Source organism: Chloroflexus sp., assembly GCF_034431535.1.
Lineage (GTDB): Bacteria > Chloroflexota > Chloroflexia > Chloroflexales > Chloroflexaceae > Chloroflexus.
The window spans coordinates 1-115,343 of sequence record NZ_DAOUDC010000017.1 but is presented as its reverse complement, the minus strand read 5'-3'; the positions used below and the strand labels follow the sequence as shown (position 1 = coordinate 115,343).

The following is a 115,343-nucleotide window of genomic DNA, read 5'->3' as shown; positions in this document are numbered from 1 at the left end:
AGCGGTGAATGTAGGCGGCACACTGGTAATATTGGAACAAGCGCGCCGCGCCGGGGTTGAGAATATGGTGATTGCTTCGACCTCATCGGTCTACGGCAAAACCGATCGCATACCCTTCCGCGAAGACGATCCCACCGACCGGCCACTGTCGCCATACGCGGCCACCAAGAAGGCGGCTGAAGTGCTGGCGTACACCTTCCACAGCCTGTACGGCCTGCCGATCAGCGTGGTTCGCTTTTTTACCGTCTATGGCCCACGGGGCCGACCCGATATGACGCCGTACTTGTTTGTCGAACGCATGGTGCGCGGACAGCCCATCACCCTCTTTAATGGCGGTGAAAACCTGTTTCGCGATTACACCTACATTGACGACATCATTGCCGGTGTCATCAACGCCCTCGACCGCCCGCAAGCTTACGAAATTTTCAATCTCGGCCATTCGCAGCCGGTGGAACTGCGGCGCTTTGTCAGCTTGCTCGAGCACGTTACCGGCTATCCGGCCCAGATCGAGGTCAAACCGTTGCCGGCGACTGAACCGCCGATCACCTACGCTGATACGACGAAAGCCGGGCAGCTCCTCGATTTTGCGCCAACGGTGGGGATTGAAGAAGGCGTGAAACGCTTCTGGGCGTGGTATTGTGCAGAGATCTCAGGTTAACGGATTGATATTTGCATCTACGTCGTAGGATCGAGTAGGATTATGCCAGATAACGAACCAGCAACCGTAACGAATCACGGGAAGGCACACATACCTATGACCGATCAACCATCATCGGTTGAGATACCGGCCCCCGATCGCGGAGCAAACGGTGAAGAGCGCAGCAGCTTTTCGCTTGGCCAGCGGCTGCGCCAACCACGCACGCTGATCTCGTTTGGGATTGCGATTGCCATCGTTGCGTTTGCGGTGCGTAGTCTTGACATTGATCTCTCGACGACGTGGCAATATATGCGCTCAGCCGATCCGGTCTTGCTCGGATTGGGATTGGTGGTGTTTTACATGACATTCCCGCTGCGCGCGTTGCGGTGGCGGATGCTGCTAGCCAACGCCGGGGTACCGATCCAAACGGGCCGGCGCAGTTGGGCTTCGTTGCCGGCGTTGATTGAGTATATCTATTTGTCGTGGTTTGCCAATTGTATTGTACCGGCCAAGCTCGGTGATGCGTACCGCGGCTACTTGCTCAAGCATAACGGCAATGTCTCGTTTGCAGCCACATTTGGCACGATCTTCGCCGAGCGGCTGCTTGATATGATTGGCTTATTCGGTTTGCTGGTGCTTTCCGGCTACCTCACCTTTGGCGCACAGATGCCCGAAGGCACGCAAATCGTCTTTTTCTTCGGCGGCTTGCTCGTGGTCGTCATTATTAGCGGATTGGCCGGTATGCGCTGGCTGGGGCCGCAGATCCGCTGGGTGATTCCGCGCCGGCTCCACCAAGTCTATGGCAATTTCGAGCAATCGGCGCTGAAGTCGTTTATACCGGCTATCCTGCCGCGCCTCTTCGCCTTTACCGGCGCGATCTGGCTGTTGGAAGGATTCCGGCTCTGGTTTGTGATCCAGTCGCTGAATCACACCGGTCTCAACCTGACACTATCGGCGATTATCTTCGTCGCTCTCGCTTCATCGCTCCTAACGGCATTGCCAATTACCCCAGCCGGCTTGGGGGTGGTGGAAGGCACCATTACCGCTGTGCTAACTCTCTTCGGCATCGCTGCTAGTCTGGGTGGCGCAGTGACCTTGCTCGACCGGCTGATTAATTTCTGGAGCATTGTCGTCTTTGGCTTCATCCTCTATTTGTTCAGCCGGCGGAAGTAGTAATGCGGATTGGGATTGATGTGACAGCGGGGATGTGGCAGGGAGCCGGGATTGGCCGGTATACGCGCGAACTAGTGCGCGCGGCAGTGCAGGCGGGGCCTGACCTCGCCTTCCACTTCTTTTATGCGTCCGGCGGGCTTGATCCGCAGAGTCCCTTTGCTCGCTATGCGCACGAATTAGCGGCTGCTTACCCCAACATCACCTTACGACCCATCCCGATCAGTCCGCGCCTATTGACGATCCTCTGGCAACGGCTGCGCTTGCCGATCCGGGTCGAGTGGTTGATCGGGCCGATCGACGTCGTGCATGCGCCCGATTTTGTCTTGCCGCCAACCAAAGCCCGCACGCTGCTCACGATCCACGATTTGACCTTTCTGGTAGAACCGGCTTGCGCCGAGCCGAATTTGCACCGCTATTTAAGTGCAGCCGTGCCGCGTTCGTTGCAACGCGCCGATTTGATCGTAGTCGACTCGAAAGCGACGGCGAACGATTTAGGCCGACTGTACGGCATTCCCAGCCGGCGCGTCCGCCTGCTTTATCCGGCAGTGGATGGACGGTTCCGACCAATGCCAGCGGCTGAGACGGCGCCGGTGCGCAAGCGGCTGCGCTTGCCCGATCGCTTCTTGCTCTTTGTCGGCACGCTCGAACCGCGTAAGAATCTGGTGCGTTTGTTGCAGGCATTCGCGCTCGTCGGCGCTGACCACCCCGATCTGCACCTTGTGATTGCCGGACGGCGCGGTTGGTTATACGACGAGATCTTTACCGCAGTTGATCGATCGAGCGCGCGTGAGCGCGTTCACTTCCTCGATTTTGTTGCCGACGACGATCTGCCGGCATTGTATAATCTAGCTGAAGCCTTCGTGTATCCGTCATTGTACGAAGGGTTTGGTTTTCCGGTCCTCGAAGCGTTGGCCTGCGGCACCCCGGTTGTTACTGCCAAGGTGGCAAGTTTGCCTGAGGTGGCCGGATCAGCCGCGATCATGGTCGATCCGCTAGAGGTCGAAGATATTGCTGCCGGTATCCGCGCTGCGCTCGCTGATCCGGTGCCGCTCCGCACCGCCGGGCCGCCGCAGGCCACGACCTTTCGCTGGGAACAGACCGGACAGGCGCTGGTGGCAATCTACCGTGAACTCGCGGCAAAAGCCGCTGCCACTTGAGGATAATGAGCATGATGCAACCAAACGATCTGACCGCAGAAGCGCTTAGCCGCGGCGCATTACCGGGACGCGGCTACGCGATAGCCCGGCGCATCTCGCAGATTCTGCACCCCGTGCCGCTGGGTATTGTCAGTATTTTTATCGTTGGCGTGCTTGGCAGCGACAACCGGGTGGGCGGGTTGTGGTGGTCGATCGTGTGCGCGTTATTGCACGTGGTGCCGCCGACCATCTTTTTCAATATTCGCCTGCGCCAAGGCGCGTATAGCGATGACGATATTTCGGTGCGCACCCAACGCAACGAACTCTACTTGTTTGGCATGGCGAATGTGTTGGCCGGCACGGCCATCTTGTGGGCAATGAACGCGCCGCTGCCGTTGTTGGCGATGCTGGTATCGGTCGCGGTGATGAACGCGATCTCGTTCGTTATTAATCTGTTTTGGAAGATTAGCATTCACTCGGCCAGCATTGGCTCGTGCGCCACACTGGCCAGCATCTACTTGCCGGCGCTGGGAGGGTTGTGTTGGGCGGCAGCCATTGTGTTAGGATGGGCACGGTTGCGCACCCGCAATCACACCTTGATGCAAGTGATCGCCGGGATGAGTCTGGCGGTAGTCTGCGTCCTTGGCGTGTTCCGGCTGTTTGGGCTGGTGTGAGGAAACGAAATATGGCGCGCCGTGAGGGGATCAATCCTGATGCCGTCTATTCACGCGAAGAGGTGGCTCGCTTGCTCGGCGTTAGCTTGAGCACCGTAAAACGCCTGATTAGCAGCGGGCAACTAGCGGCCAGTCGACCCGCCGGGTTGCGCCGGGTCTTTATTCGCGGATCCAGCGTGTTAGAGATGTTGGAAACAACCCGCATCAATAGCGAGCGTGATGATGAGTAATGCGACCGCAGCGAGCGCGCGGAATGCTGCGGTCGTATATCAGCGGTAGGCTATTCTAGCGCGTGTTGTCCGGCAGCGCCGCGTCGTTATTGGTCGTCTGCACCGGCAATGCCCGCACAATCACCCGCTGCTTAAACTTATCAGGGCCACTCGGCGGCCAGCATGTCACCATGGTCACGACTTCATAGCCGGTAGGCGCGATGTAGCGGGCATTGGCAAGGCGCTGCTCAGGCGGCACACCCTCTTCATCAACGACAATCCGCTCGCTGACGATGTAGCGGTACGGCTGGCCGCGACTATACACAATCACTTCATCGCCGGGCTTGAGGTAGAACAGATCCTTGAAGACACGGCCATAACCGCCCACATGGCCGGCCAACACGATATTGTCGCCTTCGCCGGGATTGGCCGAACCGCGGTGCTGGCCGACCGCATACTCGGCCACTTGCCAGACTGAGATCAATTGGCCATTCTCTTCGATCGTATCCCAGCCGACTTCGATCACCTTAAAATCGACCCGGATCGCCGGAATGACCAGTCGATCGACTGTAGCCACCCACTCGGCGCGCACCGGCTCAGGCGGTTCGGAAATCAACAAACCGCTGTTTACCGCCGATAACGTACTCGTCGCGGGGGCGGCAGGCGAAGAAACCGCGCCAGCCGGCGCTGACGGCGCCACCGCAGGCGAGGGAAGATCACCAGTCGGCGCTGACGGCACAACCGCAGGAGATGGAGCAGACGACGCCAGATCTGGCAGCAACGGCAACGGACGTGCATCAGCCGGGCGGAAGCTGCTGGTGGTGATCTGCGGTGCAGGAAGGGGCGAATCACCGCGCGCAGCCCAGCGGTAATATTCGATCTGCAAGGTCGTCACCAAGACATAGATCAACAAGCCGGCGCCAAGCACCATCAGTGCCGTACCAAACAGCCACGGCCCGCGCCGCACCGGCGCGACGCGCCGGCCCGCGATTATATGCCAAATTCGTTCACCGAGCATAGGAAAACGGTGGAGTATTGCCAACTGTCCTCATCGCTGTTCGCTATCTTCAGTATACCACGCAACCCGCCGGAGCGGATTGCGCCGCATCATATGCTACGCACAGCGCAGACGAAAGGATGTATGGGGGCGGTTGTCAGCTAAAGATGCAGATAGAGGAACCCGACGTTTGGAGAGTCAAAAGGGCGGGTTTGCAACCCGCCCTTGCCCTGCTATCGCTTATTCGACACATATGACCAGCTAAGCTACGGCTGAGAGCCTATGCACCATCCGCATGTGCGCCGATCAGGCAATATTGGCCGGCTCATCATGATGAAGCAACGTCAGACTGCCGCGCAATGCGATCAAGTCAGCGTCAGACAAAGCCGCGATCAGCGGATCGGGCGGCAAAGCCGTACCATGCAGCAGCAACAACGCCCGCATCGCCAGCGGCCACGAGGCATCACCTACTTCGGCAGACGGCGATGACGGCTGATCGCCAGTAAATGGAGGTTGGGGCAAAGCAGGGGGGGTGCGACGAGCGGCAGTCATGGGTTCTCCTCTCTATCAATCATACTGATAGTGTAGCCGGAAGCTGCCCGATCGTCAAGCCAATTCGCCAATCAATTCATCGATCTGCTCAAGCACATAGGTCGGCTGGTAGGGCGAGCGTTCCAGATCGGCGCGTTGGCTATCGCCGGTCAAGACCAACGCCGTATCCATACCGGCCGTCACCCCCATGGCAATATCGGTCATCAAGCGATCACCAACAATCAAGCAGCGTTCCGGCGGCAACCCAATCAGGTTGCTCACCGTGCGGGCCATGATCGACGATGGCTTGCCAACGATCACTTCACAACGCGCTTCGGTGCATGCTTCGATGGCAGCAATGATCGCGGCTGCATCTGGCTCGCCGCCGCCGGGCACGGGGCAAAACCGGTCGGGATTGGTGGCGACCAAGCGCGCGCCGACCCGAATAGCATCAAAGGCAATCTGGAGCTTGCGGTAGGTAAAGGTGCGATCAAACGAGGCCACGACAAACTTGATTTCACCCGGACGTTCGCTGAGCGGGAAGCCAGCCGCTTCCAGCTCACTGATTAAGGGTGCTTCCCCCACCACAAACAATGGCGCACCCGGCGCGTTCGCCAACAGCCACTCCACCATCACCGCCGAACTATTCACAATCTCGCTTTCATCGGCGGCAATGCCGAGGCGTTGCAAACGTTCGGCGTATTGCCGACGGGTTTTGGTCGGATTATTCGAGAGAAAGGTGATCCGGCGCCCTTCACGGCGCAAGGTTGCTAAGAGCTCGGCAGCGCCGGGCAAGAGGGTGTCGCCAAGATAGATGGTGCCGTCAAGATCAAAGATGTAGCCATCGTAGCGGGGGATCGATTGCATGGTGTCTCCAACCTTATCACACATCGCCAATATCGTTTGAGATGGTACCATATCTGGCAGCTCCGGTCGATCAAGGCAATACCTGGGGCAACCGGTAGGTTGCCCCACGCTGATACGAGCGATAGCGCTCTTTATGATAGGATGGCGCATAGGCAGCACGCAATGAACGCAGCCTCACAATCCAAACATATCGAGCATATAGCGGAGATTTTCGAGCGAAACCGGCTTGTGTAGAAACAGTGAGGAACCAGCCGCCATCGCATCGGTTTCGGCATCAGGATCGGCTGAAACGACCACGATCGGCATTATGTATCCCTTCTGCCGCAAGGTGAAGGTCAGATCGAGACCGTTCAGTTTTGGCATATGAAAATCGGTAATAATCAGATCGTACTCTTGCCGGAGCGCCATCTTCAGGCCATCGGCGCCATTTGTTGCCGTTTCAATTGTTACGCCGCGTCGCAACGCCTTCATAGCGTTTTGCAAGAACGAGCGCACATTTGAGTCGTCTTCTACGATGAGAATGCGCATAGTTGTCTCACTCAATCCGTTCAGCAAATATCACTTCATGAAACGAGCGCGGCGGTCCAATTTCCACATCTCTCATCTAACACTCACGTCATTTTGGGCGCCAAGACTCGGCAAGATGTGCTAGGATCAACCAGAGCAGGCTTGTTGAGGAGGTTGCTATGCTACAACGACAGCGCCTCGGTGTCGTCACCGGGGGATCGCTGCTAGAGGGGTTGACCGTCCGGCTCGATGCCGGCACATCAGTCGAGGATGTGCGGGTCGGCAAGTTTGTGGTGGTGCAGGGGCAACGGTTCACCTTCTTTTCGATGGTGACGGATGTGCGCCTTGGCGCAACCACGTCCAAGGTGATGGCCGATCCGCCGCCGGATGACGATTTCTTCAGCAATGTACTGGCCGGCACGACCACCTACGGCGAACTCCGGCTTGATTTGCGCCTGATGTTGCCGCTCGACGGCAGCGCCGAGCTGTTGCCGGTCAAGACGGTACCGCACCATTTTGCCCCGTTATTTGAAGCGAGCGACGCCGATTTCACCCAAGTGTTCGGCCACGAAGAGGGCAGCCGGTTTATGATCGGAACGCCGCTTGATATGTCAGCGCCGGTCTGTATTGACCTGAACCGACTGGTCGAACGCTCGAACGGGGTGTTTGGCAAGAGCGGCACTGGCAAGAGCTTTCTGACCCGGCTGCTAGTTTGCGGCGTCATTCTGGGTGATGTCGCGTCAAACCTCATTTTTGACATGCACGACGAATACGGCTGGTCGGCGCGCTCGGAAGGGACTAATTTCGTGAAAGGGTTGCGCCAGCTCTTTGGCAGCAAGGTGCTGGTCTATGCGCTGGCCGGCGGCGCGTTTGACCGCTCGCGCATCGACGGCGAGATTGTGATCGGCTATGACCAGATCGAGCCGGAAGATGTGCTCTTGCTCAGCGAAGAGCTGAACCTTAATCCAACCGCTGCCGAAACGGCGGAGCTGTTGGTGGATAAGTACGGCGCAAGATGGTTGGCTGAGCTTTGGGAGATGGATCAAGAAGAGCTGAAGAACTTTGCCGACGAAAAGAGCGCCAGCCTCGCCTCGCTTAATGCGCTCAAACGCAAGACCATGCAGCTCAAGCGGCTGGGATTTGTGCGCGCGCAAGCCGATCTCTCAGCGGTCGATCACCTGATCAACGCGCTGATGGTCAAGAGGCACGTAGTGCTCAGTTTTGGCCGCTACGATGATCCGTTGGCGTATATGCTGGTCGCCAACGTGCTTACCCGCCGGATTCACCAACGCTGGCGCGAACAGACCGAGCGGTATCTACACACCAAAAGCGAGGCTGACCGGCCTCGCCCGCTGATGATCACGATCGAAGAGGCGCACAAATTTCTCAACCCGCGCCTTGCCCGCCAAACGATCTTTGGCACGATCGCCCGCGAGATGCGCAAGTACAGCGTGACATTGCTGGTCGTTGACCAACGCCCCTCATCGATCGACAGCGAAGTGCTCAGCCAGCTCGGCACGCGGATCACCGCGCTGCTGAGCGATGAACAGGACATTGACGCGGTGTTTACCGGTGTTGGCGGCAGCACACGCTTGCGGGCCGTGCTGGCCAATCTCGACACGCGCCAACAGGCGCTGGTGTTGGGCCATGCGGTGCCCATGCCGGTGGTGGTGCAAACCCGCCCCTACGACGAACAGTTCTACCGCTTCATCGAACAGCGCACGCGCCGCGCCGGCGATATGGTCACAGCCCAACAAGCGGTTGATGAACTGTTTCCAGATTAAGCAGGACATGCCTCTCACGGTCCGTAGGGGAATTGGCCGCTCCCGTTGACCAACTCACCTGGCGAATTGCTCGTGCGCGAGAGGGTGCTAAACTGCAGGGTTTCGGTCAACGCATTGCCGTAGATGTCGGTGATGCGCAACGTAAAGGGGCCAAGCTCGCCATTCGCGCAATTGCACTGCCGGATGAAGTAGTTATACGTGGTGCGGGCCAATTCCACCCACTGACCTTGAGGAGTGCGATACTCAAGCTTGGTGATCGGGTTGCGATGATTGCGCACCTGAAACGCCAACCACCACGGATTGCTGCCCGCTTTGAGGTGAATCTGCACTGGCCCGCTCAGCGGTGGGCTGATCACGCGCCACGTGATCGGCACTCGGCCCCATGCCCGTGGCGCAATGCGATCAAACGCCTCGGGACTCAGATCGAGATGGTTCAACCCGCAACCGGGGTTATCCGGGCACATATCGACGATCCGCACCACCACGCTGCCTTGGGGGCCGAATACCTCGACATACGCGCCACAATAATCGGCATTGCCGTAATTGAGATAGCTAATCGCCGCTACCATCCGGTCGCCGGGGATCGGATCAAACAGGCAGGCGCCGCTCCCATCGGCTTCGAGGTAATAGGTCGCCTCGCCACTAAAGAGCGGGTTCTGGGCCGCGCGAATCATGAGCGGCACAAAGACGTGATACGGCGATTGGGCCATCGCCGGTGACAACACTAGCCAGAGCAGGGCAACCAACAGCATCCACCGATGATAGCGGCGCATCGCTAGACCTCGCATAGGGAGCTTGTAGTCGGTACCTTCACCGCTCGTTAACCAACTGTTCCAACCGGTCAATATACGACGCCATCACAGCAAGCGTGCGCTCAACCGGTTCAGGCGAGGCGAGATCAACCCCGGCCCGGCGCAGGGTATCGAGCGGGAAGCGGGAACCGCCGGCCTTGAGGAACTCGTTGATATAGCGTTCGGCAGCGCCGGCTTCGCCGGCAATGATCGGAGCGGCGAGCGCATGCGCGCCGGCAATGCCGGTCGCATACTGATAGACGTAGAAATTAGCGTAAAGATGAGTCGAGAACTGGGCCCACGTATTGCCGACCCGCGCCCGATCAACCACCACTTCAGCCCCATACCCTTCAGCGAAGAGATCGGCCATCAGTTCGTTGAAGATGGTAGCGGTTAACGGCTGACCACGCTCGGCGCGCTGATGGATGGCCAGCTCGAAGCGGGCTAGGGTCGGCATAATGAAAAAGTAGCGGTGGAAATTCGCCATCGCCTCTTCAATCAGAGCGATCTGGGCATTGCGATCGGTCAGGGTCTTGAACAGATAATCACGCACCAACGCCTGATTGAAATTAGAAGCTACTTCAGCCAAGAATAGGCCGTAGTTCGCGTAAATCACCGGCTGGGTGCGGCGCGTATAGTACGAGTGCATCGAGTGGCCCAATTCGTGGGCCAGCGTGCTAAGACCGAAGATGTCGTCGTTATACGACATCATAATGAACGGATGGGTGCCGGGGGCGCCGGTCGAAAACGCACCGGCCCGCTTGCCACGATTGGGGTAGACATCAACCCAGCGCTGTTCGCGCAAACCCCGGCGCATAATCTGCACGTATTCGCTGCCCAACGGCGCCATACCTGCGCAAATCCAATCAATCGCTTGCTCATACGGCACCACCAACGGCGTGGCGAGCGGCGCTTTGGTATCGTAAACGTGCAGCTCATCAACCGCTAAAGCAGCGCGGCGCACTCGCCAATAGCGATGCCACACTGACAAATGACGCTCGAAGGTTGCAATCAGATTGTGGAAGACCTCCAGCGGAATAAAGTTCGGCTTGAGCGCACCTTCCAGCGCCGAAGCGTAACGGCGAGCGCGCGCAATAAACACATTCTGCTTGACGCCGGTGGCCAGACACTGCGCCATGGTATTTTCGACCGCGATATGGGCATCGGCATAGCCTTCCCAAGCGTTCTTGCGCAGCGTGCGGTCGGGATGGGTAATCAAGGCATTGATCGTGCCTTGGGTAATCTCGTGCGCTTCGCCGTTGCTATCGTACGCTGGCGGGAAACGCAACTCAGCATTGGCTAACACACCATGCACCGCGCTCGCCGCGGCAAAGGGATCGCGCACTTGGCCAAGTAACTCTTCCACCTCGGCAGAACGAACGTGCGGCGTACGCGCGATCAGACGCTCGAAGTAATGACGATAGGTCGCCAGATGCTCATCTTGCTCGGCCCAAGCCAACAACTGATCGCCGCCGATCGCCAGCAACTCCGGTTCGCCAAAGGCTAGCGCCGCGCTCGCCCGCGCCTGCAAACCGGTTGCCCGATCGCGCATCGCACTCGCCTCGCGGTCGTTGGTATCAACTGTGTAAAACATCGTGGCAAAGACCGCGATCTGGCCGACATTGCGCATAATCGTCTCGCTCAGACCGAGAAAATCGGCAATCACGCGCGAGCCTTCACCCAGCCGGCCCCGAAACTGGACAGCAGTGGCGATCAGCGCATCCGTCTCATCAATCGCCGCTTCCCACGCTGCCTGAGAGGGAAAGATACTGTACGGATCCCACTTATACTGATCCGGAGTCTCGCTGCGTTCCCGCACTGTCTTCATTGCAATGGTCTCCTTCGGTACGATTGCGGTTCGCGAGGTATTATACTCCGTTTATCTGCAAAGACACCCACCTATCACACCGGTACAAACGCTCAGCCTTAAAAGATTGCTACAATCGAGCTATCACGACACCGATTGGAGAGAGCAATGCCACCTGAGTGACGCGCCATTCTGTTGGCCCGTTTCGAGCATACCACTAAAATACCAATGCTCTTGTTATCAGTGGATTTCCTCGTCATCTTTTTCGCCATTGAGAGTAACGCCGTCAATGGCGAAATCATCCCCATTCTCGATGGGCCCCTCTGGTTAGTTTAGGGAGTCTTTGGCGTTGAATTAACCATCAAACTCTATTTAGCGCCAGAACGAGGTCGCTATGCCCGCTCGCAATGGATCGAAATTCTGATCATTATTCTGCCATTTTTGCGCCCACTCCGGTTCTTATGGCTCCCCGTCATAGTGACCCGCCTCTGGCGCCAATCGCGCCGTGTATTGCGCCAGCGTATGCCGGCTTTCATTGGCGTCACCAGTCTGGCCCTCGTGCTGGTTGGAGCAACGCTGATGGTGGTAGCCGAGCAAGGCTCCGACGGCTCCATTACCACCTTCGCTGATGCCGTGTGGTGGGCCTTAACCTCCATTACGACCGTCGGCTACGGCGAAACCTATCCGGTCATTGCACTCGGTCGCGGCGTGACCGTCGTTTTGATGATTGCCGGCATCTCGCTCTTTGGGCTGCTCACCGCCAACGTTGCCGCATTTTTGCCGAGGAAGATACAGCCGATCGCACCCAAGCCGAGCTAGCCCAGATCAACCAACGGATCGAGGGCATCGAGCAATTGCTAGCTACACTCACCCAACGTTTAGAAGAGGGGTCGCACAAATCGAGGGAGTCATTGCACCCAAGGCAGTGGCAGGGCTGGCGCGACTCGAACGCGCAACCATCGACTTAGAAGGTCGGTGCTCTATCCATTGAGCTACAGCCCCGCGCGTCCATTACTATACTGCAACCTCGCCAGTTCTGGCAAGAAGGAGGAAGGAAGGCGTGTAGGCCACCTTCTCTCCTCCCTATACTAATTTGCAGCAATCTGCTCGAAACTGAGCTGATAGGTACGCGCGGCCACATCACCCAACCGCGCCGGCCACCGCCCGGTGAGCGCTTGGGTGATTTTGCCGGCGTGCTCGTGACAATTCTCGATAAAGAGCGTATAGCGTTGCTGAATACCAGCGGCCACTGTACCGGCCAGATACAAACCGGGCACATTCGTCTCCATCGTTGCCGGATCGTAGATCGGGACCCGGTTTGGCCCTTGCAACATCACGCCAGCCTGTTCGAGCAGGCTCTGATCGCCGCGAAAGCCGGTCGCCAGCAAAACAAAATCGGTCGGGTAGTAAAACTGCTTGGTCGTTGGCTGGCCATCGGCATCGGTGCGAGCCAGCGTTACCCCCCCGGCATCGATCGCGATTGGCATCGTCTGGGGCAGAAAGCAGATCGTACCGGCCTCGACTTGGGCAGCAAAATCGGGCAACAGCCAGTGCTTCACCCGATTGGAATCGAGCTGGGCCCGCCGGTACGACAACGTCACCTGCGCACCGGCCCGCCAGCAACGCAACGCCGCTTCGACCGCCGAATTCTTGCCACCGACGATCAGCAACCGGCGGCGGAAATAGTCGTGGGGATCGCGAAAATAGTGACTGACGTGCGGCAAATCCTCACCGGGGATATTGAGGCGATGGGGGAAGTGCATATCGCCAATTGCCAGCACCACCCGGCGCGCGGCATAGCGGCGCGGCCCGCTGAGCGGCTGGGTGATGAGCGTGAAACCTTCGCTCTCACAGTGTAATGCGCTGACCGGCTCGTAGCTCTGCACTCGTAGATCGAACAGCTCAACCACCGAGCGCAGATACGCCAAATACTCTTCGCCGGTGATCCGCTGCTGATGGTTATTAGGAATGGGCACGCCGGCAATCGCCAGCCGCTCGGTCGTGCTGAAGAAACTGGTATTGCGCGGCCACCACGTCATCGTATAGCCAATCTGGCGCGCATCGAACTGGATGTAATCTACGCCGGCCTGCTTGAGACAGGCGGCCAATTCGAGGCCAATTGGGCCAGCGCCAACAATCGCCACCTCGTGCGTAGAAGTGAGCGGAATATCATCGGTCATGAATGAACACCTCCAACATGCATTGCTAACTCCATCTGTATCATACCTGCAAAAGGCACAACAGTGCGCGCGCTAAGATGTGAACATGTGCGCGAATTTCCCTATTGACACAAACGTTCGAGTATGGTATGGTAAAGACATAAGTACGAGCGGATACGTGCAAGGAAGAGGAGGTGCTGCGATGCTGACCACAGCAGACATTCCACAGGCCGATATGCTTTGGGATGTGGCGCGCGTTGCGGAAGCGATTGCGCGTGGGCGAGTAACGGCAGAGGAGATCGGAGAATACATCGGCGCCAAGGGTCAGCGTCAAGGCCTCTACTACATGCAGGCAGCGCGGATCATTGGCTTGATCGAGATGAGCGAGCAGACCGAGGCGGCGCAACTGACCAAGTTCGGGCTTGCTTTCACGCGCTACAACCGCGCCGACCAGCGCGCTGCCCTCCGCCGGCAACTCTTACGGTACGAGCCAACCCGCTCGGTGATTGCCGCCCTCCGTGACACCCCCCAAGGTCTGACCCGCCATGATGTTGCGCGCATTCTCCAACAGCTCGCCCCCTTAGCCGAATCAACGGCGCAGCGCCGGGCAGCTACCGTTACGGCGTGGTTGACCGAAATCGGGTTAGCTGACTGGCGCGACGATCGGCTGTGTTATTGCGGGCCGGCATTGCCGGTCGCAGTGCCGCAACCGCCGCGTAACGCGATGTCGTTTGTTAGCGGTGTGTGAGGGGATAACGGTGCGAGGCACTGCCCTCGCCCGTCATTGCGCGGGATCGGCAGAGAGAACCGATGAACGCAGATGTAGTTGATGGCATTGTGATGCCAGTTTACCCTCACCCCCGGCCCCTCTCCCACTAACGCAGGAGAGGGGTGCTAGGGCCGGGTGCCTTGCTGTCCGCCCCTCAATGTCATTGCGAGGGCGCGCAGCGCCCGAAGCAATCCCCCGCTTCAGCGACAACCCATACCTGAGCGGATCCTCCCGTACTCGCGGGGAATTGCTTCGCCGCCTGCCGGCAGCTCGCAATGACAAATGAGGCGGGGAATGGCAGGCTATCACGCTGCCGGCGCTTGCTCGGCACGAGCCGGCGCTGTCACGTGCCAATGCAGCAACCCCATACCAATCACGCCTACCAGTGCGAGCAGGGCAAAGATCACGCCATAACCGGTCACCGTTGCTACAAGCCCTACCACCACCGGCCCTAACGCCGCTACTGGGGCCAAGGCCAGATTAGCGACGCCAATGTAGGTGGTGCGTTCGGCTGGCGGGCTAAAGGCAAAGACAAGGGTGAAGCCAGAGAGTTGGTAGCCAGCTTGTGACGCACCGACTAAGGCAAAGACGAGGTAAAACCATACGCTTGCCGGGGCGATGAGAGCTAACACCAGCGCCGCCATCCCCATCCCTGCCGACAACACCAACACCTGTTTGTGGCCCCACCGATCGGCCAGCGTCCCTAAGCCAATATTGCCTATTGCCTGCACAGCCAGCATCACGCTGGTAAACAGACCGATCTCAACCACCGGCACCTGAAACCGCTCAAGCGCAGCCGCCGTTAAGAAACTATGGCCGGTCAAGCCGAGCGCAATCGCCATCCGGCAAAACAGGTAGCGCCGGAACGCGACATCGCGCCGCAAGAGCGGCCCCAAGCCGCGCAAAAAGACATGAAACGGTCGAGCCGGCGCGGGAGCTTGAGCCGGCTCGACCGTCAGGGCCAGAAAGAGGTATGAGACCACCATTGCCGCAAAGCAAATCAAGGCGAGGATGCCAGCGCTTTGCGGGAAGGGTTGTTGGGCCAAGATCGCTGCTGCCAGCGCGCCGCCGCCGATGCCAAGCAGACCGCCTAAGCCAGCCTGCAAGCCAAAGAAGACCCCCCAACGATGACCCGGAATGACCCGCGCAATCAGATCTTGCCACGCAATGGACGTGAGACCGGCGCTGGTGGCGAAGATGGCGTACAGTGTTAGCACAATCACCAGCAATCCGCTCGCCGGCAAATCGGGCAACGTGAGCAGAATGATGCCCATCGCCAAAAAGGGCAGACGCTCACCGATTGTCGCCAGCAATACCCACGGCTTGCGCCGCGGCTGCGCTGCCACCAACGGTGCGGTAAACAATCCCGGCAATAACCAGCCGGCAAAAAAGATCGCCGGGATCAGTCCCTGCACCCAGCGCGCATCGGTCAACCGCTCGACGATTAGCGGCAAGACGGTAAACCGAGACACAAGGCTGATGCCAAAGGTGAAGGCGCTGCCATCGAGTACATTCAACCAGAAATTACGCCGGGCATAGCGGGCCAGCATCGCTTCTGACGCCGTGGTCATAGCTTATCCTGCTGTCTACATCTTGCGCTTCAACACCATGCATCGTAGCCTTGTTTCGGCGAAAATGGATCGTTCCCACGACTGATCGAAGCTGTCATCTTGCAATTCTGGAAAAGTATGGTATAGTAGAGAAGTCAATCAACGTCGTGTGCTGCGAGACCGGCATCAGAGAACTCTCAAGCTTTAGGTCGATCGGCAGTGCTTCATCGCTCGAAGCAGGAACGTTGTCGATCGCCGGAGCGAACGCCCGATGCATCTATCGGCGGCGGCTGTACGAGAGGTCTGTGATAGCCGGTTTTTGGTATGCCACGAACGTGTCTGCCAAACCAAGTCTCTGTGGAGTGTGCAATGTTAGTGAAACTGTTCGTCGGGAATTTGCCGTGGAGTGTCGGTGATGCTGAGCTAGGTGCGATCTTCGAGCCGCACGGCGAGGTGCAGAGCGCGCGTGTGATTAACGACCGCGATACCGGTCGCTCGCGCGGCTTCGGGTTTGTTGAGATCGAGACCAATAACGTCGCCGCCGTCATCCGGGCGACCGACGGCCTTGAGGTTGGCGGGCGCAATCTGCGCGTGAATGAGGCTGAAGACAAGCCGCGCAGCGCACCCCGGGGCAATTTTGGCCGCCGCTATTAGACGGTAAACGCCACGTCGCTCAAGGCGCTGGCAACGAAACAAGACCGGTGAACAATGGCGTTCACCGGTTTATTGCTTTCTTGCGGATTGTCGTCTACTTGATCGTTTGCTTGAGCCGCTCAACCAATTCAATGTAGCGATTCATCGCATCGGTGGCCGAGAGACCTTTTAGTTTAGCCCACGCATCATACTTGAGCCGCCCGGTCATATCCAACACGCCGGGCCGTGATCCCTGTACATCGCCAACTGTTGCCTGCTTGTAGAGTGCATACAATTGCAATAATGTCTCGTTATCGGGACGGCGCGGCAACTCCTGCACCTCTTTCGCTGCTCGTTCAAAAGCTGCTCGCAGATCGCTCATATTCAACTCCTCACTCGACACGGATGATAGCAGTATCGTACCATATTCACCATATCTATACCAATAGTCGAATATGTCTGCTCTTGAAACGTGGAGTGCGGCAGTGTGACTACCGCACTCCATAACAAGACGCAATCCGCTACTCATCACGCAACGCCACTGCCGGACTGATCCGGCTCATGCGGAGCGCCGGCCACATACCGGCCAGCAAGGCTGCCCCGATCGCAACTGCCAACGCCTGCCCAAACAATGCCGGATCAACGGCGAGTTCCAGCGTCCAGCCAAACGAGCGCTTATTGATGACATACGTCAGCACGAGCGCCAGCGCCAGCCCCAACGGCGCGGCCAGCAACCCGGACGCCAACCCCATCAGACCGGTTTGACCCAGCACTGCGCCCCACAATTGGCCGGGTGTTAAGCCGTTTGCGCGCAAGACACCCAATTCACGGGTGCGTTCAAGTTGCAATGCCATCAAGGCGCTCAAGATGCCGATAAAGGCGACAATGGTCGCCAGCAATTGCAGCACCGAGGTGATGGCAAAGGTACGATCAAAGACCGCTAACGTCCCTTCACGCAAGGCCCGGCTCGAATTGACCAGCACCATCCCGTAGGCGGCGCTCGTGGCCCGCACCTGTTCGATCACTGCGTCAACATCGTAACCATCGCGAACATAAATCGCCAGCGACGAAATCGCCGGATCGTCCCACAAGGCGCGATATGCAGCGGCGTTGATCCGGACCACGCCTCGATCAGAGGCATAATCGTAATAGACGCCGGCGATCGGCAGATCACGCAAGCCGCGATCGGTACGCACCGTTAAGGTGTCACCCACCCCTAACCCGGTGCGGAAGGCGAGCGGCTCTGAGATCAAGACTGCGCCGTTTTCCCACCCGGCCCACGTTGCCGCATCACCACCTTGTTGGAAGCGCAACGCGCGCCGGCCCTGTTCGGTCGCGCCATCCACCGCCACCAACGTTGTTGGCCCGGTGGGTAAATCGATCTGGACACTGCGGAAGGTCGTGATCGACTCAACTCCCGGCAGCGCTGCTAAGGCCGCCAGCAAGGCCGGATCAAGCGTCGTATCGATCCGGTTAGCGACATTGCTTGGCGGCGAGAGGTAGATATCAGCGACGAGACTTTGCTCAAGCCAACTGATCACCGTTTGGCGGAAGCTGCCGATCATAATGCCAACGCCAATCGTTACCGACACCGCAACCATCAAGGCAGCGACGGCCACCGCGGTGCGCGAGAGGCTCGCCACTACATCGCGCGCCGCCATCCGGCCCAGCAACCCCAACACCCGGCCCAACGCTGGACGTAACAGCGACATTAGCGCCACAAGCGCCAGCGGGGTGAGCAAGGCCGCACCAATCACCACCGCAAACAAACCGCCGAAGGCGACATAGAGACCGGCAGCGCCGGCAGGCGCCGGGATTGCCAGCAGGACACCGCCGATCGCAAGCAAGCCAACGCCAGCACCGGCCAAGCGCGGCGTTGCCCGCCGCACCCGCTCTTCGATGCTCGAACGGCGCAAGACAGTGCGTGGCGGGGTATACATCGCTTCCAGCGCCGGAGCCAACGCCGCTAGCAGAGTTACTGCCACCCCCAGTACTGCACCTTTCAGCAACACCGCCGGCTCAATGCTCAGATCGCGCACCGTGACCACAAAATAGAGATCGTTGATCGTCTGCGTCACTAAGCCGACCAAGCCGCGCCCCAACACCACACCCAACGCCAACCCGCCGGCCACGCCTAGGACACTGATCAACAACGCTTCGACCAAGACCAAACCGGCTAATTGGCCGCGACTCACCCCGACGCAGCGCAACGTCCCCCACAGGGTGCGCCGCTGCACGACGCTGAACGTCATCGTGTTATAGATGAGGAACATGCCAACAATCAGCGCCAAGAGACTGAGCGCAGTCAGGTTCAGCTCGAAAGCAGCCGTCATCTGCTGCAATGCGCCGGCGCGGGCCGCCACCGGTTGCACCGTCGCGCCGAGAGGCAACAGCGGCGCCAGCGCCGCCAGATCAAACGACTCCGGCACGATCAGGTCGATCCGGCTTAACCGTCCGACACTATCCAGCAACTCTTGCGCGCTGGCGATATCAACAGCAATCATCCCAGCCAGCGCGCGCCGGCTGAGGTCATCAGCCGGTTCCAGCACTCCCACCACCTTCACAGTAGCGGCGCGCGGACCAATCTGGATCGGCAACGAATCACCGAGCTGCAAACCGACCCGTTCAGCATTGGCACGCGCCAGCAGCGCCGCTCCCGGTTCAACTAACAACGCAGCCACATCGACAGCGCCGCCGCCGGCCAGATAGGGCCGAAAGGGCGCTTCGGCAAACGGATCAATCCCAAACAACTGGTAGACACCGGGGCCGAGAGAGGGGGCAAGCACGTACCCTTCGACAATCGGCGCCGTGGCCAAGGCTGGAAAACGCCGCCGAAGTTCGGGGTAAACCGTTTCAGGCAGGCCGGATGGGCCGCCAATGATCTGATGGGTTGATTGGCCGGCCACGGTATCGCCAGCCAATTGGAACGCGCGGCGCGCGCTGGCATTGGCCAGATCAATCGCCACTACGACTGCCACCCCTAATGCCACCCCCACAATACAGAGCAACATCTGCCACGGATGGCGCACAATCCAGCGGATTGAACTACGGATCAGCATATTCCCTCGTTGCGGTGGTGAAACGCACAATGCAGACGATGCTCAGGCGTTGTCTCATTGCACAGCGGTTATTCCCTTTTATCATTTTGCCACTGTTTTCTTATTTTTTCATGAACCGGCTCGCTACGCGCATATTCGTGAGAGATGATTGTGGGTGGTTAGCATACAGCGACCCTGTATGCCAACCACCCATCAGCAACATCGAGTTATGTCTTGCCAGAGCGCCTTACCGCGGCACTTCCACCCGATTAAGGATACGCCCGATCGCCATATCGGCATTGAGACCTTCAATCTCGGCTTCTGGCCGCAGGATAATCCGGTGGCGCAACACCGGGCGGGCCAACATCTTCACCTCATCAGGTGTTACATAGCCACGATCGTGAATGGCCGCCAGCGTCTTCGCCGCCAGCAACATCGCCACACCGGCCCGCAGCGACGCGCCGACCAACAATTCAGGGCTCGTGCGCGTCACTTGCACAATCGAGACAATGTAATCGAGAATCCCCTGCTCGACCTGAACCTGCGTAATCTCGGCCCGGCAGGCAGCCAGCGCCTCAGGGGTCACGATGGGGCGCAAGCCGGCAGCAGCTAACTGGTGTGCGTCAAAGCCGAGGTGATAGCGCCGCAAGACCTCGGTCTCAACCTCGCGCGGAGCATAATCAATCACGACCTTGAACAGAAAGCGGTCAAGCTGGGCTTCGGGCAAGGGGTAGGTTCCCTCGAACTCAATCGGGTTTTGGGTCGCAATCACAAAAAACGGCTCCGGCAACGGCAAGCGCTGGCCTTCAATCGTCACCTGCCGCTCCTCCATCGCCTCCAGCAACGCGCTCTGGGTCTTGGCCGGCGCGCGGTTAATCTCATCGCCAAGCAACACTTGGGTGAAGATCGGCCCTTGCCGCAGACGAAACTGGCTGCTGCTCAGATCGAAGACTTGCGTACCCACGATATCAGATGGCATCAAGTCAGGGGTAAACTGAATGCGGCGAAAATCGGCTTGGATCATCTGGGCCAGCGTCTTAGCCATCAGCGTCTTCGCCGTACCGGGAGGGCCTTCGAGCAAGACATGCCCACCGCTGAGCAATGCCGTCAGGAGCAACGTCAAAGGTTCCTCTTGCCCAACCAGTGTCTTGCGCGCTTCATTCAACAACGCCGACGCCAACTGCGCGGTTTGCATAGCATATTCTCCAATGAGCGGGTTCCCGTTGCTCTCATCATCAACCGCAACGCCGTGCAATCTAACGGCGTTGCAACTTCAACGCGCATCTTCACAGAGTCAGAAAGACCAAACTGATCATCAGAAAGAGCGACAACACACCGATACCGGCAGAAAAAAGAATCCGCTCCCAGTGCAACAGGCGCCAATCAGGGGGAATCAGATTCTCGAATCCATAGATTGCCAACCGGTAGGATTGCTCTTGCCGGCCAAGATCGAATTCGATCTCGGTCAGCGGGATAAAATGGATTTGCAGTTCCGCCATCACAATGCGGCTATCGTTATCGAGCGCCTGCCGCTGGCGATCAATCATCGCTTTCACTTCGGTGATTTGGAGCCATTCGGGCGGAATTTGCCCAACCACCCGGTGTTTATACACCAATTCAGCTTTGCATGTACGGCGCAACCATGTCTCATCAACATCCGGCAGATCGTTCTGAGCCTCGTCACGCACTACCCGGCGCGACCACTCGATCAACTTGCGCTGCACGATGCGGCCAAAACTGGCACAGCGCTTGCACGGGATCGAACCGCGACCATTGCATTGCGGGCAAGCAATGACCCGTTGGCGCGCTACCGCCGGCGATACGCCAGCGCCACCCGTCGAGCCGGCTGACTGTCCAGCAGGGCTGGCTGGTGAGCCGGTTGGCTGTTCGGCAGGGCTGACTGATGAGCCGGCTGGCTGTCTGGCGGCTGTTGATTCGGGCTGTTCAGTCACTGTCACGCGCCGCGTTCCCTTGCACATCGAGCACATGATCACGCCTTGCCCTTTACAAGCCGGACAATTGACCACTTGTTCGGAACCGGGCACAACCAACCGGCTACCCATCTGTTCTTGAAACTCCTTGGGCGGCGGTAACTCGATCTGCCAACGCTCCACTTCACGACGAGGCGGTAATTCTTTCTGTTGCGTGTCAGGTTCTTCCTCCATCCCGGCGTCACGGCGCTGTTCGATCAGTAATTGCAGATGGAAAAAGAAGACGTTATAGTGCCGGACGTTGTGCAAGCGGGCCAACCGGCCAAGCAGCGGCAGCCGGAACGGACGCTCTTGAGCCCATTGGTCAAGCAACTGGCTGATATTATTGGCATTGAGCATACGCGCGCGCTGCTGTGCGCGCTCGATCGGTTCGTGAAACACGGCGCCGGTCAACGCGCGCTCAACCTCGTTGGGTTCGATGAGGGTGAGCGGTTTGGGTTGGCTTGCCGGTTGCGCAGTATTGGCCGATGCCGTCGGGACAACCTGTGTTTGCGACAAATAGGGAGCGAGTACCGTTTCGAGATCGGCAGCCGCAGCGCTGGCGCTCGCATAGCGATGGTGCGGTTCCCACGCCAACAGGGTGCGAATAATCCGATCCACGTCTTCTGGCAGCTTCTGCCCCGCTTCAGCTAATGAACGAACTCGTGGCAACTCCAGCCAGCTATCCCCCGGTTTTGGCTTTTCAACCCATGGCTCCTCACCGGTCAGCATATAAAACAGCACCACACCCAAACTGAAGATATCGGACAAATGGGTCGCTTTTTGCGCCTCGCGCATACACTCTGGCGCGATAAAACCGGGTGTACCCATAATCATGCCGGTCGAGGTCAACGATTGGTCAGGATCGCGAGCAATCCCAAAGTCGATCAAGTACGCCTTCTCGGCAGCCGGATCGATCAAGATATTACCCGGCGCCAAATCACGATGGACAATATCAAGATGATGGGCATAATCAAGGGCAGCCGCGATCTGCTGAAAATAGCGCAACGCCAGTTCAGGCGGCAATGGCAAATAGGAACCCTTTGGCAGCGTGTTTGCTTTCGTTGGTGATGACAACTTGGGCAGATCACGCAATGAGCTGCCGTGGATATATTCAAACACCGCGTAGTGAAACGGATTTTGCACGCCGTAGTCGATCAAACGTGAAATATGGGGATGACGGAGGCGAGCGGCAATGCTCGCCTCTTGTTCAAAGCGTTGAATCCGCGCCGCCTCTTGGCTTAGCAATACCTTCAGGGCAACTTTATGCTCGCGGATATAGCGATGATGAGCGAGAAAAACGCGGCTTGACTCACCGCGTCCAATCCGCTGTTCAATCTCGTATTGGCCGAAGATCCGCGGCAGGCTAGGTGACGAAGAGATATTAGTCGTCATAGCCGTGTGGATGAGTGCGATGCCATTCCCAAGCCGAGGCAATAATCGACTCAAGATCAGGGTAGCGCGGCTGCCAGCCCAATTCGGCGCGGATTGTTTCGGACGAGGCGACCAGCACTGCCGGATCACCGGGCCGGCGCGGCCCCACCACTGCCGGGATCAGATGGCCGGTCACTTTGCGCGCTGTCTCGATCACTTCCCGTACGGTAAAGCCTTGGCCATTGCCAAGGTTGTAACGACGTTCACCCAAGCGGTCGAGCGACTCCATCGCCAGAATGTGAGCACTGGCCAGATCAAGCACATGGATGTAGTCACGCACGCAGGTGCCATCGCGGGTCGGGTAATCGTCGCCAAAAATCGTAACGTGCGGACGTTGGCCCAACGCCACCTGCAACACGATCGGGATCAAATGCGTTTCCGGGTCGTGATCTTCGCCGCGATCGGGCGTATCGCCGCAAGCGTTAAAGTAGCGCAGACAAGCGTAGCGCATCCCATAGATCCGGTGCATCCAATGCAACATACGCTCGATAAAAAATTTTGACTCGCCGTAGGGCGAACCGGGCACGATCCGTTCGTGTTCGGCGATGGGAATGCGTTCGGGTTGGTCAAACAGATTCGCGGTTGACGAGAGGATAAACCGGCGCACGCCGGCGGCAATGGCGGCTTCGAGCAGATTTGCCACATTCACCAGATTATCGCGCAGATAGAGAAACGGCTTTTCCATGCTCTCGCCGACCAGCGTGTACGAGGCGAAGTGCATAATGCCGTCAATGCCGGGGTAAGCGGCGAACAACTCGCGCAGCGCATTGCGATCGGCTAAATCCGTCTCAACAAATATCGCCTCTGGCGGCACAGCAGCGCGATGTCCTTGATAGAGGTTATCAACGACAATCACCTCGTGCCCGGCCCGCACTAACTCGGCGCTGGTAATGCTCCCGATGTACCCGGCGCCACCAGTAACCAATATCTTCATCGTAATCATCTCCCTCGTCTATCAACTATCAACCTTCGGGCGTGGTTCCATCGGAAGCCGGTCCAACCGCAGCCGCCGGCGCTTCCGGCGCCAGTTCAGGTTGCGCCGGACTACGCACACTGTAGAGGGCTTGGATCGCGCGCTGCGCCAAACAGACAAACGAGCGATGCAACGGCGCACCGCCATTGATCGGGAAGATCGTCACGTTGCGGAGCGGAATGAAATCATCGGCCAACTCCGTCAACATCTCTTCCAGTTCAACGTCTGGCCGGCGATACATCTCGGCCCGCACTGCAAATTCGCTGGTAAAAAACATCACCGACTGCATAGCCCGCGGCGGCGCTGAAACACGATAATCCGGCGGCGGTTCAGGCTCGGCTAACACCGCCACAAGCAGCGCATCACCCCATGCCACCAAGGCTTGCGGCACGCGCTGCGCCTGTTGTGGACGCCAGAGCGGGGCAATACTGACCTCATGGAGGTTCACAAAGCGACTCATTCGGTTGTTGAGAGCATCACTCACCCTGCGGTACAAGGGCAGTGTATAACTGCCGGTGCAAAGCAATGTCGGTGTGAAGATCTCGACCGTAAAGGTGAAGCCATCGCTCATACTGTCTCCTGCACCGCAGCGAGTGCCTGCCAGAAGCCGGGATAGCTTACTGCGGCGGCTGCCGGTTCTAAGATGGTAGTTTCGCCTCGCGCCACCAGCGCCGCAATCGCCCATGCCATTGCCAGCCGGTGATCGTGATAGCTATCAAGAGTTGTGCCGTGCAGTTGGCCGGGCCGACCAGTAATGACCATCCCATCGGCAGTTGGTTCGACCAGCGCACCCATCGCGCTCAAGCCGGCTGCAACCGTCGCGATGCGGTCGGTCTCTTTAGCACGTAATTCGTGCGCATCGCGGATGACCGTCTCGCCATCGGCGCAGGCCGCAGCTACCGCCAAGATTGGAATTTCGTCGATCAAGCGCGGGATCAATTCACCGGCGATGGTAGTACCGCGCAGAGTTGACGAACGCACCACCACATCGCCAACCGGTTCGCTTCCTTCCAAGCGCTCGTTGACAACCTCAATCGCGGCTCCCATCGCGCGCAACACATCGAGCGCACCGGTGCGGGTCGGATTGAGACACACGCCGGGAGTAACCAATTCGGCATCGGGATGGATCGCCGCCGCCACCCACCAAAAGGCGGCTGAGGAAGGATCGCCGGGCACACGCAGCGAGAGCGCCGCTGGAGCCGTAGCTGCGGTTGGCGGGCGCAACGTAATCTGTTCGGCAGTGACGGTCATGTCAAGCCCCATCGCCGCCAGCATACGCTCGGTGTGATCGCGTGAGTCGATCCGACCGGTCAGAGTGATAGGATTATCGGCGTTCAACGCTGCCAGCAAGAGGGCCGATTTCACTTGAGCCGACGCAATCGGCAACTCGTAGTGGCCGCCGCGTAGCGCACCGCCGCGAATCGCCAACGGCGCCCGATCACCCTCGGCGCGGCCATCGATCTGCGCCCCCATCGCCCGCAACGGCACGACAATCCGGCGTTGCGGGCGCGAACGCAACGAGGCATCGCCGGTCAGCACGCTAAAGAACGGTTGGCCGGCCAGCAACCCGGCCAGCAGGCGCAAGGTCGTGCCAGAGTTGCCGCAATCAAGCACATCAGCCGGCTCGCGGAACCCGCCCAAGCCAGCGCCATGCACCACCAGCTCGCGCTCACCGAGCTGTTCAACCGTTACCCCCAACCCCCGCACGCAAGCCACCGTGGAAAGGCAATCAGCGCCGGGCAAAAAATTGGCAATATGCGCGCTGCCGGTCGCGATAGCATTAAACAACACCGCGCGATGTGAAATCGATTTATCACCCGGCACCTGAACCACACCGCGCAACCGGCCCGGCGCAGTTAACGTTATCCCTGTCATCGCCGCATCATCCGCTCTAGCCCGCCGGCTCAGCGTCGGGGGCCACAATCAGCTTGTACCCAAACCCGCGCTGTGTCACCAAATACCGCGGTCGTGACGGATCGGGCTCGATCCGCTGGCGCAACCGGTAGACAAGCGCATCAATCGCATTGTAATCAAAGATGGCGTAATCCCACACCTGATTAGCGATCTCTTCCTTACTCACCACCTCACCCTGCCGGCGGTAGAGCAAGGCCAACAATTGAAACTCTTTTACCGTCAGCGGCGGTGTGAGCAACTCACCGCGAATGTACACCGACTTGGTTGGTTCATCAACCCGGATCTCAACCCGCACTGCCCGCAACAGCGCCGGGTCAAGCGTCCCTTTCATCGTTGCGGCGGGGTCGTTAAAAATAATAACGGTATCGGCAATCAAGATTTGATCGGAGTGATGCAGACTGCGCGCACCGATCAAGCGCTCTTGATTAAGGAAGGTGCCGTTCGTACTTTCAAGATCGCGAATGAAAAACCCTTCTTCCGTCTGTTCAAAGCGCGCATGGCGCCGGGAAGCGAGCGGATGATCGATAATAATATCATTCGCACCATCGCGGCCAACGGTAATAACCGGTCGATCCCACACGATTTCCCGATAGTCGCCATTACTACGTTTGACAATCAATTGCGGGGCGGGAGCGGATTGCATCGTTCACCAGCCTCCAGCTACAATATGCTTTTGAATGCGCGGATGCGATGTGGTACAATCGCTTTGACCTTGCTGATTATACCATGGCATATTCGCCTTTGGCAGGCATTGTGTTCACAGCATCGCACTGATGGGTGATCGGAGACACAGGTGAGCAGTGTTGGCGGGCGGCGTATCGGCCGATATGAGTTGATCGAAGAGCTTGGCCGTGGCGGGATGGCGCGCGTGTATCGGGCGCGTGACACCCAACTTCAGCGCATCGTTGCCCTCAAAGTGCTGGCTGCGCAACTCAGCATGGACGCAGAGTTCATTAAGCGGTTCGAGCGTGAAGCGCGCACCGCCGCTAATCTGCGCCATCCGAATATTGTGACGGTATACGACATCGGTGAGGATCAGGGTCTGCACTACATCGCAATGGAGTATATCGACGGCTTGCCCTTGCACACCATTCTCGAACGGCACGGCGTGCTTGGGCTTGGCTATGCGATTGCGCTGCTCGAACCAATTGCCGCCGCCCTCGATTATGCCCATCAGGCCGGGGCCGTCCATCGCGATATTAAGCCGCATAACATCATGGTTGATCGCAATGGCCGGGTGGTGTTGACCGATTTCGGCATTGCTCAAACGCCCGAAGCCGATGATCAACGTCTGACCCGCACCGGCGTCTTTATGGGAACGCCGGAATACATTTCACCCGAACAGGCTGAGGCCCGCCGGGTTGACGGGCGCAGCGATCTCTATTCGCTGGCCGTGGTGGCCTACGAGATTATTGCCGGACGGGTGCCGTTTAGCGGGCCAACGCCGCAATTGATCGTTGCCCACGCCCAACAACCGCCGCCGCCGATCTCGTCTATCGCCCCCAATTTGCCGACCGATTTGGATTTAGTACTGGCCCGCGCGCTGGCCAAACGCCCTGAACGCCGCTTTCAAACCGGGGCAGCCTTTATCGCGGCGCTCGGCGACATTGCTGATCGGAACGGGATTGTTCCTGCCACGGCTGCTGATCTGGCTGCGCTCGTTGTACCACCGGCCCTCAATCAAGCCGAGCCGACGATGCCGGCATTTACGGCTCAACCACGGGCTATTCCTGAGCCGCCGGCGCCACGACCAGCGCCTAGCTCATACCCACCGGCAGGCTCCAACCGGCCAGCGGCACGACCGGCTAGCGCTATCCCGAACCGCTCGGCAGCGCCAGCTAGCGCGCCAAACAACCAACCGCCACCGGTCGCACCACCGGTGCCGCCTGCGCAACCCCCGGCCCGGCGGAATACACCGGCCCTTCCGCAAGGCCAAGGAAATATTGCGGTACTCAGTGATCGTGCCGATCAACTGCCGTTTTTTATTATCGGTGGTATTTTGCTGGTGGTCGTCGTCGCGTTAATCGTGTTTGTGGCGCGCAGTTTCAGCGACAACGCCGGCCCCACACCGACGGTTCCATCCGGCCCATCGCCAACCTTGGCCGCGCCCCTGCCAACGGCTACGGCAACGTTTACGATCGTGCCGACGGCCACGCCAACCGAAACACCGTTGCCCACCGATACCCCATCACCGGTTCCGCCGTCGCCAACTGCGCCGCCGCCACCGCCGCCACCGCCAAGACCGACGGCAACGCCATCGCCAACTGCGCCACCACCACCGCCAACTGCAACGGTGACACCATCGCCTACGCCAACCGAAACGCCACCGTTGACGGCAACACCCACTGGATCGCCAACCCTAACGGGCACACCGACTACCACCGGCACCCCGACCCCGGAGGGCACACCGACTACCACCGGCACCCCAACCCCAGAGGGCACGCCGGCTACTACCGGTACCCCGACCGGCACCCCCACGCCAGAGGAGACGCCGACTACCACCGGCACCCTGACCGGCACCCCCACACCAGAGGGAACGCCGACTACCACCGGCGCCCCGACCGGCACCCCCACACCAGAGGGAACGCCAGCTACAACCAGTATCGCTACACCGACCGAAACCGCCACGTCACTGCCAACGCCAGTGCCAGTGACACCGGTGAACCCGTAAGCGCCTGTGTACTATAATGGATTGCAAAAGCCGGTGGAAATGTAATAAGCGAGGGCAAGATGCCGGTCGCGTTTGTGATTGAAGTGCATACCCCATACGTGCGCCATCCCGGGCGGCATCCTATCGGCGAAGAGCATCTGCACGCTTTTACCGCGCAGATGCTGATTCCCCTGCTTGATCTGCTCAGTGAATCGCAGCGCTACCATCTGCCGGTCACGCTCGCCTTGGCCTGCTCGCCAATTGCGCTAGAACAGTGGCGCGACCGGGTTGTCAGCAAGCATTTTGAGCAGTGGCTGGAACATAAAATTGCCCACCATCAAGCCGAACTCGCTCGCTTTGAAGCGGAAGGCAATCGCCACGGAGCGTATCTCGCGCGGTTTTACCTTGATTGGGATCGTCAAACGCTGCGCACATTTAGTACTCGCTACCAACGCAATCTGGCCGGACGGCTGCAAGAATTAGTTGTCACTGAGGTGATTACGCCGCTTTGTGTGCCGGCCAGTCACGCCATTTTACCATTGCTAAGCCGGGAGAGCCTCGTGCGAGCGCAACTCGAGCACGGTTTGCTCTACATCTCGCGCTACCTCAAACGACCAGAAGGGCTCTGGCTGCCCGGTTGCGCATGGCGGCCGGGGATCGAGCAGATCGCGCTCGACTTGGATCTCCGTTATGTCATTGTGGATCCGGCTTACACGCGCACTGACCAATTGCCCGGCTGGATCATCCCGCGCCGGCTGGCAGCGATTGGGGTCGAGAGCGACCTATCCTGCCAGATTTGGTCTACCGAATTAGGCTATCCGGGTGATCCACTCTACCGGAACGCTGCAGATCCAACCGGTTATACGGCCAATGGCATTGATGCGCCCCAGCCATACGATCCGTATGATGCACTACGGCGCGCGCAAGAGCACGCCAACCATTTCGTCGAGCAACTGCTGTACCGGTTGAATCAGTTGCCGGCTGACGCCACGATCGTGGTGCCAATTGATGCCCGCTGGTGGGGAAGCTGCTGGTTTGAAGGACCGACATGGCTGCAAGCAGTATTGACCCGCTGCGCAACTGATACTCGTCTCAGTTTGACGCAGCCGGGAACGATACTGGCCGGCTTACGCACGAGCGAGACCGTCTCGCTGCAGGCTGACCTCCAGCTTCTGCATCCCCTCTCGCGTTGGCAATCGGCCAGCGCGCAGCGTTATTGGCAGGCGCTCCACGACGCCGAACAACGGTTTGTTGATTTGATCGCGCACTATCCGGCAGTCGAAGGATTTCGCGAGCGGGTGCTGACGCAAGCGGCGCGCGAAATATTGCTGGCTGAACAGAGTGATTGGGCGGAAGATCCGCAAGAATTGGGTTGGCAACGACACCTCGATCGATTCGAGCAGTTATTTGCGCTGGCGCGCCAAGAATCGTTGAGCGCGACCGATCTCTTTACCCTTGAGCAGATCGAAACGCACGACGCGATCTTTCCGGTGTTGAATTACCGTCTGTTTGGCAAGGGGTGAGCAAAAATACCAGACGGAATTCTTCATACCTCCCACCCCGTCGGGAAGGTGTACGTTTCGCGCCGCCAGCGCCAAGCCGGCTCTAAAATCTCTCCCGGCTCGGCGAAGTAGAGACTGTGCAGCGCCGCATGCAACACGGTCACCTGTTGCGCCCGGTTCCCCGGTTCGCCTAACGGATGGCCAAACGGCCATGCCAGATGCAAGGTGCGCGGCGGACGCACCTGTTCGGCAATCGGCTTGAGACTAACGATACAGATCGTGCTAATGCCGGCATCTTCGATGCTGCGCGCGATCAGTCCCACGGACTGATTGCACAATCCTCAGGCAGGAGTGAGCAAAACGGCATCAACCTGCTCTTGTTTCAGAAAGCTGGCGACTTCAGGGGCGGTTTGCCGCAGCAAGGTTTCGAGATGGGGCGGTTCGATATGGCCCATGAAGCTGTAGCAATCAGCCAAACCGCCAATGATCCCGCGCTGCGCCAATGATCGCATCAATGCCAGCGGGAAGAGAATGTTCAGATCGCGCTCGGCGTCGGTATGGTCATAGTAGTCGTGGGTAATGGTGAGATCAGCTACCGACGTATCAGCCGGAATGCGGCGGTAGGTAGGGTCTCCGCGCGGATCAGCCATGTCAAACGGCGGTTGATCGCGCCGGTGAACACCGCCAGTCGTGACCAGCGCAAAGCGAGCTTCAGACAGCGGCTTGCGCATAGGGGTGAAGGGCACTGTATCGAAACTGAGCGCGCGGTACGCGCCACCCCACAGGCGGGCCAACGCCGGAAGCTGCGAGAAGATCTGGCCGGTCAGCCGGTAAAGATCTTTGAGTGAGCGATTGCGCCAGTCATCGGTCATAACGTCCTCTGCCATGCCTGTGCCGCTGTTAATCCTGCTTTGGTAGTATACCTGCGTTTTGGGGCTTTTAAGGGTGGACAGAACGTATCAGCGCAGATGTGGTTGAAGGCTTTGAGACGTGCCATTTCACCCTCACCCCCTCTCCCACTAGCGCGGGAGAGGGGAGTGCAAAGCTAAGCGTTGAGGCATTACCCAACGATCAACACAAATGTTCTGTTTCTCGCAACGTTTCGACGGGTTGGTCGATACCGGCTCACGTTAGCCGCGATTCAACGACCAATTATACGGACGATAGACCAAACGGCCCCGCTGCGCTTGTACCAGCCATGCCCGGCGTTCGTCATCGGGCAGCGCCTGCCGCAAGAGTTGCACAATTCCGTTGGGGCCGTCAAAATCCTCGCGGTACCAGTCGAAGATGCGCGATAGATGGATCGCGCCGCGGGCCGGATCGATAGTCACATCGGCATCAACAAAGCTGCGCATTGCCAGTTCAAGCTGGACATCGATTTGCTCGGCACTGTAGACGCCAATCGGCGGACACGAACGGCTGGCGCAATTGAGCGCAAAGTGGATCCGGACATCAGGCAGATCGATGATCCAAGCGAGGCGCGGATCCCCGGCGGCAAACTGGGGACCGGGGATGAAGGGATGGCCGCGATTAGCGCGCAGGATGCCGTGCTCGATGTCGTTGAGCGAACAACGCTGGCCGCCGATCTGATAAGCCGCAGCTTGAAAGAAGCTGAGGCCGGCCAATTCATCGGCAACACTGGTTTGGACACCAAAGGCAATGACGGCATCGATCACCAGCGCGTTGTAGAGGTTGATCCAAAAGGCCAGCTTCGTTGCCCGATCCGGCAACGAAGCCGGATCGAAGCACTGCAACTGCGGGGTGAGTTCAGTGCGGAAAGTGAGGTAAGCCGGATCAGAGCGCAAGCGATCGTAGGCCACCTGTGTGCCGCCGGCATCCATTGCCTGCGCCTTAAACTGGTTGACAGCCCGCTTGAGTTCAGCGGCTAGCGCCGCGCCATCGACCGTCGCCGCCGGCACGGGGCCAGCGTTGAGCACACTACGCGCACGATCGCCCAACGCCAATCCCATCACTGCTTCACGTAACCAGACCAATTGGCTCATACAACATTTCCTAGTAGTTGCCGAAACGAGGCGATCGCTGCGGCGGTACGCGGGCCGGGCCATGTCAAGGCCATGCCATCGCAGAACGCGATCTGGCAGCGATCAGCTACCTCAGCAAACGCCGGCAGATCGCGCTCGCTAAAGGGGTACGGCTCGCTCGGCAAGAGGATGATATCAGGATTCAGGTCTAGCAATTCGGCCAGCGGCGCGCGCGGATAGCGGCCCGACAGCGCCGCCGCCACATTGATCCCGCCGCTGAGGCGCAAGAGATCGTTGGCGTAGGTGTCTTGCCCCACCGCCATCCACGGATCACGCCAAATCAGCGCCAGCACCCGGCGTGCAGGCACCGGCGGATCAGCCATAGCCGCCTGTATTTCAGCGATCATTGGCGCAGCCGTCGCCGCCACCCCAAGCACTTCGGCTAGCGCCGCCAACTGTGTAGCGGCATGGGCCACACTGCGAATGGCGGTGACATAGACATTGACACCGGCAGCGGCCAAGGCTAGCACATCGCGCTCACGGTTCTCTTCTTGCTCGGCGATGAGCAGATCGGGGCGCAGCGAGAGAACCGCTGTCCGATCCGGGTTTTTGGTGCCGCGCAGGCGCGGCAGATGCGCAATGGCCACCGACGGTTCGATGCAATAGTCGGTAATCCCCACCACCCGCTCACCGGCTCCCACGCTAAACAGCCACTCGGTCATACTCGGCACCAACGAGACAATCCGTTGTGGCGGTGCAGCCAGCTCGATTGTCCGGCCAAGGGCATCACGCACCTGCATCACGCCCTCCTCACGGTGATCAACCATCGATCACGAAGACTGGCACCGTGCTGCCACCGCCGGCAGTGACATTGAGCAACGTCACCGTTGACAGCCGGCACAGACAGCCATTGACTTCGGTGCCAAACAGGAACGGATCGCTATCCACCAATCGCTCGCCGATCACAACCTGCCCGTCAACCAATGCCGGATACGGCTCATACGCGATGGTCACGCGCTCTTGCACCACAAACGGTGCAGCGAGGGCCGCGTTCAGCGCGGCTTCCCACTCGGCGACGCTCACCTCCCAACCGATAGTAATCCCCTTGCCGCCGTACTCATCGTTCGGCTTCAACAACAGCCGCTCGCGATTCGCGCGGGCAAACGCCAGCAAATCAATCGTCTCACCCTGATAAGTCGTCTGGCTAGGCCGCACCACGCGCGTCCACGGCACATGAGCGGCGACGGCGGCGCGCTGCTCGGCGCTGAGCGGATCATAGAACCGTTCGTCGGACAGCAGGGCAAACAGCGACTTCTTGTGTAGCAGTTTAGCGCGGAACGAATTAACGATCACGCATACGCCAGCGGCATACGCCTGTACCAGCGGATGACTGAGCGCGTCATCACCGTAGTGGGTGAGAAACTCGCTGGTCAACACCCGCTTAAAGACGATCGTGACCAGCGTCTCGCTACCGTCTTCCAACCGCGCCCACAACTGGCCATCGTGGAAGGCGAGGTCTTGCGGCGCGCAGATCACTGCCGGCAAGCCGTGCTCGTTGAAATAGCGCCGGAACATCTCGAATTCAGTGGCAGTCGGCACACCGCGCCAATCGACAATCGCCACTCGCGGCTCGTGGCCGGGACTACCGGCTGCGCGCCAGCAATCCATCAGCGTGCGCAGCATGTACGGGCGGGCAGGCAACGGTATCAGCGGATAGCGCTTGGCGAACTCTGCCATCACCGGCATGGCCAAAAAGGCCTGCGCCAGTAAATCTTCGTAAGCAATCGCCGCTGGACTTTCCGCGTTGTACTCAACAAATTGCAGCGAAGACCCATCCACCGTGAGGAAGGTATCCATGCGAGAATGGGCGCTCGGTTCGAGATAACCGGGATGCATCGCGATCAGCCGCTCTTCGAGGGGGGTGAGCATCAAGATATCGCGCACCGCTTGTCCGGTTTCGTTATTCTCAAGCGATGCCGCCACGATCGCGCGCGCCGCTTCAGCGACGTGTTGCGTTCCCCGTCGTAACAAATCGTACTGCGATGCCGTAATCAAGCGCGGACGCAGCACAGTGGACAGCGGACGCTCGCCGAAATAGAGCTGGCGGGCGCGCATCTCTTCGGTCAGCCGCTGCCACGACGCGGCTGCCAGCGCCGGATCGAGCAGAGCGTGGTAATCGGCAATTGCCTGCGCAAGAGTCATAATCGTTCCTTATCGGTCTCGAGACAACGTGTAATGCCCCACCCCGGACTTTTCTGAATAGCCACAAAGAGACACAAACGACACAAAAAATATAACACGAGATTACTTGTGTGTGTTTTGCGGCGACTCAGCAAGGCGCAAAGGGAGCAAAGGTGCAGAGATTCGTAACGCAAAGGCGCGAAGCGCACAGAGGGCGCAAAGAGCTTCCCACTTGTCATTGCGAGCCGAGCGTAGGGGCAGAGCCGTGCTCTGCCCCCGCGAGGCGAAGCAATCTCCCACAAGGGCGAGCTTCGTGTGCCCCGCCCCGTCACTCTTTGCATAGCCACGAAGAGACACAAAAGACACAAAAATATCATTATATTCTCGTGTCTTTTGTGTATTTTTATGGCTATTCCCCAACGGGAATGGGATGAATCTTACGCCTCTTCAGCCGCCTTCTTCTTGCGCGTTGTCCGGCGCTTCGGCGCTGCCGGCGCTTCGGCAGCCGGCGGGTCACTGTTGGGGACAGCTTCCGGCGCAGCCACCGGCGCGACAGCCGGGGCCATCGGGCCGTTCAACAAACGATGCCATGCGAACGCTTCCGGCTTGGCCCGGCCTTGCAAAGCCAGATCGATGATGAAATCGGCCATCGTGCGCACCACCCAGTCGAAGTAGTAGGGCGTGAGCGAATTGACATCGAAGTCGGGCGCGGGGTTGGTGAAGTCAATCGCATACGCAACGCCGTCGCGGATGGCGAACTCGACCGTGTTCATGTCGTAGCCGAGGGCCTGATTCAGCTTGAGCGCGCCCTCCACCACCTGCCGGCCTTCATCAGGGGTCAGGTAGTTATCGTCGCGGAAGTAGCGGTGCGGCCACGGCGCATTGGCATCAAACTTGATCGTCATAATGTGGCGGCGACCGATCACGATGCAGCGCACGTACTTCTCCCATGCAATGTACTCTTGCAGCATCATGCACTCGATGCCGGTCTCGTTGTAGGCGCGCCACAACTCCTCATACGAATGCACTTTGTAGACCTTCTTAAAACCACCGCCCCATGCTGGCTTGAGAATGACCGGGAAGCCGCCGACATAATCGACGTGCTCTTTCCACGGAATCGGGTATTGCAGATTGCGCAGCGATTCTTCGACCACGCCCTCGATGTAGGAGTGCGACGGCAGCGCCACTGTGCGCGGATGGGGAATGCCAAGCGCCGTCGCCAACGAGGCGCCAAAAAACTTATCATCAGCGCTCCACCAGAAGGGGTTATTGACAATGCGGGTGCCGCTGAGCGCTGCCGTCTTGAGAAACGTGCGGTAGTACGGGATCTCATGGCTGATGCGATCGACAATCACGTCGTAGTCGCACAACTCGGCCATGCGCGTTCCACCAAGCTTGATGAACTCGGCCCACACGCCAGCATGACGCCGATTGACCTCTTCGATGAAGGCGGGCGGCCACGACCACTCGCGACCGACGAGAATGCCGATCTTTTTGACACTCACCATAAACCTCCTTATATAGCAACAGGTATCGTTTCACAAACCGGCAAGGCTGATTGTAGCATAAAGCGTGCCGCTCCGATCACCACGGAAAGATCAACGGCGCCACTAGCAGACAAATCATCAGCACAACGACCTGCAACGGGATGCCGGCGCGGGCATAATCGGCAAACCGATAGCCTCCCGGCACCAGCACGAGCGTGTTGACTGGCGAGGCGATCGGAGTGGCAAAGGCCGTCGAAGCGGCAATCGCCGCCGTGATGACGAGCGGCTCCGGCGCTAAGCCTAGCTGCTGCGCAATCCCCAACGCAATCGGCATCATCAACACGGCCGTAGCGGTATTCGAGATGAACTGGCTGAGAAAGCTGGTGATGATGAACACGCCAGCCAGCACCACCAACGGTGAGAACGCACCGAGCGCAGTTGCCAGCTCGTTGGCGATCAAGGTCGCGCCACCAGTCTTCGTGAGCGCTGTCGCCATCGGCAACATCGCCGCAATCAACACTAAGCTCTCCCAACTGAGGCGGCGATAGATATCACTGAGCGGTACACAGCCGGTGATAACCATTGCCACTGCCGCCACCAAGGCCACCGTGACGGTCGGCAACCAACCACCGGCCATCACGACCAACATTGCCAGCATAATCGCAATGGCCAATAGCGCGCGCCGGCTGAGCCGGCCGCCGCTGACGGCCAGATCGCGCGGCAGCGCCACCACTGCCAGATCGCCAAAGGTGCGTTGGTCGCGCACGATCGCCTCAAGGCGAGCCGGCGGGCCGGCAACCAGCAACGTATCGCCAAAGCGCAGCGTTTCGTGGGTTGGGTCGCCAGCGAGTGGCTGGCCCAAGCGACGCGCCCCCAACACCGTCACGCCAAACAGTTGGCGCAGCTCGGAAGCAACCACCGTCTGGCCAATAAAACGCGACCGCGGGGTAAGCGCCACTTCCATCACCGGCAAATCCGGCCCAAACGGCAGATCGGGCCGCGGTGCTTGCGGAATCAAACGCTCGGCGCGGCAGAGCGCCGCTACCGCCGCCTCATCACCGATCACATCGAGCAGATCGTCAGCGAGCACGCGCGTCGCCGCAGTAACCGCGCGCGCCGGGCCGGGAGCTGGCCGATTGGCCGGCCAGCGGCGAATCCCCACTACCGTCACCCCATACCGGCTATGCAAACGCGCCTCGGCCAGCGTCAAACCGGTCAGCGGCGAATCGGCGGCGACCCGCACCTGCGCCAACCCCTCGGTCAAGCGGTACTCGGCAGCTAGTTCAGCCAGCGTTGGCCCGCGCGTCTCACTTGTCACCGGCGCAACTCGTGCTGGCAACAGCCAATGCCCAAACAGCACGATCACGAGCGTGATTGCGATTACGACCAAGCCGCCGATCGGGGAAAAACTAAAAAAGCCGAGCGGAGGTCTCCCAGCAGCTACTAAAGCATCGGCGGCAATGAGGTTAGGCGGCGTACCAACAAGCGTCAGCATCCCTCCGGCCAGAGCCGCATACGCCAGCGGCAACAACAAGCGCGACGGGCTCAGGCCGGCGCGACGGGCCAAATTGACCGCAATCGGCAGCATAATCGCCACTGTGCCGGTCGAGCTGATGAACGCCGACAGCACGGCCACCGGAATCATCAACGTCACTAGGATCCGGCGTTCGTTGTTCCCGGCAATCTGGCCCAACCGCTGGCCGATCCACGCCGCCACGCCGGTCTGGAACAGGCCATCGCCAACCACCATGAGTGCGGCTATCAGCAATACGGTTGTATCACCAAACCCGGCCACCGCCTCGGCAGGGGTGAGGATGCCGCTCAACATCAGCACCAGCATCCCCATGATCGCAACTAGATCGAGCCGGATGCGATCGCTGACGAACAGCGCGATCATCACCCCCAGCACGATAAACACAAAAGCGATGTCGTTTGTCATTACGTCAATTCATCAATCCGCGCCGCAACCGAACGCAGCGCCGCGGTATCGTCTTCGGTCAAGCCAATTTCGGCAGCCGCACGTGCCGCCGCTTGCACCAACAGCGAAGGCGGCGCCGCAGTCGGCTGCGCCGGTGATGCCAACGAAGCTACCGGCGCCAAGGGCGGGGCCGGATCCCAGAGCGGCTCGGCGCGGAGCAAACGCGGGACCGGCCAACCGTAGACCGCGGCCAAAAAGCCGATCGTCGCCCGCGCCGCGCCGGGCAAGGTATGGTTGGTCACTACATACGCCCGCGCCCGCGCCCCTAAGGCCGCCGCCAGCGCCGGATCAGCCAGCAAGCGCCGGCAATAGGCAACGATCATATCGGTTTCGCACTCGTCAACATCGACCTGCGCCACCACGTCGGGCGGCAATTCGCAGAAAGCATCAACTGCGCTGACGAGCGTCGGCTTGCCTGCGCCGAGCAGACGCAACAGGCTAGCGCTGGTTTCACCGGCGGTCGGGTAACGCAAATTCAGGCAGACGTCGGTCGCAGCGACATAATCCTCAAACCGTGATCGCTCGACATAGCCGGTGACGGTCACGGCTGCTTGCAGGCCGAGCCGCTGGATCACACTCTTGAGAGCATAATTGGGTGAAACGGAACCAACCAACACACCGTGGGCATCGATCCCCTCCCGGCGCAAGGCGGATAGCGCCCGCAGGGTTGGTTCGATCCGCTTCCATGCATTGATATTGCCAAACGTCGCCAACAACGGGCGTTCGAGCGGGATGCCCAACCGCCGGCGCGCCTCGTTGCGATCAATCACTGGCGGCAACGGCACCCCCATCGGCACGAGACCGCGCGGGAGATCGGGCCGGATGGCCGCCACCCGTTCCAACAGATACCGGCTATGCCCAATCACCGCCTTGGCGGCGGCTAGTACATCTTCATTGCACGGAAACGAAAACGCCGCTTCGCTAAAGCGCGAACGGATCATGAGCTGAGCGACGTTCTCGCCCTCCACGCCGTAGCGCGCCCGCATCATCGCCACGTAGCGCTTTACGTCGCGCTGCACATTCGCCGCGTACCACACCATAAAGTGATGCAGCACGAAATCATGCATCACCATCACGCCGGGAACGCGCTGCGCAACCCGCCAGATGCCGGCATGGGCCGGGCTATTGCCCATGTGGTAAACAATCGCATCAAACGCTCCTCGCCGGGCGAGCCGTTCGAGCTTGCGGATGGGCAAGACCGTGAAATGCCGCTCAAGCTGAGGATTTGTCGGGCGCAATCCATCCTCAACAAACAGCGTGATTTCGGCGTATTGGGCGAGGTAGGGCAGCAACTCCTCGCTATAATCGGAAATCCCCGACGGGGCTGGGTTGACGGGTGAGCAATAAGCGATGCGCGGGGTCATGCACGCTCCACCAAAGCCGCCACCAGTTCGCGGCAGAAGGCGGGAATATCAGCCACCACCCGCCCCCAGACCAGATGGTCATCGCGGAAGGCCGCTTCATCCACCCACGTCGCGCCGGCATTGATCAGATCGTCCTTGATTCCGGTCGAGCCAGTAGCCGGACGACCGCGCACAATCCCGGCGGAAATCGCAATCGAACCGCCGTGGCAGATAATCCCGATCACCTTGCCGGCGGCATCCATCGCGCGCACCAGATCGGTCACCGCCTGATAGCGGCGCAGCTTATCCGGCGCCCAGCCGCCGGGCAACACTAAGCCAAACAGGTCATCAGCGCGCAATTCAGCAATGGTCGTCGTGGGGGTGATCTCTAGCCCGTTCTTACCACGCACCGGACGCAGATCGAGCCCGGCGGCCAACACCTGCGCACACTCTTCTTGCAGGCGCATCAGCGGCACATAAAACTCAAGGTCTTCCACCCCTTCAGCCAGCAGAATCGCTATCCGTTTGCCTGCTAGTCGCATAATTGGCACTGCCTTACTATTGTAGCGACGCTGCAAGGCAACGTCGCTAGCGTTGAGACCACAAGGTGTGCGGCAGTTACACTGCCGCATTTCATAGCTACGGCTTGCCTGTCGCCGGCAATGGCCGCACACAATTGCCGCCGGCTACTTTTGCCGCATACAGCGCTTCGCTCACCCGCGTCAGCAATTCAGCCGCATTGCGCGCATTGCGGGGAAAGGCGGCTACGCCGATAGAAATCGTCACTTGCAGATCAAGCGTACTAGGGCGAATCACCGTCTGCGCCACTGCCGCACGCCACTGTTCAGCGCGGTGCAAGATGGTTTCTAGCGTCACCCGCGGTAATACCAACAGCAATTCATCGCTGCCGTAGCGACAGAAAATATCGCCGCCGCGCACTTGCCGGCCAATCAGATTTGCCAGATGTTGCAACACCGCATCGCCGAGCGCGCGGCCAAACTGCCAATTCACCTGCTCAAGCTGGTCAATATCGATCAACGCCACGCTGAGCACCACCTGCTCGCGATCGGCGCGCCGCAGCTCGCGTTCTAACGTCTCGTTAAGATAACGGCGGGTATACAACCCGGTAAGGGGATCACGGATCTGTTCGTTCTGCAACCGCACCGTCAACGCCTGGACTTGCGCCCGTGCCTCGGCGAGTTGCTGACGGCGCATCTGCTCGATCTGCCAACGGATCTGCGCAGTACTGATGGCGCGATGCAAACAGATCGGTTGCAGATCGGCCATCGTGATGACTTCGTGAGCGCCGGCTCGCAAGACTTCACCGATCGCAGCAATATCGGCAACTAATCCGATCAGCGGTGCTTGTTCAGCTCGGGCTGCAAGATTAGCCGGGATCGCGACGCGCAGATCGATCAAATGTGGATGGGAGAGATGAACCTCCGTAGCCGACACCAGTTGCCATTCTGCACCTAGTAAGGTCTGTAGATGATCGATCAAATCGTGATCGGTTGTAATGATCGAGATAGTTGTCTCAGCCGTGGTCATAATCATTTTGTGAGAGTGCTGACCGATTGCTGCGACAACGATAGCATACTTCACTGCTCTCGACAAGGATATTTAGAACTTCTAACTATTCTCTTGAGCGCGGATGATGCGCATGACATTCCCCAAACAACATACACCCTGCGGATTCCGGAGATCGCATGCACACTGGTCGGCAGCAATACCGGCTTTAATATCAGCAACAATCGCTTCGTAATTGGCCTGGCTCGCTCCGCTCAGATCACCTACCCGATACCGGAAACAGTAGCACACAAACACATCTGGTTGGTGAGCTTCCTTCTGAAACACGCGCTCACGAACGTGATCTACCGTTAGTGTCTGTAAACCATCATTGCTGAAGTACACAACCGGACAATCTGCCGTTTGACAAAACCGGTACTCTCGTGCCGTTACCCGCCGCAAACTGATCGCAGCTAACGCACGTACCGTTTGGATTGGCACCTTTTTACCGGTTGCCTGACAAGACGGACACAGATTAGCCGAAGACTGAGGTAGCTTCGCGTCACCTGTTACCGCACTCGCATCTACCACACAACCGTAAGGGGTACACATATACCATCCCTTTCACTACCGATTTGTTACATACACTGAAGATACACCTTCCAGCAACTGGAATGTCAAGTGACTATCGAGAAGGCAGCATATATTCTGTTGATAACAGTTCGGTAGCGAGTACTTCGTGTCGAGCGACTCCGTTGTCATGCAGTGTATCGGTAGATGGCATGGTCAAGAATCACAACAAAACCTACAGGGGAGCAGAGGTGTGAGCCAAAGCAAAGCCGGGTATCGCATCAGTATAATGTGAAAGATACCGCACCTCTTGTCGTTTATCGTTTTAAGGTATAATAATCGGTATAGGCCGAACCTATATTCTGGATGCTGCAACAAGACCATTCGAGGTAAACCAATCTTGTTTGCAAGACCACCAATGCGCACATAGGGTGAGACGCGAGCATGGCGGCAATTCCCTTCATGATGATTTACCTGATCCCGGCCATTATCGCAGCCGGATTGGTAATGTTCATGTGGCAACGCCGTTACTATCGCGGTGGAAGACCATTTACCTTGTTACTGATCGCTATTGCATGGTGGAATCTCTGTCATGCGCTCAGCATCATAGACACGACCTTTGAAGGGACACTCTTCTGGTCGTTGTTGCAGAATTTAGGGATCGTACTGATCGGACCGTGTTGGCTCTTAATCGCACTCGCCTATTCCGGTGAGTGGTGGCGGGTGGCGCGCTGGTTGCGGCGCGGCATCTTTGTGCCCGAATTCATTTCGCTGGTGCTGGCACTGACGAACAATCTCCATTATCTCTGGTGGGCGACGGTCGAAGCCGACACTTCACGCCCCTTCCTCTGGCTGTCAGTCACCCGCGGACCAGCGTTCTGGTTTCACACCGTATATGCGTATGTCTGTCTGGCGATCGGCATTATCGTGCTGGCCCGCGCCTCGTGGCAAGCACCGCCGGTGCATCGCTACCATGCCCGCCTGATGCTCACCGCAGCGCTCATTCCGGCTGCCGGCAATATCGCTTTTCTTGGCGGGTTAAAGGTGCCGTGGAACGATGATCCGACGCCAATCTTGCTCTTTATCTCGGCAGCGCTTGGTATTTACACAACGATGCGCTACCGGCTGTACGATTTAGCTCCGCTGGCCGAGCAAGAAGTCATCGCTGGCTTGCCTGACGGCCTGATCGTGCTCGATAGCCGTGGACTGGTCGCCGAGATCAATCAGCACGCACCCCGGTTGCTTGGCGTGCATAGCGATCGCTGGATTGGCCGCCCCTTAACCCAACTGGTCGCCTCCTCGCCATTTGGGCGCGATCTGCAACATCTGCTGAACACAACCATCACAGCGCCGACTCGTCCGGTTATTCTCGACAACGGCTCCCAAGCGATCGAAGTGCGCATCCGTCCGCTCCAATCCGCCGCCGGGATTGCGACCGGATCGCTGGTGTTGATTCGCGATGTGAGCGAGCGGATGCGGGCCGAGCAAGAGCGCGCGCGCCACATCGCTGCGCTGCGCCTGATCAACGCCATTGCCCGCAGCGCCAACAACGCGCAAGAAACCGGCTCGTTGCTCAATACGATCGCACGTATTATTGTGCGCGAAGGCCATTGGGAACGGGTTTCGATTGGCCTGATCGACGAATCGCAGCAGCGTATCACCGTGGTCGTTGACCTCACTACCTATGGCGTCGGCCAGTTGCAGAACGAAATCATAAGCGGCGCTGCCGCTACAACCTTAATCCAGCGCATCCAACAAGGACGGCCAGAATTGATCAATCTGGCCGAACTCACCGAGGAAGATCCGTTGGCAATCGGCTTACGTCAAGCAGGATTGCAATCGCTGTTGCTGGTTCCGCTCCGGCATGAACACCATGCGACTGGCATCTTAGGGTTAGCGACTAGTGCGCCCAAGACGATGACGCCGACCCTGAGCGAGTTGGTCACTGCCATCGGTGAATTGATTACCGATGCGATTATCCGCATCCGCCTCTACGAGCAAGTCCAACGGGCCGACCGGCTCAAAACCGGTTTTCTCGCCACCGTCAGCCACGAGTTACGCACGCCGCTGACCTCCATTATCGGCTATACCGATATGCTGCGGCGCGGCGTGTTAGGCGAACTCAGCCCCGACGTGCAAGAGACGCTCGGCTATATGAAGCAGTCGAGCCTCACGCTGATGCGCTTGATTAGCGATATTCTGGAGTTTTCGCGCATGGAGGCCGGCCAACTTGAGATGGAGGTAGAGCCGGTCGAGGTAAGTGCAATTATTCAGAATGTAGCCGGGCAGATGTTACCGCAGGCCCACGAACGCAATTTGGCGTTGTTAGTGAATATCCCTTCTGAATTACCGAAGGTGATGGCTCATGCTGGCCGGCTAGAACAGGTGCTGATCAATCTGGTCAGTAACGCGATTAAATTCAACCGTCCAGATGGGCAGGTGGAAATCTGTGCTGAACCACGCGGCGAATGGGTGCGCATTTGCGTCAAAGACACCGGTGTGGGCATTGCCCCCGACGATCAAGAGCGGATCTTTGAAGAGTTTCAGCGCGTCCGCCAGCCAAACGGGCAGAAGGTGCATGGCGTCGGCTTAGGCCTTGCCATCTGCCGCCGTTTAATCACGTATATGGGTGGAAACGTTGGGGTCAAGAGCACCCTCGGCGAAGGATCAACCTTCTTCTGTGATCTGCCGGTGGTATCGGTATCGCGGATCGTAGGGGAATGAGCTGGCGCATGACCGTACCCCCGATTCTGTTTAATGCCGCCATCTCTCTCGCTGCCAAGCAGCGGCCGCTCCTAGCGCGCCGGGCGCTACCCGGGTTGCCGTCGCGGCGGCGATGCGAGCGAACGGGGTGGTATAACGAACGCGGCTGAGCCGCATTCTCCCACCGATGAGCCCGCCCCACGCACCTTGCTCCCCATCGCCGGCGCAGTCGCCTAGCCGCCGGCATTGCTGCCGGCGCTGGTCGGCTCTTACCCAACCGTTTCACCCCTTACCGGAAACCCGGCGGGACTGTTCTCTGTTGCCGTCTTGCGTCACCGGCCGATTGCTCAACCGGCGCCCCCGCTTGCTGTTTCGCGGGGCGGCGTTCCGCCTTGCGGCGAGCGGGGAGTCGGGAAGTTCCTCTGGGAAACCCCAGCGGCGGCGCGTCATGCGCCAGTGCCAACTTTAGTATAGCACACTGATGTAGAGGCGTAAAGGGTGCGAAGACGCAAAGTCCGGGAACGCAAAGACACGAAGAGCGCAAAGGTCGCAAAGGATGTTAGCATCTGGGCATAAGCGCGCTTCATAACTGCCAAAAAACCTTGGCGCCCTCTGCGTCCTTCGCGCCTTTGCGTTTACCATCCTCTGCGCCATTGCCTCAACTGCGTCTTTGCTCCCTCTGCGCCTAAACCTGTTGCAAGCGGGCCAGCAGCTCTTGCTTCAGATCCCACAGGCGCTGGCTGAGCGAGACGTGGTAAATATGCGGGTTCATAATCCGGCGCACACCGAGGTCAAGCCGCTCGACATCAGTGTGGCGACGCGCGCGCATCTGCTCCAGCGTCAGCGGCTCAGCCACTCGCCGGCCCTCCACCATCGCCGGTTCGAGTAACGGCTCGATCCCGGTCAGTTCCGAACGACTCACCGTGCGCTGGCGGGCATGGTCGCTAGGGTGGCGCAACCGGATACACACTTCGCTCGGCGGGTCTTCATCTTCGAGCGCGATCAGGTCGGCGGTCGCCTTGCCGCGCTCGTCGTACAACCGCCACACCCGCTTCAAACCGGGATTGGTCAGCTTCGCCGCGCTCTCGGCAATCTTAATCGCCGGCTGCCACTCCTTGCCATCGTGCAGCGCCACCAGCTTATACACCCCGCCTAACGCCCCCTCGCCGTGCGACGTGACCAGCCGGGTGCCGACGCCGTACACCAACCGGCGAATAATTGCATCGGCATCGGCGTTGTAGCGCCGCGCCTCTTGAGCGATCTGGCTCTGAATCTGCCAAATCACCAGTTCGTCCAAATCATTCGAGAGCACGATCACCGTATCGGGGAAGCCGGCTCGATCCAGCATCAACGCGGTCAGAATCGCAAGGTAGGCGAGGTCGCCCGAATCGAGCCGTACCCCAACCGGTTTATGACCTTTGGCGCGCAGCTCTTCAAACACCCGGATCGCATTCGGCACCCCGCTGTGTAAGGTGTCGATCGTATCCACCAGCAGCAAACAATCGTCAGGATAGACCTCGGCGTAAGCGCGGAAGGCATCGAGTTCACTCATGCCGAGGGCCAGAAACGACTGCACCATCGCGTGGGCATGGGTGCCCTTAGCAGTCTGGCCGATGGTATGGGCAAGACCCACATTCGAGGTAAAATCGGCCCCGCCAATCAAAGCCGCCCGCGTACCAGCATTCGCCCCCAACCCCTGCCCGCGGCGCAGGCCAAACTCCAGCACCGTGCTCGCCCCGCTCGCCTCGCGAATGCGACTCGCCTTGGTCGCCACCAACGTCTGATAATTGAGATGGTTAAGCAGCGCGGTTTCCAGAATCTGTGCCATCAACAACGGCCCGCGCACAATCGTCATCGGCGCTTGGGCATGCACCACCCGCCCTTCAGGCACTGCCCACAGCGTGATCCCGCCAAAATGGCCATGGTCGCGCAAATAGGCCAAAAAATCTTCGCCAAAGACCGGCTTGCCCACCCGATTCCGCTGGCTGCGCAAGACTTCAAGCTCAACCGGGCCAACCGCTGCCGTCTCCATCCAATCGAGCAGCCACTCAAGGCCGGCGGCGATGCAATAACCGGCTGAATGCATGCCATAGTTGGGCGGCTGGCGAAAGAAATGGTCAAACTGAGCCGGACGCTCGTGAATGCCCATGCGGAAATAGAGCTGGGCCATGGTCAATTGATACTGGTCGGTAAAGAGAATCCCGGTAGCGGTACGGAGCTGCGCGCCATTCATAGGTGCCTCGCTATATAGTGTAACTTTCACACTAATATAGCAGCAAGTGGGGCGGTTGTCAATGATGTTTTACCACAGAGAGCGCCGAGGACGCGGAGAGGAATAATGTCATTGCGAGGGCGCGCAGCGTCCGCAGCAAGCTTCCCGCTGAGATGCAAACCAATGGCGTGGAGGCATCCCTCCCGCTGAAGTAGGAGATTGCTTCGCCGCGCGGAGCGCGGCTCGCAATGATAACAGAAGCGGCGGCGCTTCCCCCAACCCCCTCTGCGCTCTCTGCGGAGCCGGACAGCCGTCCGGCTCTCCTGCGCCTTTGCGTTTAACCGTCTCTGCGCACTCTGCGTTCTCCCCTACACAAACGCCGACATCCCAGTGATCGCGCGCCCCACGATCAACGTGTTCATCTCGTGGGTGCCTTCGTAGGAATAGAGCGCCTCGGCGTCGGCGAAGTAACGGGCCACCTCGTGTTCGAGCAAAATGCCGTTGCCACCGAAGACGGCCCGGGCCAGCGCCACCGTTTCGCGCATCTTTTCCCCGCAGAAGACCTTTGCCAGCGAGGCGTGCTCGTGGCTGACTTTGCCGTGGTGGGCAGCGATCTGGCTCATCCGCAGGCACATGGTCTGCATCGAGGTCACGCTGGCCAGCATCTGCACCAGACTGTTCTGCACCAACTGGAAGCCGCCGATTGGCCGTCCGAATTGGATGCGCTGCTGGGCGTATGCCAACGCCTTCTCATACGCGCCCATCGCTACCCCGGTCATGGCCCACGCGACGGCGGCGCGGGTGATCGCGAGTTGACGGGCGATACCGCGGAAGCCGCCCACATTCGGCAGCCGGTTGGCTTCGGGCACCCGGCAATTGACGAGGCGGATATTCGCGTTTTGCACCGTGCGTAGGGCAATCTTGCCTTCCAGCCGTTCGACCTCGTACCCCGGCGTGCCGCGCTCGACGATGAAACCCTGCACTTGGTTGTTGGATACGTCGCGTGCCCAAATGATGGTGAGATCGGCAATCGGCGCGTTGCCGCTCCACTTCTTGGCCCCGTTGAGCACCCAGTAGCCGCGCTCGAAGCGGGCCGTAGTAGTGAGGCCGGCAGCGGTCGCTGAGCCGACGTCCGGTTCGGTCAAGGCCCACGAGCCGATCAGCTCGAAGCGTTGCATTGGCGGCAGCCAGCGTTGCTTCTGTTCGGCTGCGCCGAAGAGGTCGATCGACCCCATGCACAGGCCCCAATGCACGCCGAAGAAAGTGTAGATTGATGGATCGACCCGCGCGAGCTCCATACAGGCCACACCGGTGAGCACTGGGCCGAGGGCGTCGATGGCATAAGGCCGGGTACCGAAAGTTTCGGCGACGAGACGAGCAAAGCTAGGCACAATCTCGTGCGGAAACTCGCCCCGCTCCCAGTAGCTGTTGGCCAGCGGACGGATCTTTTCTTCCATATATGAGCGGATCTTTTGCTGGATCAGCCGCTCTTCGGGCGAGAGTTCGCCCAAAATATCGAAGAAATCGCTATTGATCGGCGGCACGCGCTTGGGCCGCCGTTTGGCAGTAATGCTTTTCAGCAGCAGGCCAATTTCTTGTGGAGTGATGCTGCGCAAGGCGCGGAAGGTGTCAACAAACGGCACATTCACCTGCTGCATGACGCGGGTGAGGCTGGCCGGAAGAGAGATAAGCGCCATAGATGCCTCCTGTTCAGCATTGAGCAATGGACAACCCCATTGTTGTCGGATATGACTTCAAGCAGGGAAAGGAATGACGCGATGCGTCAAGAACAGTGTAGCATACGGCGGCGCGGGTGTCAATGACTATGTTGTCAGATTGCCGGCAATCGCCTGCGCGGCAGTTCGACTCGCTCCATGACGCACCGCATTATCCTCGTATCACGAGATGCTTCCCAAAACGGTTGACGGTCGGCGCTACCATCGTCTACAATAACGCGAGGAAAAGCTTTTCGGCGTTAAATAGGCGTTATGCGTATGCAAAAATTAACCGCGGCCCAAATTCGCGAAACGTTTATCTCGTTCTTTATTCGCCATGGCCATACCCACGTGCCCAGCTCGTCGCTGGTCGTCGCCGACGACCCGACCCTGCTGTTTGCCAATTCGGGTATGGTGCAGTTTAAGGATGTCTTTCTGGGGCGCGAGCAGCGTCCCTATACCCGTGCTGTGACGGCGCAGAAGTGTTTGCGCGTTAGCGGCAAGCATAACGATCTCGAAGAGGTTGGCCCCTCGCCGCGCCACCATACCTTTTTTGAGATGTTGGGCAACTTTTCCTTCGGCGATTACTTTAAGGCCGAGGCGATCCAGCTGGCGTGGAAGTTGTTGACCGAAGAGTTTCAGTTGCCAGTCGAGCGGCTGTGGTTTACGGTCTTTGCCGGCGACGACGAGGTGCCACCTGATGATGAGGCCGCCGAGTTGTGGATCGCGCAGGGGGCCGATCCGTCACGGGTGCTGCGCTTTGGCCGCAAAGATAATTTCTGGGTGATGGGCGATACCGGCCCCTGCGGCCCCTGCTCGGAAATTACGATGTATATCGGCGATGACCTCAGCCAGATGCGCGCCGAAGGGGTGAATTCCGACGACCCCAATTATGTCGAGATCTGGAATAACGTGTTTATGCAGTATGACCGCGCCACCATGCAGCCGCTGCCGCGTCCGTCGGTTGATACCGGCATGGGCCTTGAGCGGATGGCGATGGTGATGCAGGGGGTGCATAGCACCTACGAGACCGATCTGTTTGTGGCGATTATCAATCGCATTATCAGTGCGCGCGGCAGCGATGAGGCGCATTATCAGGCCCACCGCAGCGCCTATCGCGCGATTGCCGACCATGCGCGGGCGATTGCGTTTTTGATCGCCGATGGCGTGTTACCGGGCAATCTGGGCCGAGCGTATGTGTTGCGCCGGATTTTGCGCCGCGCCGCGTATCAGGGTCGCACGATCGGCTTCGAGCGCCCGTTCCTCGCTGAAGTGATCACGGCGGTGATCGAGCAGATGGGTGACGCTTATCCCGAATTGGTTAAGCGGCGCGAGTTTATCCTCAGCGCCGCCGATCAAGAGGAGCGCCAGTTCTTGCGCACGCTCAGCGGCGGCATTACCCGTCTGAACGCGGTGATCGAGCAGGTGCGCGCCCGCGGCGAGACGGTGATTCCCGGTAACGATGCGTTTGTGTTGAAAGACACCTACGGTTTCCCGCTCGATCTGACCCAAAAGATCGCTGCCGAACAGGGGTTAACGGTTGATGAGTCCGGCTACGAAGCAGCGATGGCCGAGCAACGGGCCCGTTCGCGAGCGGCGGCGACGAGCAAGCGCAGCGGCGAGGCTGATCTGTGGGTGGAACTGGATCTGCCCAATTCCCACTTTACCGGCTACGAGCGGCTGAGCGACCGGGCGACGGTGATTGGGATGCTGGCTGATGGTGATGCGCTAAACACGGCCAGCGCCGGGAGGCAAGTGCAGATTGTGCTCAATACGACGCCGTTCTACGCCGAGAGCGGCGGTCAGGTTGGCGATACCGGCTTGCTGGTCGGCCCAGAAGGGTCGGTGCGGGTGGAAGACACTCGCCGCCCGCTGCCCGGTCTGATCGTTCACTATGGCCGGGTGGTTGATGGCACGATCAGCGTGGGCGATCAGGTGCAAGCGACGGTTGACATCGTTTGGCGGGCCGATATTCAGCGCAACCACACTGCGACCCACATGCTCCAGCGCGCGCTGCGCGATGTGCTCGGCGAGCACGCGGCGCAGGCCGGTTCGCTGGTCGCGCCGGATCGGTTGCGCTTCGACTTCACTCACACCAAGCCGGTTGATCCCGAAGAATTGCGCGAAGTCGAGCGGCGCTTGAATGCGTGGGTGCGGGCAGATGCCACGGTGCGCTGGGAGATTACCGACTATCAGGATGCGATGGCGCGCGGCGCGATCGCGCTGTTTGGCGAGAAGTATGGCGATACGGTACGGGTGGTGACGATCGAGCGCGGCAACGGTTTGGATAACGGCGAGTACGCTTCGCGCGATAGCCTTGAGCTGTGCGGCGGTACCCACGTCAATCGCACCGGCGAGATCGGGTTTGTCCGGCTGGTGAGCGAGGGCAGCATCGGCAGCGGCATCCGCCGCGTCGAGGCGCTAACCGGGCGCGGGGCCGAGGCGTGGGTGGAAGAGCAGGCCCAAGCGCTGCGCGATCTGGCGGCGCGGATCAATGCCCAACCTTCCCAGTTGGCCGAGCGGATCGAGGCGTTGCTGGCCGAGAACCGGCAGCGCCGGCAAGAGCTAGAGGCGCTGCGCAGCAAGATGGCGCGCGAGCAGCTCGCCACACTGTTGAACCGGGTGCAGACGGTTGCCGGCGTGCCGTTGCTGGCCGCCGAGGTCGAGGCCGATACCGTCGAGCGCTTGCGCGAGATGGGCGAGTATCTGCGCGACAAGCTAGGCAGCGCGGTGATTGTGCTCGGTGCGCACATCAACGGCAAGCCGCAATTGCTGACGATGGTGACCGCCGATCTTGTCCGGCGCGGGTTGAACGCAGTGCAACTGGTTAAGCCGCTGGCCGCAATCGTCGGTGGCGGCGGCGGCGGCAAACCCGAAGTCGCCCAAGCTGGCGGGCGTAACCCCGACCAGTTAGCCGCGGCGATCAACGCCGCCGCTGGCGTATTGGCCGAACAGGCAGGGTGATGGTTTCGACCGAGCGACACGGGGAATAGCCACAAAGACACAAAAGGCGCAAAAGTAGTATGTTTTTGTGCCTTTTCATGGCTATTCAACCCGTACAGCGCACGTCGTAACCCTAGACAGGGAATAGCCACACAAAAGACGCAAAACATTTCAGGTTTTTGTGCCTTTTGCGGCTTTTCGTGGCTATCCAGACCGCGCAGCGGGCTTCATAACCCTCGCCCGGCCCTTCAGGGCCGGGACACGGAATAGCCGCAAAGCGACGCAAACGACGCAAAAAAAACGCATAGGTTTCGTGCCTTTTGCGGCTTTTCGTGGCTATTCAAATAAACCATCGCGCGTGGTAGACTTATACCGTGAGCATATAGAATAACGTTGACGCATTGCTACAGCGCCCCTCTCCCTGCATGCGGGGAAAGGGGCCGGGGGTGAGGGGCTATGATCACCGACGAAACAGCGATTGTCCTTGCGCTACCCGATGATACCGCCGAGTCGCTGATGGCGCGGGTACGCGCCGCCCATGCCGCGAATGTCCAGATCTTAGCCCCCGAAGGAACGAGTTTTCTCCAGCGCGTCGCTGGTACCGATACGTTACGCGAATTGGCCGCTGCCGCCGGCATTGCCCTCACGATTATTAGCTCTGACCCGGCCATTCTTAAAGCGGCCCGCCAGAGCCGGCTAACCACGATCGAAGTCACCGGCGCGCATGTGCAAGCGCCGGCGCCTCCCCCGCCGCCTGCCGGCGAAGATTTGCTGGCTGAAGATCTTGAGTTTCTGGCCGCACTCGATGAGCTGGCCGCGACCGGCAAGGTTGATGATCGAGAGCTGTTTGAACCGCCGAAACCGGCACCGGCTGAGACCCGCCCGATGGCAGCGCCAGTAACGCGGCCTATTCCAACCACGACCAGTGGCGCAGCGGCACCGCCAGCCCAAGCGATGGGTGATGATGACCTAGAGTTCTTCGACGCGCTTGACGATCTGGCTGCCGCCTTCGAGCAAGAGCGCACCGGCTCGCCGCCGCCGCCTATTCCGCCGGCGCGTGAAGCGATGCGCCAAGCGCCGCGGGTGCGGCCCGAAGATATTCAACTCTCAGCGGCTGAACAGGCGCGGGCCAGCCAGATTGGACAGCGTAGCGACGCTGATCGCGCCCAACGCGCTCCCACCCAACCCCGGCGTGAACCGGCAGGTGCGCTGCCGCCCGCTCCTACCCCGCGCAGCGCCTCCCAACCTGCCGCTCGCCGGCAATCGCGCCTTGCCACGATCCTGCTAATCGTGTTGGTGGTGATGATTGCCATATTCGGCGTGTTACTGATAGTGACGCGCAGCGCGACGGTGATTGTGCGCTTGCCGGCCCGCGATACGAACCCGATCACCGGCTTGGCGCTGCCAATGATCCCGGTCACCGCGCCAAGCGGTAATGGCGCCGTCGCCGCTGACCCGATCGGCACAACGGTTGCCATCAGTCTGCGCGGCGAAGTGACAGACGGTGTGATGACGCCGGTCAGCAGTGCGCAGGGTTCAATCATTCTCCGCAATCTGAATACCCAGCCGATCACCATTCCGGCAGGGAGCGAGTTTATCGCCTTTGGGCCAAACAATCAGCCGATTCCCTTCATCAGCGAAACCGACGTGACCGTACCCGGCGCAGTGACCACCAATCGCGGCAACCAGATCATCACTACGCTCGGCGAAGCGCAAGTGCGGATTATTGCTCGCTCACCCGGCAGCGCCTCCAACGTTCCTGCCAATAGCATCCGCGAATTGCGCATTCCCGGCGGGCCAACGATTAATCTCACCGGCGGCGTGCTAACGATTGTGCATGATGCGATCGGCGGCGGTACCGATGAAGAGGTGTTTGTGATTAAAGAGAGCGACGTGCGCCGCTATCTGGCCGAGGCGTTGACCCGGCTCGACCAAGAGGCGCGCCGGCAGCTCGATGGCCTCGCATTAGCCCGCAATCTCCGCCTCGAACCGACCACTGTCTCGCCGAGCCGGGCCGAGCTTGAGCAACTGGCCGGCTTCGAGCAGATCGTGGATCCGCCGCTAGGTACGTCGCTGCCAAAAGACAATCGCTTCTTTACCTTGACCGTGCAAGCGAACTACAGCGGATTGGCGGTTAGCGGCGAGCCAGCCAACTTCCAACGCCAATTGGCCGATGCGTTTAATACCCAACTGATCCAAAATGGCCAGTTGCGTCCGGGTGACTGCAAGGCCGCCGTGATCAACGGCTGGCGCTGGGATGGTGCAACCCTGCGCGTTGATGGCGCGGTGGGGCCAGACCCGGCTTGCAGCAACGAGCTTGATCCGGCAACGCGCGCAGCGATCCAGAATGCGGTGATCGGTCGCACCCGCGCCGAAGCCGAAGCCGGCTTGCAGGCGCTGGTGGCGAGCGGGAGGCTGGCCGGCTTTACGCTGCCGCCAGATGTTGACCGCTTACCCGGTTGGAGCTGGCAGCTCCGGATTCGGATTGAGTGAGGAGGGCACGTTGCGAGGATGGCAAAACGCCGCGCCCACGGCAACTGCTTGCAGTACAACAGATTTATCGCAAGCGTAGAGTGTCTGCCACAACACAGCGGATATAGACGCCTCAGTGCCCTCTGTGTTGCAATCATATCCGGCTAACGTGAACACAACCAACGAACAGACCATCCTAGGCCTTGATGTCGGCGAACGGCGCATCGGCGTCGCAATCAGCGACGCCAGTGCGCGCATTGCCGCGCCGCTCACCACGATCGCTGCCCACCCGCCCGAACGAGCCATTGCCCAGATTGCCCGGCTAGTCGCCGAGCGCGGCGTGACTCGGGTGGTAGTAGGATTGCCGCTGACGATGCGCGGCGAACACGGCCCACAAGCCGTTGTAGTGCAACGCTTTGCCGATGCGTTGGCCGCGGCACTCACGTGCTCGGTCGAAATGTTCGACGAGCGGCTGACCAGCGTCGCCGCCGAGCAGATGCTGCGCAATCTCGGCCTCAAACCGGCCAAGATCAAAGAGCAGATTGATCAGGTCGCCGCGTCAATCATCTTGCAAGACTATCTCGATGCAAAGGCGCAGAGTGAGCAAAAACGCAGAGAAGGTTAAACACAAAGGCGCAGAGTGAGTAAAGACGTAGAGAAGGTTACATGCAAAGGCACGAAGGACGCAGAGGGCGCAGAGCATGTTATGGTGTGGTGAAAGCTTACCTTGGATCAATCTCAAATATCTTTGCGTCTTTGCGTTAGAGTCTTTAGAGTCTAAGGCATAAACACGTATGAACTACGCCATTCGCCCCATCAGCGCCGCCGCGACCCGGCCGCTGCGCCAACAAATCCTGCGCCCGCACCAAGCGATTGACGAACTCGTCTATCCCGGCGACGACCACCCGCTGGCGTTGCACGCCGGCGGTTTCATTGGCGAGCAGCTTGTAGGTATTGCCTCATTTGCCCCCGAAGCGTTTCCCGACGTACCGGCCCGCGCGGCGTGGCGGCTGCGCGGCATGGGAGTCTTGCCCGCCTTCCACCGACAGGGGATTGGCCAAGCGTTGCTTCAAACCGGGATCGAGCATGTCCGGCGTCACGGCGGCGATATGATCTGGTGTCACGGGCGCACAAGCGCGTTGCCGTTTTATCTTGCCTTTGGTTTCGTGACGCACGGCGCAGAATTCGTGGTGCCGCACACTGGGCCGCACTACATTCTGCTCTATTGGGTGAAATGAGGGAGCACGGTGCGTGACACCATTATGGAGTGTGGCAGTCAAACTGCCGCACTCCATAAAATACATACAAGCGCACCGGAAGCTGAACGCCCAAAGACCCCTGCTTACCCAGCAGCAGCCCCCCTACAACACATATCCTCGCTTGCGCGCTACCTCTTCCTTATGCTTGCGGAAGAGAATATCGCGCTCAGTACCCTTAATCTCGCGGCTGTAGGTTGCCAGAATCCGCTCGACCTCAGCATCAATCTCTTCCTCAATTTTCAAATCGGCTACGATAGCATCGTAGATCGCTTTGACCCGCAAGGCGCGGCCATCGCTAGGGCGCTGGCCGGGACGGTCGCGGTAGGCCAACAAGCCGCGCTCGGCCAATTCGTCGTGCAAGCGCTCGGCAATCCGGCGCACTTTATCTTCGCTGAGTCGCATAGCTCACCTCGGTCTCGCTGATCACGGCGCTGTTTCTATTGTACACGAAAGGGCGGCGAGGCAATCCCCCCGCTCCCCCTGTGTCATTGCGAGCCGCGGAGCGGCGAAGCAATCTCTCGCGAGCACGGCAACTACCCACTCAGGCACGCATTCCGCCACAGCAGGAGATTGCTTCGGGGGCTGCGCCCCCGCGCAATGACAAATGGCCCGTGTCCTTGCGAGCCGCGCAAGCGGCGACGCTATCCCCCGCGAGCACGGGAATACCCCGCTCAGCCATCCTTCCCGCTGAACCAGATGGGTGAGCGGAAGCAGCAATCTTTCAGTGAAACATTTCACTTCTCAACCGTGCGCGGCTAGACAGGCGATAGTTCAATGATTGCGCTTCCATCAATTTTCAATGAAACGTTACACACACGGTCTTGACAAGGAAAAAAGTGGTGCTACAATAAACCTATCAGTCACAACTGCTCTTTGTCGATCGAGGCAATTTTTTATTTGCCTGAATGAAACGTTTCATTTAACGATAACCGGGTTGCTGTCTCTTTTCACAACGGAGTGTTATGGAACGCCTCTTTCCTAGTCGTTACGGCTACTTCAGCGCCGATGGCCGCGAATACATCATCACCACGCCGCTGACACCGCGCCCTTGGGGGAATGTAATCAGTAACGGCGACTATGCGCTGATAGTGTCGCAGACCGGTTCGGGCTATAGCTGGCGTAACAACGCCGGCCAGAACCGGATTACCCGCTCGTTTCAGGATTTGGTGCAAGACAATTGGGGGAAGTATCTCTATCTGCGCGATCTCGACAGCGGCCAGTTTTGGTCGGCGACGTATAAGCCGACGCTGCATGCTTATGACCACTATCAAGTGACCCACGGTCTCGGTTATTCGCGTTTCACGCAGGAGGTACACGGTATCCGTAGCCGGTTGACCGTCTTTGTCGCGCCGCACGATCCGGTTGAGCTGATTGAGCTGACGTTGACCAATCTGACCGACCAGCCCCGCCGGCTCGATGTCACGACCTATGTCGAGTGGTTGTTGGGATTTGCGCCCGATGAGCATCGCGAGTTTCATAAGCTGTTCATTGATACGGCGGTCGATCTGTCGCTACATGCGTTGCTGGCGCGCAAATATTTGTGGGGTTTTGCCGATGAGGCAGGCCGGCATAACAATATCGATTGGCCTTACGTGGCGTTTATCGCCGCCAGCGAGCCGCTCAAGAGCTTCGATGGCGATAAGGAGTCGTTTATCGGCCTGTACCAGAGCCTTGAGCATCCGCAGGCGATGCGGATGGCGTCCTTGGCCGGACGCACCGGTCGCTTTGGCGATGCAATCGGCGCGTTGCAGGTTGAGGTGGCGCTGTCGCCAGGGGCAAGTCATACGATCGTCTTTACGCTAGGTGCTGCCGAGCAGGGCCGCGAAGACCCCGCCGAGTTGATCCGCCGTTTCACATCGCCGGCTGCCAGCACCCAAACGCTTGCAGCGGTGCATGCCTTCTGGTCGCGGCTGGTTGAAGCCGAGCATGTCGAAACGCCCGATCCGGCACTTAATCTGATGACTAACTATTGGCTGAAGTATCAGGCGATTTCTGGCCGGTTGTGGGCCAAGTCAGCGTTGTATCAAGTCTCGGCAGGCTACGGGTTCCGCGATCAGTTGCAAGACAGCCAGATTTTCTTGGTCTGTGATCCTGCTTTGGCCAAGCGCCAGATCTTGCTCCACGCCTCCCAACAATTTATCGAAGGCGATGTGCTGCACTGGTGGTTTTCGATCCGGGGCGGCGGGCCACGCACCAACTGTTCGGACGACTTGCTCTGGCTGCCGTTTATCGTTGATTCGTACCTGCAAGAGACCAACGATGTCGCAATTCTGGATGAGCCAGTGCCGTATCTCAACGGCCCGGCGGAGCCGCTCTACCTGCATTGCAAGCGGGCGATCGAGCGCGCGTTCAGCCGCTTTTCGCCCCGCGGCATCCCACTGATGGGTGATCACGATTGGAACGATGGCCTCAATGCGGTTGGCACCCATCTGCGCGGCGAGAGTTTTTGGGTGGCTGAGTTTCTCTACGTGATCCTTGAGCGCTGGATGCCGCTGGCGCAGCAACGCGGCGATGAGGTGTTCGCCGAACGCTGCGCGGCGGTGCGCGAGACACTGCGTTGGGCGACGAACCGCTACGGCTGGGATGGCGAGTGGTTTTTGCAGGCGACGACCGATGATGGATTGCCGCTCGGATCGCATGCGAATGATGAGGGCCGCATCTTTTTGATGCCGAATATTTGGGCAGTGATTAGCGGCATTGCCGATCGCGAACGAGCTTGGCAGGCGATGGAGTCGGTTTCGCGCTACCTGCTCTGCGAGTATGGCACGTTGCTCAACTATCCCGCCTTTACCCGCCCCCGTCCCGACATCGGTTATGTCACCCGCTACGCGCCGGGCTTGCGCGAGAACGGCGGCGTCTATACCCACGCTGCCACGTGGTCGGTGTGGGCCTACGCCCTGCTCGGCGACGCCGAGCAGGCTTATGAAGCCTATCGCCGTATCTGCCCGCCCAACCGCAGCGCCGACCCGGATCGCTACAAAGCTGAACCTTACGTTACGCCGGGCAACGTTGACGGCCCGCAATCGCCGTATTTCGGGCGCGGCGGCTGGACGTGGTACACCGGTTCGGCCCAGTGGCTGCACCGGATGGCGACCCATTGGATTTTGGGAATTAGGCCGCAGGCCAATGGCTTGCTGATCGATCCGCTGATTCCGGCGGCATGGAATCGGTTCACCGTGCGCCGTTCGTTCCGCGGTGCGGTATACGAGATCGAGGTGCTCAACCCGCAGCACGTGAGCCGGGGTGTGGCAACGGTAGAGGTGGACGGCCAGCCGCTCGCTGGCAACGTCGTGCCGGTCTTTGCCGATGGCCAGACCCACCGGGTGCGGGTGGTCTTGGGGTAACGAGTGTCGCAGCGGCAGCCAAGCTGCCGCTCGCCATATCAATGCGCCAACATCCTGCGTGGCGCACCGTTGCGAAAGGAGGTGACACGCGCCGAAAAACCTGATTGCAATGCCGCAACGTTCGTTCGTAGCTCTGTTTGCATGTCAAGGAGGAAATGCATGAAACCCGCTGCCAAAGGTGGCTTCCTGCTCGTGATACTGATGTTGCTCGCGGCCATGACCGGCTGTACGCCAGCGGCTATGCCACCGACTCCCCAAGCACCAACCGCTGCGCCACAGACACCCCCTGAGCAACCGACCGCCGCACCGACGGCTGCGCCCACTGCTGCGCCCACTGCTGCCGCCAAGCAACCGGTGACCCTGCGCTACGCCAACTGGAACCTCGGCACCGAGGAAGAGAACAACATCCAGCGCCGCTTGGTCAAGGCGTATACTGAGATGAACCCGCACGTGACGATCGAGTTTGTTGATATGGCGGGCGGCAATTGGGACGATATGCTCAATACCTATGCTGCTCGTGGCGCGCTGCCCGATGTCTTTATGGCCAACAATATGCCGCTCTACGTTAAGAACGGCTGGCTGGCCGATTTGACCGAGCTGGTGGCGAACGATCCCGATTGGGCACTCATCCCGCAAGTGCTGCGGTCAGGTGTCACCTATAACGGCAAGGTGATGGGTTTGCCGGCGGCGCAGTTCATTATGGGGTACTTCGTCAACCGCGATCTCTACGAAGCGGCTAACCTTGATGCGCCTGAGTACGGCTTCACGCTCGACGAGTTCAACGCGGCGGTGACCGGCCTGCACAACCCATCCCGAGGCGTTCTCGGCCTCGACGAGATGGAGTTCGTGATGGGCTGGTACCCGCACGTGCTCGACAACAAGTTGCAGTGGTTCAGCTTCGATGGCATTCACATGAACTACAACTCCGCCGCCTTCAAAGACACCGTGGCGCGGGTGGCCGAGCTGAAGCCCTATACGTGGCAAGGGTTGACCGACGAGCAGAAGGTGAACTTCAAGTCGGCTGGGCCGTGGGAGCTGTTCCTGAATCAGGAAGTCGGCATGCGTTGGGAAGGCGGTTGGGCCATTCCGCAGATTGCGCAGAACGCTACCTTTGACTGGGACTTCGTCGGCATCCCCGGCGGCAATCAGGCGATTGTGATGGACATCATCGTTGTCTCGAAGACGGCGCCGAATCTAGAGGAAGCCTACCAATTCGCGCGCTGGATGACCTTTGCCCGCACCGCTTACGCCAAAGAGGTGGAACTGGCCCGCGAGATGGGCAGCGTACCGAGCAAGATGCCGGTCGCGATTGACACTGAGTCGCTGGCGCTTTACCGCCAATTCTTCGACAAGCCGGGTCTCAACGCCGCGCTGGCCAATCTTGACAATAGCCTTGTCGAGTCGCTGGCCAAACTGGTGCCGGGGTACATCCAAGCGCGCTGGGAAGGCAAGCCGGGCATTGACATCGGCGAAGACAAAGACGTGAACATGTGGTTCATGTTCTTCCGCGCCGGCGATGGCATCTACAAGTACGAGGATTACGCACCGAAATTAGAGACGTTCGCCAACAATATCCTCGATACGGCGCGGGCCGAGGTTGACGCCGCCTTACGGTAGTAGGTACAAACGCACGACGGTGCGGCTCTCGCACTACCGTGCATCTCCCGCACAGCATCAACACATCGTTCGTAGTGATATTTAGGTGAAGCTATGGGTTGGCGCTGGCAGATCACAACCGCTATCCGCCTCCTCATCGTACTTTGGCTGGCACTCGCTAGCCTGCTCGTCGGCCCGCTGCCGGTGCAGGCCGAGGGCGGTAGTGCGCCAGTGGTTGAGGTGCGCGCCGACACGCTCGGTCTGCCGGCGGCAACCCATCCGTTGGCGGCGAGCTACGCCAAGCCGAGCGTCATGCTGCGCGCCGGCGATCAGGTCTCGTTTACCGTCACCGTGCCGCAAGCCGGCGCGTATGCGTTAGCGATTGACGCCGCCGTGCCGGAAGCGGTCACCTTTATCCCGCCTGAACTGCTCGTGCAGATCGAGGGCCAACCTGAGCGCTGGCGGCTGATGGTGCCGCTGTTCTATCACGATACTGCCGATCAGTTCCCGCTCGACCGCTACGGCAACGAAACCCTGATCCCGCAGGCCCGGTTGGCCCGCTGGAGCCGCGTCTTCTTGCGCGACCCCAACTTCAGCCAGCCGTACCCGATCGCGCTCACGCTGCCGGCGGGTCGCCAGCGCATTTCACTCAGTCTCGGCGAAAGCGAGCTGGTGCTGGGCAGCTTCTATCTGCTGCCGGCAATCGACTCGTACCCATCTTACGCTGTCTACCGCGCTAGCCGGCAAGCGCCGGCCAGCAGCGGAGTACTGATCGAACTCGCCGCCGAGCGGCCAAGCTTTAAGAATGATACCAGCGTGCGCCCGATCAGCCGTCGCAATCTGGACGTGACACCCTACGACCCCTACCATCTGCGGATGAATGCCCTCGGCGGCGAGAGTTGGAGCCGCAGCGGCACGACGGTCTACTACGAGTTTACCGTACCGCAGAGCGGCTGGTATGCGATCACCCTGCGCGCTATCCAAGATTACAAGAATCACTTTACCGTGTATCGCCGCATCCTGATTGATGATCAGGTGCTGTTTGCCGAGTTGAATGCGGTACCGTTTAGCTATAACCCGAATTGGCGTAACAATACCTTGGGCGGAGCGACACCGTACCAGATCTATCTTGAGCGAGGTCGGCACGTCTTGGGCATCGAAGCCACAACCGCGCCTTATCACGACTCAATCGAGCGGGTGCGAGCCGGTTTGAAGGCGATTGCCGATCTGGCCTTCGCAATCAAGCGCCTTACCGGCAACCAGATCGATATTTACAAAGAGTGGGAGATCGCCGATTACATTCCCGATATTCGCGAACGGCTGGCAGCGCTGGTCAACCAACTGCGCACCGACCAACAGGCCCTGCTGGCCGTCAACCAGACCCCGGCCTCGCCAGAGGTGCTCGCTTACCAGATGGCAATCGACAACCTCGAGGTGCTGGCCCAAGACCCCAACCGGATTCCGACCCGCATGAGCCGGTTGTCGGAAGGGGCCGGTTCGGCGGCGCACTTGCTCGGCAGCATCTTGCCCTCGTTGCAGAGCCAACCGCTGGCGCTTGATACTATCTACATCCATTCGCCGGACATCATCCCTCCCGAACCGAACATCACCGCCGGCGCAATCGTGACCGATTGGTTCCAGCGGTTTCTTGCCTCTTTCCACAGCAATCCCTACCAGAGCATTGGCGCGGCGCCGGATGAGCTGGAAGTGTGGGTGAATCGCCCGCAACAATATGTCAATCTGCTTCAACGCTTAGCCGACGAACGCTTCACGCCACAGAGCGGGATCAAGGTCAAGTTTTCGATTATGCCCAACGAATCGAAGCTGATCTTGGCCTGCGCCGCCGGCACTCAACCCGATATTGCGCTCGGCGTCAGCACCAACATCCCGTATGAGTTGGCGATCCGCAATGCGCTCTACGATTTGCGCAGCTTCCCTGACTTTGACCGCTTCATCCGCATCTATGCCCCCGGCTCGCTCTTGAGCTACATCATTAACGACTCGGTATACGCTATTCCTGAAACGCAAGATTTTTGGGTGACGTTCTACCGCAAAGATATTCTGGAAACGCTAAATTTACCGGTGCCGCAAACGTGGAATGAAGTATTAGAGATTTTGCCCGAATTACAGCGTTTCGGCATGAACTACAACACGCCGCTCTCAAGCGGCGGCGGCATGAAGGGCTATCTGGTCACGGCCCCTTACCTCTTCAACTACGGCGCGTCGCTCTACACACCCGATGGTATGTCGGGCTTGGGGTCGGACGAAGCGATTCAGGCGATCCGATTTATGGCCGAGAGTTTCACCATCTACGGCATGCCGCTGACCACGGCCAGTTTCTATGACAGTTTTCGCGCCGGTGAAACGCCGGTCGGCATCTCGAACTTTGAAACTTACCTCAAATTGCTCACTGCGGCGCCGGAGATCGATGGGTTGTGGGATATCGCCCTCTACCCGGCCACCGTCTTGCCTGATGGCAGGCAGTTGCGCTATGCGACCGGCTCAGCGCAGGCAGCTATGATGTTCGCCAATACCGACAAGCCGCAACAGGGGTGGGCCTTCCTAAAGTGGTGGATGGCAACCGAAACGCAGGTTGCGTTCCAGCAAGAATTAATCATGAATTTTGGGTTGGAATATTTGTGGAATTCAGCGAACCTAGAGGCGTTTCGCTTTACCCCGATTTTGGCGGCGCACCGCGACGTGATTTTGCAGCAGTGGCAATGGCTGCAAGAGCCGATCAAGCTGCCGGGCAGCTATATGCAAGAACGCGAGTTGAGCAACGTCTGGAACCGGATCGTCTTTCAGGGAGCTAACCCGCGCGTCACGATTGACAATGCGGTGACGGTGATCAACCGCGAGATTGTGCGCAAGATGACCGAGTTCGGCTACATCCGCAATGGCGAGCGGGTGCGCACGATGACGACCCCGACTATCGAGACGGTGAAGGAGTGGATGGCGCATGCAAACTGAGTGGCGCAGCCAATTGAGCAGGCAGTGGCGCAAAGAGGCGAGCGCTTACGGCTTCATCGCCCCGTATGCGGTGCTGTTCGCGATCTTTATCGCGATTCCGGTGCTGGCAGCCTTCTTGCTCTCGTTCACCTTTTTCGACTCGATCCAGCCGCCGCAGTTCAACGGCTTGCTCAACTATATCGTGTTGCTGACCCAAGACGACATCTTTATGCGCTACGTCTTGCCCAACACGATCCAGTTTGCGGTGCTGGTCGGGCCGGGGGGCTATGTGCTGGCCTTTTTGCTGGCGTGGATGTTGGCCCAATTGCCGCGCACGCCGCGCACCATTTTTGCCCTCATCCTCTACTCGCCGTCGATGACTGGCGGCGTAGCGATGGCGGTGGTCTGGCAGACGCTGTTTAGCGGCGATCAGAATGGCTACCTCAACAGTTTTCTGCTCAGCTTGAACCTGATTCAAGCGCCGATCCAGTGGCTGCAATCGCCAGAGTATTTGATGACGATTATGATCATCGTTACCTTGTGGAGCAGTATGGGAGTCGGCTTTTTGGCCATGCTGGCCGGCATGCTCGACATCAATCCCGAATTATACGAAGCCGGCGCGCTCGATGGGGTCAGCAGCCGCTGGCAAGAGATTATCTACATCACCATCCCGTCGATGAAGCCGCAGATGTTGTTTGGCGCAGTGATGGCGATTGTCGGCGCGTTTCAGGCCGGCACGATCGGGGTGGCGCTGTCGGGCAGCAACCCGACGCCGCAGTACGCCGGCCAACTGATCGTCAACCATATCGAAGACTACGGCTTTCTACGCTACGAAATGGGTTACGCCGCCGCCGTTTCGGTGGTGCTGCTGTTGATGGTGTTGCTGTTTAACCGGCTGGCCAACAGACTGTTCCGCGAGGATTGAGATGAGGCGCAAACGCTGGTTGAGCTATAGTCTGCGTGACAGCGGCATGAACCCGCGCGGGTTCCATCCGAGCCAGCTCAAGTTTTATCTGGTGCTGGTTCCGCTAGCAGCGTTTATGCTGCTACCGATCGTCTTTATCTTCTCGCACGCCTTCAAACCGCCAGAGGAGCTGTTCGCTTATCCGCCGCGCTTTTTCGTGGTGCAGCCCACGCTCAAGAACTTCACCGACCTGTTTGCCCGCATCTCCACCTCAGAGGTGCCGGTCAGCCGTTACCTGTTCAACAGCGTGCTGGTGACGCTGCTGACAGTGCTGGCCTCGGTGGGAGTCGGCTCAACGGCGGCGTTTGCGCTCTCGAAGAAGCGATTCCGGCTCAAGAATACACTGTTTGCGATCAACACCGTCGCGCTTATGTTCGTGCCGGTGGCGGTGACGATCCCGCGCTTTCTGATTATCCAGCAGCTTGGCCTGCTCAATACCTTCTGGGTGCATATTCTGCCCGCGCTGGCCATGCCGGTCGGTCTGTTCCTGCTCAAACAGTTTATGGATGCGCTGCCCAACGAGATGATCGAAGCCGCCCAAATTGACGGGGCCAGCGATCTGCAAATCTACTGGCACATCATCTTGCCGCTGACTAGACCGGCGCTAGCGACGATTGCAATCCTCGCCTTTCAGGCCTCGTGGAATAACGTGGATACGTCGGCGATGTACATCAATGACGAACAGCTCAAGACCTTCGCCTTCTATCTGTCCAGCCTGACCTCAACCACGGCGGGGGCCAATCTGGTTGCCGGACAGGGCATGGCGGCAGCCGCGTCGTTGATCGTGTTTCTGCCGAACCTGATCATCTTTATCTTGTTGCAGAGCCAAGTGATGAGCACGATGTCGCATTCGGGGTTGAAGTAAGCTCGCCAGCGAGCGTGGGTCAACGCAGAGGCAACCGCATGAAACTGATGCGCACCCGCAAACGAAGAGGGTTTTTGATCGGCGCGATCATCGGGTTGGCGCTGGGATTGGCGTTGCTCACGCCGCCGGCGCGGGCCGACACGCCCTACGTGACGTGGACTCCCGGCCCCGGCGGTAAGCTGTATATAACGCAAGACGCCTACATCCCGGCGGATGAGATTGGCTTGCCGGTGGCAGGGCCGGAAGACCTCTTTATGACCCCGGATGGCGTGATCTACCTTGCCGATACCGGCAACGGGCGGGTGGTGCGGCTCGACGCGACGCTGGCCGTGGCGGCGGAATATGGCAAAGGGGTGCTGACCAAGCCTACCGGCGTGTTTGTCGATGATGAAGGGACGGTCTACGTAGCCGATGCCGGCCTCAATCAGATCGTGGTCTTTGCCGCCGACGGCGCGTTGCGCCACCAATTTGGCCGGCCCAGCGAACCGCTCTTCGGCAAGAACCGTACCTTCTTGCCGCGTAAAGTGGCGGTTGACCGGCGAAAAAATCTCTATGTGATTAGCGAAGGCTCGGTGCAAGGGGTCATCCAGCTCAACCCCGACGGACGCTTCATCGGCAACTTCGCCGCCAACACTGCCCAGATGTCGCTGCGCATGATCTTGCAGCGCATGTTTCTAAGCGAAGAGCAACTGGCTCAACTAGTGCGCAACGAAGCCGCTTCACCGTCCAATCTGGCGATTGACCGCCAATCGATGCTCTATACCATTACCGCCAGCACCTTCGCCGATCAAAGCATTCGCAAGTTTACCGTGGCGGGGCGGAACATCTTCCCAACCATCTACGGCTCGACCTCATTCCGCGACATCCATGTCGATACCGAAGGGTTGCTGGTGGTGGTTGACAGCGAGGGGCGCGTGTTTGAGTACGACCAAAACGGCACGTTGCTGTTTATGTTCAATGCCCATGACAACGGCGACCAACGCCGTGGCACACTCATTAATCCGACCGGCATTGCCCGTTACAGCGATACGATCTACGTGCTCGATAAAGAAAAGAATGCGCTGATCCTTTACCAAGCGACTGCCTTCGCCGAGACCGTGCATCGCGCGATGCGGCTCTATTTGGCCGGCTTCTACCGTGAAGCGCAACCCTACTTTGAGCAAGTGCTCAACTACAACGGCTCGTTCATCATGGCCTATCAGGGGTTGGCCGACGCCTATTTCAAAGCGGGAGACGACCCTGCTGCGCTGGCCACTTACCGCTACGCCGAAGACCGGAACGGCTATTCGGAAGCGTTCTGGGAGCTGCGCAATGCGGTGTTGCAGCAGTACCTCGGCCCGTTCATCGTGGCGGTGACACTGGCCGCACTTGGGCAGAGCGTCTTCCGCCGGTTCGAGCGACGGCACGGCTGGCTAACGCCATTGCGCGACGGGATGCGCCGACTGCGCCGGTACCGGCTGATCGATGACATGATCTTCTTGCTGCGCTTCGTGCGCCACCCGGTTGATAGCTTTTACTACATTAAGGCCAGCCAGCGCGGTAGCCTGCGCTTTGCCTTGCTGATCTACCTGTGGGTGATCACAGTGCATATATCCTCGCTCTACCTGATCGGCTTCCCATTCAACCCGTATGCCTATCCCGGCCAGATTCGGGTCGAGAACGAGATCGCGCTGTTGGTGGCGCTGTTTGGCTTGTGGAACGCCGCTAACTATCTGGTGTCAACCATCAGCGACGGCGAAGGGCGGGTGCGCGATGTCGTGATCGGCAGCGCCTACAGTCTCGTTCCCTATGCACTGTTCATGCCGGTGGTGATTGCGGCCTCGAATGTGCTGACACTGAACGAAGTCTTTTTGGTCAGCTTTTCGCAGCAGGTCATCTTGGCATCGACTGGATTGATGCTTTTCATTATGGTGCGGGAAATTCACAACTACACCATTTCCGAAACGATGAGCAATGTGCTCAAGACGCTGTTTACGATGGCGATGCTGGCGTTGACCGCCTACATCTTGTCCTTGCTGTTTGGGCAACTGTTCGACTTTGTGAGCGCGGTCTGGCAAGAGATCGGGTTACGTGGTCTGTAATAACGCTGCTTGGTATCACCGACGAGGCTGAAGGTGAAAGCATATCCATTCATCATCCTGATCGCAGCAATATTGCTGGCAACTGCGCCGGCCACGAGCCAAGCCGTGAGCGATGCCGCCATCCCCGCTGGCTACGAGCGGGTGGCTGCCAACCCCAGCTTCGAGCTGTACCTCAACCGTGAAACGCTGGCGTTTAAGGTGCTCGACCGGCGCAGCGGGCATCTCTGGTCATCGAACCTCGATGAGGTCACGCCGGACGACCGGCTCAACCGGACGTGGACGGCCTTTGCTCGCAGCGGGATCAGCATCGAGTATATGGATGCGCGCACGAACACCCGACGGGCCTCGATCACCAATGCCGATCACCGGATCGAGGTGACGCTGCTCGGTGATGGGTTTAGCGGACACGTCACCTTTACCGAACCGGCCATCACCGTGACGGTACAGGTCACGCTCACACCGGCAGGGGTACGGGTGGCGGTGCCGTTCAGCGGGATCAGCGAAGCGGGCAACTTCCGATTGGCCCAATTGCACCTCTACCCCTTCTTTGGCGCGACCCGCGAAGCCGCCACACCGGGGTATATGCTCATTCCCGACGGCAGCGGCAGCCTGATCGCCTTCGCCGAACGCACCACGGCCAGCACCATGTTCTATGGCCGCTACTACGGTCCTGATCTGGGCATGCGCGGCGAGCTGCCAGCCAACCCCGACACCCGCCCTACCTACCCGTTGTCGGCACCGGTCTTTGGCATGGTGCATGGCGAAGGGCAGCATGCCTTCCTCTCCATTCTCGAACAAGGATCGGCCTTTGCCGAATTGCTGGCCCACCCGGCAGGGATCATCACCAAATTCAACTTTCTCTACAACCTGTTCATCTACAACGAGAGCTACTTCCAACCCACCAATCGCTCCGGCGCGGGGGTGACGGTCATCCAACCGCAGACCAACGCCTTCGACATCGTGCAGCACTACCGCTTCCTCAGCGGCGCCGAGGCGGATTATACCGGTTTGGCGCGGGAATACCAGCGCTACCTGATCGAACAAGGCGTCTTGCAGCCGCCAACCGCTGCCAGCGGCGAGTTGCCGTTGCGGGTTGAGTTTTTGGGGGCGGAACGCGAGCGGGTACTCTTCTGGCAACGGGCCATCCCGATGACTACCATCGCCGAGATGGCCGACATCCTCGCCGACCTGCCCACCAAACGAGTGGAAGTGGTCTACTACGGCTGGCAACCGCAAGGCGCCACCGCGCCGCTGCCGCTGGACTTGCGGATCGAAGGCGCTTTGGGCAGCCGGGGGGCATTGGAACGGTTGGCGCAGACAATTGCCGCGCAGGGTGGCAGCCTGAGTTTGTACGTCGATCCGCAAGCCGGAATTGTTGATGAGAGCGGTTACACCCGCGCCGAGACAGCGATGGCGATTAACCGGGCCAGCGTGCGCGGCGTCCACCGCGGCATGCAGCAGATCTACCTCACCCTACCAGCGGTTAAACAGCGGATCGTTGGATGGCGAACAGCCTTCGCATCCGCCGGATTAGGCATGGCGCTCGACGGCATCGGCTTCCGGCTCTACAGCGATTTTCGGGCCGAAACCCGCCACAACCGTGAAGCGATCTTGCAAGCCTATCAAACGCTATTGGCAGCGAATGGCCCCTTTGCCCTCTACCGGCCCAACGCCTACCTGTGGGGAGCCGCTCGCGCCTACTATGATATGCCGCTTGGCGACAGCGGCTATATCTACACCACCAAAGCCGTGCCCTTCCTGCCAATCGTCTTGGCCGGCTACATCCCATACTACGGCCCGCCGCTCAACTTCTCGTCGAATCTGGAAGAAGACCTGCTGCGCCATGCCGATTATGGCGCCTATCCATCGTTCCTGCTGACCCACGAAGCGACGGCGGCGATGTTGCAAACCCGCTCGAACTGGATTTACACCTCGGCCTATCGCCAATGGCGCGACGAGGTGCAACGGGCCTACACACGGCTGGCGAAGGTGCTAGGACCAGTACAGGGCGCGGCCATCGTCGCGCGCACCACACCTCTGCCCGGCGTGGCCGTCACCGACTATGCCAACGGCAAACGGATTGTGGTCAACTACACCACCCAGCCAGTCACGCTGGCCGGCAGAACCATCCCGCCACGCGAGGCGGTGGTGCTAGAGAGGTGATGATGCTCGCAAGGACAATACCAACCTGTCATTGCGAGGGGGCGGTGGGGCTATGGCCCCACCCCAGCCCTGCCCCGCCGGGGGAGGGAGGTACAGGGAGGGATGCCTGAGCAGGTTGCTCCCGTGCGCGCGGGGGATTGCTTCGCCGCCTCCGGCGGCTCGCAATGTACAGATCAGCCTGTCATTGCGAGGGAGAGCGGCCCCCGAAGCAATCTCCCCCTTCAGTGGGAACGATCCGCTGCGATAGCAGCAATGGGGCACAGATATACACGGATCGGGACGTATGCACACAGATCGAAAGAGCGAGCGTGAGTTAGTCCTATCAAGGAGCACCGGTATGGGCAAGAGCGCATTACGGCGGCGCTTGCGCCTGCGCGAAAACCTGCAAGGTTATCGCTTTCTGCTGCCGTGGATCATCGGCTTCGCGCTGTTTACGGCAGCGCCGCTGGCGCAAACCTTTCAATATAGTCTGAGCAACGTCAAAGTTGCAGTGACTGGGATTGAGTTAGCAGCGATGGGTTGGCAAAACTACACTCGCGCTCTGTTTACTGATCCGACCTTTGTGCAATTACTGATTGAATATCTGATTGAAACGGCGATTTCGGTGCCGATCATCTTAATCTTTTCGCTGATTATCGCCCTCTTTTTGAATGTACCATTTTGGGGCAGAAGTATCTTTCGCACCATCTTCTTCTTGCCGGTCGTGATCACCAGCGGGCCGGTGATCGGCGAACTGGTCGCACAAGGGGCAACCTCCGCGCCACAAGTGGCGTCATCAGCGGCGGTAGCGGCTTTTGTCGCCCAACTGCCGGCGCTGTTGCGCGAGCCGGTGCAGTATCTGTTGACATCGTTCATTCTGATTTTGTGGTTTTCGGGGGTGCAAATTCTGATCTATCTGGCCGGATTACAAAAAATTGACCGCTTCGTCTACGAAGCCGCCGCCGTCGATGGTGCATCGGCGTGGGAGATGTTTTGGAAAATTACGCTGCCATCGTTAACGACCACGACATTAATCAATGCACTGTATACGGTTATTACGCTTTCACATTTTTCAGAAAACAAAGTCATCAAATACATTGCTGCCCGCATTTACGACGTTGAAGGCGGGATTGGCTACGCCAGCGCGATGGCGTTTTTGTATTCGCTGGCGTTGATTATGCTGTTAGTGGCAACCTTTATGGTGCTGCGCCCGCGGGTGAAGGATTGAGCAGGTTGGCGGTGATAGTCAGCGGCAATGGGACGGGGATGTATGCGGAGTGGAAGGGATCACAGATTGTCATTGCGAGAGAGGGAGGCCACTCGCGAAGCAGGGTGCCGCCCGACCGAAGCAATCTCCCCTTTCAGCGGGAACGAACCGCTGCGATAGCGTCAATGAGACACAGATACACACGGATTGGAAGGGTGAGCACATGCGGCGGCTACAGTTCGATTATCTACGGCGAGTGGTATGGGGCGTGCATAACCGGACGGGGATCATCCCGACCGTCTTGCTCTATGCTGTCTTGATCGCCATCGGATTTGTCTACCTCTACCCATTGCTATTTATGGCGATCACCAGCTTCAAAAGCCCGGATGATCTGCTCAACCCGATGGTGCAATGGGTGCCGACCGAGCTGTATCTGGGCAATTATCAGAAGGCATACCGAGTGCTCAACTACCTCGATACGCTGCGCTCGACGATTGTGGTCAGTGTGGCTCCGACGGCCTTGCAGGTGGTGGTCTGCGCGCTGGTTGGCTATGGCTTGGCCCGCTACCGGCTCTGGGGCAAGCCGCTGCTCTTCGCCCTGATCTTCGCCACGTTCGTCATCCCGCCGCAAAACACGATCATCCCGCAGATGCTCAACTATCGTTATCTCAATCTGTTGGGATCGATTTGGGCGCTGCTTATTCCGGCGGTGTTAGGCCAAGGGTTCAAGAGCGCGATCTTCATTCTCATCTTCTACCAAAACTTTCTCTCGCTACCCCGCGCACTCGAAGAAGCCGCCCGGCTCGATGGCGCGTCCGATTTCACCGTCTTTTGGCGGATTGCGCTGCCCGGCGCAGTGCCGGCCTTTATCGTCTCGTTCATCTTCTCGGTGGTTTGGTATTGGAATGAGACATACCTGACGACGGTGTTTTTGGAAGGCGGTATGCAGACGTTGCCGATGCAACTGGCCAAATTTACCCAAGCATACGAGAATCTCTACCCTGCCAGTATGGTGAATATCTTCGACCGCCTGAACGAAGCGGTCAAGATGAGCGGGACATTTCTGACCATTTTGCCCTTACTGGTGATGTATTTCATCTTGCAACGCTGGTTTGTCGAATCAATTGAACGATCAGGACTCGCCGGTGAATAAGCTATACTTGTGGAACATTCTGTTTGGAGTTGTGTTGGCGCTGGCCGCCTGCGCTGCACCTGCGGGACCACATGTTACGTCGCCGGACACACCTGCGCCGGTGGCGGCTTCGCCCACGCCACTGCCAGCCACGCCAGCGCCGTTACCCACCGCGACCACGATGGCGCCATCGGTCACACCGGTACCAGTCACGGCTAGCGATGACGAGATCATCGCCTACGAACTGCGCGCGGCTTTCGATTTCTTCTGGGAGCAGGCCAACACCGATCCGGCCAGCCCCGGCTTTGGCCTGATTCGCGACCGCTATCCGGGGTCAACCGGCATCGCCAGTATCGCCTCGGTTGGCTTCGGCCTAACCGCGTTGATTGTCGGGGTCGAACGTGGCTTCATTACCCGCGAACAAGCCTACGAACGGGCGTTGGGCACATTGCAGACGCTGGAACGGATGGCCGTGGTCGAAGGCTTTTACTATCACTTTGTCGATATCAAGACGGGCCAGCGCGCTTGGCAGAGCGAAGTCTCGAGCATTGACACCGCCATCTTGTTGATGGGGGTGTTGGCGGCTGGGCAATATTTCGGCGGCGAGGTGCAAACGCTGGCCACGACCATCTATGAACGGGTCGATTGGCCGTGGTTTCTCGATCCAGATCGGCAGATGTTCTATATGGCCTTTACCCCTGAAAAGGGCTTCAGCGGCCATTGGGACTTTTACGCCGAACAACTGATGCTCTACGTGTTGGCCGCGGGATCGCCCACCCATCCGGTTAACGAAACGCCTTACTACACCTTCATCCGTCACGAGGGGCGTTACGGCGCGGGAGATCCGTTCATCCACTCGTGGTTTGGTTCGCTCTTCACCTACCAATTTAGCCATGCGTGGATCGACTTTCGCGGCTTGGTTGACCGGAAGGGGGTCGATTGGCATCAAAACTCGGTGGCCGCCTCGCGCGCCCACTACGACTTTGCCGTCACGATGGACGCGAAATACACCACGATTGGCCCCACTGCGTGGGGGTTGACCGCGTGCGATGGCCCCAACGGCTATGAAGGGCGTTACGGCGCACCACCGTCGGGGTATGACAACCGTTCGAACTTCATTGACGACACGGTGCCGCCGGCGGGGGCGATCGGCTCGATCATCTTCACGCCAGAAGAGTCGTTGCAGGCGATGCGCTACTACTATTCGCTCGAACGGCTGAAAGGGCGCTACGGCTTCTTCGACGCCTTCAACCTCTCACGCGACTGGTACGCCACTGATGTGATCGGGATCGATAAAGGCATTTCCTTGCTGATGCTGGTCAATTATCAAGATGGATTGATCCACCGCGTCATGATGACCAATCCCGTGATCCAGACCGGGTTGGCGCAGCTGGGTTTCACACCGGCGAAGTGAGATGATCTGGCGCCAGCCGCCACGCGGGTGGAGGGACGGACAGAGAACGTAGAATGGCTATTCAGCGAACGATCGCTGCCAGAGCGTGTTGATAGACCGTGTAGCTGGTTCAGGAGGGACAATGCCCACGATCAAAGATGTTGCCCGCCGCGCTGGGGTGAGTGTCACCGCGGCATCATACGCGCTCAACCACACCGGCACCATCAGCGAAGAGACGCGCCAGCGCGTGCTGCAAGCAGCAGAGGAGCTCAACTATCATCCGAATGCCTTTGCCCGCCACCTCAAAGCGCGCCGGTCGCGCACGATCGGGGTATTTATCACCCGCTTCGCCGGCGCGTTCTACGAAGAGATTCTCGATGGGATTCACGAAGTGATTCTGGCTACTGAATATGAGTTGATTGTTTGTCCCGAGACGCGCGTCGAGCGTCGTATCTTCACCCACCGCCAAGTCGATGGTGCGATCGTCTTCGATACTAGCATTCCCGACGAGCAGATCCTGCGGTTAGCCGGGCCGAAATTCCCGATTGTCGTGATGGATCGTCAACTCGAAGCGGAGCATGTCTTCCCGCTGTTGCTCGATAACCGGCAAGGCGTCGCCCAAGCCTTCGCCCATCTCTACCGGCAAGGGTTGCGCCACTTGGCCTACGTGGCCGGCGCGCCCGACTCGTTTGACAACAACGAACGTATGCAGGCGTTTCTCAACGAAGCCGCCCGCCACCAGCTCTCGGTGCGGGTCTATCCGGGCAATTTCACCGAGCAATCGGGCTACGCGGCGGCGCAGCGGATTATCGCTGAAGGGGATCTGCCAGAAGGAGTCTTTTGCGCCAATGACCAGATGGCGATCGGCTTTATGCGAGCAATGCGCGAACACGGCTTGGAAGCGCCGCGCGACATTGCGGTGGTCGGCTGCGACGACATCCTGTTGGCGCGTTACGTGCAACCGCCCCTCTCAACCATCGGCGCGTCACGGCGGGCATGGGGCGGCACCGCCGCCAAATGGTTGATGAGCTACCTTGAGCACGAAGAGGTCTTCCCGCCACAGCGGATTCCCACCACCTTTATCGCGCGTGCATCATCGCTGAAACATCCAGAGACGCTGGAGTAGCTTGTGGACGAAGCAACCTTGTTTGATTATGAGATCGAAGGCGCGCTTGCCTTTTTTTGCGCCGGAACCAATCTCGATCCGGCCAGCCCCGGCTATGGCCTGACGGTTGATGCTATCCATCGCCCGCGCATCGCTTCGATTGCTTCGGTTGGGTTTGCCTTAAGCGCATGGGTAATTGCAGTCGAACGCGGATGGATGAGCCGCGCCGAGGGGCTGGCGATTACCCGCGGTACGCTCCGCACGCTCTACGAGCGCGTGCCGCACCAATACGGCTTCTTTGCCCACTTTCTCGATCGCTATACCGCTACCCGCTGGCAACAGTGCGAATATTCGACGATTGACACCGGTCTCTGTCTGAACGGCGTGCTCACCGCAGCCGCCTATTTTCGCGACGCCGAGATTGACGAGCTAGCAATGCGCCTGCTCGACCGGATCGATTGGAAGGCGTTTATCACCGAGCGCAACGACCAAACGGTGTTGCGCATGTCGTACAACCCCGATGCCGGCGGTGACTACGTGACCGGTGCGCCGGGATTCATTAGCTACTGGGATATGGCCGCCGAGCAGAAGCTGCTTTACATCCAAGCGGCACTCGGTGTACCGGCAAACACCGCTCGCGCGCTCTACCGGGGCTTTCGCCGTGACATCGGCGTCTACCAAGGCCAGCCGGTGATTATTAACCCCGGCGGCACGCTCTTCGCGTACCAGTACACCGAAGCGTGGCTAGACACCCGCAGCTATCGCGATCCCGATGGCGTTGATTGGTTCAACAACGCGCAGCTAGCGGCGCTGGCCAACCGCGATTTCTGCCTCAGCTTGCGCGATCGGTTTCGCACCTATCACGAGCGGAGCTGGGGCATTGGCTGCGGCGACACCCCACGCGGCTATGTCGTCGCCGGCGCGCTGCCGGCGCTGGCGCCGCCCGAACCCGACGGCACAGTCTCGATCAGCAATGCCACTGCCTGTATGCCATTCATACCTGCTGAAGTGCTGGCGATGCTTGACTACCTCTACCACGAGCAGCCGCAAACCTGCGGGCCATACGGCTTTTACGACGCCTATAACCTCGCGGTGAAGCCGCCATGGTATAGCCGGACGATTTACGGGATTAACAAAGGGTGCGCATTGCTGATGCTCGAAAATGCGCGCAGCGGCCTGATTTGGGATGTCTATTCGTCGAGTTTGCCGATCCAACGGGCGCTGAACGTGTTGGGGTTCACCAAACACGAGAAAGCGCACTGATTAAGACGGACAGGAGTGCCCGCACCAACACAAGAGAACTCGTGCGGGCCAGCGGCCCGCGCCCCAAACAGTAGACAGTAGACAGAGCGCGGGCGGCGCGCCCGCATCCGCAACGCTTCGTGAAATCGGCACCGAGGATACTGCCATCATGCCAAAACTAACCGTTCACAACCAACAATTCTGGCTCGATGAACGTCCACTTTTACTGCAAGCGGGTGAATTCCACTACTTCCGCACCCCCGCCGATCAATGGGAACACCGGCTCAGCCTGATTGTGCAAGCCGGATTTAACGCAGTTGCCTGCTACATCCCGTGGCTCTGGCACCAACCGCAACCGGAGCTGGTCGATCTGGACGGCACAAGCCATCCTATGCGCGACCTTGCTGGATTCCTCGATCTGACCCAACGCATGGGTCTCTATGTGATCGCTCGGCCCGGCCCGTACATTATGGCCGAAACGATCAACGAAGGTATCCCGCCGTGGGTATTTGAACGCCACCCGCAGATCGCACTGATTAACCAGCGCGGCGAAACCGAAAACATTGCCAGCTATTTGCACCCTGATTTTCTGAACTGTGCCGCCGAATGGTACCGCGCTGTCTTTGCCGTGCTGGCGCCGCGCCAGATCACCCGCGGCGGCCCGATCGTGCTGGTGCAGCTCGATAATGAAATGGCCATGCTGCACTGGGTGCGCAACAGTTTCGACCTCAACCCGGTGGCAATGGAGCATTTCGCTGCGTGGCGAGAGGCAATGTACAGCGCTGACCAAACCAGCGCGGCGACGCTAGCCGAACGCTTGCGTTACGCCGATGGCGCAGAAGGCGCGCAACGAGTGGCCGATTATCGCCGTTTCTATCGTACCTATTTGCGCGACTACACAAGCTGGATGCTGGCGACGGCCCGCGCGCACGGCCTTGAGGTGCCGGCGGTGATCAATATTCACGGCTTTGCCAACGGCGGCAAGACCTTCCCAATCGGCTTATCGCAATTGGCCGATGTGTTACGCATGCCCGACGTGATCAGTGCCACCGATGTCTATCCGGGCCAGATCGGCGAGGGCACCTTTCACCAACTGGTGCTGGTCAACGCCATGACCGCTGCTATCCAAAACCCGGCCCAGCCACTCTTTTCGATTGAATTTCAGGCTGGCGGCAACCTCGACTTTAGCAATATGTCGAGCGCCTTCTACGATCTCTATACCCGTCTGTGCCTCGCAAACGGCATGCGTGCCATCAACCACTACCTCTTTTTCGATGGCGAAAACGACCCGATCCTTAGTCCGGTCAAACGGCACGACTGGGGCCATCCTGTGCGCAAAGATGGCACATTGCGCAGCCACTACCATCGCTACCCGTTGCTGTCGCGCACCTTGGCTAGCTACGGCAAGGCACTCACCTTGGCACGACCAGAAACGGTAACAGCTATCGGCTTCCGCCTCGATGACTTCATGACCGAAGTCAATCTGCCTTGCACCCAAGCAGCAACCAACATCATCGCCCATCAGCGCGAGGTTATCCTGTTCGATTTCATCGCGCGCGGGTTGGCGCTGAGCCATCGCGACTTCATCGCGGTTGACCTGCAACAGGTCACGCTCGATCCGGGCCGCACGCCGCTCGTGTGGGCCATGCTCGACACCACCGGCGATCCGGCCACCGAGCGCAAGCTAGTGGACTATGCTCGCGCCGGCGGGAAGGTGGTGATCGTTGGCCGCTTGCGCGCAGAGGGTGAGCTGGCGCAGGCGTTAGCGGTGCAGATCACGAGCGACCCGCCCTTCACCCCGCGCCGGGTGCAGGTCTTTGACATTGCTGATATTCCGGCCAGTTTCGTGCAGACCTACCACGGCGAACTCGGCACGGTCTTTGCGACGGCTGATGGCCTGCCGATAGGATTCCGCAAACCGATTGGCAACGGTGAAATCATCGTGCTCGGCGCAGCCTTCCCGATCATCGCCCTCGATGATCTGCGCGCCTTCACCACGCTGGCGGATTGGGCCGGCGGTCCAGCGCCATTCACCCTCAGCCACTGGGCCGATGTGCGGCTCAGTCGCGGCCCGAACGGCGACTTCCTCTTCATCAACCACTACGGCGACGACCCGCTGGCAACCGAGATCAGGTATCGCGGTACGCCACTCTTCGATGGTCACCCGATTCATTTGCCGGCCCGCAGCGGAGCGATCTTACCGCTCAATTGGCGCATACGTCCCGATCACACCATTCGTTACGCCACCGCCGAAGTCAGATCAGTCACCGAGGAGGCAGCCACCATCGCATTAACCTTTGCCCAACTAACCGGATACGTTTGTGTGGAAAAGAATGGTATTACTCAAACTACGCAATTCACCAACGGCGCCATTCTGCTGTAGCTGTAGCGGTGACGGTACACATCGCAGATGATTGATTAGGAACTAACCCATGAACCACATCGAAGATCGCATCAACCACCTCTTGGGGCAAATGACTCTCGAAGAGAAGATCGGCCAGCTTAACCAACCGATGATCCATGGCTTGCCGGGACTCGACCTGTTACGGCAAGGCCAAGCCGGTTCGATCATCAACGCCTTCGGCGCGCTCAGCGGGCAAGGTTTCGATCATCTGAGTAGCGCCGAGCAGTGTAACGCGCTGCAAAAAGCCGCCCTCGAATCACGTTTGGGCATTCCGTTGCTCTTTGGGCGCGACATCATTCACGGCCAACGTACCGTCTTTCCGATTCCGCTCGCGCAAGCAGCTAGCTTCAACCCCACCCTGATCGAAACCATTAACCGTATTGCCGCCCGCGAAGCCAGCGCAGTCGGTATTCGTTGGACGTTTGCGCCCATGCTGGATATTGCCCGCGATGCGCGCTGGGGTCGCATCGCCGAGGGTTATGGCGAAGACCCCTATCTGACCTCACGTATGGCCGAGGCAGCGGTGCGCGGCTTTCAAGGCGATGATGTCAGCCAGCCCGACCGGTTAGTTGCCTGCGTCAAACATTATGTCGGCTACGGCGCTGCCGAAGGCGGACGTGATTACGAACAGGCGGAAATCTCTGAACCAACCTTGCGCGATGTCTACCTGCCGCCGTTCCGGGCTGCCGTCGCTGCCGGCGTCGGCACCGTCATGAGCGCCTTCCTCGACCTCAACGGCATCCCAGCCACCGCCAACCGCCGGCTCTTGACCGATGTCCTACGCGGCGAATGGGGTTTCGACGGTTTCGTCGTCTCGGATTGGGAGTCGGTCGGGGAACTAGTGCAGCACGGTGTGGCCGAAGATCAGGCGCATGCAGCGACGCTCGCCTTGCGCGCCGGGGTTGATATGGATATGGTAAGCGGTGTGTATCAGACCACGCTGGCCGAAAACTTGCACCGAGGCCGAGTCACGCGCGCCGAAATCGACGAAGCGGTGCGGCGCATCTTGCGCATCAAATTCCGCGCCGGCATCTTCGAGCGGCCCTTTACCGATCCTGAGCGCGCCCAACGCGACATCCTCACCCACGATGCGCGCGCGTTTGCCCGCCAAGCGGCCTGCGAAACGATGGTGCTGCTCAAGAACGAACACAACCTTCTGCCGCTGCGCGACTTCCGCCGCATCCTCGTCGCTGGGCCATTTGCCCACGCCACCGCTGAATTGTTCGGCACATGGACGATGGACGGGCGGGCTGAAGATGTCACGCCGCTCGATCGGGCATTTCAAGAGATCGCGCCGGCGGGGGTCGAGCTGTGGTTCGCCACTGCGCCTGATTTAGCCCTGTCCCGTGCTCACTATGCCGATGCCGTGGTCTTGCTGGTAGGCGAACATCCCGCCCGTTCCGGCGAAAACGCCAACGTCAGCGACCTTGGGCTGCCGCCGGGACAACTCGAATGGATCACGGCCATAGCTGCAATCGGCAAACCGATCGTGCTGGTCGTCTTCGCCGGCAGGCCACTGGCGATCACCCGCGCCGTGGCACAGGTGCAAGCGGTGATTTACGCATGGCATCCGGGGATTGAGGGTGCAGCGGCAGTGGCCGAGCTTCTGTTTGGCTTAGCCGCGCCGGCGGGCCGGCTACCAGTGAGCGTGCCCCTCACGACCGGCCAAGCGCCGCTCTACTACAACCGCAAACCGACAGGGCGGCCCTTGATTGGCGATGGCCCCTTCCGCACCCGCTACGTCGATACCCCGACCGCGCCGCTATTCCCCTTCGGCTACGGCCTCACCTACACCCGCTTCAGCTACAGCGATCTGCGCCTCAGCAGCTCGCGTATGCGCGGCGCGCTGGAGGTGAGCGCTCAGATCACCAACACCGGCGAACGGGCCGGTACCGAAGTGGTTCAACTCTACGTGCGCGATCTGGTGGGATCGCTCACCCGCCCGGTGCGCGAACTGAAAGGCTTCCAGCGCATCACCTTGCCACCCGGCGCAGCGCAGCGGGTCACATTCACTTTGTGCGAAGCGGACTTAGCCTTCACTCGCGCCGATGGTAGTTGGGGAACCGAACCGGGCCGATATAAGGTCTGGATTGCACCGCATTGCGAGGGCGGGCTAGAGGGTGAATTTGAATTGTAACATTTGCCGGCTAATGAATGTATTTGATAGGATGTGCCAAGAAAGTTTGCTGGCTAACAATCATTTACCGTGGTGAGTTGTTCTCATGTCCTTGCGAGCCGCGGAGCGGCGACGCCATCCCCCGCGAGTACGGGAGCCACCCTCTCAGGCACGCATTCCGCCACAGCGGGAGATTGCTTCGGGGGCTACGCCCCCGCGCAATGACAAATGGCCCGTGTTCGTGCGCGCCGCGCAAGCGGCGAAGCAATAAGCCGGTACCTTGTGCGCCTTGTTGCGGCTATTGTAACCCTCTCACGCTAAGATGTGGTATAATCCATTACGCAGTGCGTCATACTATTGTTGAGTGTGTATCAGGAGGCGACCAATGACGATCGCAAGCGAGCGCGGGATTGATATCTTCCATTTCGACGATCTGCTCACCCCGCGCGAGCGCGCGCTTCGCGATAAAGTGCGCGCATTTTGTAACGAGCACGTCTTACCGATCATCAACGACTACTGGGAGCGAGCCGAATTCCCGTTTGAACTGATCCCTCGCATCGCCGAGCTTGGCATCGTTGGCGGCACCATTCAGGGGTACGGTTGTCCGGGATTCACCAGCGTCGAAGTTGGCCTGATCGCCGCCGAGCTAGCCCGCGGCGACGGCAGCGTGGGTACGTTTGTCGGTGTCACCAGCGGCTTGGCGATGGGAGCGATCGCCGCCTGCGGTTCGGAAGAGCAGAAGCAACGTTGGCTACCGGCGATGGCTCGGCTGGAAAAGATTGGCGCGTTCGCGCTTACCGAACCGCACGTCGGCTCTGATGCCGCGCACATTCGCACCACCGCCAAGCGGGTCGATGGCGGTTATCTGCTCAACGGCGAAAAGCGCTGGATCGGCAACGCCACCTTTGCCGATGTGATTGTGGTTTGGGCGAAAGATGAAGAGACGGGGCGGATTGGCGGCTTTCTGGTCGAAAAGGGTACGCCGGGTTATCAGGCGACCAAGATCGAGGGCAAGATCGCCAAACGTTCGGTGATGAATGCTGACATCAAGCTGGATAACGTCTTTGTGCCCGAATCGAACCGCTTGCCGCTGGCCCGCTCGTTCCGCGATACGGCCAATATCCTCAAAAACACCCGCTACGGCGTGGCATGGGAAGCGGTTGGGCACGCGCAAGCCGCTTACGAACTCGCCCTCGACTACACCTTGCAGCGCGAACAGTTTGGCCGCCCGATTGCCGGTTTTCAGTTGGTGCAGCAGAAGCTGGTGCAGATGCTCGGCGATTTAACAGCGATCCAGTTGATGGCATGGCGGTTGAGCAAGCTGCGCGACGAAGACGAAAACCAGATCTCTGAGGGCATGGCTTCGCTGGCCAAGCAGTACTGCGCCGGCAAAGCACGCCAGATTGTGGCGTTGGGCCGCGAAGTGCTCGGCGGCAACGGTATTTTGCTCGACCGGCACATTGCCCGCCACTTCGCTGACATCGAAGCCGTCTATACCTATGAGGGCACCAACGAGATCAACACGTTGGTGGTCGGGCGCGAGATCACGGGGATTGCGGCGTTTGTGTAACGCACAAGCGCACCATACTAGCTGCCTCATAGAGTGCGGCAGCTTGGCTGCTGCACTCCACCAATAGGAGAAGCAACCCGCTCAGGCCTCCTGCCCTTTGACTCCCTCCCACAGCGGGAGAGGTCTGGGGTGGAAGCCACATACCCCGCTCTCCGCCTGTCAGTTCGCGCCGCGCTCCGCGCGGCGAAGCAATCTCCCGCGAGTGCTAGAGCAACTCGCGCAGGTACTTATTTCGCTGAAGAGGGAGATTGCTTCGGTCAGGCGCCACCCAGCGCGGCTGGCTGGCGCCACTCCCTCGCAATGACAACCGATCACGCCCCCGCGCAATAACAAATGGCCCATGTCCTGGCGAGCCGTGCCCCGCACGGCGACGCCATCCCCCACGAGCACGGCAGCACCTCGCTCAGGCATCCTTCCCGCTCCCCCATGTCATTGCGAGCCGCGCAAGCGGCGAAGCAATCTCCCACAGCACGGGAGCAACTCGCTCAGGCATCCTGCCCGCCAAAAGGGCTCTTCACGTATAATAGCAATAGCCGGGCGATCTGCGAGGTACGCGATGCCAACATCCTCACTCCCGCCAATTCAGCGATCATGGGCGCGCTGCCAAGCGTATGGCCTTGATCCGGCAAGTCCGCCGCAAACGGGGCCGGTTAATCTGACAGTGTGGAGCCATTTGCAAACGCTGGCTCGTTCATCGATCGAGGATCTCTATCAGCTTAGCGATCACCCCGGTTTCGTGGTCGTGATTTGCGATGAGCAGTGTACGATCATCGACCTTGCCGGCGATAGTGAGATTATCGATCAAGCGCAGCAGCATGGCATCGGATATGGCATTAGTCTGGCGGAAGAGGTCGCCGGCACAAACGCGGTCGATTTGGCGCTGCGCGAAGCTCTGCCTTGCCAGACCGGCGGCGACGAGCATTATTGCAATTGGTTGCAGCCATTTGCACTGGCGGCAGCCCCGATCTTTAGCCCCGATGGCAAGGCATTAGGTGCGCTCGCTATTCTGACGCTCGCCAAAGCACACCATGCCTACGCGCTTGGGATGGTGATTGCCGCAGCGCAGGCGTTGCACAGCCAACTCCGCGCCGAACGGCTGCTTAACGAGGCCAACGACCAGCTGAGCGAACTGTATGCCACCCTTGATACGATCAATGAAGGCTTGATCTTCGTAGGGCCGAATGGTGAGATCCGCCGGCTGAGCCGGCGAGTGGCGAATATTCTCGACATCAATGTGCGTTCAGCCGCTGGTCGCCCGCTGAGCAGCGTCATTGCGCCGCCGCCGGTCATTGCAGCGGCGCTTCATAACCTCAGCACGCTCGACGAACAAGAAGTGATTTGGCAGACGCCGAATGGCGCCCAGGCGGTCATCTGCGGCGTGCGTCCGGTTTGGGATCGCAGCCGGCGGTATTTGGGCAGCGTCATTACCTTACGGCCAACCGAAAGTGTGCGCCAACTGGTGCAACAAGTGGTTGGTGCGCAAGCCACGTTCACGTTTCGCGATATTATCGGCCAGAGTGAGAATATGCGGCAAGCGCTGCGACAGGCGCGGATCGCCGCCGCCGGGCGCGGCGCAGTGCTGTTGCGCGGCGAAGCCGGTGTTGGCAAAGAGATCTTTGCCCAAGCGATCCACAACGCCAGCAACCGCGCTGGCGGCCCCTTCGTGCGAGTTTCATGCGCCGCCATTCCGCGCCAATTGCTTGATAGCGAACTGTTCGGGGTTGAGGGAAGCGACCGGCAACCGGGCCGTCCCGGCAAACTCGAACTGGCTTATGGCGGCGTTATCTATCTTGAAGCGATTGATGCGCTCTCGTTTGATCAGCAAACCAGCTTGCTGCGCGCCATCGAAATGGGGCGGGTGATCCGATCAGGTGGCTCACGCCCGCTTCCAATCGATGTCAGAATGATCGTTGCTGGCCACGATCTCGAACAATTGATGCAAGAGGGTCGTTTCCGTGCCGATCTGTATGCCCGGTTGAGCGCATTTATCGTTGACATTCCACCCCTTCGCCAACGTGGCGATGATGTCATTCTGCTCGCCAACCACATGGTGCAACGGCTCAGCGAACAACTGGGCCGTCCGGTGGCGCTCGATCCCGATGCACTCGCTGCGTTGCGTGCGTACCCGTGGCCGGGCAACGTGCGCGAATTGGAAGTAGTGTTGGAACGGATGGCGCAAACGAGTGCCAAGAGCGTCTTGACCGCCAATGATTTGCCGCCGGCGATTGCACGCCATGCGACACCGTTGACGATGGCGGATAGCCCGCAACTAGCGGAAGCGCAAGCGTTGAGCGAGCGCGACGCAATTGTCCGCGCCATCCGCACCGCCGACGGGCGCTTGGGCCGGGCAGCAGCCTTGCTGGGAATTAGCCGGGCCACCCTCTGGCGGAAGATGACTCGCTACCACCTGTCACGCGATGATCTCACCCCATAACGACGTTTCAATATTGAAACACTTTTGCATGCTGCACAGCCCCTTCACAGCTTGACGTTCCTTCAACTGCTTTGCTACGATACGAACTACAGGGATAACGCACCAATAACGAAACGAAGAGGGTAATGGAATCCCGTCCGCAGTCGGAACATGATGGCTAGCGCGCGACAGCGCTTGGCAGGGAACGTTTGTGCATTGCACGGTGCAATGCATCGTGTCACTCATAGAGAGCAGTGAGAAAGGAGGTGCGCAGGGCGGGTCGCCGCATACTGCCGGCAGCGCAGATAGCGCGCACGCCCAGTTCAGATGCGCCGGCACGCCACGTTGCGCGTGCAAGCGGTTATACTTCGATAACCGTAAATCAGGATTGGCGCGCATCACGTTCTCTGGTTGAACGCTGGATCAAGGTTGATTCGCAAGAACTGGTTCCGTTTGTGTTTCAAGGAGGAGACCCTCTATGCCTGCGTCCTTTCTGGGCGAACTGTTTGGCACAATGGTGCTGATTCTGTTTGGCAATGGCGTTGTAGCCAACGTATTGCTGACGCAATCGAAGGGGAATGGCGGCGGCTGGATCGTGATTACCACCGGCTGGGCCTTCGCGGTGATGACTGGCGTTTTTACCGCCGCGGCGCTTGGTAGCCCCGGCGCTGACCTTAATCCGGCGGTGACGATTGCGGTGACGCTGCGCGGCGGCTATGATGTTGGCACCGCAGTGATGCATATTGTCGCCCAGTTCATTGGTGCTTTCATCGGCGCAACCCTCGTTTGGCTGACCTACCTCTCGCATTGGGAAGTCACCAAGGACCCCGGCCTCAAGCTGGCCTGTTTTAGCACCGGCCCAGCGATCAATAATCCAGTGAACAATATCATTACCGAAGTGATCGGCACCTTCGCGCTGATCTTCATTATCTTCGCCATCTTCAGCGCCAAGGGCGCCACCGGCGGCAGCCCGGCCAGCGGGCTTGGTCCGTACTTGGTGGCGGCCTTGGTTTGGGGTATTGGTCTATCGCTTGGCGGCCCGACTGGGTATGCCATTAACCCCGCACGTGACCTTGGCCCGCGTATTGCCCACTTCGTGTTGCCAATCGCCGGCAAGGGCGACAGCAATTGGGGCTACTCGTGGGTGCCGGTGGTCGGCCCGATCATCGGCGGCTCAATCGCGGCCCTGCTGGCGAATGCGCTTGGCATGTAACGGTTAGCAGTCATCGCTTCAAGGGAGGAAGCCTGTGAAGAAGTTGATCAACGCACCGGAGAACGTCGTTAAAGAGGCGCTGGCCGGGATGGCGATCGCTCACGCTGACCTGATTGATGTGCATTTCGATCCCGATTATATCGTCCGTAAGGGCGCGCCGCACAACAAGGTCGGAGTGATCTCGGGCGGCGGTTCGGGTCACGAACCGATGCATGGCGGGTTTGTCGGCTACGGCATGCTCGATGCCGCCTGCCCCGGCGCGGTCTTTACCTCGCCGGTGCCCGATCAGATGCTGGCCGCGACCAAGGCGGTCAATGCCGGCAAAGGTGTGCTGCATATCGTCAAGAACTATACCGGCGACGTGATGAACTTCGAGATGGCTGCCGAACTGGCCGCCGCCGAGGGGATTGAGGTGGCCAGTGTGGTGACGAATGACGATGTGGCGGTGGAGAATAGCACATGGACGGCAGGCCGCCGCGGGGTCGGCGTGACGGTGCTGCTCGAGAAGATTGTCGGTGCCGCTGCCGAGGCTGGCGCTGATCTGGCGACCTGCAAGGCAATTGCCGAGCGGGTGAATGCCCACGGGCGCAGCATGGGCATGGCCCTGACGCCATGTACGGTGCCTCAGGCCGGCAAGCCGGGTTTCGAGCTGGCCGAAGACGAGATGGAGGTCGGTATCGGCATCCACGGCGAGCCGGGCCGCCGCCGCGAGAAGCTGGCTCCGGCCTGCGACATCGCCGAGATGCTGGCCGGACCGATCCTCGAAGACCTGCCGTTCAAGAGTGGCGATGCTGTCCTCGCCTTCGTCAACGGCATGGGCGGCACACCACTGATCGAGCTCTACTTGATGTACAATGAATTAGCGCGCATCCTCAAGGATCGCAGTATCACCATCGCTCGGTCGTTGGTGGGCAACTACATCACCTCGCTTGAGATGGCCGGCGTCAGCTTCACGTTGCTCCGCCTTGATGACGAGATGATCAAGCTTTGGGATGCGCCCGTACATACACCTGCCTTGCGCTGGGGTATGTAAGCAGGTGGAAGATCACGGCGGGGCGTGATGCCCCGCCGCTAGACTGACGCAGAGGAACCATGCAGATCACCGCCGATCATGTCACAAGCTTTCTCCAACTGGTTGCCGAACGAGTTAAAGAGCAGCGTGAGTATTTGACACGACTCGATGCGGCGATTGGCGATGCCGACCACGGGGTGAATCTCGACCGCGGCTTTAGCACGGTGATGAGTAAACTGCCCACGGCGACCGACCGCAGTATCAGTGGCTTATTGAAACTGACCGGCATGACGCTGATCTCGACTGTTGGCGGCGCCAGCGGGCCCCTCTATGGCACCGCCTTTCTCCGCGCCGGCACTGCGATCGGCGAGCGGGCCACGATCGGCGCCGAAGAGCTGATCGCTGCGCTCAGCGCCGCTCTCGAAGGCATTCAGACGCGCGGCAAGGCAACCCGCGGCGAAAAGACGATGATCGATGCGATCGCGCCAGCGATCGATGCGCTGAAAGAACAGTATGCAGCAAGCGGTGATCTGCTAGCAGCTATGCGCGCCGCAGTTGCCGCTTGCGAACAGGGAATGATCGCAACCGAACCGATGTTAGCGACGAAAGGCCGCGCATCGTATCTTGGTGAACGCTCGATTGGTCACCGCGATCCGGGGGCGGCATCGGCGTTCCTGATGGCACAGGCGATGCTAGCTACCCTCGAACGCGCCGCTCAAGGATAAGTTCGCATACCGTTTGGTATGCTTGGAGACAAAGGAGTCTGTGCTCATGGCAAAGTATGCCGCTGCAATTGATCAGGGAACGACCAGCACCCGCTGTATGATTTTTGACCACAGTGGCAATGTGGTCTGCTACGACCAGAAAGAGCACGAGCAGATTTATCCCCGCCCCGGCTGGGTTGAACATAGCCCCGATGAGATTTGGGAGCGCACCCAGAGCGTGATCCGCGGCGCGCTCAATAAGGGTGGGCTCAGCGCCGGCGATATTGTCGCGGTTGGCATCACCAACCAGCGCGAAACGACGGTGGTCTGGAATCGCAAGACGGGCCGCCCGGTCTATAACGCGATCGTCTGGCAAGACACCCGCACCGACCAGATTTGCAACGAATTAGCGACTGATGGCGGCCAAGATCGCTTCCGCGCTAAGGTCGGCTTGCCGTTAGCGACCTATTTCTCTGGCCCTAAGATCCGCTGGATCCTCGATAATGTGCCCGGCGCGCGCGAGGCGGCGGAGGCTGGCGATGTCATCTTCGGCAATATTGATACCTTCTTGACGTGGTGGCTTACCGGCGGCCCCGATGGCGGCGTTCACGTCACTGATGTGACCAATGCCTCGCGCACGATGTTGATGAATCTCGAAACCCTCGATTGGGATGACGAGATCCTTGGCATTATGGGCATTCCGCGCCAGATGCTGCCTAAGATTATGCCGTCGAGTACGGTCTACGGCACGGCGACCGGCGATCTAGCCGGCGTGCCGGTGGCCGGCATCCTCGGCGATCAGCAGGCGGCGATGGTCGGCCAGACCTGCTTCGATCCCGGCGAGGCGAAGAACACCTACGGCACCGGTTCGTTTATGCTGCTCAATACCGGCACCAAGATTGTGCCGTCAAAGAGTGGTTTGCTGACGACCGTCTGCTACCAGTTCGGCCATCAGCCCGCCATTTACGCACTCGAAGGTTCGATCGCGATTACCGGCGCGCTCGTGCAGTGGTTGCGCGATAACCTTGGCTTGATCACCTCGTCGGCTGAGGTCGAGGCGCTGGCTAATCTAGTTGAAGATAACGGCGGCATCTATTTCGTGCCCGCCTTCTCTGGCCTGTTCGCGCCGTACTGGCGCTCGGATGCCCGTGGCGTGATTGTAGGCTTGACCCGGTACGTCACCAAGGGTCACCTTGCCCGGGCCGTGCTCGAAGCTACCGCCTATCAAACTCGCGAAGTGCTCGATGCGATGGAGCAGGATTCGGGGGTGAAGCTGACTGCGCTCAAGGTCGATGGCGGTATGGTCTACAATAACACCTTGATGCAGTTCCAAGCTGACATCCTCGGTGTACCGGTGATCCGGCCCAAGGTGGCCGAAACAACGTCGCTTGGTGCAGCGTATGCCGCCGGCCTCGCCGTCGGCTTCTGGTCGAACACCGATGAGATGCGGGCCAACTGGGGCGTCGATCATACGTGGACGCCGCAGATGGACGAGGAGACTCGCGCCCGCCTCTATCGCGATTGGAAGAAGGCAGTGACCCGCACCTTCGATTGGGTGGAGTAATTTCGGGGAGCACGCTTCATTGATGCACGCAACGCCGCCAAGCAGCTTGGTGGATGCATAGCGGTGCGTAACCCGCGCGATGGTGTTATGATACCGTCATCGGTTATGTACCGCCCGTCCTGTGCGGCAATGTCTGTTCAATGCGGCAAGACCGGCGGGAGCAATCCTGCCGGTCTTGTTGCCTGTTAGGAGATCAGCATGCAAACGCTCTCCACCGACGTGTTGGTGATTGGCGGTGGCGCGACTGGTACCGGCTGTGCCCTCGATTTGGCGATGCGCGGCATTCGCTGCATCCTTGTCGAGAAGGGTGATGTGACCCACGGCACTACCGGTCGCTACCACGGCCTGCTCCATTCCGGCGGGAGATATGTGACCAAAGACCCGCAATCGGCCACCGAATGCGCTCACGAAAATGCCATCCTGCGCCGGATTATGCCCCACTGCATCGAGCAGACATCTGGCTTTTTCGTGATTACGCCGTGGGATGATGGAAGCTATGGCGATGTGTTTGTGGCCAATTGCCACCGTACCGGCGTGCCAGTGCAAGAGATCAGCGTCGCCGAGATGCTCCGTCGCGAACCGGCCCTCAATCCGCGCATTTCGCGCGTGTTTGAGGTGCCCGATGCTTCCGCCGATTCGTTTCTCGCCACCCATTCAGTCGCGCTGGCCGCCCGCGAGTATGGCGCCGAGATCCGTACCTATCACAATGTGGTCGATCTGGTGCGGGTAGGCAACCGGGTCGTGGGGGCGATTGTCGAAGATCTGCGCAGCGGCGAGCGGATCCGGATCGATTGCGCCTATGTGCTCAACGCTGCCGGCGCATGGGCCGGCAAGATCGCTGCGCTGGCCGGTGTAACGGTGACGGTCGTGCCCGGTAAGGGTACCATGGTGGCGATGAACCACCGGATGGTGAACACGGTGGTCAATCGCTGTAAGCTACCCTCCGATGGCGACATTATCGTGCCCATCCATACGGTGGCCGTGATCGGCACCACTGATGTGCATGTCCCCGATCCTGATGTGTTTGGGATCGAGCCGGAAGAGATCCAGTTTATGCTCGATGAAGGCGAGAAGCTGATCCCCGGTTTCCTCCAGTATCGCGCCCTGCGCGCATGGGCCGGCGTGCGCCCGCTCTACAAAGATAAAGATGTCGCTAGCGACCGCGATATTCCCCGCACGTTCAAGTTGCTCGATCACGAAGAGCGTGATGGCGTGAGCGGCATCCTGTCGATTGTCGGCGGCAAGTGGACAACCTACCGCCTGATGGCCGAACAGACGGTCAACGAGCTGGCCCGCCGCTTGGGGAATACCCAACCATGCCGCACGGCAAACGAGGTCTTGCCGGTGCCGCGCTTCGAGCACCGCGCCCACGCGATGGTAACGGTGTCGCCCGATCCGGCAGCCCAAACGCCGCACTACTGGCTGGGCAAGCCGCTGGCCTTGGTTGAGAGCGAGCACGCTGCCGGTGATCTGATTTGCGAATGCGAGCTGGTGACTCGCGAGCGGATCGTAGCGGCGATCGATGCCGGCGCGCATAACCTTGATGATATCCGGCGCGATGTGCGCATGGGGATGGGGCCATGCCAAGGCGGGTGGTGTATTTACCGCACGGCTAACCTGCTCTACGAGCGGCGCTGCGCCGATGGCCTCAGCCATACCCACGCCAACGAAGCGATTTTGCACTTCCTTCAAGAGCGGTGGAAGGGATTGACGCCGGTGCTGTGGGGCGACCAATTACGGCAGGCCCGTCTCGACGAGCTGATTTACGCCGGTGTGTTAGGCATTCACCGCTTGCGCGCACTGGCCGAGCCGGGAGGCGGGTTGGTGACGCAGCATCCCGCGATCGCAACCGAATATGTGCAGGCGTAGCCCGCCGGGAGAGTTTCTATGTACGATACGATTGTGATCGGCGCCGGTCTCAGCGGGATGCTGGCCGCGATTGGCCGCGCTGAACGCGGCGAGAAGGTGCTGGTGCTGGCCAAAGGCCACGGCGTGACCCATTGGTCCACCGGCTGTATCGATCTGCTCGCCGATGTGGATGACCCGCTGGCCGGGATTGCCCAGTTGGCGATCCAACACCCCCATCATCCCTACGCCTTGGCCGGCCCGGCGATGATCGAGCAGGGAATTGACCGCATCCGAGCGATCGGCGAAGCAGCCGGCTACCCATTCGCCGGCAATCTTAACCGCAACCTGCTCTTGCCGACGGCGCTGGGGGCGCTACGCCCTACCGCCTTCGCTCCGGCCACGATGATCGCCGGCGATGCCCGCCAACTGCGCGATGGCCGGCCCACCCTCATTGCCGGCTTTGCCGAGCTGCGCGATTTCTTTCCACCGCTGATCGCTGCCAACCTGCGCGCGCAGGGCATTGCTGCTGAAGCGGCGCAATTAACCTTGCCGCCTACCCAGCGCCAACACGATTTCAGCCCGGTGACGCTGGCCCGGCTATGCGAGCAACCGGCCTTCCGCGCTAACCTTGGCGAGCAATTGGCCGCCTATGTGCGCAAGGGCGGTTATGCCCGCATTGGCCTGCCGGCCATCCTTGGCCTGAAGCATGCCACCGAGGTGGTGCGCGATCTCCAAAACCGGGCCGGCGCATTGATCTTTGAAATCCCTACCCTGCCGGTTTCGGTGGCCGGTATGCGGTTGTATCAGATCCTCGAGGATGAGTTGCTGCGGCTAGGCGGTCGCATCCAATTGGGTGGATTTGTCCAACGCGCCGAGCACATTGGCGACACTCTCGTCGCCGTGTTCAGCGAAGCGGCGGCCCGCGAGCAGCGCCACACTGCCCGGCGTTGGGTACTGGCCACGGGTGGCATTCTCGGCGGCGGCGTGCGCGCCACGCCCGACGGCCATCTGCATGAAACGGCGCTCGACTTGCCGCTGCAAACGCCTGACGGCAGGGCTGGATGGTTTGCGCCACGGTTTCTCAATACGCACGGCCACCCCGTCTTCCAAACCGGGGTACGGGTCGATCAACGCCTGCGCCCGCTCGACGCCGCGGGCCGGCTGGTGTATGAGAACGTGCAGATCACTGGCGGCGCACTGACCGGCTACGATCCGATTCGCGAAGGCTGCCTCGAAGGGGCTGCCATCGCCACCGGCTGGGCCGCCGGGCAGGCATGAACGTAGAGCCGCACGGCGGTGCGGCGCCAAAAAGCTGCGCTTGCCGCCGCATTTCGTACAGCCGCACGGCGGTGCGGCTCTAAACAGATGCTTTCATAGAGGAATCACCACTATGGATCATATCGAACTCTCACTCACCCAATCACTCGATCACTGCATCAAATGCAACATCTGCACCTCAGCCTGTCCGGTGGCAGCAGTGACCGATGCCTTCCCCGGCCCCAAATACGTCGGGCCGCAAGCGCAACGCTTCCGCCACGCCGCCCAACCGGTGCCCGATGCGTCAGTTGATTACTGTTCGGGCTGCCGGGTCTGCAATCAAGTCTGCCCGACCGGTGTGCGCATCGCCGAGCTGAACGCCCGCGCCCGCGCCCAAATCGTCGCCGAACGCGGCATGCCCTTGCGCAACCGGATTATCGCCCGTTCAGGCTTGGTGGGGCGGCTCAGCAGCGGCCCGCACGCACCGCTGGTCAACTTCACGCTCAACTTCGCACCAGCGCGCTGGATGATCGAACGGGTGATGGGCATTCACCGCCACGCACCGCTGCCCAAAGCCAGCACCTACACCTTCCAGCGTTGGTTCAAACGGCGCAAACCGGCGACCAACGGACGGCGACCGCAGGTGGTCTACTTCCACGGGTGCAGCACCAACTACTACGAACCGCACGTTGGCAAAGCGGCGATTGCTGTGCTCGAACACCTCGGGTTTGAGGTCATCGTGCCGCCACAACGCTGCTGCGGCTTGCCATTGCTCTCGAACGGCGACTTTCCGGCGGCGCAGAGCCATCACGAATACAACGTCGCCCAACTCTTGCCCTACGCTCACGCTGGTATTCCAATCGTCGGCACCAGCACCAGTTGCACCCTCACCCTGAAAGAAGAGGCGCCGGAGCTGCTGGGGTTGCACGGTGACGACATTCGCGCGGTCGCTGCCGGCACCTACGACATCTTCGAGTTCTTGCGCGATCTGTACCAACAAGGCCGCCTGCGCACCGATTTCCGCCCGATCGAACGCGAGTTGCCTTACCACCCGCCATGCCAGTTGCGCGCGCACCGGATTGGCCGTCCCGTGCTCGACGTATTAGGGCTTGTACCCGGCTTGCGCCTGCGCGAGAGCCGGGCCGAATGCTGCGGCATCGCCGGCACCTACGGCATCAAGCGCGAGAAGTATCAGATCGCAATGGGCGTCGGCAAGCCCCTGTTCGACTTCGTGCGCGCCAGCGGTCAAGACCTCGCGCTTTGCGACAGCGAGACTTGTCGCTGGCAGATCAGCGGCGCAACCGGCGTCGCCACCCGCCATCCGATTGAAATCTTAGCTGAAGCCTACGGTTTATCGGTGTAACATTTCTGTACCCGCTGCCATTGCGAGGGGGCGGCGTCATCTGTTTGTCATTGCGAGAGGACGGCGGCACCTGTTTGTGCGCAGGGGCGCCACTCGCGCAGCAATCTCCTCCTTCTGCGGAAAGGATGCCTCTTCCGCACTCGCGGGGGATTGCTTCGCTGCGCTCGCAATGACAGAGAAGAGCGCGGGAGCACTGCCCAATTATCATTGCGCAGGGGCGTCGCCCCGAAGCAATCTCCCCCCTTCAGCGAGACACATGCCTGAACGGGTCGTTCCCGCGCTCGCGGGAGATTGCTTCACCGCTTCCGGTGGCTCGCACTGACAAGCAGAGAGCAGAATATACTGCGGTAGGCATTACGACTTAACAATCCACAGACGAGCAAGAACGCGATCCTCACTTGGTTCAACCGCAATGCCAGCATTTTGTTATAATACGGTTTAGCGTGTTCGCGTCTGCCCGGAGTAGTGCGCATGCTTGCGCCGGAAACAGTCTTGCAAGGCCGGTATCGGGTCATCACCCAGATCGCCAAAGGCGGGATGGGCGCCGTCTATCAGGCGCGCGATCTGCGGCTGCGCATTGACGTAGCCCTAAAACAGACCCTGTTTAACGATGAGGCCTACCGGCAGGCGTTCGAGCGCGAAGCGCAAATACTGGCCCGGCTCAGGCATCAGGCTTTGCCACGGGTGATTGATCATTTTATCGATCCACAGGGCCAGTTTCTGGTCATGGAGTTCATCCACGGCGAAGATCTCGGCAATCAGTTGGCCCGCCTTGGCCGCCGGTTCGCCTCGCCGCAAGTCTTGCCGATGGTGATCAAATGGATGGATCAACTACTCGATGTGTTGAATTACCTCCATACACGGCCTGTGCCGGTCATCCATCGTGATATTAAGCCGAAAAACCTCAAACTCACCCCCAGCCACGATATCATCTTGCTCGATTTTGGGCTGGCCCGCGGCGGGATGACGGTCTCAGCCGGGATTGACGGGTCAGGCACACGTAAGGTCTACGGCTTTACTCCCCCGTATGCACCCTACGAACAGATGCGCGATGGTGAGCCGGATCCGCGCAGCGATATCTATTCACTCTCGGCCACCCTGTATCACCTGCTGACCGGTGTGCTGCCGCCTGATGCGATGACCCGCATGGCCCGGCTGGTCAATGGCCAGCCCGATCCGTTGCGTCCGATCCACAGCTTGGCGCCGCATGTACCTGAAAGGTTGGCCCAGTTGATCGAACAGGGCATGGCAACCCTAATTGATCAGCGGCCGCAATCGGCCCGCGAAATGCGCGAGGCGCTTCACCGGCTGCGTGGCAAGCCAGCCGCTGCTGCACCAGTAGCTTTACGGCCTATACCCCAACCAGCAGCGCCACCAGCTCCTGAGCCTACTGACACGCCCTCCCAACCGTCACCGGAGGAGCCGAGCTCTGCCCAATTGACAACCCCGGTTGGCACGATGCTCCGCCGTTTGATCACCGGCAGTCAGGTGCGGAGTATCACGTTTTCGCCTGATGGCAAATGGTTATTGGCTGGCTATGACGATTATACGGTTGGGGTGTGGGAGGCCAGCACCGGCGAACACGTCACTAGCCTGCGTGGCCACGAGAGCACTGTCCGCACTGTCGCGTGGAGTCCGGATGGCAAGTTAGCTGCAACGGGCAGCGATGATGAGACGGTGCGAATCTGGCGCACCGATAATTGGCAACCATTGCAAACCATCCAACACCCCGGTTGCCCAATCGAGAGCATCGGTTTTAGCCCCGATGGCCGGTATCTCGCCACTGGCGGATGGGGTAGTGCGATCACGCTGTACGAGCTACGGCAAGGGAAGATCGAGCCAATCGGCCTATTTACCTCCCCCTTCGTCCATTCATTGAGCTTTTCGCCTGATGGAACCCTCTTAGCGGCTGGCTGCTATGACGGCGTGATCTACCTCTGGCAGGTTGCCGATCAACGAGCGCGCGAGCCAATTAACGGCTTTAATACGTTCATCTACAGCGTCACGTTTGATCCAACCAGCACAATCATTGCCGCCAGCAGCGGCATTATCATCCGGCTGTGGCGACTCAAGGATTATCACCCACTCGATACCCTTCAAGGCCATACGGCGCCGGTGCGTGGGCTTACCTTCAACCCACGGTTCCCGATTTTGGCTTCGGTCAGCGAAGATCGTAGCGCCCGCTTTTGGCACATAGAACACGCGCAACCGTTACCGCTCGTGCTCGAACACAGCGCCGGCGTGAGTTGCCTGAGCTTTAGCCCCGACGGCCAGTTGCTGGCTACCGGCGCCCATGATGGCCGCATCTGCCTCTGGCAGGCGCCAACCCAGTAGGGGTGCAGCGTTGCTTTGCCGCTACCCGCGATTCGCTACCCGCTCCACCAAGGCAATAATCCGTTCAGCCCGCCGGCCATAGGTATGCTCAGCCGCCAAGGCTTGGCGCGCCGCTGCGAGCGACGGGTCGCGCTCGGCCAGCGCCGCGCTAAGCGCCGCTTGCAAACCGGCCAGATCGCGTCGGGTGAAGCTGTAGGCCAGATGCGGCGGCAAGATCTCATGCAAGGCCGGAATGGATGGCAGCACGGCCGGTATGCCCAATGCCATATACTCAAACAACTTGAGCGGCGAAGCGGTCACATCGGTGACGGTATCGGGGATCACCAGCGCATCAGCCGCACCAAGCCAGCGTACCACCTCGGTTTGCGGGCGCGGCGGCAGCAGGTAGAGATCGGCTGGCGTAGCCGTAGTTTCTGCGACCCGTAACCCTTCACTGATCGCATGGGCCGCCAGCGCCGCCCGCTCGCCGGGTCGCCCACCGAGAATCAGGCCGATCAAATCCGGCTGGATCGCGCGTAGAGCACGGATGGCGCTGAGCAAGCCATCTAGCCAGCGGTGGGCGAAGGTCATGCCAGCATAGGCAACAATCGGCGCCGTGGACGGCAAGCCAAGTTCGGCACGGCACCCAGCACGATCTTGCGGCGCAAAGATCTGCTCGTCGTAGGAATCGGGAATGACCGCCACATCAGCCGGATCGCGCCAGCCGATTTGCGCCAACAGCCGGCGAAAATCCTCGGTGAGCGACGCAACTGCCGTTGCCCGACCGATCGCCGTCCGGTCGATCAAATCGAGCAACCCGCGCGCCCAAAGTTCCTTGGCGCGTGACGGATTGCGCGACTCAAAATCATGCGCCTCGTAGATCACGGGCAGGCCCAGCCGGGGGCCAAAAACGCCGGCCCACCACGCGGCAATAATCGGCTGGCGGATATAGACCGCCTCGACTGTCTGCCGGCGGGGAGCCACCATCGCCGCGGTCATGGCGGCGAAGACCGAATGTTCCATATAATAGAGCAGCGTGCTCTTGTACAAGCGTGAGAGTTTGCCAATCGCCGGTCGGGGCAAATGTACCGCTCCAACGTCGTAAAACCGGCTTGGCTCCATCACCCAACGCGGAATCAGGGCAAGGGTGTCAGGCCGGCGCGCGCGCAATTCGCGCAGCGTGGTATAGGTCTGCAGCGCATTGGCCGACTGCAAATTCAAGCTAGTAGGATAAGCGATATAGACGATCATCTCAACGGGCAACCTCAAACCGCGACAGCAGACGATCCAATTCCGCCAGCGTTGAGGCCAACCCCTCCGGAGCGGTGTGGAGTGAGCCGCCAGTCACCAACGCTGCACGCACAAGATGCGGGTCATCGCCAGCCATCTGCAAATTGCGCAAATCTTGCCGGATCCGCTCATCGCTGATCGCAATGCCATGCCGGGCCAGCATCGCCCGGTAATACGGATAATGTTCGCAGAGATGGCGGGCCACGCTCTCAAAACCATGGCGCGCGATCGTCATCCGGGTGCGGAAACGCATCGTATTTTCGGCGAACATCGTCCGATCATGGCGCGAAGGTTCGATCAGAATGATATCAACTTCGGGATGGCGGCGACGCACTTGTTTGATGTGGTAATGCAACCCGGCGTGGATAAAGGTGCGAAACACTTGATTGCCGATCCGCTGGATGCCCTGATCGCTGATGCCGGCGCCGGGCGGATGGCGTCGGTTATCGAACGGCACCATCGGATTGATGCACACAATCAGCTCGGCTCCGCGCTCGATGGCGACATCGAGGCTAGCGGTGCCGCGCAACCCGCCATCGATATAATCGCGATCGCCGATTCGCACCGGGCGATAGAAAATGGGGATCGCCGCCGACGCACAAACGGCGAGCGAAATTGGCACGTGTTCGAGCGGCGGCAACCCGAAGACTGCTCGTTCGCCGGTATCGAGATCGGTCGCAACAATCATTAACTCGCGGTCAAGATCGGTAAAGCGGTTTGAGCGACCGGGTTGTTCGAGCGCCGCCCGTAGATAGCGTTCAAGCGCCTGTGAGTCGTAGAGACCGGTCGGCAATCCAACCGCCAAGGTTTCGATCAGATCGAGGAGCGAAGCCTCGCTGCCTTCACGCAACCAGCGTTGGACAGCTTGAACCAACGCACCGGGCAGGTGAGAAGCGCGGCGCAACAGATCGGCCAGATTTAACTGATAGAGGTGGTGCGGTTCGAGCTGATCGATGCCGAGCAAGGAACTTTCGAGCACGCTGATCAACGTGCGTGGCGACATATTGTTGGCGAGACAAGCATTGAGCAACGCGCCGGCGCTGGTGCCGACATAGATATCAAATTCATTGACTGAGAGGTGTTCGAGCACCTGATCAATGGCACAGAGGGCGCCGATCTCATAGGCGGCACCGGCCACGCCGCCGCCGGCGAGGACCAAAGCGGTTGTGCTGCGCTGCATAGCCTGCCTCTTTGCAACGATATACGATCACCTTTAACGACGGCGTAACAATTGCTCGACCATGCTGGCGAGCGCATCGATCTGGGCATGGAGCCGTGCGACATCGTTGCGGGTCGGCACATCAGCGATGCGATCGGCCAATTGATTCTGCGCATCACGGGCAAACTCTTGCCGCAACAGCAGCTTGCGCCAGCGATCGGCCTCTTCGGGCGAAAGTGCGCCCTCGTCAACCAGCACGTCGATCCGCCGGCCAATTTCAGCTTCGATTAGTTCATCACCGCCGAGCGAACTGAAGAGTGTGCGCCGCAACGTCGTGAGAGTGTCGCCACCAACCTGAATCAGACCGGTGAGCAGGTTGGTTGGTAACGGCGAACCGCGCCCACGGGCCTGTAATACGACCTGCGCCAAAATATTCGCCGTGATGTCGTCACCGGTCTCATTATCGAGCACCTGTACCGTCTCGCCCTCTTGCACAAGCTTGGCAATGCCATCGAGGGTAATATAGCGCTTCTGGTTGGTGTGGTACAGTTTCCGGTTGGCGTATTTTTTAATGACATGCATGGTAGGTGCCGCCTTGCGCCGGGTCTGCAAGTAAACGCGATGCCTTAGCAATCCCGGCGTTGCCTCAGTAGTCTCAGCGGCAATTATAACACGCTGCGCCAAAACGCCGGCAACTGTGGTCAACGCCACAGTGCCGGCGTCCGCCAACTCGGAGCTACCTACTTCTCGCTGTGCTCTTCCTTCGCCTCACTGCGGGTGCGGCTGCGAGCCGGCGTCTCTTGCGCGCGGCGCAGCTCCTCGACGCGGGCTGCCAGTTGGGCAATCTTGGCGCTCAGCTCATCAATGTCACGCTTGGAGGGAATGTTGAGCCGGTTGAGGAACTGCTCGAAGCTAGTCTCAACCTGCGCCGTCAGATTGTTGAGGTTCGTTTGGACCTGATCGGTCTGCGGCATCGCCGTCTTGCGGAAGCGCTCGGCAGCCTCCTCAAACAGCTTCTGCGCATCTTTCTGCGCCAGCTCACCCCGCTCCACCAGCCGGTTGAGGAACGCCTCGGCCTCTTCGCGGCTGAGCGCAAACGCGCCAATACCGGCCAGCATCAGCTTACGCACCACTTCAAAGATTTGCACGCTCGGATTGACCGGCGGCGGCGTCTCGTCGATCTGGCGAACATTGACCTCAATTTCTTCGACCGTTGACATAGCAGCCTCCTGCTCTATGGTAGTAACCGGAATTCAAGCTATCTGTATCATAGCACAGCCTGCCGGGTTTCGGTAGTCACATAACGCAGTGCGTTACAACTCTAATTATAACACGCTGCGTCATGGAAGTCAATGGTGAAATAGTTGCGAAGCGACAAACTTCGTAACGTCCCCGCTACTCTGTCAAGCGGTGGTCACATCGCAGACGAAATGGAAGCTGCTCAGCCGCATCCCCTCGCGCTCGTAAAACCGATGCGCGTCTTTTCGCCACGTGCCCGAATCGAGGTGGAGCTGAGCGCACCCAGCGGCGGCGGCATACTCCTTTAACCACGCCAACAACCTCGCGCCATAGCCATGCGACCGTTGATCGGCCCGAGTCACCAGATCATCAACATACAGAAAGCGGCCCCACGCCAGATTTTCGCTGAGACGGAACCCGGCCACCGCGACGGCTGCACCATCAACCCAGACCGCGGCAAGCTGATAGCCATGCGCCATCTGTCGCCGGATGCGATCGATAAACTCTGCTGCAACTAGATGCGGACGCAATTCAACCATGGCCGGATAGCACGCTGCAATCGCTTCATCGGCAGTGGCAAGCGCAATAACAGGTTCAGCAGACATATTATTCCTTTCATATGCCGTAGGGCGGAACCCTGCTCCGCCCCTACGCCGTCGCACCCGTACGCTGTTTCGCCCTACGCTTGTTCGCTCGCGCCAACGTCTTCGCGATAGGTGCGACCGGGAAACCGGATCCGCTCAGCGTTGATAAGGGCTCTCCCGCGCGCGCCGGCCAGCGTAGCGCCGAGCGCCACCACCGTCGCGACATGCCCGCCAGTCAGATACAAGCCGCCGCTGCCACCGCCAAACAACCGGTCGCGCCGCGACGGATCGTAGCGCAAGATATGCGGCGACTCGGTCTGATCGTGGAAGACCAGCACGCCTTCTTCAACTTCGCTGACCCCTTCCACTGCGGCGTTGATTGGGTAGTGGTGGGGGTAGCCCTGCGTCACCAGCGCCAATGCCACGCTTGCCTCGTCGCGCCAGCGCAGAGGCGGCAAACGGTGCAGACTGCGGGCAATGGCGGCCTCGAAGTAAGGCGCCAGATCGTCGATCAAACGCGGCAAGACTGCCTGCGCTTCCATATCGCGCAGGCTACAGCGCAACCCGATAATGCGCGGCCCCTGCGCGCCGATCACGCAGTCAACGCCGATGATCCCCCAATAGGGCAACTGTTCGCGGGCAATAGCCGCGACCAACGGCTGCATGAGGTGGCGTTCGAGGTACGCCCTCAGCTTCTGGGCATAGGCAGAATTGCCGGTAATCGCGCCCATGCCCGGCGCCGGCGGGCTATCCGGTTGCGGCCCCATCCCGTCATAGATACGGGCCGGCAGCAGCGATACCAAATGGCTGCCATCAGTAATAGCTGAAAAGCTCACTACCGGCCCGCTCACATACTCTTCAATCACCACCCCGTGGCTACTGCCTTCCACCGGCCGCGATACAAACAACGCGCGTAAGGCTTCCAAGGCGGCGTAGCGATCGTGGTAAACCCCCTCGCCGGCGGCGGGATGGTCGCCGCACAGCACGACCGGCAGCGGTTGCGCGGCGAGGTACTTTTCTGCCATCGGTAAGCTAGCAAAACAGCGCCCCGCCGGGGTTGGCAATTGGTAGCGCAGCAGCAGATCTTTGGCGTAGCAGCGACTCCACTCGATGCGTGTGCTGCGCTGTGATGCCCCGCAGACGCCGATGTGCATGCTCACCACTTCATCCACCAACCCTGCCCAGAGTGGTTCGCTACTCGCCGGCACGATCAGATCAATCTGCTCGTTAAACGCCCACTGCGCGACTTGGGCCGGCTGCGCCGGATCGAGATCAACCTGCGGCGCAATCTGGCAGGCACCGCCATTGCCAGGCGCCACCAGCACATCGGCGGTTGGGCTAGCGAAGAGCTTCCAGACTAGCGCATGGCAGCGCCCATCATTGCCGAGCACGAGGATTTTCATATCCCTAACCGGGTCCGGGTTGCTTTGATCAGATTCTGTATGAGCATCACATTCGTCACCGGGCCAGTGCCGCCGGGCACCGGTGTAATGGCGCCCGCCACTTCCACGGCTCCAGCATAATCGACATCACCGACCATACTGCCATCGGCCAGCACGTTGGTGCCGAAATCGATCACCGTCGCACCCGGTTTAATCATCTCAGCCGTAATGAGGCCGGGCCGGCCAGCCGCGGCGGCGATGATGTCACATTCGCACAAGACAGCGCCTAAATCAGGGGTGCGCGAATGGCAAATGGTGACAGTGGCATCGGCCTGTAGCAAGAGCAGGGCCATGGGCCGACCCACAATCGCCGAGCGGCCCACCACTGCCGCCCGCTTTCCGCGCACCTCAATCCCATACCGGCGCAGCAGCTCCATCCCACCGGCAGGGGTATTTGGCGTTAACGCCGGGCGCCCCTGTGCGAGCAAGCCGGCATTGATCGGGTGAATGCCGTCGAGATCCTTTTCCGGCACCAGGCGTTGCAAGACTCCATCGAGCGACAATCCCGCCGGCAGCGGCAGTTGCAATAAGATGCCATCGACTCGATCATCGGCGCTCAGGTGCGAGACCGTCGCTTCCAGATCGGCTTGGTCGGTAGTTGCCGGCAGGGCAATGGCCCGGCATGCCGCTCCCAGCGACTGGCATAGCCGGTCGATGCTGCGCACGTAGCGCGTCGCAGCGGGATCTTCACCCACTTGGACGACCGCAATCGTTGGAGCGCGATCGATCCGCATGCACAACTCGGCAATCTGCGCCGCCGCCTCGGCGCGCAGCTCTTGGGCTAGCGCGCGACCATCGAGAATCTGGGCGCTCATGCGGCCATCCTTCCCCGGACAATGGTGACAATGCCGTCAACTTCATCACCAAGTCCGATCAGCAGATCTTGCAACTGGGCGCGCGTTTGGCGCACGAACACCTGATCCTCGAGTGCAGCGAGGTTGATTTCAACATTGAGCGCCGCACTCTGCACAGTAGCCCGTACCAGCAAGACTGCAACCCCCACATCGCTCACCACCAGCCGGGCGCAATTGTTGGCCAGCGTCGTGCAGAGCGGCAACAACGCCGCCGCGGCTTGCGCTGTGCGCAACGGCACTTCGGCGGCCAAGCGGGTAATCTGTTGGATCGCCGCTTTGCGCGTCGCCGCATCGGCCTCGGTCGTGCGCGGCAGCTTGTACGCCGCCGCTAACCGGTTGAACACAGCAATATCTTCATCAGCCAGCCGCTGCAATTCGGCCCGCAACTGTTCGGCCTGCACATGGATCGCGCGCAACTCGCCTTCAACCTCGGCAAACTGCGGTTTACCGATCGTCAGTTCACATACCATACTCACCAAACCGGCGGCCATCGCGCCGGTCAGGGCCGCAACGCTGCCACCGCCGGGAGTAGGCGCGCGCGAAGCCAGCGCGTCGAGAATAGCGCCGAGCGGCTGTTGCATCAATGATTCTGACATGGTGCCTCCCTGAGCTGGACAACCACATAAAGGGAACGCTCCGTAAGCGTTGACCACAACTCATTATATCTGATCGGCGGTACCAAATGTTTGCCGTATCTGCCGGCTAATCGCAACCACCACGTTGGCGAAGTTGCATATAATACAATCAGCAACCATCTGCATATACCTGTACAGCAGACAGGACGATCGCTATGTGGCCAACTACCGCGCAGATCATCCTTTTTAGCGGTGAATCGAGCGCTCTCGCCGCCGCCGCTACGGCAGTTGCTTCAGCCGCGCAAAGCCAACCCACCCTGCTTGCCAGTCTCACGCCCACCCACGACTGCGCGACCCTCTTAGGCGCCCCACTAGTGCCTCAACCGGCTAGCCTTGCCCCCCAGCTTGATCTCTGGACGTTCCAGCCACTGGCGGATCTGAGCGCAACGTGGAATGAACTCCGCGCACGCATCAGCTTGCCCGGCCCGCCTATTGCTGGCGATGACCTACCATTGCTGCCCGGTTTCGAACTGTTTTTGGCCGTCTATCGTCTGGCCGGCCATGCCCAACGCGGCTACCAGCTCATCTGCGTTGATGCCGGGCCGCCAGATGGCCTCTTGCGCGCGCTGGCCGTTCCTGATACCTTTCGCTGGCTGATGCGGCAGCTCTTTGGGCTCGATCGTGGCCCCGGCCAATCAAGCGAGTCGTTGGCACGCGCGGCGTTGCCGGCCAATCTGCTGCCATTCGAGCAGATTGGGCAGATGCAAGAGGCGCGGGTGCGGTTTGAGCAGTTGCGTGACGCTGCACTCGACCCAACGCGGGTGCGGGCGCGTTTGGTGATCCGCCCCGATCACGCCGGCTTGCGCGCGGCAACATTGTATGCACCGGCCTTGACCCTCTTTGGCCTGAACCTCGATGCGCTGATCGCCGGCCCGCTGTTGCCGGTGGTGAGTGATGGCAACGAACTCGCCACGCCGGTTTTAGAGCAAGCTGCGGTCGTAGCCGCCGTTGCGGCGCGCTGGCCGAACTTGCCGCTGTTGCGCCTACCGTTTCACGCCACGCCTCACGAGCCGGCGCCATTCGCGACAATCGGGAAAGGGCTCCTGCACCCACCGGCACCGCTGCCGCCACCGATTGGCATTGGTTCGCAAACCGATCCGTTTATCAGCCTGTTGCTGCCAGGTGTCGCCCGTGAAGATCTTACCCTGAGCGTGAGCGGTGATGAACTGATCGTCTCGCTGGGGCCATACCGGCGGCACCTGCTCTTGCCGGCAGCGCTTCGCGGCGCGCCGATCCGTGCGGTGCGCGAGGGCGACCGGTTGACGATTCGCCAGCGCTGATCGGGGGCCGGAGGTTTCAGCCGTCAGAATAAACCTCGCAGAGTACAACCTGCGCAGCCATTACGGTGTCTGTCCTGCTTGTATCACAACGAGGAGACCATGGCTCAGAAGACAACCGATTTGCGTAACCTGACCGCAGTCGTGACTGGCGGCAGCCGGGGGATCGGGCGGGCCATCGCGGAAGCATTAGCCTGCGCTGACGCGCAGGTCGTGATTTCGTCGGCCAATGCCGCCAACCTAGCCGAAGCCGAACGTGCAATGCAAGCCGCTGGCCTCAAGGTGAGCGGCGTCCGCTGCGATGTCAGCAATCGCCTCGAAGTCGAGGCCCTCGCTGCTACTGCCGCCGAGCGCATGGGCCGGATCGACCTGTGGGTTAACAATGCCGGCATTTCGGGGCCATTCGGCTACGTCCTCGACGTACCGCCCGAAGCATGGGAACAGGTCATTAAGGTGAACCTGCTCGGCACCTATTACGGCTGCCGGGCCGCCTTGCCGTACATGATCAAGCAACGCAACGGCCAGATCATCAACCTTTCTGGTGGCGGCGCCAAGCGACCGCAACGCTTTCTCTCAGCTTATAGCGTCTCGAAGGCGGGGATTGTGCGCCTAACCGAAGCCTTTGCCCGTGATTATCAAGATCATCCCTATCTGCGCTTCAACGTGCTGACACCGGGAATGGTACCGACCGATATGATCAACCACTTTGAGACGGTTGGCCCCGGTGGTGAAGCGATCAAGCAATTGCCGCGCGTCTTGAACATCTTTGGCACCACCGCCGAAGAGACAGCAGAACTCGCGTTACGCATCGTGCGCGAGGGCAAGAACGGGCAGATTTTTGAAGTGATGCCGCGCCACCGCGCCATCTGGCGCCTGCTGAAAGCAGCCTTGCGGCGCAAGCAATAATGCCAAACCTGCGGCCGGCAACCGGAGCGCCCCACGGCGGTGGGGCGCTGTCTATGATTAATTTGCTTCAGTGCGGGAACGCAACCATGCCGCTGCCGCTTCTGCCGGCATTGGCCGGCCAATGTAGTAGCCCTGAAACACATCACAACCGGCGTCGAGCAAGATCTGGCGTTGACCAACCGTCTCGACGCCTTCGGCCACAACGTGCATCCCAAGGTGATGGCCCAGCGAAATGATGGCGCTCACGAGGCTATGCTCGACCATCGCATCAGGCTGATCGAGCCGCGCTACAAACGAGCGATCAATCTTGAGGACGTTAATCGGCAAGCGATGCAAGTATGACAACGACGAATAGCCAGTGCCAAAGTCATCAATCGCTAACGTCACCCCCAATTGGCGAAACTCGATGAGTTGGCGGCGTAAATTATCAATCTGCCCCATCAACATGCTCTCGGTCAATTCGAGTTCGAGCCAACCTAAGGGCAAACCCGCTTGCGCTAAGGTTTCCGCTACCGTTTGCACAAAGTCGCTTTGTGAGAATTGCAATGCTGATACATTGACCGCCACCGGCACGATCAGCAAACCCTGCGCGCGCCATGCGCGCATCTGCCGGGCAATCTCGTGCAACACCCATGCCCCAATCGCAACAATGAACCCCGTCTCTTCAGCAATGGGAATGAAACGCGCCGGCGAGACCATGCCAAACTCAGCGTTCTGCCAGCGGATCAACGCCTCAAAACCCACCAGTTTCCCAGCGCGATCAACTTTCGGTTGATAGTGCAACAACAACTCATTGCGCTCAATCGCCTGCCGCAGCAGCGTCTCGATTTGTAATTGCTCGAGCGATGTATTCGTAATCGCTGCGTCGAAAAACTGAAAACTATTGCGCAGCGTGCCTTTGGCGCGATACATCGCCATATCCGCCGCCCGTTGCAACGTGATCACATCGGTACCATCGATCGGGTAGAGGCTTGCACCAATGCTGGCACTCACAAAAATGTCATGCCCATTAATGAAAAATGGATACTCAAGCGCTTCGTGCAAGCGGCGCGCGATGGCAGTGACCTGTTGCGGCGAATTAATCTCAGGCAACGCTAATAGAAACTCATCACCGCCATGACGGGCCAGCGTATCGGTCGTCCGCACGCACATTTCAAACCGGCGTGCCACTTGTATCAATAAGAGGTCGCCAATTGTATGGCCCAGCGTGTCATTCACCTGCTTGAAGCGGTCGAGATCGATAAAGAGCACTGCCACCAGCGTGTTATTGCGGCGCGCGTGCTCGATAGCATGTTGTAAGCGATCTTCAAACAACAACCGGTTCGGCAAGCCGGTCAACGCATCGTGATGGGCTTGGTACGCCAATTTGTGCAGCGTCGCGTGCTGTTCAAGCGCAATGGTTGTCAATTGTTCGATGTGATCAACCAGTTGCTGTTCTTCTAAGGCCAGCGGTGTATCATTTTGCCGGCAAAGCAATAGCCACCCATCAGTCGGATCGCGATTAGTACGCAAGACAATCAACCAAATACGGTTAATGATCTGCATCTGCATGAGTGACTGGATCTTCTGCCAATACGGCGAATCAGGTTCAAGTTCGCTGATCCGCTGATTACGATACGGCAATTGGGTTAGTAATTCGCTTGCCCATTGATCCAAGTGCGGCAGATCATCGTGCAGAATGTAACGGTTGTAGCTTGCAAAGACCGCTGCCGAACGCACCACATACGCGGCATAGACTAAATCCGTGATCTGCTCGCCGAGCAACTGCAAGATCTCGCGCGTAATCGTTCTGATATCGTATTGGCAGGCGATCAACTCGAGCACCCGCCGGCGCGCCAGACCGATCTGCTCGGCTTGGTGGCGAGCCGATACATCTTCCAGCACCATTACAACCCGCACCCGCTCGCCAGCCCCAAACCGCACTGCACGTATAGCCAGCCAGCAGCGATCATGCGTAACCGCAGCAAACTCCCCTTCATAGCGTTCCAGCTCACTCGTTAGCAGATGCTCGATCACCGCTGCGACCACCACTGCCGGCCCCACCCCAAGATGGCAGGCGGCCAGAAACGATGCCCCGACCGTGCAATCGATCGCTTCGACGCCGAGCAGTGGGCCGAGCTGCAACCAACGCACATTAGCCGCCAACACCTGCCCATACCGATCAAGAATGGCAATGGCCGACGGCAAGGCATCGAGCGCCGAATGGAGCAATTGCTGGGTTTCGATCAGCAACTGCTCGGCCTGTTTGCGTTCGGTAATATCGTGGAGCACCGCTAACATAGCAGGCACCCCCTCCCACTCGATCGGCTCAACCCGTAAATCAACGATCACCACCGAGTGATCAGGGCGCACGATCTCAGCATCAACCGTCAGGCCCGGTTGCAGGGGAAAGCCAAACGGGCTGCCCTGCACCTGATCGGCGTGCCGGCCAAACAGGCGCAGCGCAGCTTCATTGACAAACAGAACTGTACCGGCGAGGTCGAGCACCAGCAGGGCATTTGTATTATTGGCCACGATTGCCTGCAACGATCGTTGGGCAGGATATGGCGCCGGACGATCAGCAGTGCTGTGTGGTTCGGAAGCAGAAGGATCGTGCTGCACTGTGGCAATCTCCCCCACACCCAGCCAGTGCCACTTGAACGTTACAAGTTAATTGGTTGGCGCAGTATCTCTGGCGGGTTCGTCACCCTCGTCATCGCGGAACATCGCGCTTAGCCGGTCAATTTCGCTCGGCGCAATGTGGGTGAATTGTCCAGACAAGATGCCGGAGATGTTGCGGAAGGGTCGGCCAATATGCATGCCACGACTATCAATGGTAAATTCGCGAATGTCTTTATCATGGCTTGACCCGCGCATCTTGAGGACGGTCAACCCGCGACGCATTTCGCCGAACAGTTCGACATAGCGCAAAAGAATGATCGAGTCGGTGATCGTTGAGATATGCGCTTCGGTAATCGACGAACCACCGAGCAAGGTTGGTGTTGTTGCGGTGTAGAGACCGGCCATCTCTTGATGCTTAATGAACGAGGTCAAGCCGATCACAAACTCGCGAAAACCCTTAATCGTTGCCACCCGTTCGAGTGCCGAGAGGCTGTCAACCGCCACCCGTTGCGGGCGGAAACGATCGATTTCGGCTTTCATAAAGATCAGTTGATCTTCGAGGCTGGTCACTTCGGGGTAGTTGCAGATCACGCGCAGCAGGCCATCGCGTTCCATCTGCTCGAAATCGATCCCCCAGCCGATCGCGTTGCGGAAGAGCTGGTCGCGGCTCTCTTCAAAGGCAAACAGGAGCGAGCGCTCGTTTTGGCGCACGCCGGCAGCCATAAACGTGGTCGCCATCAAAGTCTTGCCGGTGCCGGTCGCGCCGCTCACCAGCACGATCGAATCGCGGAAGAAACCGCCGCCGCACATACGGTCGAGTTCGCCATTGCCCGACGTGGTGCGCACGCTCGACGAGCGTTGCTTCAGCTCGATCGCCGAGAGCGGGATCACGTGAATGCCCTCGCCGGGAATGACGGTGAAGGGGAAACTGCCCTTCTGGTGCGAGGTGCCGCGAAACTTGAGAATCTCAACCGTGCGCCGGCGCTTTTCATCTTCGAGCAGGTTGCGCAGGATCACCACGTCATCCGAAACGAACTCTTCGACGCCATAGCGGGCAATTTCACCATACTCCTGCGTGCGCTCGGCGGTGAGCACGGCGGTCACTCCTAACCGGCGCAGCGTGCTGACAATCCGGAGCAATTCGTTGCGCACCACCCGCGAATCATTCAAGCGCGTAAAGATCGCGCCGAGCGAATCCATCGACAGCCGGATTGCGCCGATACTCCGCACGGCATGTTCGATACGCGCCAGCAGCGCACCGAGATCGTACGATCCAAGTTCAACCAGCTCCTCTTCCGGTTGCGGCGACACATCGACAAAGGCCCATTTCCCCTCTGCCTCCCAGCGGGCAATATCCCAGCCAAACCCAAGCATATTGCGGCGCAAGGCTTCCGGCGTCTCTTCAAACGTCACAAATACGCCCGGCTCGCCCCGCTTAATGCCAGCCGCCAAAAACTGGGCCGCAAAGACCGTCTTCGCGCTACCGGCTGTGCCTGACACAAGGGTAGTCCGACCTTTGGGCAAGCCGCCGTTGGCGATATGGTCAAAGCCGGTGATTCCGGTAGGAAGCCGTTCGATCTGATCAGCGCACACCAGCGTTCTCCTTATTGGTTGCACAGAGGCAAGAACGTCTCAAGATTGTGGCGGTAGATTCAAGACATTCAACAAATCACTAACGCTCGACAGGTCGCCAATCACCCGCCGATAAGGTGGCGGCGAACTCTTGATCAAGGTCGGTGTGGCCAAAATCTTTTGATTCTCGGCCTGCTGCGGATCAGCAAGCACATCAATAATGGTCAACTCACATTCATGGCCGGCCAACTCCTGCTCGATCATCCGGCGAAGCGTGCTAATCGCCCGTTCGGCGCGTGGTGTTTGACCAGCGATATAGAGATGCAAAACAATCTTGCTCACAGTCTGTTCGTCCCGGCAACAATTTCAGCCGCCGCTACTCTGAATCACGGAAAGACAATTCACCAGCCGCCATTGATCGATAATACGATGCCAGATGACCCATTAATTCTAGCAGAAGCAGGCGTCCTTCTTCAAAGTATGCTTGCAACTTCTTGGGCGTATTATGTTGGCTGCGATCACGCATCGCTTGCAAATGAACCTCGATCAGATCACGTGGCGCCGCCCAAATCGAACCAAACCATTCGCCCAATTCACGCAATGCCCGTGATGGCGCCGGGGTGCGATGCACACGGCTGTACAACGCCTCTTCCAGTAATGCGCCGTACCGTTCCAACCCGTGGTTAAACAGATCAGGAGCACGCTGGCGCAACGGCGCAGTCAGCGATCGCACCATCTCATCAGGCCGTGAGATCGCCTCTACCGAGACTAGCTCGCGTTCCATCTGGCGCACCTGCTCGCGCAACATCTCGGCTTCGGCAGCAATTTGGGCAGCGCGACGCTGGTCGGTAATATCGTTGTGCGCCACGACTAACCCCTGTCGCAACCCACGCAATGATACTGCCCGCAAAGCAAACCAGCGCATGCCCTGTGGGCCGGGGCAGGGATATTCATACGTGAATTCGGCCAGTTCACCGGCGAGAACCGCCTTCAACCCCTGCAACGCTTCCGGGCCGCCAGTACCCGGCCCCGCCGCCGCGCAGGCCGCAAAATAATCAGCGCCGACACTGATCGACGCGAGATCAGTAATCCCGTTTTCACGGCCAAATTGGAGCCATGCTTCATTGACCGCCACAATTTTGCCTTGCTTATCCAGTACCACAATTTCACTGGTCAACGAATTGAGAATCGCAATGCTGAATGCTTCAGCCTCTCGCAGCGCCGCCTCAGCCTGTCGCTCGAAGGTGACATCGCGCAACGTAATCAAGAGCGCATCTTGCCCTTCCCACACGATCGACAAGACTCGCATCTCGGCGACGGCAAACTCTCCATCAGGACGCAATACCTCAACTTCTGCTCGCTCACCGACTACCAACGGAAAGCCAAATATCTGGCCGTGCAGTTCAGCGCCATGGCGATTCAACAACCGTTCGGCAGCACTGTTGAGAAAACGCACTGCCCCGCTGTGATCGACAATGATCGCGCCATCAGCGTCATGGCTTACAACTGCGCGCAGATGGTCTTCCGCTGTCGAGCGGGACTGGGATTCGATAACGATCACCTCATTTCTCTGGCGGCGCATGATGCAACCGTAGCCCGGCTCACGCGCGCTATGGCAAGCAACTTTCGCTGACCGTGTAAATTGCCGTACTCATCTGCGAAGCATCACGCTGGAACATTGGTGTGAAGATGAGGTGATCAGCCGTAAAGCAAACATGACGCTCCCTCACCGATCCAGACGAACGTGAGTACGCATTTAGCATGATGAGGTGACAAACCCTTCCTGTCAAGTTTGTATATGTGAAATTTATCACCCTTACAAGATATTCACGATCAAACAGCACGCAGAGCTTGGTTCAGATCGGCGATCAGATCATCAGGATGCTCGACCCCAACCGACAGGCGTACCATACTGGGGCCAATCCCAAACTCGATCCGTTCTTCAGGGTCAACATCGGCATGGGTCATCGTCGCCGGATGCTCGGCGAGCGATTCGGTGCCGCCCAAACTCACCGCCAAATGGATCAGTTGCAGATGATTGAGGAAGCGAAACGCCTCCGCCTCACCGCCGCGCAGGTCGAACGAGATCATCGCCCCCGGCCCCGCACACTGCCGCCGGTAGATATGATACTGCGGATCATCACTCGTGAGATGCCCTAAATAGTAGACCCGCTCAACCTTAGGATGGTTGGCAAGAAAATCGGCCACGCGCCGCGCCCCAGCCTGTTGCGCTTCCATCCGCACCTTGAGCGTTTCCAGCGAACGCAAGAGCAGCCATCCCGTATGCGCACCCGCCATCGTGCCCATGATCGTGCGCATGCCTTTCACCTGAGCGATCAGTTCACGGCTACCCAAACAGACGCCGGCGATCACATCGCTGTGCCCGCCGATGTACTTCGTCGCCGAATAGAGCACCAGATCGGCGCCGTGGGCCAGCGGATGCTGCCAGAGCGGGCCGAGGAAGGTGTTGTCAACCGCTGTCAACACCCGGCGCGGCACCCGTTTCGCCAGCGCCGCAAAACCGGCAATATCCACCAGCGCATTGGTCGGGTTGGCCGGCGTTTCGAGGTAGATCATCCCCACTGCGTCAAACAATCCGGCCCGCCGGAGCTGAGTCTCGACCTGTTCGGGTGAAACGCCTGAGACAAAGCCGTAACGCCGGATGCCAAAGGCCGGCAAAATGTGTTTGAGCAGGTAATCGGTGCCACCGTACACTGGCTCGCTATGCACAATCACGTCGCCGGGGCGTAGGAAGGTGAGCAGAGTCGTGGTAATTGCCGCCATACCGCTGGCAAACACCGCCGCTGCTTCAGCTTGATCCCAGAGTGTAAGCCGATCCTCCAAGATCTCGAGATCGGGATTATTATGCCGGCTATAGATCAGCCCAATCTCTTCGCCCTCGTGCGGGCGGCGCAAGCCGTAGGCCAGCTCGAAGAAGGCTTTGCCCTCTTCCGCCGTTTGAAAGACAAAGGTTGAGGTTTGAAAAATGGGGCACTTGATTGCACCCTCCGATAGCGCCGGCACATAGCCGTAGCTCATCATCAGGCTTTCCGGATGCAGCCGCTGGCCGTCAATCGTGGTTTGTTTGCTCTGTTTGGTCATACACGCCTCCCTGCGTATGAGCACCATCGCTCTGTTACGGTAGCAATTGTGTAATACTGTAAATGATGAGACCAACTAAGCCCCCTACAATGGTACCATTAATGCGGATAAATTGCAGATCGCGCCCAAACTGCAACTCGATCTTGCGCGTCACTTCCGCCGTGTCCCACCCATTGACCGTCTGCGTCACAAACTCGCCGATCGCGTGCCCATACCGGCGCACCAATGCGGCCACGGCTGCCGCCAGCCAATGCTCAACCTTCACACGCCATTCGGGATCGTGCTCAAGCAGATCGGCAAATCGCGCGATAGCCTCAGTTATCGAGCGGCGCAGCGGTGACGAGGGAGAGACGCTCTGGCTCAGCAAGGTAAGTTTGAGATCACGCCAGCTTGCTTGCACGAGCTCGCGCACCACCGGATGCGCCAGTACCTCTCGCTTCAATGCCTCGCCTTGTTGTTGCACCTGCGGATCGAATTGCAGATCAACGATCCAGCGGTCAATCAAAGCAGTAAACTGTTGGTAGAGCGGATGGTCGGGGGCTTCACGCAACTCGCGCAATAAGCGCTGAATTCCTTCTAACAACCGCTCGTAGATCCGCTGATCGACAATCCGCGGTACCCATGCCGGCAACTCACCGGCGATGCGGCGGCGGATTTCCTTTTCGTTACTGGCAATCACCTCCGCCAGTAAGTTTACCAATTGCATCAACGCATCGCGCTGGCGTCCGCCGGCCACCAAAACACCAAGCAATCGTCCGGCCAGCGGCGCCGCCGGGATCGTTTCCAAGCGCTGATTAAGGCCACGCGCCAACACTTGGCTGACATCATCATCGTCAACCACACCTAATAATCCGCCCAACGCCTCGACCGCCACATCGGCCACCTGTTCCCCCCGCTTGGGATCGCGCAACCAATGGGCAAGCCGTCTCACCGGATCGTGCCGCCGAATCCACGTGATAATCTGATCGGGGTTGAGAAAGTTGGTTTCGATAAACCGGCCAAAGCCAGCCGCAATGCTGGCTTTGCGCGCCGGCACAATTGCGGTATGCGGGATCGGCAAGCCTAACGGGTGGCGAAAGAGGGCAGTAACCGCAAACCAGTCGGCAAACGCGCCAACCATCGCTGCTTCGGCAAAGGCGCGGACAAATGGCACCCACGGCGCAGCATCACGCCAGATGCTTGCCAGTACAAAGACGATGCCGGCCAAGAATAACAGGCCGGTGGCGAGCGTTCGCATGCGGCGGAGTTCATTCAGGCGTTGTTGATCGTCCATGAAAATACCTTTGGAAATACGATCTGAGACTATCGAGCAATGTATACTATCGTCATGTGCTATTGGCTAATGCATCAGTCTCGAACCAGAGTGCGGTAGTCAAACTGCCATGCCAAACAAAGCGCTCGCACTCTTTCTTCTTTCATCCGCTCAATGGCTATCATCAACCTTTCAACACTGCTCATAGCGTATGTGCATCAGTAGTTTATCACGAGCACCTGCCAGTGTTGTGCTGCCAAGCAAGCAACATCCCGGCCAGCGCATGATTGAGCTCGCTGAGCGATAACCTTCGGTTGCCAACTCATCAAGTATAATGCGGCTATGATGACAAACGAACTCAATGGTACTGCAACAATTGTCCTGATCGCATTCACATTGCTGGCCGGTCTTATCCTTGACGGGCTGGTGCGTCCGCGTGTGCGGCGGTGGGCTGACGCTCGCAACCGGATCGTGATCGAGTCAATCGCGATTGCGCTTGGCGGCCAATTTACCTTCTGGTCGCTGGTGATTGCGTTGCGTTTCTTGGCCGGCCCATTCATCGACGCTACCACCCTCGCCGCTTGGCAACCGGTGTTCGATCTTGCTGTCGTATTGGCGATCACCATCTTTGTGGTGCGGCTGCTGATCAATCTGGTCGATACCTATCTGCGCCATCGCCAAATCGGGAATATCTCGCTGATCAACAACCTGCTGCGTGGTCTAGGGGCATTAGCGATTGGCGGCACCCTACTGGTCAGATATGGCGTCCCGCTAGGGCCTTTGCTGACCGTCATTGCCGGTTCGAGCCTCGGCCTGACGCTGGCATTACGCGAACCCCTGGCCAACTTTTTTGCCGGCGTGCAAATTATTGCCTCTAATCGGGTGCGGCCCGGCGATTTCATCCGCCTCTCTACCGGCGAAGAGGGGGTTGTTACTGATATTCGCTGGTCTGATACCTACATCAGACAGTTGGCAAACAATATCATTATTATTCCCAACTCGCAGATGATTACGCAGATTGTAACCAACTTCAGCCGCCCTGAACCAGAACTAGCGGTGTTGGTTGATTTTGCGGTTGGACCTAATGCTGATCTCGCGCGCACTGAAGAACTTGTACTTGAGGTGGCGCGGGCAGTGCTGGCCGAAACCCCCGGCGGCGTCGCCACCTTCGAGCCATTGATCCGGTTTAACGCGATTGATGCCGCTGGTATCCGCTTTACCGTCGTTTTGCGCGGCCAGAGCTTTACCGACCAGTTTCTCTTGCGTCACGAGTTCATCAAACAGTTACACACCCGTCTTCACCACGAGGGGATTGCTTTGCCTACCCACGTGGTGCGCGTGAGCGGTGCATAACAACGAGCGGGTTGGTAGTAGCCTCCAACCGCTCCACACCGTACCCGCGATGGGCGGCGTGTCCTCACTCGGTTGCTTGCGCCACAAGTTCATCAAACGATGACACACCCGTCTTCACCACGAGGAGATTGCTCTGCCTACCCCCATGGTGTGTGTGACCGGCGAATAACAACGGGCGGGTTGGTAGTAGCCTCCAACCCGCCCGTTCCGTACATAGTTGATCCGGTTACCGCAGCGTCATTGGGATGTAGATGTCGTAGAGTGTCGCATCTGAAGCCAGCAGGTGCATAAGTGGATCGGCAAAGAGGCGACTACCATCGGCGAGATCTAACCGTACCTTGAACACCCCTGGTTTAAATGACGGATCCAAGGAAGCGATTAAGGTATCTGCCGAATCCGGAGCATATGCAATCGCAGCAAATTGCTGCTCGCTCTGCCCGTTTAGATCAACGAGATACGCCTTCGGCAACTCACCCTCCAAACCAACCACGCGGATCGTGATGGTCGCCATCGCCGAAATGGTGACTCGCGTCGGCGCAACGCTCTCAATCTTTGCCCCAGCGGCCACCGTCGGTACTGCAATTGTGGCCGTACTCTGCCAGAACTGCCCGTTCCCGTCGGTTGCCAATAGCTGCACCGGCAGTACCCACTGCTTCTCATTGAGCATCGTGCGGAGACGCCAGCGTAACCGGAGCAACGTTGCCGGCTGATCGGATTGCCAGCCCACCGTGATTGCCAGATCACCATCACCAAATGCCTGCGCCACCCATGTACCTACACCTAACGATTGACCGTCTGGTGCCAACGGCTCTATCGCCAACAGCTCAACCTGATCGCTCTTCGGCACGACCACCAGCTTGTAGCTCGCAGCTTGGCCTACCGCATAGACAGTCGTGGCAAACTCCTGTCCTGGTCGCGGAATGGTATCAACTGCAATGTCGACCAACCGTAACCCATCTATCCCAACTCCTTCGTTCTGCACCATCACCAACGGTGTGAGCAGACGGTTCAATGCTTCCTCCGTCTCTTGCAGCGCTGTGCCGGTAACGATGCGGAAAGAGTAGGTCGATCGAGATCGTCCACCGCTCGAACCATAGGGACGGATCTTCACATAGTAATTACCGCTCGCCGGTGCCGTCCAAACGATCCGTGAAGCGTAGCTCCCACCGTAATCATCGTTGGAGGTGATTAGGGTGCCATTTTGATGGTACAGTTCGAGTACGGTATCGGCTTCGCTACCGAGATTGTAGGTATAGATGGTGTAAGTTGTCCCACTGCTTGCACTAAACGTCACCCAATCAGGATCGGTCTCGGTGTGGAAATTACGATTCTGACCGGTGTCGTTAACGATGAAGGCACGCGCCTGCGCCATTGTGTCGTCAGGTTCGTATGGGTCAGGTGCCAACGAGACGCTGCTTACTTCAAGATCGTATTGCGTGCAGATACCACTCGACGTAGGATTGTAATGCCGTACCCGCACAAGGAGTCGGCCACTACTCGGAGTTGTATATTCAATCCGCGAAGCAAGGGTACCGGCGGAATCATCATTCCGAGCCAATAAGCCACCAACCGCGTTATACAGTTCGAGCACGGTATCACTACACGACCCTAGATTGAAGGTACGTATCACATAGCGCGCACCGGCAACGGCATCGAAGAAAACCCAATCCTGATCGCCGGCGACATGGAACGTATGGCGTTGTGCTGGCCCGTTGACCGTGATCGGACGGGCCGTTGCGAGCGAGTTATCCGGTTCGTAGCTGTCTGGTGTACCGAGTTCGAGCACACGAATATCGTAGGCTGTACAAGCACCACCCGTACCAGCATTATAATGTCGTACCATCAGATAGTAATTACCGCTCGCCGGTGCTATCCAGTCAATCCGCGATCCAAATCCATCACCGCTATCATCATCGGCAGCCAACGATTGACCACCGCTGTCATACAGCGTGAGCACCGTATCACTGCACGAATCCAGATTCAAGGTTTCAAATCGGTAATAGGTACCAGCATTCGCAGCAAAGACCAGCCAATCCTGATCGCCGGCGGCATGGAACGTATGGCGTTGTGCTGGCCCATTGACCGTGATCGGACGGGCCGTTGCGAGCGAGTTATCCGGTTCGTAGCTGTCCGGCGCTGAACTTACCATACTCAACCGATAATCGGTATTCGCACCGTAGATCCTCCCGTTATATTGGCGTACCTTCACATAGAACCGAGCCGA

88 protein-coding genes and 1 tRNA gene (1 of these 89 running past the window's edge) are annotated in these 115,343 nt (G+C 59.4%); 43 read left to right on the top strand and 46 right to left on the bottom strand.

The genetic code is table 11. The annotated features are described in order from the left end of the window. The 5 genes from U9R61_RS04765 to U9R61_RS04745 all read left to right on the top strand — a co-directional run. Positions 1–658: the 3' portion of a GDP-mannose 4,6-dehydratase gene (locus U9R61_RS04765; protein ID WP_322487675.1), read on the top strand. It extends 299 nt beyond the left edge of the window; the window shows 658 of its 957 coding nt (coding positions 300–957); the start codon falls outside the window, past its left edge; the stop codon is at positions 656–658. Positions 659–754: 96 nt separating this feature from the next. After that, a complete protein-coding gene (locus U9R61_RS04760) occupies positions 755–1,810 on the top strand; it encodes a lysylphosphatidylglycerol synthase transmembrane domain-containing protein (RefSeq protein WP_322487674.1) in 1,056 nt (351 codons plus the stop codon). 2 nt (positions 1,811–1,812) lie between these two features. Further along, positions 1,813–2,967 carry a glycosyltransferase family 1 protein gene (locus U9R61_RS04755; protein ID WP_322487673.1) on the top strand — a complete coding sequence of 385 codons (1,155 nt, stop codon included), beginning with the start codon at positions 1,813–1,815 and terminating at the stop codon, positions 2,965–2,967. Positions 2,968–2,978: 11 nt separating this feature from the next. Further along, positions 2,979–3,620, top strand: a complete 642-nt coding sequence (locus U9R61_RS04750) for a phosphatase PAP2 family protein (RefSeq protein ID WP_322487672.1) — start codon at positions 2,979–2,981, stop codon at positions 3,618–3,620. Between the two features lie 11 nt (positions 3,621–3,631). Further along, the gene (locus tag U9R61_RS04745; RefSeq protein ID WP_322487671.1) at positions 3,632–3,850 is read left to right on the top strand and encodes a helix-turn-helix domain-containing protein; all 219 of its coding nucleotides are present in this window, start codon (positions 3,632–3,634) and stop codon (positions 3,848–3,850) included. A 55-nt stretch (positions 3,851–3,905) separates the two neighbouring features. On the opposite strand, the gene U9R61_RS04740 is transcribed toward U9R61_RS04745, so the two are convergent. The 4 genes from U9R61_RS04740 to U9R61_RS04725 all read right to left on the bottom strand — a co-directional run bounded on the left by U9R61_RS04740 (position 3,906) and on the right by U9R61_RS04725 (position 6,752). After that, entirely contained in the window at positions 3,906–4,871 is a 966-nt protein-coding gene (locus U9R61_RS04740) for a sortase (protein WP_322487670.1), read from the bottom strand. Positions 4,872–5,132: 261 nt separating this feature from the next. After that, on the bottom strand, positions 5,133–5,378 hold the full coding sequence (locus U9R61_RS04735; RefSeq protein ID WP_322487669.1) for a hypothetical protein: 246 nt from the start codon (positions 5,376–5,378) through the stop codon (positions 5,133–5,135). A gap of 54 nt (positions 5,379–5,432) precedes the next feature. Continuing rightward, positions 5,433–6,224: an HAD-IIA family hydrolase gene (locus U9R61_RS04730; protein ID WP_322487668.1), complete on the bottom strand. Its 792-nt coding sequence runs from the start codon at positions 6,222–6,224 to the stop codon at positions 5,433–5,435. A 174-nt stretch (positions 6,225–6,398) separates the two neighbouring features. Next, positions 6,399–6,752, bottom strand: coding sequence for a response regulator (locus tag U9R61_RS04725; protein WP_322487667.1), 354 nt, complete (start codon positions 6,750–6,752; stop codon positions 6,399–6,401). 158 nt (positions 6,753–6,910) lie between these two features. Here U9R61_RS04725 and U9R61_RS04720 point away from each other — a divergent pair, with 158 nt between their 5' ends. After that, positions 6,911–8,515, top strand: a complete 1,605-nt coding sequence (locus U9R61_RS04720; protein ID WP_322487666.1) for a helicase HerA domain-containing protein — start codon at positions 6,911–6,913, stop codon at positions 8,513–8,515. Positions 8,516–8,529: 14 nt separating this feature from the next. Here the strand turns inward: U9R61_RS04720 and U9R61_RS04715 are convergent, their stop codons facing one another. Together U9R61_RS04715 and pepF are read right to left on the bottom strand one after the other, a co-directional pair. Continuing rightward, a complete protein-coding gene (locus U9R61_RS04715) occupies positions 8,530–9,288 on the bottom strand; it encodes an expansin EXLX1 family cellulose-binding protein (protein WP_322487665.1) in 759 nt (252 codons plus the stop codon). A 37-nt stretch (positions 9,289–9,325) separates the two neighbouring features. After that, on the bottom strand, positions 9,326–11,134 hold the full coding sequence (gene pepF / locus U9R61_RS04710) for an oligoendopeptidase F (RefSeq protein ID WP_322487664.1): 1,809 nt from the start codon (positions 11,132–11,134) through the stop codon (positions 9,326–9,328). A gap of 501 nt (positions 11,135–11,635) precedes the next feature. Here pepF and U9R61_RS04705 point away from each other — a divergent pair. Further along, on the top strand, positions 11,636–11,932 hold the full coding sequence (locus U9R61_RS04705; protein WP_322487663.1) for a potassium channel family protein: 297 nt from the start codon (positions 11,636–11,638) through the stop codon (positions 11,930–11,932). Positions 11,933–12,039: 107 nt separating this feature from the next. Here U9R61_RS04705 and U9R61_RS04700 read toward each other — a convergent pair. Together U9R61_RS04700 and U9R61_RS04695 are read right to left on the bottom strand one after the other, a co-directional pair. Then, a tRNA-Arg gene (locus U9R61_RS04700) sits at positions 12,040–12,115 on the bottom strand. An 86-nt stretch (positions 12,116–12,201) separates the two neighbouring features. Further along, positions 12,202–13,293 (bottom strand): NAD(P)-binding domain-containing protein, encoded by a 1,092-nt coding sequence (locus tag U9R61_RS04695; RefSeq protein WP_322487662.1) that lies wholly within the window; start codon positions 13,291–13,293, stop codon positions 12,202–12,204. Between the two features lie 181 nt (positions 13,294–13,474). Here U9R61_RS04695 and U9R61_RS04690 point away from each other — a divergent pair, with 181 nt between their 5' ends. After that, a complete protein-coding gene (locus U9R61_RS04690) occupies positions 13,475–14,020 on the top strand; it encodes an AAA-associated domain-containing protein (protein WP_322487661.1) in 546 nt (181 codons plus the stop codon). Positions 14,021–14,346: 326 nt separating this feature from the next. Here U9R61_RS04690 and U9R61_RS04685 read toward each other — a convergent pair whose 3' ends face one another. Continuing rightward, positions 14,347–15,612 carry an MFS transporter gene (locus U9R61_RS04685; RefSeq protein WP_322487660.1) on the bottom strand — a complete coding sequence of 422 codons (1,266 nt, stop codon included), beginning with the start codon at positions 15,610–15,612 and terminating at the stop codon, positions 14,347–14,349. Between the two features lie 348 nt (positions 15,613–15,960). On the opposite strand from U9R61_RS04685, the gene U9R61_RS04680 reads away from it, so the two are divergent. Then, the gene (locus tag U9R61_RS04680; protein WP_066789728.1) at positions 15,961–16,245 is read left to right on the top strand and encodes an RNA recognition motif domain-containing protein; all 285 of its coding nucleotides are present in this window, start codon (positions 15,961–15,963) and stop codon (positions 16,243–16,245) included. A gap of 94 nt (positions 16,246–16,339) precedes the next feature. On the opposite strand, the gene U9R61_RS04675 is transcribed toward U9R61_RS04680, so the two are convergent. The 8 genes from U9R61_RS04675 to U9R61_RS04640 form a co-directional block, all read right to left on the bottom strand. Further along, positions 16,340–16,606 (bottom strand): acyl-CoA-binding protein, encoded by a 267-nt coding sequence (locus U9R61_RS04675; RefSeq protein WP_066789726.1) that lies wholly within the window; start codon positions 16,604–16,606, stop codon positions 16,340–16,342. A gap of 139 nt (positions 16,607–16,745) precedes the next feature. After that, positions 16,746–19,283 carry an FtsX-like permease family protein gene (locus tag U9R61_RS04670; RefSeq protein ID WP_322487659.1) on the bottom strand — a complete coding sequence of 846 codons (2,538 nt, stop codon included), beginning with the start codon at positions 19,281–19,283 and terminating at the stop codon, positions 16,746–16,748. A gap of 226 nt (positions 19,284–19,509) precedes the next feature. Continuing rightward, a complete protein-coding gene (locus U9R61_RS04665; protein ID WP_322487658.1) occupies positions 19,510–20,457 on the bottom strand; it encodes a MoxR family ATPase in 948 nt (315 codons plus the stop codon). Between the two features lie 91 nt (positions 20,458–20,548). Continuing rightward, on the bottom strand, positions 20,549–22,627 hold the full coding sequence (locus U9R61_RS04660) for a protein kinase domain-containing protein (protein ID WP_322487657.1): 2,079 nt from the start codon (positions 22,625–22,627) through the stop codon (positions 20,549–20,551). After that, positions 22,617–23,600, bottom strand: coding sequence for a UDP-glucose 4-epimerase GalE (gene galE, locus U9R61_RS04655; protein WP_322487656.1), 984 nt, complete (start codon positions 23,598–23,600; stop codon positions 22,617–22,619). The genes U9R61_RS04660 and galE overlap by 11 nt, the downstream gene beginning before the upstream one ends. Before the next feature lie 28 nt (positions 23,601–23,628). Continuing rightward, positions 23,629–24,210 (bottom strand): hypothetical protein, encoded by a 582-nt coding sequence (locus U9R61_RS04650; protein ID WP_322487655.1) that lies wholly within the window; start codon positions 24,208–24,210, stop codon positions 23,629–23,631. Beyond that, on the bottom strand, positions 24,207–25,514 hold the full coding sequence (aroA, locus tag U9R61_RS04645) for a 3-phosphoshikimate 1-carboxyvinyltransferase (RefSeq protein WP_322487654.1): 1,308 nt from the start codon (positions 25,512–25,514) through the stop codon (positions 24,207–24,209). Before aroA ends, U9R61_RS04650 begins: the two co-directional genes overlap by 4 nt. Positions 25,515–25,530: 16 nt before the next feature. After that, a complete protein-coding gene (locus U9R61_RS04640; RefSeq protein ID WP_322487653.1) occupies positions 25,531–26,196 on the bottom strand; it encodes a winged helix-turn-helix domain-containing protein in 666 nt (221 codons plus the stop codon). A 150-nt stretch (positions 26,197–26,346) separates the two neighbouring features. Between U9R61_RS04640 and U9R61_RS04635 the strand changes: the two genes are divergently transcribed. Both U9R61_RS04635 and U9R61_RS04630 read left to right on the top strand, forming a co-directional pair. Beyond that, on the top strand, positions 26,347–28,224 hold the full coding sequence (locus tag U9R61_RS04635; protein ID WP_322487652.1) for a serine/threonine-protein kinase: 1,878 nt from the start codon (positions 26,347–26,349) through the stop codon (positions 28,222–28,224). Positions 28,225–28,283: 59 nt separating this feature from the next. Next, on the top strand, positions 28,284–29,726 hold the full coding sequence (locus U9R61_RS04630; protein WP_322487651.1) for a 1,4-alpha-glucan branching protein domain-containing protein: 1,443 nt from the start codon (positions 28,284–28,286) through the stop codon (positions 29,724–29,726). 23 nt (positions 29,727–29,749) lie between these two features. Here the strand turns inward: U9R61_RS04630 and U9R61_RS04625 are convergent, their stop codons facing one another. The 11 genes from U9R61_RS04625 to U9R61_RS04575 all read right to left on the bottom strand — a co-directional run bounded on the left by U9R61_RS04625 (position 29,750) and on the right by U9R61_RS04575 (position 40,794). Next, positions 29,750–30,028: a hypothetical protein gene (locus tag U9R61_RS04625; protein WP_322487650.1), complete on the bottom strand. Its 279-nt coding sequence runs from the start codon at positions 30,026–30,028 to the stop codon at positions 29,750–29,752. Positions 30,029–30,046: 18 nt separating this feature from the next. Then, positions 30,047–30,577 carry a glycine/sarcosine/betaine reductase selenoprotein B family protein gene (locus tag U9R61_RS04620; RefSeq protein WP_322487649.1) on the bottom strand — a complete coding sequence of 177 codons (531 nt, stop codon included), beginning with the start codon at positions 30,575–30,577 and terminating at the stop codon, positions 30,047–30,049. Positions 30,578–30,835: 258 nt separating this feature from the next. Continuing rightward, positions 30,836–31,708: a DUF547 domain-containing protein gene (locus U9R61_RS04615; RefSeq protein ID WP_322487648.1), complete on the bottom strand. Its 873-nt coding sequence runs from the start codon at positions 31,706–31,708 to the stop codon at positions 30,836–30,838. Further along, complete coding sequence (locus U9R61_RS04610; protein ID WP_322487647.1) at positions 31,705–32,487, bottom strand: helical backbone metal receptor; 783 nt, start codon at positions 32,485–32,487, stop codon at positions 31,705–31,707. Before U9R61_RS04610 ends, U9R61_RS04615 begins: the two co-directional genes overlap by 4 nt. A gap of 19 nt (positions 32,488–32,506) precedes the next feature. After that, positions 32,507–33,889: a circularly permuted type 2 ATP-grasp protein gene (locus tag U9R61_RS04605; RefSeq protein ID WP_322487646.1), complete on the bottom strand. Its 1,383-nt coding sequence runs from the start codon at positions 33,887–33,889 to the stop codon at positions 32,507–32,509. A 416-nt stretch (positions 33,890–34,305) separates the two neighbouring features. Beyond that, on the bottom strand, positions 34,306–35,373 hold the full coding sequence (locus U9R61_RS04600) for an ATP-grasp domain-containing protein (protein WP_416208819.1): 1,068 nt from the start codon (positions 35,371–35,373) through the stop codon (positions 34,306–34,308). A 79-nt stretch (positions 35,374–35,452) separates the two neighbouring features. After that, positions 35,453–37,294, bottom strand: coding sequence for an SLC13 family permease (locus U9R61_RS04595; protein ID WP_322487644.1), 1,842 nt, complete (start codon positions 37,292–37,294; stop codon positions 35,453–35,455). Then, positions 37,294–38,697, bottom strand: a complete 1,404-nt coding sequence (locus U9R61_RS04590; RefSeq protein WP_322487643.1) for a glycosyltransferase family 4 protein — start codon at positions 38,695–38,697, stop codon at positions 37,294–37,296. Before U9R61_RS04590 ends, U9R61_RS04595 begins: the two co-directional genes overlap by 1 nt. Continuing rightward, positions 38,694–39,218, bottom strand: a complete 525-nt coding sequence (locus U9R61_RS04585; RefSeq protein WP_322487642.1) for a type 1 glutamine amidotransferase domain-containing protein — start codon at positions 39,216–39,218, stop codon at positions 38,694–38,696. The genes U9R61_RS04590 and U9R61_RS04585 overlap by 4 nt, the downstream gene beginning before the upstream one ends. A 97-nt stretch (positions 39,219–39,315) precedes the next feature. Beyond that, positions 39,316–40,224: a GGDEF domain-containing protein gene (locus U9R61_RS04580; protein WP_322487641.1), complete on the bottom strand. Its 909-nt coding sequence runs from the start codon at positions 40,222–40,224 to the stop codon at positions 39,316–39,318. Positions 40,225–40,305: 81 nt separating this feature from the next. Next, positions 40,306–40,794, bottom strand: a complete 489-nt coding sequence (locus tag U9R61_RS04575) for a putative iron-sulfur cluster-binding metallochaperone (RefSeq protein ID WP_322487640.1) — start codon at positions 40,792–40,794, stop codon at positions 40,306–40,308. A gap of 402 nt (positions 40,795–41,196) precedes the next feature. Here U9R61_RS04575 and U9R61_RS04570 point away from each other — a divergent pair, with 402 nt between their 5' ends. After that, the gene (locus tag U9R61_RS04570; RefSeq protein ID WP_322487639.1) at positions 41,197–43,476 is read left to right on the top strand and encodes a histidine kinase N-terminal 7TM domain-containing protein; all 2,280 of its coding nucleotides are present in this window, start codon (positions 41,197–41,199) and stop codon (positions 43,474–43,476) included. A gap of 664 nt (positions 43,477–44,140) precedes the next feature. On the opposite strand, the gene U9R61_RS04565 is transcribed toward U9R61_RS04570, so the two are convergent. Next, positions 44,141–45,688 carry a nicotinate phosphoribosyltransferase gene (locus U9R61_RS04565; RefSeq protein ID WP_322487638.1) on the bottom strand — a complete coding sequence of 516 codons (1,548 nt, stop codon included), beginning with the start codon at positions 45,686–45,688 and terminating at the stop codon, positions 44,141–44,143. Positions 45,689–46,035: 347 nt separating this feature from the next. Then, the gene (locus tag U9R61_RS04560; RefSeq protein WP_322487637.1) at positions 46,036–47,364 is read right to left on the bottom strand and encodes an acyl-CoA dehydrogenase family protein; all 1,329 of its coding nucleotides are present in this window, start codon (positions 47,362–47,364) and stop codon (positions 46,036–46,038) included. 297 nt (positions 47,365–47,661) lie between these two features. On the opposite strand from U9R61_RS04560, the gene alaS reads away from it, so the two are divergent. The 4 genes from alaS to U9R61_RS04540 all read left to right on the top strand — a co-directional run bounded on the left by alaS (position 47,662) and on the right by U9R61_RS04540 (position 54,035). After that, positions 47,662–50,346, top strand: coding sequence for an alanine--tRNA ligase (alaS, locus tag U9R61_RS04555; RefSeq protein ID WP_322487636.1), 2,685 nt, complete (start codon positions 47,662–47,664; stop codon positions 50,344–50,346). Positions 50,347–50,781: 435 nt separating this feature from the next. After that, positions 50,782–52,818 carry a hypothetical protein gene (locus tag U9R61_RS04550; protein WP_322487635.1) on the top strand — a complete coding sequence of 679 codons (2,037 nt, stop codon included), beginning with the start codon at positions 50,782–50,784 and terminating at the stop codon, positions 52,816–52,818. 148 nt (positions 52,819–52,966) lie between these two features. Then, positions 52,967–53,422 carry a Holliday junction resolvase RuvX gene (gene ruvX / locus U9R61_RS04545; RefSeq protein WP_322487634.1) on the top strand — a complete coding sequence of 152 codons (456 nt, stop codon included), beginning with the start codon at positions 52,967–52,969 and terminating at the stop codon, positions 53,420–53,422. Positions 53,423–53,591: 169 nt separating this feature from the next. After that, positions 53,592–54,035 (top strand): GNAT family N-acetyltransferase, encoded by a 444-nt coding sequence (locus tag U9R61_RS04540; protein WP_322487633.1) that lies wholly within the window; start codon positions 53,592–53,594, stop codon positions 54,033–54,035. Between the two features lie 123 nt (positions 54,036–54,158). Here U9R61_RS04540 and U9R61_RS04535 read toward each other — a convergent pair whose 3' ends face one another. After that, on the bottom strand, positions 54,159–54,458 hold the full coding sequence (locus U9R61_RS04535; protein ID WP_066789688.1) for a DUF507 family protein: 300 nt from the start codon (positions 54,456–54,458) through the stop codon (positions 54,159–54,161). A 560-nt stretch (positions 54,459–55,018) separates the two neighbouring features. Between U9R61_RS04535 and U9R61_RS04530 the strand changes: the two genes are divergently transcribed. From U9R61_RS04530 to U9R61_RS04415, 24 genes are all read left to right on the top strand, one after another. Then, complete coding sequence (locus U9R61_RS04530) at positions 55,019–57,400, top strand: GH36-type glycosyl hydrolase domain-containing protein (protein WP_322487632.1); 2,382 nt, start codon at positions 55,019–55,021, stop codon at positions 57,398–57,400. A gap of 159 nt (positions 57,401–57,559) precedes the next feature. Next, positions 57,560–59,017, top strand: a complete 1,458-nt coding sequence (locus tag U9R61_RS04525) for an ABC transporter substrate-binding protein (protein ID WP_322487631.1) — start codon at positions 57,560–57,562, stop codon at positions 59,015–59,017. 93 nt (positions 59,018–59,110) lie between these two features. Further along, entirely contained in the window at positions 59,111–61,966 is a 2,856-nt protein-coding gene (locus U9R61_RS04520) for an extracellular solute-binding protein (RefSeq protein WP_322487630.1), read from the top strand. Continuing rightward, complete coding sequence (locus U9R61_RS04515; RefSeq protein ID WP_066789680.1) at positions 61,956–62,870, top strand: carbohydrate ABC transporter permease; 915 nt, start codon at positions 61,956–61,958, stop codon at positions 62,868–62,870. Before U9R61_RS04520 ends, U9R61_RS04515 begins: the two co-directional genes overlap by 11 nt. 1 nt (position 62,871) lies before the next feature. Further along, positions 62,872–63,774 (top strand): carbohydrate ABC transporter permease, encoded by a 903-nt coding sequence (locus U9R61_RS04510; RefSeq protein ID WP_322487629.1) that lies wholly within the window; start codon positions 62,872–62,874, stop codon positions 63,772–63,774. A 38-nt stretch (positions 63,775–63,812) separates the two neighbouring features. Then, the gene (locus U9R61_RS04505) at positions 63,813–65,855 is read left to right on the top strand and encodes a YIP1 family protein (protein ID WP_322487628.1); all 2,043 of its coding nucleotides are present in this window, start codon (positions 63,813–63,815) and stop codon (positions 65,853–65,855) included. A gap of 33 nt (positions 65,856–65,888) precedes the next feature. Then, positions 65,889–68,018 carry a DUF5696 domain-containing protein gene (locus U9R61_RS04500; RefSeq protein WP_322487627.1) on the top strand — a complete coding sequence of 710 codons (2,130 nt, stop codon included), beginning with the start codon at positions 65,889–65,891 and terminating at the stop codon, positions 68,016–68,018. A gap of 337 nt (positions 68,019–68,355) precedes the next feature. Continuing rightward, a complete protein-coding gene (locus U9R61_RS04495; RefSeq protein ID WP_322487626.1) occupies positions 68,356–69,225 on the top strand; it encodes a sugar ABC transporter permease in 870 nt (289 codons plus the stop codon). Positions 69,226–69,427: 202 nt separating this feature from the next. Beyond that, positions 69,428–70,357: a carbohydrate ABC transporter permease gene (locus U9R61_RS04490; protein ID WP_322487625.1), complete on the top strand. Its 930-nt coding sequence runs from the start codon at positions 69,428–69,430 to the stop codon at positions 70,355–70,357. After that, positions 70,350–71,750 carry a glucoamylase family protein gene (locus tag U9R61_RS04485; protein ID WP_322487624.1) on the top strand — a complete coding sequence of 467 codons (1,401 nt, stop codon included), beginning with the start codon at positions 70,350–70,352 and terminating at the stop codon, positions 71,748–71,750. Before U9R61_RS04490 ends, U9R61_RS04485 begins: the two co-directional genes overlap by 8 nt. Positions 71,751–71,871: 121 nt before the next feature. Continuing rightward, positions 71,872–72,855, top strand: a complete 984-nt coding sequence (locus U9R61_RS04480) for a LacI family DNA-binding transcriptional regulator (protein ID WP_322487623.1) — start codon at positions 71,872–71,874, stop codon at positions 72,853–72,855. Between the two features lie 3 nt (positions 72,856–72,858). After that, positions 72,859–74,097: a glucoamylase family protein gene (locus tag U9R61_RS04475; RefSeq protein WP_322487622.1), complete on the top strand. Its 1,239-nt coding sequence runs from the start codon at positions 72,859–72,861 to the stop codon at positions 74,095–74,097. Positions 74,098–74,245: 148 nt separating this feature from the next. Further along, positions 74,246–76,459, top strand: a complete 2,214-nt coding sequence (locus U9R61_RS04470; protein ID WP_322487621.1) for a beta-galactosidase — start codon at positions 74,246–74,248, stop codon at positions 76,457–76,459. Positions 76,460–76,508: 49 nt separating this feature from the next. Beyond that, entirely contained in the window at positions 76,509–78,617 is a 2,109-nt protein-coding gene (locus U9R61_RS04465; protein ID WP_322487620.1) for a glycoside hydrolase family 3 N-terminal domain-containing protein, read from the top strand. 364 nt (positions 78,618–78,981) lie between these two features. Then, positions 78,982–80,166, top strand: a complete 1,185-nt coding sequence (locus tag U9R61_RS04460) for an acyl-CoA dehydrogenase family protein (RefSeq protein ID WP_322487619.1) — start codon at positions 78,982–78,984, stop codon at positions 80,164–80,166. A gap of 556 nt (positions 80,167–80,722) precedes the next feature. Next, entirely contained in the window at positions 80,723–82,600 is a 1,878-nt protein-coding gene (locus tag U9R61_RS04455; RefSeq protein ID WP_322487618.1) for a sigma-54-dependent Fis family transcriptional regulator, read from the top strand. Positions 82,601–83,057: 457 nt separating this feature from the next. Beyond that, a complete protein-coding gene (locus U9R61_RS04450) occupies positions 83,058–83,792 on the top strand; it encodes an MIP/aquaporin family protein (RefSeq protein WP_322487617.1) in 735 nt (244 codons plus the stop codon). A gap of 34 nt (positions 83,793–83,826) precedes the next feature. Further along, positions 83,827–84,825 (top strand): dihydroxyacetone kinase subunit DhaK, encoded by a 999-nt coding sequence (gene dhaK, locus U9R61_RS04445; protein ID WP_322487616.1) that lies wholly within the window; start codon positions 83,827–83,829, stop codon positions 84,823–84,825. 59 nt (positions 84,826–84,884) lie between these two features. After that, on the top strand, positions 84,885–85,529 hold the full coding sequence (gene dhaL, locus U9R61_RS04440; RefSeq protein ID WP_322487615.1) for a dihydroxyacetone kinase subunit DhaL: 645 nt from the start codon (positions 84,885–84,887) through the stop codon (positions 85,527–85,529). A 46-nt stretch (positions 85,530–85,575) separates the two neighbouring features. Beyond that, entirely contained in the window at positions 85,576–87,072 is a 1,497-nt protein-coding gene (glpK, locus tag U9R61_RS04435) for a glycerol kinase GlpK (RefSeq protein ID WP_322487614.1), read from the top strand. Between the two features lie 198 nt (positions 87,073–87,270). Then, entirely contained in the window at positions 87,271–88,941 is a 1,671-nt protein-coding gene (glpA, locus tag U9R61_RS04430) for an anaerobic glycerol-3-phosphate dehydrogenase subunit GlpA (protein WP_322487613.1), read from the top strand. A gap of 18 nt (positions 88,942–88,959) precedes the next feature. After that, positions 88,960–90,198, top strand: coding sequence for a glycerol-3-phosphate dehydrogenase subunit GlpB (gene glpB / locus U9R61_RS04425; protein ID WP_322487612.1), 1,239 nt, complete (start codon positions 88,960–88,962; stop codon positions 90,196–90,198). A gap of 112 nt (positions 90,199–90,310) precedes the next feature. Beyond that, on the top strand, positions 90,311–91,540 hold the full coding sequence (locus U9R61_RS04420; protein ID WP_322487611.1) for an anaerobic glycerol-3-phosphate dehydrogenase subunit C: 1,230 nt from the start codon (positions 90,311–90,313) through the stop codon (positions 91,538–91,540). 471 nt (positions 91,541–92,011) lie between these two features. Further along, complete coding sequence (locus U9R61_RS04415) at positions 92,012–93,874, top strand: serine/threonine-protein kinase (protein WP_322487610.1); 1,863 nt, start codon at positions 92,012–92,014, stop codon at positions 93,872–93,874. Between the two features lie 21 nt (positions 93,875–93,895). Here U9R61_RS04415 and U9R61_RS04410 read toward each other — a convergent pair whose 3' ends face one another. The 8 genes from U9R61_RS04410 to U9R61_RS04375 all read right to left on the bottom strand — a co-directional run bounded on the left by U9R61_RS04410 (position 93,896) and on the right by U9R61_RS04375 (position 101,017). Beyond that, positions 93,896–95,104 carry a glycosyltransferase family protein gene (locus U9R61_RS04410; protein WP_322487609.1) on the bottom strand — a complete coding sequence of 403 codons (1,209 nt, stop codon included), beginning with the start codon at positions 95,102–95,104 and terminating at the stop codon, positions 93,896–93,898. Position 95,105: 1 nt separating this feature from the next. Then, on the bottom strand, positions 95,106–96,323 hold the full coding sequence (locus tag U9R61_RS04405) for a patatin family protein (protein ID WP_322487608.1): 1,218 nt from the start codon (positions 96,321–96,323) through the stop codon (positions 95,106–95,108). Positions 96,324–96,356: 33 nt separating this feature from the next. Beyond that, positions 96,357–96,884 (bottom strand): polyhydroxyalkanoate synthesis regulator DNA-binding domain-containing protein, encoded by a 528-nt coding sequence (locus U9R61_RS04400; protein ID WP_322487607.1) that lies wholly within the window; start codon positions 96,882–96,884, stop codon positions 96,357–96,359. Between the two features lie 158 nt (positions 96,885–97,042). Beyond that, positions 97,043–97,522, bottom strand: a complete 480-nt coding sequence (locus U9R61_RS04395) for a phasin family protein (RefSeq protein ID WP_322487606.1) — start codon at positions 97,520–97,522, stop codon at positions 97,043–97,045. Positions 97,523–97,705: 183 nt separating this feature from the next. After that, on the bottom strand, positions 97,706–98,146 hold the full coding sequence (locus U9R61_RS04390; RefSeq protein ID WP_322487605.1) for a GNAT family N-acetyltransferase: 441 nt from the start codon (positions 98,144–98,146) through the stop codon (positions 97,706–97,708). Positions 98,147–98,220: 74 nt separating this feature from the next. Continuing rightward, positions 98,221–99,528 (bottom strand): phosphoribosylamine--glycine ligase, encoded by a 1,308-nt coding sequence (locus U9R61_RS04385; RefSeq protein WP_322487604.1) that lies wholly within the window; start codon positions 99,526–99,528, stop codon positions 98,221–98,223. Then, positions 99,525–100,382, bottom strand: coding sequence for a bifunctional 5,10-methylenetetrahydrofolate dehydrogenase/5,10-methenyltetrahydrofolate cyclohydrolase (locus tag U9R61_RS04380; RefSeq protein ID WP_322487603.1), 858 nt, complete (start codon positions 100,380–100,382; stop codon positions 99,525–99,527). The genes U9R61_RS04385 and U9R61_RS04380 overlap by 4 nt, the downstream gene beginning before the upstream one ends. Continuing rightward, entirely contained in the window at positions 100,379–101,017 is a 639-nt protein-coding gene (locus U9R61_RS04375; RefSeq protein ID WP_322487602.1) for a cyclodeaminase/cyclohydrolase family protein, read from the bottom strand. Before U9R61_RS04375 ends, U9R61_RS04380 begins: the two co-directional genes overlap by 4 nt. Before the next feature lie 194 nt (positions 101,018–101,211). Between U9R61_RS04375 and U9R61_RS04370 the strand changes: the two genes are divergently transcribed. Beyond that, entirely contained in the window at positions 101,212–102,336 is a 1,125-nt protein-coding gene (locus U9R61_RS04370; protein WP_322487601.1) for an ArsA-related P-loop ATPase, read from the top strand. A gap of 99 nt (positions 102,337–102,435) precedes the next feature. After that, positions 102,436–103,239 carry an SDR family oxidoreductase gene (locus U9R61_RS04365; protein ID WP_322487600.1) on the top strand — a complete coding sequence of 268 codons (804 nt, stop codon included), beginning with the start codon at positions 102,436–102,438 and terminating at the stop codon, positions 103,237–103,239. A gap of 57 nt (positions 103,240–103,296) precedes the next feature. Here the strand turns inward: U9R61_RS04365 and U9R61_RS04360 are convergent, their stop codons facing one another. The 6 genes from U9R61_RS04360 to U9R61_RS04335 all read right to left on the bottom strand — a co-directional run bounded on the left by U9R61_RS04360 (position 103,297) and on the right by U9R61_RS04335 (position 111,787). Then, the gene (locus U9R61_RS04360) at positions 103,297–105,840 is read right to left on the bottom strand and encodes an EAL and GGDEF domain-containing protein (protein ID WP_322487599.1); all 2,544 of its coding nucleotides are present in this window, start codon (positions 105,838–105,840) and stop codon (positions 103,297–103,299) included. 48 nt (positions 105,841–105,888) lie between these two features. Then, positions 105,889–107,433, bottom strand: a complete 1,545-nt coding sequence (gene kaiC, locus U9R61_RS04355) for a circadian clock protein KaiC (protein WP_322487598.1) — start codon at positions 107,431–107,433, stop codon at positions 105,889–105,891. Positions 107,434–107,472: 39 nt separating this feature from the next. Next, the gene (locus U9R61_RS04350) at positions 107,473–107,754 is read right to left on the bottom strand and encodes a circadian clock KaiB family protein (RefSeq protein WP_322487597.1); all 282 of its coding nucleotides are present in this window, start codon (positions 107,752–107,754) and stop codon (positions 107,473–107,475) included. 34 nt (positions 107,755–107,788) lie between these two features. Continuing rightward, positions 107,789–108,994 (bottom strand): PAS domain-containing protein, encoded by a 1,206-nt coding sequence (locus tag U9R61_RS04345; protein ID WP_322487596.1) that lies wholly within the window; start codon positions 108,992–108,994, stop codon positions 107,789–107,791. Positions 108,995–109,245: 251 nt separating this feature from the next. Continuing rightward, positions 109,246–110,514, bottom strand: coding sequence for a cystathionine gamma-synthase family protein (locus U9R61_RS04340; protein WP_322487595.1), 1,269 nt, complete (start codon positions 110,512–110,514; stop codon positions 109,246–109,248). A 34-nt stretch (positions 110,515–110,548) separates the two neighbouring features. Next, positions 110,549–111,787, bottom strand: a complete 1,239-nt coding sequence (locus U9R61_RS04335; RefSeq protein ID WP_322487594.1) for a DUF445 domain-containing protein — start codon at positions 111,785–111,787, stop codon at positions 110,549–110,551. A gap of 321 nt (positions 111,788–112,108) precedes the next feature. Here U9R61_RS04335 and U9R61_RS04330 point away from each other — a divergent pair, with 321 nt between their 5' ends. After that, positions 112,109–113,119 (top strand): mechanosensitive ion channel family protein, encoded by a 1,011-nt coding sequence (locus tag U9R61_RS04330; protein WP_322487593.1) that lies wholly within the window; start codon positions 112,109–112,111, stop codon positions 113,117–113,119. A gap of 226 nt (positions 113,120–113,345) precedes the next feature. Here U9R61_RS04330 and U9R61_RS04325 read toward each other — a convergent pair. Then, positions 113,346–115,343: PPC domain-containing protein (locus tag U9R61_RS04325; RefSeq protein WP_322487592.1), on the bottom strand; the 1,998-nt coding region annotated here is incomplete at its 5' end.

Bases quoted from the DNA above. Each gene is read 5' to 3' on its own strand.
- U9R61_RS04630 (WP_322487651.1), top strand. From the start codon at position 28,284: ATGCCGGTCGCGTTTGTGATTGAAGTGCATACCCCATACGTGCGCCAT.
- U9R61_RS04670 (WP_322487659.1), bottom strand. From the start codon at position 19,283: ATGCTGATCCGTAGTTCAATCCGCTGGATTGTGCGCCATCCGTGGCAG.
- U9R61_RS04515 (WP_066789680.1), top strand. From the start codon at position 61,956: ATGCAAACTGAGTGGCGCAGCCAATTGAGCAGGCAGTGGCGCAAAGAG.
- U9R61_RS04580 (WP_322487641.1), bottom strand. From the start codon at position 40,224: ATGACCACGGCTGAGACAACTATCTCGATCATTACAACCGATCACGAT.
- U9R61_RS04395 (WP_322487606.1), bottom strand. From the start codon at position 97,522: ATGTCAACGGTCGAAGAAATTGAGGTCAATGTTCGCCAGATCGACGAG.
- U9R61_RS04570 (WP_322487639.1), top strand. From the start codon at position 41,197: ATGGCGGCAATTCCCTTCATGATGATTTACCTGATCCCGGCCATTATC.
- U9R61_RS04575 (WP_322487640.1), bottom strand. From the start codon at position 40,794: ATGTGTACCCCTTACGGTTGTGTGGTAGATGCGAGTGCGGTAACAGGT.
- glpB (WP_322487612.1), top strand. From the start codon at position 88,960: ATGTACGATACGATTGTGATCGGCGCCGGTCTCAGCGGGATGCTGGCC.
- U9R61_RS04755 (WP_322487673.1), top strand. From the start codon at position 1,813: ATGCGGATTGGGATTGATGTGACAGCGGGGATGTGGCAGGGAGCCGGG.
- U9R61_RS04370 (WP_322487601.1), top strand. From the start codon at position 101,212: ATGTGGCCAACTACCGCGCAGATCATCCTTTTTAGCGGTGAATCGAGC.
- U9R61_RS04335 (WP_322487594.1), bottom strand. From the start codon at position 111,787: ATGGACGATCAACAACGCCTGAATGAACTCCGCCGCATGCGAACGCTC.
- U9R61_RS04340 (WP_322487595.1), bottom strand. From the start codon at position 110,514: ATGACCAAACAGAGCAAACAAACCACGATTGACGGCCAGCGGCTGCAT.
- U9R61_RS04650 (WP_322487655.1), bottom strand. From the start codon at position 24,210: ATGAGCGATGGCTTCACCTTTACGGTCGAGATCTTCACACCGACATTG.
- U9R61_RS04690 (WP_322487661.1), top strand. From the start codon at position 13,475: ATGCTGACCACAGCAGACATTCCACAGGCCGATATGCTTTGGGATGTG.
- U9R61_RS04530 (WP_322487632.1), top strand. From the start codon at position 55,019: ATGGAACGCCTCTTTCCTAGTCGTTACGGCTACTTCAGCGCCGATGGC.
- U9R61_RS04605 (WP_322487646.1), bottom strand. From the start codon at position 33,889: ATGACTCTTGCGCAGGCAATTGCCGATTACCACGCTCTGCTCGATCCG.
- U9R61_RS04640 (WP_322487653.1), bottom strand. From the start codon at position 26,196: ATGCAATCCGCTCCCGCCCCGCAATTGATTGTCAAACGTAGTAATGGC.
- U9R61_RS04380 (WP_322487603.1), bottom strand. From the start codon at position 100,382: ATGAGCGCCCAGATTCTCGATGGTCGCGCGCTAGCCCAAGAGCTGCGC.
- U9R61_RS04680 (WP_066789728.1), top strand. From the start codon at position 15,961: ATGTTAGTGAAACTGTTCGTCGGGAATTTGCCGTGGAGTGTCGGTGAT.
- U9R61_RS04495 (WP_322487626.1), top strand. From the start codon at position 68,356: ATGGGCAAGAGCGCATTACGGCGGCGCTTGCGCCTGCGCGAAAACCTG.
- U9R61_RS04470 (WP_322487621.1), top strand. From the start codon at position 74,246: ATGCCAAAACTAACCGTTCACAACCAACAATTCTGGCTCGATGAACGT.
- U9R61_RS04660 (WP_322487657.1), bottom strand. From the start codon at position 22,627: ATGACGACTAATATCTCTTCGTCACCTAGCCTGCCGCGGATCTTCGGC.
- U9R61_RS04715 (WP_322487665.1), bottom strand. From the start codon at position 9,288: ATGCGCCGCTATCATCGGTGGATGCTGTTGGTTGCCCTGCTCTGGCTA.
- U9R61_RS04365 (WP_322487600.1), top strand. From the start codon at position 102,436: ATGGCTCAGAAGACAACCGATTTGCGTAACCTGACCGCAGTCGTGACT.
- U9R61_RS04595 (WP_322487644.1), bottom strand. From the start codon at position 37,294: ATGACAAACGACATCGCTTTTGTGTTTATCGTGCTGGGGGTGATGATC.
- U9R61_RS04560 (WP_322487637.1), bottom strand. From the start codon at position 47,364: ATGGCGCTTATCTCTCTTCCGGCCAGCCTCACCCGCGTCATGCAGCAG.
- glpK (WP_322487614.1), top strand. From the start codon at position 85,576: ATGGCAAAGTATGCCGCTGCAATTGATCAGGGAACGACCAGCACCCGC.
- U9R61_RS04480 (WP_322487623.1), top strand. From the start codon at position 71,872: ATGCCCACGATCAAAGATGTTGCCCGCCGCGCTGGGGTGAGTGTCACC.
- U9R61_RS04615 (WP_322487648.1), bottom strand. From the start codon at position 31,708: ATGAGCCAATTGGTCTGGTTACGTGAAGCAGTGATGGGATTGGCGTTG.
- U9R61_RS04730 (WP_322487668.1), bottom strand. From the start codon at position 6,224: ATGCAATCGATCCCCCGCTACGATGGCTACATCTTTGATCTTGACGGC.
- alaS (WP_322487636.1), top strand. From the start codon at position 47,662: ATGCAAAAATTAACCGCGGCCCAAATTCGCGAAACGTTTATCTCGTTC.
- U9R61_RS04330 (WP_322487593.1), top strand. From the start codon at position 112,109: ATGATGACAAACGAACTCAATGGTACTGCAACAATTGTCCTGATCGCA.
- U9R61_RS04465 (WP_322487620.1), top strand. From the start codon at position 76,509: ATGAACCACATCGAAGATCGCATCAACCACCTCTTGGGGCAAATGACT.
- U9R61_RS04745 (WP_322487671.1), top strand. From the start codon at position 3,632: ATGGCGCGCCGTGAGGGGATCAATCCTGATGCCGTCTATTCACGCGAA.
- U9R61_RS04455 (WP_322487618.1), top strand. From the start codon at position 80,723: ATGCCAACATCCTCACTCCCGCCAATTCAGCGATCATGGGCGCGCTGC.
- U9R61_RS04520 (WP_322487630.1), top strand. From the start codon at position 59,111: ATGGGTTGGCGCTGGCAGATCACAACCGCTATCCGCCTCCTCATCGTA.
- U9R61_RS04550 (WP_322487635.1), top strand. From the start codon at position 50,782: ATGATCACCGACGAAACAGCGATTGTCCTTGCGCTACCCGATGATACC.
- U9R61_RS04685 (WP_322487660.1), bottom strand. From the start codon at position 15,612: ATGACCACGGCGTCAGAAGCGATGCTGGCCCGCTATGCCCGGCGTAAT.
- U9R61_RS04345 (WP_322487596.1), bottom strand. From the start codon at position 108,994: ATGCGCCGCCAGAGAAATGAGGTGATCGTTATCGAATCCCAGTCCCGC.
- U9R61_RS04675 (WP_066789726.1), bottom strand. From the start codon at position 16,606: ATGAGCGATCTGCGAGCAGCTTTTGAACGAGCAGCGAAAGAGGTGCAG.
- U9R61_RS04725 (WP_322487667.1), bottom strand. From the start codon at position 6,752: ATGCGCATTCTCATCGTAGAAGACGACTCAAATGTGCGCTCGTTCTTG.
- U9R61_RS04665 (WP_322487658.1), bottom strand. From the start codon at position 20,457: ATGCAAACCGCGCAGTTGGCGTCGGCGTTGTTGAATGAAGCGCGCAAG.
- U9R61_RS04375 (WP_322487602.1), bottom strand. From the start codon at position 101,017: ATGTCAGAATCATTGATGCAACAGCCGCTCGGCGCTATTCTCGACGCG.
- U9R61_RS04450 (WP_322487617.1), top strand. From the start codon at position 83,058: ATGCCTGCGTCCTTTCTGGGCGAACTGTTTGGCACAATGGTGCTGATT.
- U9R61_RS04385 (WP_322487604.1), bottom strand. From the start codon at position 99,528: ATGAAAATCCTCGTGCTCGGCAATGATGGGCGCTGCCATGCGCTAGTC.
- U9R61_RS04415 (WP_322487610.1), top strand. From the start codon at position 92,012: ATGCTTGCGCCGGAAACAGTCTTGCAAGGCCGGTATCGGGTCATCACC.
- glpA (WP_322487613.1), top strand. From the start codon at position 87,271: ATGCAAACGCTCTCCACCGACGTGTTGGTGATTGGCGGTGGCGCGACT.
- U9R61_RS04590 (WP_322487643.1), bottom strand. From the start codon at position 38,697: ATGACCCCGCGCATCGCTTATTGCTCACCCGTCAACCCAGCCCCGTCG.
- pepF (WP_322487664.1), bottom strand. From the start codon at position 11,134: ATGAAGACAGTGCGGGAACGCAGCGAGACTCCGGATCAGTATAAGTGG.
- dhaL (WP_322487615.1), top strand. From the start codon at position 84,885: ATGCAGATCACCGCCGATCATGTCACAAGCTTTCTCCAACTGGTTGCC.
- U9R61_RS04620 (WP_322487649.1), bottom strand. From the start codon at position 30,577: ATGACCGATGACTGGCGCAATCGCTCACTCAAAGATCTTTACCGGCTG.
- galE (WP_322487656.1), bottom strand. From the start codon at position 23,600: ATGAAGATATTGGTTACTGGTGGCGCCGGGTACATCGGGAGCATTACC.
- U9R61_RS04400 (WP_322487607.1), bottom strand. From the start codon at position 96,884: ATGCATGTCATTAAAAAATACGCCAACCGGAAACTGTACCACACCAAC.
- U9R61_RS04565 (WP_322487638.1), bottom strand. From the start codon at position 45,688: ATGAATGGCGCGCAGCTCCGTACCGCTACCGGGATTCTCTTTACCGAC.
- U9R61_RS04490 (WP_322487625.1), top strand. From the start codon at position 69,428: ATGCGGCGGCTACAGTTCGATTATCTACGGCGAGTGGTATGGGGCGTG.
- U9R61_RS04735 (WP_322487669.1), bottom strand. From the start codon at position 5,378: ATGACTGCCGCTCGTCGCACCCCCCCTGCTTTGCCCCAACCTCCATTT.
- U9R61_RS04390 (WP_322487605.1), bottom strand. From the start codon at position 98,146: ATGTCTGCTGAACCTGTTATTGCGCTTGCCACTGCCGATGAAGCGATT.
- U9R61_RS04705 (WP_322487663.1), top strand. From the start codon at position 11,636: ATGCCGGCTTTCATTGGCGTCACCAGTCTGGCCCTCGTGCTGGTTGGA.
- U9R61_RS04535 (WP_066789688.1), bottom strand. From the start codon at position 54,458: ATGCGACTCAGCGAAGATAAAGTGCGCCGGATTGCCGAGCGCTTGCAC.
- U9R61_RS04525 (WP_322487631.1), top strand. From the start codon at position 57,560: ATGAAACCCGCTGCCAAAGGTGGCTTCCTGCTCGTGATACTGATGTTG.
- U9R61_RS04505 (WP_322487628.1), top strand. From the start codon at position 63,813: ATGAAACTGATGCGCACCCGCAAACGAAGAGGGTTTTTGATCGGCGCG.
- U9R61_RS04695 (WP_322487662.1), bottom strand. From the start codon at position 13,293: ATGACCGATGATATTCCGCTCACTTCTACGCACGAGGTGGCGATTGTT.
- U9R61_RS04405 (WP_322487608.1), bottom strand. From the start codon at position 96,323: ATGCAGCGCAGCACAACCGCTTTGGTCCTCGCCGGCGGCGGCGTGGCC.
- U9R61_RS04460 (WP_322487619.1), top strand. From the start codon at position 78,982: ATGACGATCGCAAGCGAGCGCGGGATTGATATCTTCCATTTCGACGAT.
- U9R61_RS04585 (WP_322487642.1), bottom strand. From the start codon at position 39,218: ATGCGACTAGCAGGCAAACGGATAGCGATTCTGCTGGCTGAAGGGGTG.
- U9R61_RS04760 (WP_322487674.1), top strand. From the start codon at position 755: ATGACCGATCAACCATCATCGGTTGAGATACCGGCCCCCGATCGCGGA.
- U9R61_RS04720 (WP_322487666.1), top strand. From the start codon at position 6,911: ATGCTACAACGACAGCGCCTCGGTGTCGTCACCGGGGGATCGCTGCTA.
- U9R61_RS04750 (WP_322487672.1), top strand. From the start codon at position 2,979: ATGATGCAACCAAACGATCTGACCGCAGAAGCGCTTAGCCGCGGCGCA.
- U9R61_RS04420 (WP_322487611.1), top strand. From the start codon at position 90,311: ATGGATCATATCGAACTCTCACTCACCCAATCACTCGATCACTGCATC.
- U9R61_RS04410 (WP_322487609.1), bottom strand. From the start codon at position 95,104: ATGATCGTCTATATCGCTTATCCTACTAGCTTGAATTTGCAGTCGGCC.
- U9R61_RS04510 (WP_322487629.1), top strand. From the start codon at position 62,872: ATGAGGCGCAAACGCTGGTTGAGCTATAGTCTGCGTGACAGCGGCATG.
- aroA (WP_322487654.1), bottom strand. From the start codon at position 25,514: ATGACAGGGATAACGTTAACTGCGCCGGGCCGGTTGCGCGGTGTGGTT.
- U9R61_RS04610 (WP_322487647.1), bottom strand. From the start codon at position 32,487: ATGCAGGTGCGTGATGCCCTTGGCCGGACAATCGAGCTGGCTGCACCG.
- U9R61_RS04540 (WP_322487633.1), top strand. From the start codon at position 53,592: ATGAACTACGCCATTCGCCCCATCAGCGCCGCCGCGACCCGGCCGCTG.